The organism is Nostoc sp. (assembly GCF_036917635.1).
Classification (GTDB): domain Bacteria; phylum Cyanobacteriota; class Cyanobacteriia; order Cyanobacteriales; family Nostocaceae; genus Nostoc.
In genome coordinates this window covers 57,672-148,608 of the sequence record NZ_JBALCW010000042.1, presented here as the reverse complement: position 1 = coordinate 148,608, position 90,937 = coordinate 57,672, and the positions used below count along the sequence as shown (strand labels likewise).

Genomic DNA, 90,937 nt, shown 5'->3' with positions numbered 1-90,937 from the left:
AAGCTGAGTGTCCAGATTTTTGAGTACTACTCACCTGCTACTCAAAAATAGGTTCAAAATGCTTGCAATCTCGTTGGGTAGCAATTCTAATACAATTACATCCATGAGCTATTGCAAATTATCAGTGACTCAGACAGAATACTATGTCTACTGATAGAGAAAAAATTTTTTCCGATTGCCGTATTCATAACTAGTGTTGGGTGTTGAGGTTAAATAATATTTGATGCAAACACAAGACAGGGTAAAAGTCAATCAAGTCGCAGAGGCGATCGCAGCCAGTCAACAATATTTACAATCGATTCAAAATCCCGTAGGTTACTGGTGGGCAGAGTTACAATCCAATGTCACCATCACTGCTGAAGTCGTTCTTTTGCATAAGATTTGGGGAACAGACCAAACCAGACCTTTAGACAAAGTTGCAGCCTATCTGCGTCAAGAACAACGAGAGCATGGCGGCTGGGAACTTTATTATGGTGATGGCGGAGAACTTAGCACTTCGGTTGAAGCCTACATGGCGCTAAAGCTGCTAGGTGTACCAGCAACCGATCCGGCGATGATTCGGGCGCGAACCTTTATTCTCCAACGAGGTGGTATCAGCAAAACTCGGATTTTTACCAAGTTGCACTTAGCCTTGATTGGCTGCTACAACTGGCGCGGTATTCCCTCGCTACCACCTTGGGTAATGCTGTTGCCAAAAGCTTTCCCAGTTAATATCTACGAAATGTCTAGTTGGGCGCGTTCCAGCACAGTGCCATTACTGATTGTATGCGATCGCAAACCTGTTTTTATAACTGACCCAACTATCAACCTAAATGAGCTATACGTTGAAGGTGTTGATCGAGTGCAGTGGGAATTACCCCAAACTGGCGATTGGACTGATTTATTTCTCAGCCTCGATCGGGGGTTCAAGTTGGCAGAAAGTCTGAATTTAGTACCCTTTCGTGAAGAAGGCATCAAAGCCGCCGAAAAATGGATTTTAGAGCGCCAAGAAGCTACAGGTGACTGGGGTGGGATTATTCCGGCGATGTTGAACTCAATGTTTGCTTTGCGGTGTCTAGATTATCACCGAAGCGACCCCATTATAGAACGAGGTTTGCAAGCAATTGATAACTTTGCCATTGAAACAGAGGATAGCTACCGAGTTCAACCCTGTGTTTCACCCGTTTGGGATACAGCTTGGGCGATGCGGGCTTTAGTAGAATCTGGCTTTGCACCAGATCATCCGGCTGTAGTGCAAGCTGGAGAATGGTTGTTACAAAAACAAATTTTAGATTACGGAGATTGGGCTGTAAAAAATCGTCAGGGAAAACCAGGGGCTTGGGCATTTGAGTTTGACAATCGCTTTTATCCCGATGTAGACGACTCGGCTGTGGTGGTAATGGCTTTACATTTGGCGAAACTCCCCAATGAAGAAATCAAGCAAGCTGCGATCGTTCGGGCGTTAAACTGGATTGCATCTATGCAATGTAAACCAGGCGGCTGGGCTGCTTTTGATTTAGATAACGATCAAGATTGGCTTAACTCCATCCCTTATGGCGACTTGAAAGCGATGATCGATCCAAATACCGCAGATGTTACGGCTAGAGTCGTAGAAATGCTGGGTGCTTGTGATTTGTCAATTGATCGTGATAATTTAGAGCGATCGCTTACTTATCTTCACAGCGAACAAGAAACCGAAGGCTGTTGGTTTGGTCGTTGGGGTGTAAATTATATCTACGGCACCAGTGGCGTTTTATCAGCTTTGGCGTTAATTGCTCCTCAAAAGCATAAACTCAGTATAGAACGAGGAGCAGCTTGGTTAGTTGGATGTCAAAACCCGGATGGGGGTTGGGGTGAGACTTGCCGCAGCTATGACGACTCCAGTCTTAAAGGAAAAGGAAATAGTACTGCATCTCAAACTGCTTGGGCTTTAATTGGCCTCTTGGCAGCAGGTGAAGCAACTGGTAAATTATCTCTTGAGGCGATCGAGCGGGGAATTGGCTATTTAGTAGCAACTCAACAGCCAGATGGTACTTGGTTTGAGGCGAACTTTACAGGTACTGGCTTTCCCTGCCATTTTTATCTTAAGTATCATCTATATCAACAGTATTTTCCTTTAATTGCTCTAGGTCGCTATCAAGCAGTGATTCAAAAAGGTTAATATTTATTGCTATGGTAGGGGCATAAAATTGTTCGCCCCTACTGCGTACTCCTTTAGACATCTCCAGAAATTAAATATGCGTAACCTGAAAGCCTTGTAGAGACGCGAAATTGCACTTCGTGCCGCTATGTGCTAACGCGTCTCTACATTCATTGTCGGAGATGTCTAATGTTTAGGAGAACATGACATAATCATTAACTTAAAAATAAAGGTGGGGCATAGCCTATAAGTGTCAACTTAAGAAAAAATCTGCTTTGAGAGGACGTTTTGCCCTTATCCCCTAACCTCAAATCCCAACTTGGGATTCGGGGAACTAGAGAATTTACTCCCCTCTCCCAAAATTGGGAGAGGGGTTGGGGGTGAGGGTCAAACCTGGAAAGTTCGCCAAATCTAGGTTATACGTTAAGTTGACACCAATGGGCATAGCCTCACCTTTGATTCTTAAGGGACTTCCAAATAAAAAAATATTCCAAAACTAACGCAAAAATCCTCTTAATCTCTCCTCCCTCTGTGTTCTCTGCGTCTCTGTGGTTCGTTTTTTGGAATAATTTATTCCTTGGAAATCCCTAACTCAAAACTCTTACAGTACCCGCTTGAAGAAAGTCACTAAATCCTCAATATTGGGTGTGTCAAGTAAATCTATTACTTCTGTAGCTTTTTCAGAGGGTATATAGTCATTTGGTACACCGATAATTGTAGTTCCCAAATTTTGGGCGAGGTGATACCAAAAAGCCAATTTATCATCAACGCTCATTGAAGTATACTCTTGAGTAAGAATTGCTGTTTCCCCTACTTCACCTTGGTGTACCAACTGACGCAAAGCAAAAACCTGTTCCTGCTGGGGCAGATTTTGAATTTGGGCAACTAAATTCGCAGTCTTTTCGTTTGACACATCATTGAGAGCGATCGCTGGAATTTCATCAGCAATCTCAGTATACAGTAACGCTAGAACCGTCAGGCGATCGTCTATATCCAAACTCTGGAATTTTGATCCACTTTGTTCTAAAAAATTGACGTTTGTAGAAGTCATAAATACCTCAATGTAATTAACTACTTAATTAACTAAAAAAATATTGATTTAACTTTAAATAAAATAGTAATCATAATATAAAAATAGTATATTTAAACCAACTAAAAGATAGATTAAATCAACTATAATTACTTTTAATCTATTAAATACAAAACAAAGGGCATTACGACTGGAGAGTGCAACTGGCTAAAGACACAGATGAACACAGAGTAAGAGTTTTAGTTTTTACTCTGTGTTTATTTCTCCGAAAAAATGGTAAGAATTCAGCAGTTAGGAGCCAGAATAATTATAAAATCAAGCGGACAATAACTTCTTGATTTTATTAAAATTATTAAGTTTGGATATCAAAGTCTTCTTAATTCTGACTTCTGGATTCGGGATTCTGACTTCTTACCTAAAAACTTCAAAAGTGCTAAATTTCAGCACCTGCTTTTGCTTCGGCACCCATTGGCGAAACATAATCACGGAAAAGAGTAATCTGTTGCTCAAACTCTAATCCTTGAATTTTGCCAAACAACTGTTGACATTCTGAGGGGAGTTGATAGTCAGAAGGTACAGGAATGATAGTACCATCATCCATACCTTGAGATAGTCGATACCAAAATAGTAGCTTAGTGGTATCACCCAAAGAACCATATTCACGAGAAATTAGCGTATCTACTTTATTAATCAAGTCACGCTGAACTTGTAATTGTTGTTCGTGAGATAATTCCTTTACTTGATTAAACAAACCTTCAGCGATTTCTGGGGAAACAGTGCTAGCACCAGGAGCGGCTGGCGTAATTGACTTACCCATTTCTTTGTAAATGAACCAAAACAAAGCCAGTTGTTGATCCACACCCAACTGTTGCCAAGCTTGAACATGTTCACGAATAGTTGGATCGCCAGTTTGTGTAAATGTCATTATTAACTCCAATTGCAATTAATCGATTTCATTAGCAAGGTTACCAAATGTACATTTAGCCTTTTACCCTACTGAAGACAGATGTATTGGAATCATAAAGAAGAACAATTATAAACAGAACATAAATCGCGCAACTTGTAGTCCTGCATTAGAAGGATTACACTTAGATAAAAGCCCAATATCAAAAACACATAATTTCAAAGTCCCTCTCCCATAAATGGGAGAGGGATTTAGGGTGAGGGCAAAAATTACGGTTCCCAAATTATATCAGGTTTAAATTCTTATTTTTCTCAAAAAGATTCGTAAAAATAGAATGAAATAGCCCTGACAATTATCCTTAAACCAAGCGTATTCTATTACCCTGAGGTATTTCGGTAGATAGATGTTAATTTTATTGTGACAGTGCTTTTATAAGCACTGCCCAATTCAGTGACCTTAATTTATTAACGGTGACACTTTTATTGAGCTTATTCTCGCCGATCTTGATAATCTTCAGAAGACTTGGGATCTAACTCCCAGCGATCGCCATCACGATCCTCTAAAATATCGTTAGTATGCAGAAACTCAGAATCATCCATTTCCAGCCCTACTGCTGCTTCTAGCTCCTGGGTTACATTTTGATCGGGAGTGGAAGTACTACCACCAACAGCTTCATCTCCAACCGCATCTGCATCTTGCCAATAAGCGTCAACATCGCCACCAGTCAGTTCTGGACTCGTTTCTGTGTACTCCTGTCTTTCTGCTTGAATTGAGCTACCACCAATATTGTATCCCGGCAAGTCTTTCACACCAGTACCGTAGGATTCGGTAATTTCCTGTGGCAAATCATTGGTTTCAATTTCGTCTTTATGATTTTTTTCTGCCATGATACTAGCCTTTTTGTGCATTCTTACAATAACGTTTTTCTGTCTCTAACTTGTCTAACTAGAGATGTATGGCTTTAGTAATAAAATAATCTATCCCCTGGGAACGAAGCTAAACTAGCGATCGCGCCATACCATGTAAATATGAATTCATGGTCAAGCAACTTGTAGTTGAAGTTTTTAGTTATGAGTTAGTAGCTCTAAAACCGAAATTATTCAGTAGCCAAGTTCTAACTCCTAACTATTCTTTATTAAAGAAAAATCAAATTTAGGTTTAGCCATTTAACTTTGTTTTTTAACTGCCATAATCGATAAATATTGTAGCTAGTTAAATACTAGACTAGAAATAAACAGGTAATACAATCTATGACTGACCACAACAATCATGCCGCTAATAAAAAAGTTGCCATCCTTATTGAACAGGCAGTAGAGGATGCAGAATTTACAGTCCCTTATAATGGACTAAAACAAGCGGGAATGGAAGTAGTAGTCCTTGGTTCCCGAATGAATGAAAAATATAAAGGTAAACGCGGCAAACTTAGCATCCAAGCTGATGGTACTACCACAGAAGCGATCGCAGCCGAATTCGACGCTGTGATAATTCCCGGTGGGATGGCTCCCGACAGAATGCGGCGCAACACCAACACAGTCCGCTTTGTCCAAGAAGCTATACAACAAGGAAAATTAGTCGCTGCGGTTTGTCATGGCCCACAAGTTCTGATTGAAGGCGACTTGCTCAAAGGTAAACAAGCCACTGGTTTTATCGCTATTGCCAAAGACATGATTAACGCTGGCGCAAAATATCTAGATGAGCCAGTGGTAGTTGACGGAAATTTGATTACATCCCGTGAACCCGGAGACTTACCAATTTTCACCACAGCTATATTAAACCGTTTGGGTTATGGCGGCAAAGATGCTGCATTACCAAATGAAAAAGACACAAGTGCTGAATGGTGGAAAGTGGCTGATGCTTGGGGTGGCTCAACTAAAGGTGAAATAACCAAAGGTTTAAATAATGCCCTTGCTGGTGAACGTTATTCGCTAGAAGCATTTGAAAACTACTTGGAAAAAGAATCAGATAGCGAAGTTAACTCAGTCTTTCAAGAAATAATTGCGAATAAACAGCGCCACATTCAAAAACTGGAAACTTATCTTCAGCGATTGGGCGAAAAAACCTCAATAGCGGCGAATATTGCCAATCAGTACGCCAAGGTCAAAACTGCTATGACCGGAAGTGATGATATATATCAGTTACGCTGTGCTTTAGGGGATGTGCAAACTGGTATCGGCGATATTGGCAATTTGTCTGCAATGTTCACTGACCCAGTAGCAACTGCTATTTTCAAAGAAATTTACCACGATTTATTAAAATACGAACAGCGATTGGTAGACTTATATCGGGCGCGGATAAATACTCAGATTCAACCTCCTAAGCCGACTACAGGGGCTGCTGTGTCAATGTAAGGCTTTTTGAAGGTAGACGGCTACGGCAGAGGCGCAAATAACTCAGAGATAGAAAGAAGAGGGTATTTGCGCCTCTATGGTGAATTTACTGTGATGGAGATATAAAAAAGTGACTTCAACATCAGGGGATAAATCAAGTACAAATCAGACTGAAGCTAGTGAAGTAGAGCGTTGGGCATCTCTCATTGGTGGCGGTGCGATGGTGCTGATGGGTTTAAGGCAAGGTTCATTGCGGGGAGCGCTGACGGCTTTAGCAGGTGGAGGTTTGGTTTATCAAGGTGCAACCAAGCAAAGCACAATCCAGAAAGCACAAGAAGCAATAGGGATAAACCAACCGATCAAAGTTGAAAAGACGGTAACAATAAATAAATCGGCAGAAGAATTGTATCGCTTTTGGCATAACTTTGAGAATCTGCCCACATTTATGAAGCATCTCAAATCTGTTAAGGTTCATAACGAAAAACGTTCTCATTGGATTGCTAATGCACCCTTGGATAATACCGTAGAATGGGATGCAGATATTCTCGAAGACCGGGAAAATGAATTTATTTCTTGGGCTTCTGTAGAAGGTGCAGACGTTGATAATTCTGGTTTTGTTCGCTTCAAAAAAGCACCAGGCGATCGCGGCACGGAAGTTAAGGTTGTTTTGGAGTATAACCCCCCCGGTGGAGCATTGGCAGCTACCGTAGCTAAACTTTTTGGTGAAGAACCAGAACAGCAAATTGGCGATGAATTGCGCCGCTTCAAGATGCTAATGGAAGCAGGCGAAATTGCGACCACCGAAGGCCAACCTTCTGGACGCAGCTAGTTATTTGTTCTTTTTCCTTTGTCATTTATCTAAAGCGAATGACTAATGACTAATGACTAACGACTAATGACTAAGGACTAATAACTATGAAAGCAGTTTGCTGGAACGGTGCTAATGATGTGCGGGTACAGTCGGTACCAGATCCGACAATTCTTAACCCGCGTGATGCAATTATTAAAATTACTTCCACGGCGATTTGTGGCTCCGATCTACATATATATGGCGGCTATATCCCCACAGTGCAAAAGGGTGACATTATCGGTCACGAATTTATGGGAGAAGTCGTGGAAGTTGGTAAGGGAGTCAACAATTTAAAAATAGGCGATCGCGTTGTTGTTCCTTCTACAATTGGCTGTGGTAATTGCCATTATTGCCAAGGTGATATGTGGTCATTGTGCGATAATTCCAATCCCAATGGTTGGATTCAAGAAAAATTATTTGGTAATATTACCTCAGCTATTTATGGCTACTCCCACATGTTAGGGGGTTATGCAGGCGCACAAGCAGAATATATCCGTGTACCCTTTGCTGATGTGGGTGTCGTCAAAGTTCCGCCAGACTTACCGGATGAGATGTTATTATTCATCTCCGATGCTATCCCCACCGGTTACATGGGCGCAGAATTATGCGATATTCAACCGGGTGATACTGTAGCCGTTTGGGGTTGCGGTGCTGTTGGACAATTTGCCATGATTAGCGCCTACATGATGGGAGCCGAAAAAGTGATCGGTATAGATCGCTTTCCCGAACGCCTGGAAATGGCGAAAAAGTTTGCCAAAGCAGAAGTGATTAACTACGAAGAAGTTAATGCTGGCGAAGCGTTGAAAGAGATGACTGGTGGTCGTGGGCCTGATGCTTGCATCGATGCTGTTGGTTTAGAAGCACACGGTGTTGGTTTAGAAGGCTTATACGACGAAACAAAACAAAAGCTCAAATTGGAAACCGACCGTCCCCACGTTCTGCGGGAAATGATGGTCGCCTGTCGTAAAGGCGGGACTCTTTCAATCATGGGTGTTTATGGTGGTTTTGTAGATAAACTACCATTTGGTGCAGCTTTTAATAAAGGTCTAACCTTTAGGATGGGACAAATGCATGGACAAAAATATATGCATTCGTTATTACAGATGATAATGGATGGAAAACTTGATCCATCCTTTGTTGTCACCCATCAATTACCTTTAGAACAAGCACCCCACGCCTATCATATCTTTCAACAAAAAAAGGATAACTGCATCAAAGTTGTTCTTAAACCCTAAATTGTGAATAATCATTTAGGTTTTGAATTGTCCACCTAACATAATGTAATTGAGGTTTTTTATGAATCGAGTAATTTCTTGGGTGCGGAATATTCGCATTTCCCAAATCGTTGTAGTCTTTCTGGTAGGATTTATGTTTTTGTTAGGTCAGGCTTTTAGTGACGTTAGCGTAGCACAAGCTGATGTTCAAACTCCAGAAGGTACTTATTATAAAGGAATCCCAGACGGGCAAAACAATACCCAGTTAGAAAAGACTGGCAATAAATTAAAAAGCGCTGCTGATACTATCCGCGAGAAGTTAAACTTGGATGAAGAAACTCCTCGATCTACAAAAGAGTTTCTGAAGTCTACAAAAAATACAATTGGAGACAAAGTTAAGCTGACTGAAACTAAAGAAGGTTATTACCGAACTCCTCCTAGCAAATAATATCACTCGCTCGTAGTTGCGCTTTAGCGCAAGACAGCGCAACTACGAGCCAAATAGAGAGATTTTACTTTTGCTTACATAGTTTGGTTTTATCTTGCCTACCTACTTATAAGCTAGATTTGTAGCCATTTTTGAGTCTAACCTTTTGACTCAAAAATTGTAAAATAACCTTTGAAAATTCACTGAGACGCGATAGTTATCGCGTCTCAAAATCAGGCTAAATCGAGTATTTATCTTGATATAAACAAGCCAGAAATCATAACTAAGGAATAAATAATTATGAAAGCAGTTTGCTGGCATGGAGCAAACGATGTGCGGGTTGATACAGTTCCCGACCCCAAAATTCTTAACCCACGCGATGCCATTGTTAAAATTACTTCCACGGCAATTTGTGGTTCAGATTTGCATATTTATGACGGCTACATTCCCACCATGCAAAAGGGCGATATCCTTGGTCATGAATTCATGGGGGAAGTCGTAGAACTTGGAAGTGCAGTTAAAAATGTCAACGTAGGCGATCGCGTCGTTGTTCCTTTTACTATATCTTGCGGTAGTTGCTTTTTCTGCAATCGGGATTTATGGTCACTATGCGACAACTCTAACCCCAATGCTTGGTTAGTAGAAAAGCAAATGGGGCATTCGCCAGCAGGTCTATTTGGCTACTCTCATTTATTCGGCGGTTACGCTGGTGGTCAAGCAGAGTATGCAAGAGTCCCCTTTGCCGATGTCGGCTTGCTCAAAATACCCGATGGTTTAACGGATGAGCAAGTGCTATTTTTAACAGATATTTTCCCTACTGGCTACATGGCAGCCGAAAACTGCAACATCAAACCCGGTGATATTGTCGCTGTTTGGGGTTGTGGCCCAGTTGGACAATTCGCAATTAAAAGCGCATATATGCTAGGTGCGGAACGGGTAATCGCCTTTGACCGCATTCCCGAACGTCTGCAAATGGCTAAAGAATACGGCAAAGCAGAAGTTCTCAACTACGAAGAAGTGAATGTAGGCGAAGCACTCAAAGAAATGACTGGCGGTCGTGGCCCCGATGCTTGCATAGATGCAGTAGGAATGGAGGCACACGGCACAGACTTTATGGCATTCTATGACCAGGTGAAGCAAGCAGTACGTCTAGAAACAGACCGGCCGACGGCATTACGGCAAGTAATAGTATCTGCTGCTAAAGGTGGTCACGTATCACTTGCGGGTGTGTACGGTGGCTTTTTAGATAAAATCCCAATGGGTGCTGCCATGAACAAGGGATTGACCTTCAAAATGGGACAAACGCATGTCCATAGGTATTTACGACCCTTGTTAGAGCGGATTCAAAACGGTGAAATCGATCCAACTTTTATCATCACTCATACTTTACCTTTAGAACAAGCGCCCCACGGCTACGAAATTTTTAAGCAGAAGAAAGATAACTGTATCAAAGTTGTACTCAAACCGTAATAGGGGGATGAATTAAATAATTCGTAATTCGTAATTCGTAATTCGTAAATTTTGTTTTGTAATGGGGATTTAACGCCAACACAAAACTTATCGGTTTTAGAACCGGGGGACTTAAACCCACGGACAGCAGTTAAAAGTTAAAAGTAGAAAGAGGCAAAAAATATGTCTGATACAACCGTTATCAAAGTAGACTCTAGCCATTCTCCTAAAGGTCAACTTGGTCAGAAATATCTTGCATCTGGCAAAAGCCTTTCCATGCGTCTGTGGGAGAATGAGGAACCGAACGAACCTAAAGAACCAACAGCACGAGAATATGAAACTGTTGGTTATGTAATCAATGGTCGTGCAGAATTGCATATTGAAGGGCAAACGATTTTACTAGAGTCTGGGAGTTCTTGGGTAGTACCTAAAGGAGCCAGCCACACTTACAAAATCCTAGAACCATTTACTGCTGTTGAGGCAACCAGTCCACCCGCTCAAGTTCAGGGGCGAGACGAAAGCTGATTTGCAATTATCTGAAGTTTTGCGATCGCTAAAAACTTATAGCTGCTTTCAATTACACGGAATATAAAGCGATCGTAGGGGAACAAGAGTTTTGTTCCCCTTTTTACTTTGACTCCCCCTATATCATAGTAAAGCAATACAGTCAACACTGCCTTTTGCTTATACCTTTCTCGAATGAAGCCAGAGTATTGTGAAATCCTTTTCTAGACAGAACTATAAAGAAAAAAGCCCTAGTCGGAATACTTATTTAAAAGTATTTTTTTTATCTGACTAGAGGCTGATGAAGATACAGCATTTACGGCTGTTATGAGGTACAGTAACAACAACTAGCAAACCAGTTTCTTAAATGTTGAGGATTTATTAAGTCGAGTGCAGCTGAGATTAGTTTATCAACCATTTCTGTTGTAGTTGGAGCAAAACTTCGTAAAAAAGATTTAAGTTGTGACCACCATAATTCAATTGGATTAAAATCGGGGGAGTATGAGGATAAACAAATAACTTTCGCACCTACAGCTTCAATCATTGGCACAATTGAATCTAGTTTATGTGCAGATAAATTATCCATAACTACCACTGCTCCTGACCATAAATTTGGCACTAAAAACTTCTCAACAAATAATTCAAATGCGATGCCATCCATTGAATTATTCATTGTCATTAATGCAACTACTTTGTTAATACTAATTGCTCCAATTACTGTAACTTTTGAGCCTCTATAGAAGGGGCCCTTGAGAGTAAGCTCTTGTTCCCATTTGTGAACGGGCATGAGTCCTGGTTAACCCAAGTATGACACCAGTTTCGTCCAAAAATACCAAATTTTCTGGCTCTATATATTTGACCTTTTCCCAATAATCTAATCTTAAATTCAGGACTCTTAGAGTCCCTGCTTGCGTACTCCTCTTTGTTTTTTTTTACGATTTAATCCTAATTTCTGTAAAGCCCGACACATTGCACTTTGACCTACCCAATTGCCAGTCTTATCTGCAAATAATTCACACAACTCTATCAATGTTGCATCTGGATGCGCTTCGACTAATTCTCTTAACTCTACGTCAGCATTTGTCAGATGACTAAATTGTGGTTTTCCTCGCGGCTTTAGTTGTAAATTTCCTTCAAGTTTTTGTTGTTTTACAAGCTTTTGTACTAAACTCTTTGACACGGAAAATATGTTCGCTACTTTCCTAATTGAGATATTTTTCTCTTATATGTGCTGCAACTATTTTTTCTCGAAGATCGACAGAGTATGACTTCATTTAAAAGTATTTATATTTTAATCTAGTGTACCTCATAATAGACGCAAGTGCTGTAAAGCATTTGATTAGTTTTCTAGTAATAAGAGGCTACACAAAATCGCATAAAAGTTTGGCAACTGTTTTGATTTTGTGCCAGTAGCATCTGCAATTAACGAGGAATTCAAATGTTTTATCACAATAAGAAACTTCAATATTTTAAGCCGCCAGAAAAACCAGATGCAGTCTACGCAATGAAAATTCAAGAACTCATCGGCGGCACTTTTGGTGAAATGACCGTGATGATGCAGTATCTGTTTCAGGGTTGGAACTGTCGAGGCCCTGCCAAGTACCGGGATATGCTGCTAGATGTTGGTACTGAGGAAATCGGTCATATTGAGATGCTGGCAACAATGATTGCCCATCTTCTAGATAAAGCGCCGATCAAAATGCAAGAAGAAAGTGCAAAAGATGCGGTAGTAGGTGCCGTGATGGGCGGTAGTAGCCCACGCGATGTAATTATGGCTGCGGCGATGAACCCCCAACACGCTATTGTGTCTGGTTTGGGTGCAACACCATCTGATAGCGTCGGCTATCCTTGGAACGGTCGTTATATTGTCTCCAGTGGTAACTTGTTAGCAGATTTCCGGTCTAATCTCCACGCCGAAAGTCAAGGACGTTTGCAAGCAGTGCGACTGTATGAGATGACAGACGATCCAGGCGTGAAAGATACCTTGAGCTTTATGATCGCTCGTGATACCATGCATCAAAACTTGTGGCTAGCAACCATTGAGGATTTAGAAAGCTCTGGATTGGAAACCACGCCAGTTCCCAGTTCCTTCCCGTTGGAATTGGAGAAACGCGAGTTTTCTTATCAATTCTGGAATCATTCAGAAGGCACAGAAAGCTCTGAAGGTCGTTGGGCAAAAGGTCCCTCAATGGATGGCAAAGGCGAATTCGAGTATGTGGAAAATCCCCAACCACTAGGCCCAGAACCGCAACCTCCTGTACCCGATCCCCGACTGCATGGTACCTCGAAAATGCCACTGGCATAAGGCAAGGGTTTGATCGCACCCCCTTTGACTGAGCGTACAACAACTATCGGTGGCTAATCATTGGCATGAAGTAGCATTCACATCTGTTCTAATAACACTTGATTTCCCCAATTCTCTTTGCAAAGGAGGGTTGGGGGAATTTTTGCCAGATGAACATATATCACCTAGCTAGCACTCATTTGGTAGTTTGATAGATTAAAAACGTCAAACCAGTCAGAGCTATGCTATAAACGGAATCTTTATCTGTTGACTTCTCCAAAGAAAAGGAAGATGGGGAGCAATGCGAATTTTTTTGCGATCGCACTTACACGATAGGCTGAATAAGTTTGTGATCGCTTCATGATTTCTTTATAAATAGGACTTACGCAAATAATAGCCAAAACCCTGATTTTATGGTAAGGGCAATTCATGAATTGCCCTTACCGCGTGTAGTTTTGCGTAAGTCCCAATAAACTGGAAATTTTCTCTTAAGGCTATTGTTAGGGGGGGAAGAGGTTGTATGCAAGCGATTTTTTGCCCCCACTATTTTTCCCTCAGAATCCTATGCTATCATGGGTTAACTAGCGTCCTATGGCTACTGAATCCTACTAAGACACCTTAGGAAGATTAAAGTAGTTTAAGGAATTTCGCTGTGGCGGCATAGCCAAGTGGTAAGGCAGAGGTCTGCAAAACCTCCATCCCCGGTTCGAATCCGGGTGCCGCCTTAAGGCTTTTAGCCTTTTAGGATAATCAAAAATCACATAAAAGGCTTTCTTGATAGTCAAACTGATAGTCAAAAGCGATCGCTTTCTCTTGTAGCGGATGACTGAGTAACTTGAGGGATAGAGCTTTGAATAATTCTTCAACTTAGTAACAACCAAAGGCATCTGATCCACTGTTAAAATCTCCTTCAAACGTGATCCTGCGCTCTCTCGCATATCTCCATCCTGTGCCTTGCGGGTTAGCTCGACTAAGGCAGCGATCCCATACTTATTGCCAGGGTCGATTTTCCCTAAAGATTCTGCTGCTCCCTTACGGGTGGATTTATTCTGTGCCTTGCGGGTTAGCTTGACTAAGGCAGCGATCGCATACTTGTTGCCAGGGTCAATAACGAACGTCGAATAACTATCTCCCTAATTGCTCTAGTGGCTGCTTGGACTAATATATTCCAGATATCTAAACCGTCTTTTTGTAGTACGCTGCCCAAAATTCCAGGCAACAACACTACCATATCTTTCATTTAGATGGCGATGAAAATTGCCTGCGCCTAAAAAATGGTAGTGGTGTTTCCTCATCACCAATTATATGCTGAGAGGATAGTCAATAACTAACTATCAAGTTCCTCATCTGCACTTTATGGTAGGTGTCAAATTCACTGATTTGAATAAAACTTCTACATAAACACACACTGATGCAGCTTGATTTGCTTGAATAGCTATATTGATAGGACATTGATACGAGAGCAATTCACAATCCTGATTATGGCAAGTAAATTCATTGATGTTAGAGAATATACTGTCAGGGCGCACAAAAGACAGATTCATACTCGTGTTTTCCAGTTTGTCTGTAAAGAGTGTAACGATCTGACAAAGCGCGAGACTTTCGGCCCTCGACCCTTATATTGTGAGAGATGTCGCCCTCCCCAACCGCCTAAGAAATCGCAGCCAACATCTCACAAAGCAAAACCCAGAGCAATGTCTTACAAAAGTGACATCGATTTAAATTGATTGAAGCCTTATGACTCAAAATGGACAATTAGAACCACCTCCAGGTAGCTTTGTCTCACCACTGTTGGAACTACGAGACTATTATGCTCGCCTCACAGAAGAGTATGAACGCCTCTTTGTGCAGGCGCGGGAGCAGCTGGATCATGTAGAAGCGTTGTTGTCTAACTGGTCTTTTTCTGATGGCAGCAAGCAGATATCAAGTCTGACGGCGGCTGATGAAACCTCAGATTTTTCCCAAGAAGGCCCTCTGGTGTTTTTATCACCTCTTGATGACATCGACGAAATCAACTTGGTGGAGTCTGGAGAGCCAGAACTTGCAGACAAAGACTTGGTTGAGATCGATAATTCCTTTTCTGCTGCTGTTGATACAAAAGAGAGTCAACCTTCAACTACATCGCCAGATCCAAAGATCGCCCTAGAGAACAACGATAGTTCAACGAAGGTGGCAGAAATCCCTATGCTACCCCAGTACGATCGCGCTCTTTCCCGAATGGAAGCCATAAAACAGCTATTGCTTGAGCAGATAGGTACTGTGTGTCATATCGATTTTATCGTGCGATCGCTTTATGGAGAGTTAGATTCCAATCTATTCAAAGTAGTTAAAGGTAGGGTTCAATCTTCCCTCACCCAAGGCAGAGAAAGGAATTACTGGGTAACTATTCCTGATGAGCCAGGTTGTTATACTCTGGATCTAAGTTTGGTAGCCCCAACCAAGCGCAATGGTGCTTCTAGGAGCATCAAAAACAAAAAGCCTTTTGTACCCCCGACAAAAGCAGTACCGATGCTCAAAGCCTTTGAGGGTCTATTCTTAATTGATGCCCTCACCTCTTTGTTTGAAGAAAATCCAGGTAAAGTTTTCAGCGTTGCTGAAGTCATCGCCGGAATTTATGGAGAACTAGATTCTCAGCAACTTCGAGAGGTCAAAAATAAGGTATTGAACGAATTATCTAGAGGCTATCGGACAGGCAGATTCTCTAGGGTTCCTAACCAAATTGGCTTCTATACCTGGGACTCCAATATGATATTAGAGGGTAGTTCTCGGTAAATTGGGGAGTGGAAATTGGGGACTGGGGCATTGGGTATTGTTATTCTTCTCCTGCTCCCCCTGCTCCCCCTGCTCCCCCTGCTCCCCCTGCTCCCCCTGCTCCCCCTGCTCCCCCTGCTCCCCTATCCCAAAAACAGCTTGTATGCCGGATTCTTGTTTTCATCCCAATAGCGATAGCCCAGGTGATCGAGAAAAGCTTGCCACTGTTCCATCTCATGCGGGGGAACCTGGATACCAACAACGATTCGTCCGTAGTCTGCGCCGTTGTTTCGGTAGTGAAAAAGACTAATATTCCAATTGGGACTCATGGAAGTAACAAACTTCATCAATGCACCGGGACGTTCGGGAAACTCAAAACGGTAGAGCAATTCATTGTGAGCCAGGAGAGAATGCCCACCTACCATGTGCCGCAGATGTAATTTAGTTAGTTCGTCGTCTGTTAAATCAAGAGTTTCAAATCCATTATCTTCAAAAGTTTCTACCATCTTTGCAGCATCAGCACGGTTTTGAATTTGCACACCGACAAAAATATGGGCTGTTTTTTCATCAGCAATACGATAATTAAACTCTGTAAGATTACGGTTGCCAATACATTCACAAAACTGGCGAATACTTCCCCGTTCCTCTGGAATTGTGACTGCAAAGATGGCTTCGCGGCGTTCGCCGAACTCTGCCCGTTCTGCCACAAAGCGGAGGCGATCAAAATTCATGTTTGCACCACAGGCGACAGCAATTAAGGTTTGTCCCTCGATTTGCTCTCGTTCTACGTAGGCTTTGGCAGCTGCGATCGCTAATGCACCGGCTGGTTCTAAAATTGATCGCGTATCCTCAAACACGTCTTTAATCGCAGCACAAGTATCGTCTGTATCCACCAAAATAATTTCATCTACATACTGCTGACACAAACGGAAGGTTTCTTCACCTACTTCTCGCACCGCCACACCATCAGCAAATAACCCCACTTGAGACAAGCGCACCCGATGTCCGGCTTTTAGCGATTGAGACATCGCATCAGCATCTACTGGTTCAACGCCAATAATCTTGATTTCAGGACGCAAGCGTTTTACATAAGCCCCAATCCCAGAAATTAATCCGCCCCCTCCAATCGCTACAAAAATTGCATGGATGGGTTGCTGATATTGTCGTAAAATTTCCATCCCAATTGTTCCCTGTCCAGCAATGACATGAGGATCATCGAAAGGATGAATAAACGTCAAACCTTTTTCTATTTCTAATTCACGGGCATAGCTATAAGCATCATCGTAGGTGTTTCCATGTAAGACGACTGCTCCGCCCCTCATTCTAACCGCGTCCACCTTGACTTGGGGCGTGGTTACTGGCATCACGATAATCGCTTTGGTTCCTAAGCGATTGGCTGCAAGGGCGACTCCCTGAGCATGGTTTCCCGCAGACGCGGCAATTACACCCTGCGCTAATATATCTGGTGGCAGTTGCACCATTTTGTTATAAGCACCCCGCAGTTTAAAGGAAAATACTGACTGCATATCCTCACGTTTGAGCAGGAGTTGATTATTCAGCCGTGCAGACAAATTTGGGGCATACTCCAGTGGTGTTTCCTGGGCAACATCGTACACACGGGCAGTTAGGATTTGGATGAGGTAGTCGCAATACATGGGCGTCAAGGTGTTAGCAAATGCCGGATGGAAACTAATTTTACGTTACAAGCGATCGCACTGGTTTTATTTAATTACACTATTTCAAAGTTTTGAGTCAATAAAATTTCAAAATTACTAATACTGTTTGAAGATAAATCAGTCCAGTAATTGATTTTTTATAGTGGTTTCAAATTCACAACCAGTTTTTTATAAAGAATTAAAAAAGCGTCGGAATATAATGCTAACTAATACAGCTTGGGAAAATCTAGTCAAAACTTCCAACTCATTAGAGATTAGTGTTAGCGAGTTAATTGAAAGAGTAGCTAGAAATATTAGCGCTAATATAAATTTTGATGACTGTGACTAAAGTTACACGAGTCGCTTAATCTGGTCTTTAAAGGGACTGAGTTTTACGCTTACCGAGTGTTCCTATAATTAATAAGACAATCTACAGAAAGCAAAGATGCAGACTCTCCAAAAACTCTCCCTCCCAAGCATGGGCTGCGGGACTTGGGCCTGGGGCAACCAACTGCTTTGGGGATATGACGAAAGTATGGATGACCAGTTGCAAGCCGTTTTTAACGTTTGTGTAAACAACGGTGTAACTTTATTTGATACAGGTGATTCTTACGGAACTGGGAGATTGAATGGTCGCAGTGAGCTACTCTTGGGACGATTCAGCCAAGAATATGTAGGTTCAGGCAAAGAAAATATTTGTATTGCGACTAAGCTTGCTGCTTATCCGTGGAGATGGACACGTCAATCAATGTTAAAGGCTTGCAAGTTATCTGCTAAACGCCTGGGAAGAAACGTAGATTTGGTACAGATGCACTGGTCTACAGCAAACTATGCTCCTTGGCAAGAGGGAGGGCTGTTAGATGGTCTTGCCGATTTGTATGAGCAAGGACTAGTTAAGGGAGTGGGACTATCGAATTATGGGCCTAAACGGCTTAAACAAGTGCAGAAAAAGTTTGCTGAACGAGGCGTTTCTATTACTACTCTGCAAGTTCAATACTCTTTGTTGTCTACATATCCTGTGACTCAACTAAAGCTCAAAGACCTTTGTGATCAGTTGGGAATCAAACTTATTGCCTACAGCCCTCTGGCTTTAGGGCTATTGACAGGAAAATACTCCCAGCAAGGCCCTTTGCCCAAAGGCATCCGAGGTCTGCTGTTTAGGCAGATATTACCAGGAATGCGATCGCTTTTGGCATGTTTACAAGAGGTGGCACAGTCTAGAAACAAAACCATGTCACAGGTAGCAATTAATTGGTGCATCTGTAAAGGAACCATTCCTATCCCTGGAGCAAAGAGCGTTGAACAGGCGAGGGAGAATATTGGTGCATTGGGTTGGCAATTAGACGCCAGTGAGATTGCAGAGTTGGATAGAGCAGCGGCGAATGCAGACAAAAAAATGGTACAAAATATCTTTCAAACTAAGTAAAACCTATAAGCATGAGTATTTAGATTTTTTCAAACATCAAATTGGATTGCTATAGTTTTGGGATTTGAGTTTTCATAGCCGTGCGATGAGTTAACGTTCTGCTATTTGTGGAAGCGATCGCAGCATAATTAAGAAAAGCCTGAAAACTTCCGGGAGCATCGTTAATTCAGATCGCTATGTATTTATACAGGGCGTAAGTTCTAATCCTTCTCGGATTTTGGCCTTTTCCTACCAAACAAACTAGTCATACTTAATCCAGTAACCAATAATCCCAATAGTCCTAATCCGTTCAAAATCGGGTAGATTCCCTCTAAACCAAATATTTCACCACGATGAATCGAAAGCAGTAGACTACGCCCTACTCCCAGGTTAGCTGACCACTCACCTACCAGCGTAGCTGCAATTCCAGTTAATAATGTTACAGCAAGCGGTAAAGCCAAAATAATTGCCAGAGTCCGGTGGTACTTGCGAAATGAACGCATTATCCAAAATCTCCAGTGGAAACTATAGCAGTTTGCAACTTGATGAGGTAGAGAACTATTTGTCTCAAAGCCACATATAAAGACTGTTTTCCTCCTAAGTAAGTTGCCACAATCAAACCAAAGTGTGTGAAGAAAAGTAAACAATGCTCAAACCCTTTTTTCCCCCGCCCCTTAGCCCCTACTTTATCGCAACGATAATTATTTACGCCGACCTACTTATTTCGTGTCTTTTGACTCCTGCTCCATGTTAGTTTTATCTCACTTTTTAGAAACACTAGCGATATTTGTGTCAAGTGTTTGTAACCCTTTAAGAGCTTTCGCTTTATTTTTTGCTTTCAGCGCACCCTTCACCTGGGTCGCAGCATCTTCAATTACATTATAGGTTTTTGAAGATTTAGTTTTGACACCATCCTCAACCTTAGACCAAGAGTTTTCAAACTGATTAAATTCCTGTTGAGCTTTGTCAAAGTTTCCGCCTTGCACCGCGGTTTTGGTATTTGAAACTACACTGACTAAAGTATTAAAACCTCCCTCTGTACCAACAGTTGTTTTGGATACTGCTGTCCCCGCAGTGGTTTCAGTGGCAGCAGGAGTCTGGGTAGTAGATTTTTGCTCGCTGTTGCATCCTACTAATGTCAGTAAGGCAATTGTAGTAACGGGGATGATGTAGATTAAGCGTTTCATAAGACCTCTGCAATAATGATAAATCGCCAAATGCTGGCAGTATCAGCTACTATATCAGCTAAAGTTGCTGGAGATGTATAAAGATTTTAGGTGCGATTTGTTAGTTGGTTTATGATTAAAAAGTCTTGAATGCGGTTGAGAAATTGTTCTAATTCTGAGACTGAGTTATTCATACCTCTACGCTCTTGATAGTAAGCCAATTTTTCTAGTTTATCAGCTGTTTGGTACATAGCTGTGGCTCCAATGTTGGCACTAGCACCTTTAAGGTGATGAGCTTCTCGCGCAATTTGCCCAAAGTCATGAGATGCGATCGCTGCTTTAATTATTTCTAAACGGGGTTTAATATCTTCAACGCATAATTCTAATAGATTTAACTCAAATTCTGTGTCATTTCCCGATATCCGATGCAAGTGTTCCCAATCAATGGCTAGGTCAGGCGAAACTGTCTGCTCATACACAATTGCCTCTTGTTTTGAGAGGATCACACCTGTCCAATGCTCTAAAGTTGCAGCCAATTTTTCTTTAAATACAGGCTTACTCAGATAGTCATCCATTCCGGCATTGAGGCACATTTCTTTGTCTTCTTTCATCGCATTAGCGGTCATCGCAATCACCACAGGACGACGACGTAGAGGAAAAGTATGCTCTTGCCAACGATGAATTTCTTTTGTGGTTTCCAAACCGTCAAGAATTGGCATTTGGCAATCCATTAAAATCAAATCGTAAGGAACTTTTTCTAATAGCTGCAAAACTTCCTTTCCATTGGCAACGACATCGGCTTTATAGCCCAAATTCTGGAGTTGTTTGAGAGCTACTTTTTGATTCACCAAATTATCTTCAGCTAGCAGAATTTTTAACTTAGATTTAGTAGCATTAGGATAAGAGGAAGTAAGAATGCCTGAATCTGTACTCTGGTTTTTTTCAGTTAGGCAAAGCCTTGAGCCTTTAGCCCCTTGTTCTGATTCCGCCTGAGTTTCTAAAATATTCATAATGGCATCGAGGAGTCGTGATGGCTTAATGGGTTTGACCAAATAAGCAGCAAATCCGATTTTGAGCGCCTGCTGCACTTCATCGCGTTGATTAGTAGAGGTGAGCATAATCAAAGGTATTTCAGCAATTGCAGAATTGGCTTTAATTTGTTCTTCTATTGCCATATCATTTTTTATATCAACCAAGGCGATATCATAAGATTTCCTCTGTTCATAAGCTGACTGAATAACTTTGAGGGCAGTAGCGATACTGTCAGCTTGATCTATCTGCATTCCCCAATGAGTAGCTTGATGGGAGATAATTTTGTAATTAGTAGCCTTGTTATCCACCAATAACAAGCGGCGATTGCTTAAAAGCCCGCGTTCGCTCTTAGCGTTGGCAAAGCCATCGCATTTTGGCAAAACAGGCTCAACTTGCTTCATAAACAGCACCTCAAACCAAAACTTAGATCCTTTCCCCATCTGACTTTCTACTCCAATTACTCCTCCCATTAAGGTCACCAGTTGTTTACAGATAGCTAATCCCAAACCGGTACCACCATACTTGCGAGTGGTCGAAGCATCCACTTGGGTAAATGGCATAAAGAGTTTGCGTTGATCTTCAGGGCTAATGCCAAGACCTGTATCTGTAATGGCAAAATGAATCGTGGCTGTAGTAGAGGAAAGCGAACGTAATTCGGCTTGCACTAATACTTCGCCAGCGCTGGTGAACTTGATAGCGTTGCTGATTAAATTCATGAGAATTTGCCGCAGCCTACCAGTATCTCCTTTGAGGTAGGTGGGGACGTTATGCTCAATCAGTGCAGCAATTTCTAATCCCTTGTTATGGGCTGAGGGAGCCAATAATTCCACCACTTCTTCCACACAAGTGGATAGGTCAAAATCTAGAGTTTCGAGAGCCATCTCTCCAGCCTCAAGTTTGGAAAGATCCAAAATCTCGTTGATTAAACTTAAAAGAGCGTCTCCACTACTACGAATTGTTTCAATAAAATCTCGCTGTTCTGGGTCTAAGGAAGTATCTAACACCAAACTGGTCATCCCCAATACAGCATTCATCGGAGTACGAATTTCATGACTGATATTTGCCAAAAAGGCGCTTTTAGCTTGAGAAGCTAATTCGGCTTGGCGACGGGCAATTTCAAGTTCTTGTCGCTGACGAGTTTCTGCTGCTAATAATTGGGCTTGGGCTAAAGCAACGCCTACTTGGTCGGCTATTTGCCGCAAAAGATAAGTTTCAAAGCTAGACCAGTGGTGAGAATCATCACACTGATGAACTATCAGCAAACCGCGAACTTCTTGTTTAACAAGAATGGGTACAACCAAATTGACTTTGACCCCAAACTGTTGCATTAATTCCAGATGGCTTTGTTCAAATTCTGGCAGATCCAAGTTAGCTAGTCCTAAAATCTGTCCTTGACGGTACTGTTGTAAATAGTATTGTTGTAGATATTCTGATTGTAAGTATAGGTTGGTAATGTTTTGTTCTTTGATTGGTGGTAAGCCAGAAACAACTGCTTCAGTAACTGTGGTTGCAAACTGATCTGGCGAAAGCTGATAGATTAAAACTCGGTCAGTCTGGAGAATCTTTTGTACCTCCTCGACAGTGATTTGGAGAATTTCTTCGATTTGCAAAGTCTGGCGAATCTTGAAGGCGATTTCGGTAAATAGTTGCGATCGCAAGTTTTGGCGTTGTATTTCTTCTTCAGCCTGTTTACGCTGAATAAATTGCCCTACTTGCTCACCGATAGAATTCATCGTTGTTACCAAATCTGGGTCAGGCGGCTGGATTTCACGGTTAAAGCAGGTAATGACACCAAGGATTTTGTTACCACTGCGGATCGGAAAACCAAAAGCTGCCTTTAGTCCTGCTTGAGCAGCAATTTGGAAGAGAGGGAAATTAATACCTTTAACGATATCAGCGATCCAAACAGGTTCACAACTAGCCCAAACCCGACCAGGTAGGCCAATTCCTGGCATAAAGGTGGTTTGCCGCTTCAGTGCTTCAAACTCTTGCACGTCAAGAGATGCTTTATGCCACATATCGAGAAAACGCAGCACATTTGCTTGTCGATCGACCATCCAAATTTCACCCAAATCCCATCCCAAACTCTCACAGATTCCTTGCAAGATTTGGCTAGTAGCTTCGCCCATCGTGGCAGACTCTGCTAAGACGCGGGTTGCAGCATATTGTGCAGTTAGATGTCGTTGGGCGCGTTTGCCATCAGTGATGTCAATGCCACTACAAACAATGTATTCTATTGATCCCTCATAGTCTTTTAAGAAGTTGTTCGACCAAGTAATCAGCCGCCGACTCCCATCCTTCATTACCCAATAATTTTCGTAATCATTCAAGACTTTACCAGTTCGCATCTGCTCAAAAACTGCTTTGGCCGGCTCGACTTGTTCAGGAATTAAGAACAAGTTCCAGAAATACCTACCTCTGACCTCATCGAGGGAGTGACCTGTTATTTGCTCACAAGCTTGATTGAAACGAATAATTTGCCCTTGAGAATCGAGAACCATTACTAAAGCGTTGGCTGTATCAAGGACTGCTGAGATAAAGTTGCGTTCTTGGTTTAAGGCTTCTTCTGCTCTTTTGCGCTCAATGGCCTCACGATAGATCAAGTAGTAGACTACGGCAAGGACAATAAAACTCAAGCAGATGGCGATCGCAAGTGTCAGAATTGTGTTGTGAGTAGTGGCTTTTTTTGCTTGTAACTGCTGTTGGAGTCGTTCCTTTTGCTCGTTTTCCATCTCATTGATTGCCTTGCGGATATAATCCATGAGATTTTGTTGATCGTTTCTCACTAGTACTTGCAATGCCGCCTCTAATCCCTTGTTTTGGCGCAAATCAATAGTCTGTTTTAGTTGAGTAAATTTAGCCGTTATTAGAAATTCAAGCGTTGCAATTTGCTTTTGTTGATTCGGTTGATCTGCTGTCAAACTCTTTAGGTTGGCAATTTCTTGATCGACGTTAGCAAGTGCTGCTTCATAAGGTTTGAGATAAATTTGTTTTCCAGTGAAAATGTAACTACTTTGTCCAGTCTCAGCATCCTTTATCTGGTACTGTAGTTTTTCTAAATTTTCGATTGTTATATACGTATTTTTTATTATACTGCGGTTATTAGTAGATCCTCTTGTATTTTGATAAGAAACCACGCCAATCAGAACTAAAATGGCGGACGCTAAACCAAAACCTGCTGCAATTTTTTTGAAAAATTGCTTGCCTACCCTCTGCACCTGTTTGCCTTTTTTAGTCATAAGTACCAAATTTGCTAAATTTCGGCGTAATTCCAGTTGCTTGATGACTTGACGACCTAAGCTTCGTAATGCCTCCACTTGTTCTGGATTCAGTTCTCGTGGTACGTAGTCAATCACACATAGGGTTCCTAGTGCATATCCCTCAGGATTAGTCAGAGGTACACCAGCATAAAACCGAATATTTGGGTCAGATGTTACCAGTGGGTTGGAGGCGAACCTTTCGTCATCTGTTGCATCAGGCACAATAAAAACATCAGGCTGTAGAATAGCATGAGCACAGAATGCCAAATCTCGATGTGTTTCTAAGGCATCCAAACCGACTTTTGACTTGAACCACTGACGGTTTGTATCAACTAAGCTAATTAAGGCAATAGGAGTCTGACAAATATACGAGGCTAAACGGGTGAGATCGTCAAAAGCGGCTTCAGATGGCGTGTCGAGAATCTTATACTCCAAAAGCGTCTCGATTCTCTCTGCTTCGTTATCAGTTAATGGTGCTTTCATCCTTATTCTGGGGATTAGGGACTGGGGATTGGGGATGGGGACTGGGGGGATTAGGGATTGGGGGATTGGGGGATTAGGGGTTATTAAAAAAGAAGTCCTTATTTTGTTTCTTCCCATTCCTTAGTACCCAGTACATAGTCACTAGTCCCCAGTCCCTAGTACCCAGTTCAACAAACTTACTTTAATTAATGACAACACTTTAGTTAAAAGCGTTAGCGTAATTTCACTGAGTTCGAGCTTATTAAAGAATCTGTTAAATGATTAAGTCCCTAGTGTATTTTTTGTGGGCTGGTTTATTTGAAATCGGCGGCGGTTACCTAGTCTGGTTGTGGTTGCGCGAAGGTAAGCCTTTGTGGTGGGGTATATTGGGTGGAATCGCTTTAGCTTTCTATGGGATTATTGCAACTCTCCAATCGGCAAATTTTGGCAGAGTGTATGCGGCTTACGGTGGCGTGTTTATCGCAATGGCAATGCTTTGGGGTTGGAAGGTAGACGGAGTAACTCCAGACCGCTACGACTTAATCGGAGCATGTTTAGCTTTGGTGGGTGTTTTAATTATCATGTTTGCACCTAGAAGCTAAGTAAAATTTCTATATTATTTTTTACCAATAACTTTTATACAGATAATAACCTCATCCAAAAGTGCAAAGGTTTTTTAGCACCTAACCTGTAAAAAAAGCATCTGGATATCTAGACCTTGCGTAAGATATAAAAATAGATAATCTTAACATATATTTGGCTAAATTCTCTGGTAAGACTTCTGATAATTTACGGATCGCAAGTATCTTGATTTGTAACATTAGGTAACTAAAAATTTGGAATTTTCTAGCGCTTGAATAAAATGCTATTCTTCAAAAAAAAGATGCAATTAAATGATTAGAATTACATACATCCTTATTCCCATGCTGGCAACTACAAACAGGATTATATTTATTTTTGTTAACATTTCCAGAAAATTAAGGTTAAGTAACATTCAACACAAAAATGTGTAACTAAAAGTAATCAAATGTCGTTAAGTATACAAATCATTGGTGGTTAGGAAGAAAAAGAAGTGGTAAAGAAAGTTGTGATGATTGGGGCTATGACCCTACTGTTTTTAGGAGGACCGCTGATGGGCAATGCTTTTGCCCAAACACCAGCTGCTGCTCCAGCTACTGCTGATACTGGAGATACGGCATTTATGCTGATTTCAGCAGCACTGGTGCTGCTAATGACACCAGGATTGGCATTCTTTTATGGTGGATTTGTGCGATCGCGCAATATCCTAAACACATTGATGATGAGCTTTGTGTTGATGGCGATCGTAGGAGTTACCTGGATTTTGTGGGGTTATAGTCTTTCTTTTGCACCAGGGTTGCCATTCATTGGTGGATTGCAATGGTTCGGGTTGAATGGTGTCGGGCTAGAAATAACCAATTATCTTAAAGGGTCAAATCCGGTAGAAGTTGTTTCTTATGCGGGAACGATACCCCACCAGGCATTCATGATCTACCAAGCCATGTTTGCGATTATCACCCCAGCCTTAATTTCTGGAGCGATCGTTGAGCGGATGAGTTTCCGCGCCTATTCGCTGTTTGTGCTACTGTGGTCAACCTTTGTTTACGCCCCTCTAGCCCACATGGTATGGGCGAAAGGTGGATTTTTAGGTTTGGCTGGTGGATTGGGTGCCCTCGACTTTGCAGGTGGTACTGTAGTTCACATTAGTTCTGGCGTTTCAGCGTTAGTAGCTGCGATCGTCCTTGGGCCTCGGAAAACCCATCCCGATCGTCTAAGCCCGCCGCACAATGTCCCCTTCATTTTGCTGGGTGCTGCCTTGCTATGGTTTGGCTGGTTCGGCTTCAACGCTGGCAGTGCTTTATCTGTTGCTAGTGGAACTTCTGGTAACTTAACAACAAATGTAGCAACAACAGCCTTTGTTGCCACCAATACGGCGGCAGCGGCGGCGGCTTTAATGTGGCTGATTTTGGAAGCAGTTTTACGGGGGAAACCGACAGCCGTAGGAGCGGCTACAGGAGCCGTTGCTGGCTTAGTTGGCATCACTCCCGCCGCCGGATTTGTCACACCTCTATCAGCGATTTTAATTGGTTTCATCACTGCCTTTGTTTGCTTCTATGCTGTGAGTTTCAAGCACAAGCTAGAAATTGACGATGCTTTAGATACCTTTCCCGTGCATGGTGTTGGTGGTACAGTGGGGGCTATTTTAACGGCCGTCTTTGCCACGACTCAAGTCAACGGCGGAGGTAAAGACGGGGTACTACGCGGTAATTTTGGTGAATTGGGAATTGAACTAGTAGCAATTGCCGTTGCTTATGCGATCGCAGGTGTTGGTACGTGGATTATTCTCAAGGTTATCGATGCTACAGTCGGGCTGCGAGTGAAAGAGGAAGCGGAATATCAAGGTTTGGATATCAACGAACACGGTGAAGAAGCTTACAACTCCGAGTTTGGCGATCGTCCTACTTAGTTAGTAGGGAGTTAGGAGTTAGGAGTTAGGGACTGACAAATAAAAAAATGTTCCAAAACTGACGCAAAAACTCTCTCTATTTCTTCTCTCTGCGTTCTCTGTGCGGCAGTCGCTCATGGGGGAAACCCCCAAGACCGCGCTGCCTTGTCTGAAGTGGTTCCTTTATTGGAATAATTTATTTCTTGTCAGTCCCTTAGGAGTTAGGAGTTAGGAGTTAGGAGTTAGGAGTTAGGAGTTAGGAGTTAGGAGTTCTTCCCATTCCCCAATTTTAAATTGTGTAATTTGCGATCGCTAGCGTTAAAATTTGATTCAAATAATTGGTAAATTTCGCTAGTCGTGTCTACATCTTTTAAAACCTTCCCTATCTGGGCATTTTTCTCACTCTTAACCAACGGCATCCTAATGTTGGCGGTCATCCTGCTAATTTGGCAACAGCAGAGATTGTCCGCTTTTTTTGGGATAGTAACATCCCCAGAGGCAATCAGCCCTAACAACTCATCCGAAATTGCTACACCTGATTTAGGTCGTCGTCACCAACTCACTTACCAGCAGTGGGTAGACATCCTTATGCAAGAAGCCAAGGTAGCCGCAGACCAACGTTCCCCGCATTTAAGCATCTTGGTGGGAGATTCTTTGAGTTTGTGGTTTCCGCCTGAGTTATTACCCGAAGGTAAAAATTGGCTCAATCAAGGAATTTCTGGCGAAACCAGTAATGGACTCTTGAAAAGATTGGAGATATTTGACCGCACCCAGCCAGAGGTGATTTTTGTGATGATTGGCATTAATGACCTAATTCGAGGGGTGAGCGACAGGGTAATTTTAGATAATCAGCGGCAAATTATCAATTACCTACGAAAGACGCATCCCACAGCGCAAATTGTTGTCCAATCAATTTTGCCACATGGGGCAGAGGAAGCAACCTGGAAAGGACGAGAGAAACTTTTGGCTGTTGCCAATAGTCGCATTCGTGAGTTAAATCAGCAACTGCAAAATATTTGTCACAAAAAAGGTGTCAAATACCTTGATTTACATCCCCTGTTTACCAACAAACAAGGTAATCTCCGCCGCGAATTTACTAGTGATGGCTTACACTTAAGTCCTGAAGGCTATATAGTTTGGCGTTCTGCATTGCAGATTTATGGCGAGATCGAATTAAAACCCCAGCGTTAACGTCCTGACGGGGAAAAGGTTAAACGACAAAAAGAAGTAATATCTTTGAATACAACTCTGTATAAATCGCGTCTGGGCGCGAGAAAATAAAAAATAGTGGTTTAAGTAGACAAATCTAATGGATACAAAAGCTTTTAAGCGCAGCCTGCAACATTCCGAAAATTACAATCGTAAGGGCTTTGGTCATCAAGCAGAAGTTGCCACCCAGTTGCAATCTGAATATCAGAGTAACTTGATTCAAGAAATTCGCGATCGCAATTACACTCTACAACGGGGTGATGTGACAATCCGACTAGCACAAGCTTTTGGCTTTTGCTGGGGTGTAGAACGCGCTGTGGCAATGGCCTACGAAACCCGTCAGCACTTTCCTACAGAACACATCTGGATTACTAACGAGATTATCCACAACCCTTCTGTAAATCAGCGAATGCAGGAGATGGAAGTAGAATTTATTCCCATTCAAGGTAAGAATAAAAACTTTTCTGTTGTTGGAACTGGTGATGTAGTCATATTACCCGCTTTTGGGGCTAGCGTTCAAGAAATGCAGATACTTCACGAGAAAGGCTGCAAAATTGTTGATACAACTTGTCCTTGGGTATCTAAAGTTTGGAATACAGTAGAAAAGCACAAAAAAATCGATTGTACATCAATAATTCACGGTAAATATAAGCACGAAGAAACAGTTGCTACTAGTTCTTTTGCTGGCAAGTATTTAATTGTATTGAATTTACAAGAAGCAGAATATGTTGCTAACTATATTATCAATGGTGGGAACCGGGAAGAATTTCTGACAAAATTTGCTAAAGCTTGTTCAGCAGGATTTGACCCCGATCAAGATTTAGCAAGAGTTGGCATTGCTAACCAAACTACCATGCTGAAAGGCGAAACTGAGCAAATCGGCAAGCTTTTTGAGCGGACTATGTTACAGAAGTATAGCCCCACCGAGTTAAATCAGCATTTCCAAAGCTTTAATACTATCTGTGATGCAACCCAAGAACGACAAGATGCCATGTTGGAGTTAGTAGAACATAATTTAGATTTAATGGTAGTAATTGGTGGGTTTAATTCATCGAATACTACTCAATTGCAACAAATTGCTTTTGAGCGAGGAATTCCTTCTTATCATATTGATACTGTTGAACGGATTAAATCAGCAGATTCTATAGAACATCGGCAATTAAATGAGCAGTTAATAACTACAGAAAACTGGTTACCAGATGGAGAAATTGTTGTGGGAATTACTTCTGGTGCTTCTACGCCAGATAAGGTAGTAGAAGATGTGATTGAGAAAATTTTTGCAATGAAAGCAACAGTAGCAGTAGTTTAAATTTTAGGGGGTGTATAGCAACCTAATTAAACATAAAATACTCAGGAGATAGAACCCCAACTTCTCAAACAAGTCGGGGTTCTGAGTATGTTTATTTATACCCAATACTTCACCAACTAAAAATAAATTACTGCTGAGATATCGTTGCACGTAAACTGTAACTACCAGATTCTCCTGCTTCAAAAGTGTTAGCCAACAGATAATAGACACCATTTTCTGGTAAAGTCACAGTTAATCGAGAATTAAAATCCTTTGGCGAAATGTCGTCATTTTGTGATATAAGTCGTTCTTTAGCAGGAAGCAGCAAGTATAAGTGAGAGTCTATTTGCTGACTATTCATCTCAATAGTTATCTGTTGACCTGCTTTACCTTCAAACACATAAGTGTGAAAATAGCTATTATTTGGTAAAGTGCGATCGCCATTTTTCAGATCCGCTTGTAAAACTTGACCATTCAAAGGTAAATCCGTATCTTTACTATTATTAGGTTCTTTACGTCCACTTGCTAACTGAGCATTACCTTGTTCTACAGCTACCAAAAAAGGCTGGATTAATTCTGTAGGAATTGCAAAACTAATGCCAATAAATCTTTTCAATTTGGGATCGATATCAGTATCATTAAAAATTGCACTGTTGACACCAATTACTTGCCCATTAGAGTTGAGCAGTGGGCCTCCAGAATTGCCGGGATTAACAGCAGCATCATGTTGAATTAAGCCCAATTTTTTATCAATGCGGCTGATAATACCATAGGTTAAAGTATTTTGCAATTCCAGACTCAGGGGGGTACCAATAGCATAGACAGATTGACCTACTTGTGCTGATCCGGGAGTAGCTAAACGCAGGTAGGGTAGATTTTTTTGATTGCGAATCTTCAGTGCAGCTAAATCTAAACCTCCAGATGCAAAACCAACCACATCAGCTAAAACTTGTGTACCATCAGCCAGTACTATTGCAACAGTTTTAGAACTATCTTCGACAACGTGAGCATTAGTTAAAACTAAACCATCTGGACTCACAATAAAACCACTACCATGTCCGAAACCAGTAGCGATCGCAACTACAGATTGACTAGCTTTTTGGTATAGTTTAATCCGGTTTTGTTCTTCAGAATTTTCTGCTACAAGAATACTTGATTTGATTTCTTTAGTATTCTCACCTGGTAAATTATGCTCAAATATTTGAGGGTTTTTAGCCATTCCAGGTAGTTGGCAACCAAATAAACTACCAACACAAATTCCCCCAATCACAGTTGTCAAAACTGCTGAAGTTCCGATTGTTAAAAATTTTCTGTTCATTTTCCAACCATCCTTAATAAATCAAATAACCTTAGTAACAAGACAAATCCGCGTGAAGTATACTTAAAAGACTGCTTTCAGAAATTGTTCCTTTCGGACTCTTGCTTGCGTTTTGGCATGAGACATCAAATTCAACTGATAAGCATCTTATTCTGAATCACCAAATCAACTCAGAATTTGAGAATAAATTCTTCAATATCTGATAAAGCACTATTTAGGTGAAGTTTTTCTCAACATCACAACCTCTGCTACTGCTTGATAAAAGCCTGAATACTAGGAGTAGCCAAGAGTTTTTCTGCCTCAGCAACCAAGCGTGTCCCCCAAAGATTTTGTTTGAGAACGTCAATATCAGCAAAGCTTTTATCTATACGCAAGGCGGCTTGTGCCATATTTAGAGCCTTTTGTTGCTCACCTTTGGCATATAAAGCAACTGCGATCGCCATTTGTGGTTCTGCTACACTACCATTAATCTGAACTGCTTTTTCCCATTGCCCAATTGCTCCTTCTACATCTCCATTTTCATATTTGATATAGCCAATATTGATGATAGCTGGTGCTAATTTTCCATCTTTAGCGATCGCTTGATTATAATCTGCTAGTGCGGCGCGATCGCTTCCTTCTTTCTGGTAGATAACACCCCGCCCAAAGTATGCGTTAGCATTATCAGGCTGAAGTTTAATAGCCTGATTATAATCTGCTAGTGCTGCTTGATAATCTTTTAATTGAATATAAACCTCGCCCCGTTGTAAATAAACCAGAGCATTGTTTGGCTGAATTTTTAGCACCTGATTATAATCAGAAATCGCACCCTGATAATCCTTCAACAGAAAACGGCTAACGCCTCTATAAGAGTATGTATCGATATTGTTTGGCTGAATTTTTAACGCTTGATTATAATCGGAAATTGCACCCTGATAATCCTTAAATTGAGCGCGAATAGTACCCCGAATTACGTAGGTTGCTGCATAGAGTTCTGGATCTTCTGGGTGAAGTTCAATACCTTTATTATAATCTATCAGCGCCTCCTGAAGGTTATTTAAAGTCTTGTGAACACTACCGCGTAAGAGATAAGCTTTAGCATTATCAGGTTGGAGTTTAATTGCTTGATTCGCATCAGCTAGCGCCCCCTTAAGGTCATTTAAAATGAAACTAAATGTACCCCGACGAAAGTAACTTTCTGCATCATTAGGTTCGAGTTCGATGGCTTTGGTATAGTCAGCCATCGCCCCTTGATTATCTTTTAATTTTCTACGAAACTCACCACGAACCCTGTAGACTAAACTTAATATTTCAACAGGTGGATCAAGTTTAATCGCTTGATTGAAATCTGCCAATGCTCCCTGAGAATCTTTCAATTTATCCCGTACATGACCCCTATTCGCGTAAGCAGCGGCATTGTTAGGATCAAGTTTAATTGCTTGATTCAAATCAGAGAGCGCTCCCTGATTATCTTTTAAAGAAAAGCGTACAGTGGCTCTTTCAAAATAGGTTTCATCATTATCAGGTTCCAGTTTAATAGCTCGATTATAATCAAGTAGCGCTCCTTGATTATCTTCCAAACCCATAGAGCGAACAAAACCTCTATACTTATAGCCTGTTGCATCTTCAGGGTCGATTTTAATTGCTTGATTGGAATCAGCTAGCGCCCCCTGATAATCTTTTAATCCAAAGCGAGCGCGACCTCGGTAAGAATAATTTTCTCCGTGGTAAGGTTGAAGTTTAATCATTTCATTTGCATCAGCTAGTGCCTCATGATAATCACGTAGTATATAGTGCACAACGTACTTCATGCGATAGGCGCTAATATCATCAAATTGAAGTTTAATCGCTTGATTTGCATCAGCTATTGCTCCCTGATAATCTTTTAACCGAATGCGGATAAAACTCCGCCAACTGTAGTAATTGTACAGAGGTTTTATCTGAATAGCTTTATTTACTGCTTCTAGTGCTTCTGGGTAGCGTTTCAAGTCATCTAGTCTCCGACTGCGTTCTAAATAATAGTTGACATTGCCATCGTTATATTCAATTGCTTTATCAATTGCTGCTAGCGACTCTGAATATTTTTTTAACTCTAACAAAATGTCATGTTTTAATGACCAACTTTCATCATTATCTGATTTAATTTTGATTGCTTGTTCAATAGCTGTTAATGCTTCTGGATTTTTGTCCTGAGAATATAGTGCTAGACTAAGTGCATAATAAGCTTGATAAAAATGTGGTTTGAGCTTAATTGCTTCTTGCAAGGCTCCCACTTCTTCTGAATATTTATTTAATCGCCACAGTTGATTACCATAATTCAGCCATTCATATTCACTATCATTCTGTGATGGTTTTTGAACAGCAAATAAAGGATGATTTTTCAGTGAATTAATTTCCGCTTCTGTAAGTTTTGCAGGTGCTTGAGTACCTACTTTAATCAGTTCTGGCTTTAAACCAGATTTCGGGGCTAAATTTAAAATGCTATCGCTTGGTACTCCTAAACCTAATCCTAGTTCAATCTGACCACTTGTTTTTCCTTCACTACCCGTGTTGATTCCAATTACTTGTCCTGTTGCATCTAATACTGCTCCTCCACTCATTCCTGGCTCTGTCAGATTTGAGTAAGTCAAACCGTAGCCGACATCAATCACAAAATCTAAATAATCCAAGCTTTCTGCACGGAATGTTACTGCTTCTTTATTCCAAAGTAAACCTGCTGTCAATTTTCGTTTTCCACCTGTTTTTCCTGGAAATCCAGATACAAATATCCACCTTTGTTTTTTTAAATAATATAGGTTATACTTGGCAATTGTGGCGACTGAATAAGTTTGATTGCTAGTAAATTTTACAATGGCTGCATCTAATCCCTCTGGCTTAACAATATTCTCTGGCTGCACTGCATACCGCTTGCCATCTGGAGTAATAATTTCGTAATTATCTGCATTTTTCACCATATGAGCCGCAGTAGCTACATAGTAAGTTTGTCCTTGTTTAGCAATAATTACTCCTGAACCATTACCGTTATTTTTCGAGTCAATCCGTACAGTAATTTGTTCAGCAATATTATTAACTTTGTCAACGAATGTATTACCTGCCGATGGCTTTTGAGCTTGTTCTTGGTTGCGCCATTCTGGAGGAATAATTGCTAAATTAGGTGCAACTTTTGCTAAACTTTGAATCGGGACTGCAAAACTCAGTTGTCTCAATTGCTGAAGTTTTTCAGCGCTGGGTTTCGTTCCATTTTGATAAAAATAAGCCTCATTTAAAATAGCATTATTCAGTAAGCCATTTATCCCAATTAATTGCCCTGACTGATTTAATAATGCCCCGCCGCTCATTCCTTGTCTAATCTCGTTGGTATAACCAATTTGATAGCCTCCGACTAATGGCTGAGTAGATAACAGAGAGATTTTGCCATTACTGATGACTATTTCTTTGCTATCATCAGGAAAACCAGCAGCAAATACTTCTTGATTTTCTGCTAAATTAGAATTGCTAGCTAAAGGAATGACTTGATATTTTTCTTGAGATTGGAATTGTAAGACAGCTAAATCATTACCTTTTAAAGAATTACCTTGATTGATAACTGTAGCTGTATAGGTTTTCCCGTCCGGTGTTTGGATACGATAGGTTCCTTTATTACTGATAACATGGGCGTTAGTGATGATAGTGTAAGTTTGCCCTTGTTTACTAATTAATACTCCGCTTCCGCCTTTGTTATTACTCAACACTTTGACGGTGACAGCTTGGGCTAATTGACGGATTTGGGTTGGAGATAGGGTATTATTTGCAAGTGCGCGATTAGGTTGATTAGATATTGGCTGAGATGTCGCAATGTAGGCGCTAGGGAGTACTAAAGAAGTACTTAATATAGCGATGATAAACGAATTGAGTTTGTTCATTTTTGTAATTGGATAGCGAATAGCACTAAGATAAACTTAAATCCTTGAGCTAAGGGCTTTTGGATGTCGGGTGTAAAGAGATGTAGAAAAACCAAAGCAAGCAAAATTAACTGTTACAATAAAACTAGTCCTATAAATTAAACGATGCACGCAGTTTATGATAACTCAAATGATGGTTCAACCCTCATTCTGGGTAGAGTCTGGAATCAAAATCAGTAAAGTTAGAAATCTACATTTGTTTAAATTTACTGATGAATTACAGTCTCGACTCGAAGAACTTTCTCTTAAGAGAAAATCTGGATTTATTATCTCAGAGGAAGAAGCTGAGTTGACAGGCATATTGGAACTTGACAGGATTTTTACTTTGCTCAATGCCAGAATTATTGCTGAATCGTGACAATTAATAGTGCTATCAGAAAATTAGTCAGGGAAAGGGCAAAGTTTCTTTGCGAATACTGTCATTCTTTAGAAGAAGCTAGTGCGGCTCAATTTTGTATTGACCATATTCTCCCACGCTCTGTTAATGGTTCAGATGATCTGGATAATTTAGCATTAGCTTGTCAGCGTTGCAATGGATATCGCTATAACTTCACAACTGGCATTGATCGAGATACTGGAGAAATTATCCCATTGTTTCTTCCTCGTAAGCAAAAGTGGTCAGATCATTTTATCTGGTCAGCAGACGGTTTAAAAGTCATTGGCATTACTTCCATAGGAAGGGCTACTTGTAATCGTCTAGACTTCAATGATGAACGTCACAATGAAGGTTCTATTATTAAAGCACGTCGTCTTTGGATGAAGGGTGGTTGGCATCCACCAGATAAAGACCCTCGACAAGAAAGTAAGGTTTAAAGTTAAATTAGTTTGGCTACAAGTACAAACTACTGTTTTGTTCGCAATGCTTGGATAGTAGGATGAGAAAGGAGTTTTTGTGCCTCAGCAACCAAGTGCGTCCCCCAAAGATTTTCTTTGAGAACGTTAACATTAGCAAAGCTTTTATCTAAACGTAAGGCGGACTGTGCCATGTTTAGAGCTTTTTCTTGCTCACCTTTAGCATATAAAGCAACTGCGATCGCCATTTGTGGTTCTGCTAATTTACCATTAATTTGAACTGCTTTTTCCCATTGCTGTATTGCCCCTTCTACATCTCCTTTTTCATATTTGATGTAGCCAATATTGATGATAGGTGCTACTAATTTTCCATCTTTAGCGATCGCTTGATTATAATCTGATAATGCGGCGCGATCGCTTCCTTGTTTCTGATTGATAACACCCCGCCCAAAGTATGCGTTAGCATTATCAGGCTGAAGTTTAATAATTTGACTATAATCTGCTAATGCTGCTTGATAATCTTTCAATTCAAAGTAAGCACTACTCCGCACAACGTAATATAGGGCATCATCAGGTTGAAGTTTAATCGCTTGATTAAAATCTGCTAACGCTGCTTGATTATTTTTTAAATTGAAATAAACATCACCCCGAAAAATATAGTTACTACCATCATCAGGTTGAAGTTTAATCGCTTGACTATAGAGTTTAATCGCTTGATTATAATCTGCTAATGCTGCTTGATTATTTTTTAACTGCGAATAAACTTTACCCCGTGAACTATAGTTACTAGCATCATCAGGTTGAAGTTTAATCGCTTGATTAAAATCTGCTAATGCTGCTTGATTATTTTTTAACTGCGAATAAACTTTACCCCGTGAACGATAGTTACTAGCATCATCAGGTTGAAGTTTAATCGCTTGATTATAATCTGCTAATGCTGCTTGATTATTTTTTAACTGCGAATAAACATCACCCCGTGAACGATAGTTACTAGCATCATCAGGTTGAAGTTTAATCACTTGATTATAATCTGCTAACGCTGCTTGATAATTTTTCAACCGCGAATAAACAATACCCCGTAAACTATAGTTACTAGCATTATCAGGTTGAAGTTTAATCACTTGATTCAAATCTGCTAACGCTGCTTGATAATTTTTTAAATTGAAATAAACATTACCCCGTGACCTATAGCTATCAGCATCATCAGGTTGAAGTTTAATTGCTTGATTCAAATCTGCTAATGCTGCTTGATTATTTTTCAACCCGAAATAAACATCACCCCGTGAACTATAGTTACTAGCATCATCAGGTTGGAGTTTAATCTCTTGACTATAGAGTTTAATGGCTTGATTATAATTTGCTAACGCTGCTTGATAATTTTTTAACTGCGAATAAACATCACCCCGTAAACTATAGTTAATAGCATCATCAGGTTCAAGTTTAATCGCTTGATTCAAATCTGCTAACGCTGCTTGATAATTTTTTAAATTGAAATAAACAATACCCCGTGACCTATAGTTAATAGCATCATCAGGTTGAAGTTTAATCGCTTGATTTGAATCTGCTAACGCTGCTTGATAATTTTTTAACTGCGAATAAAGATTACCCCGTACTAGGTACAAGAAAAATAGGGGTTTCATCTCAATTGCTTTAGTTACCGCCGCTAGAGCTTCCGGGTAGCGTTTTAAATTTCTAAGTGCTATACCGCGTTGTAGATAAAGGTCAACATCGCTACTATTGTATTCAATTGCTTTGTCAATTGCTACTAGTGCCTCTGGGTATTTTTGCAACTCGTTTAGTGTTGAATATTTGGATAGCCAAACTTTATCAGAATCGGGTTTAATTTTGATTGCTTGCTCATAAGCTACTAAGGCTTGTGGATATTTTTCCTGGGCATATTGCGCTAAACCAAGAGCCAAATAAGCTTCATAAAAATTTTGTTTGAGCTTAATTGCTTGTTGCAAAGCTGCCACAGATTCCGGGTATTTCTCTAAACGCCACAGTTGATTGCCATAATTTAGCCAATCGTACTCAGTAGGATTTTGTGAAGGCTTTTGAGCAACGAATAAAGGATGATTTTTTAGTGTATTAATTTCTGTTTCTGTTAGTTTAGGGGGTGCTTGAGTTACTACCTTTAACAGTTCTGGTTTCAATCCAGATTTTTTCAGCAAACCGAAAATGCTATTAATTGGGACTCCTAAACCTAACCCTAGTTCTTCTTTTTCTCCTATTCCATTGGGTTCAATACTTGTATTAATGCCAATTACTTGTCCGATTGCATTTAATACTGCTCCCCCACTCATTCCAGGTTTTGTCAGATTTGTGTAACCCAACTCGTAACCCGCATCAATAATATTATTTAAATAATCTAAGCTTTCTGCATGAATAAATATTGTTCCTCTGCCATAACTACGCAACCCTGCTGTCAGTTTTCTTTTTCCTGCTGCTTCTTGAGGAAATCCAGAGAGAAATATCCACGGTATTTTCCTGTCAGAATATAGGTTATATTTAGCAATTGTGGCAACTGAATAAGTTTGATTGCTGGTAAATTTAACCACTGCTGCGTCTAATCCCTCTGATTTAAATATGTTTGATTGCTGTACTACATACTGCTTGCCATCTGGGGCAATAATTTGATAAGTATCTGGATTTTTTACAACATGAAGTGCAGTGACTACATAGTAAGTATCGCCTTGTTTAGCAATAATTACTCCTGAACCATTCCCACTATTTTGGGAATCAATTCTTACAGTAATCTGTTGAGCAATACTATCAACTTTATCAACGAATGTGTTACCTGCTGGTCTTGTTAGTTGTTGCTGATTGCGCCATTCTGGAGGAATAATTGCTAAATTAGGTGCAACTTTCGCTAAAGTTTGAATGGGGACTGCAAAGCTGAGTTGTCTTAATTGCTGAAGTTGTTCTGCGCTGGGTTTGCTTCCATTTTGATAAAAATAAGCCTCATTTAAAATAGCATTATTTAGTAATCCATTTATCCCAATTAATTGCCCTGACTGATTTAATAATGATCCTCCACTCATCCCTTGTCGAATCTCGTTGGTATAACCAATTTGATAACCTCCAACTAATGGCTGTTTAGATAACAGAGATATTTTGCCATTGGTGACAACTATTTCTTTGCTATCATCAGGAAACCCAGCAGCAAATACTTCTTGATTTTCTGCTAAATTGGAGTTGCTAGCTAAAGGGATGATTTGATACTTTGCTTGAGATTGAAATTGTAAAACAGCTAAATCATTACCTTTTAAAGAATTACCTTGATTGATAACTGTAGCTGTATAGGTTTTACCGTCCGGCGTTTGAATACGGTAGGTTCCTTTATTACTGATAACATGGGCGTTAGTGATGATAGTGTAAGTTTGCCCTTGTTTACTAATTAATACTCCACTTCCGCCTTTGTTATTACTCAATACTTTGACGCTGACAGCTTGGGCTAGTTGACGGATTTGGGTTGGAGATAGGGTATTATTTGCAAGTGCGCGATTAGGTTGATTAGATATTTGGTGTAATGTGACAGCGTAGGCGGTAGGGAGTACTAAAGAAGTACTTAAGATTGCGATGATAAACGAATTGAGTTTGTTCATTTTTGCGGTTGGATTTGGATAAATATATAAAAATGACGAGCAAATAATTGAAACTGACTCATCCCGCCTGGAACTCGAAGTTAGGGACTTCCAACAAATAAATTATCCAATCTTGTGGGGTGGGCGTCTCGCCCGCCCTAATTATGGGCGGACAAGATGTCCACCCCACAAGAAGTAGTTGAGTATTTTTTTATTTGGAAGTCCCTTACAGGCTAATAGCTGTCAACTCAAGTGGACTGAAATTTTTATCTATAGGACTCATATTTGATTTTTTAAATACACGTAGGGTAGGCTATGCAAACCATTACCGAGATATGACCCTACACGTCTTGCAAAAGTCCCTAACACCGCACCCCCCAACCCCTCCCCAAGAATAAGGGGAGGGGAGCATTTGCTTTACTCAAATGCGGGGTGGGGTTCTTATTTATGCAAGAAGTCTCCTACACTTAAGTACGTAATTTTTTCAGAAATCAAACCTGTCTTCGTAACGCACCACAAGCTTGGAATGGTGCGTTACGCTCTATTAACACACCCTACTACTGAGATTTTTTCAAAAACAATTTACGATTCCTATAGTTCAGATACTTGATATTATTTCTTCTCAACAGGTGCTGTTTGCAGAAACTTGTTGATGTCAATTTTGTAGTAGACTGGTTGTTGTTTAGAACTATGTTCAATCGGTTTAGTAGCACGCCCTCTCAGAATCTCTTTGAGGTCATCAAGAATCTGTAGAGGATCATCTTGAGGTCTTAAAGTTAGCAGTGTGGTATCACAAGCAGCATCTACTTCTTTGGCTGTGCAAATTACTGCTTGATTATTGACTATACCGTTGGCGATATAAGCCAGACTTTTATTGTTGTAAGCAGTCTGGAATCGAGACGATACTTGTTCACATCGCTGTTCTGGGGTAACACTCTGATTATTAAACCATCCATATTTCCAACGTACAATGGCAATTTTTCCTCGTGATGTCCAAGCATAAGTAGTGGGAAAGCGGAGATTAGTTGTTTGGTCGTAACCTGAAGCACAGATAAAACGAACTTCATCATCAGCTTTGGCTTGACTCGCTATAGAGGTGATACAAACAGCAGTCAAAGTGCAGCTAGTTAATAGAGAAATGATTGGTTTGAGTTGCATAATTTTTCTCGTTAAATTCTTAAAAAGAAGGATTGTGGAATAATTGCAAATCAGATATCTTCTCAAAACCAGTAGAATTGGTAAAGATAAAAATCTAATTTGATTCTTGAGATTTATTTTAAAATTATATTTACATAAAACTCCATATTTTGATAAAATATTCATCTATTTCAGTCGCACATCTATTGAGGTGAAGTTTTCTTCACCAATGTCAGTGTCTACCAGAAACTTGATAAACTAAAACTTACAACACAATTAACCAAGTAAATATTAAATTTCTTTATGATGGCTAAATATAGCGCTTCTCATTTTGATGCAATACACTCTGACCTCACTTGCATTCTTAGGAGAGTAATACCAATTCTCTGTAAAGCTGCATATTCATTATTTTGACCCCTCCCAACCTCCCCAACGTATTCATAAAAAATTGGTATAACAACTAAATGACTGTAGAATGTGTTACAGGTATTTTCAATATGATTTGTAAGGTAAAAATGACATAAGCGCCCCTAACTGCGAAACAATATGGTGCCTTATGCTAAAGCCGTAATGTACCCTACTTATAATTTATCAGTGTAGTTAAAAATAGATGGAATCTAACTAGAAAGATGCTCATTAGCCAACAAAAGTTTGAAAAAATATACCAGGATGAATTGACTCCTAAACAAAAGAAAGCATTACCATTCTTTTTAGCTGGACAAACAGATGAACAGATAGCCAAACAACTTGGCGCTACCCATCGTTCTACAGCTAGTCATCAATTGAGAAATATATCTACAAAATTTGGCTTTCCTCCTGAAACTGAACCAGATTCTCGTTGTAATTTGATTGAGATGTTTGCTAAATATAAGCCAGAATTAGTTAGTGTTAAAGCTTTAGAAAAATGTGGACATATTATCCAGAATATCCGCTTTCCAGAAGGGATGGAACCACTAAATTCTGCTTTTTATCAAGAACGTTCTCCCACTGAATCTCGCTGTTATACTGCTATTAAAGAACCTGGCGCACTAATTCGGATTAAAGCACCTAAGCAGATGGGTAAAACTTCGCTGTTGAAAAGAATTATTGCTGAAGCAAAGAAAAGTAGTTATAGTACGGTTTATTTGAATTTTAGTTTAATACAAAAAAATAAGTTTACTAACGCTAACGATTTTCTCCGCAGTTTTTATGCTTATGTAATTAATCAATTACCTTCAGCACCTCCGCTAACAGTCTGGGATATTGACACCCCCAGCATGGTTAACTGCACTCTGACATTTCAAAGTTTGCTCAAACAATTGGATGGTGTTTTAGTTCTAGCTTTAGATCCCACATTCCGCACTTCAAAATGTATTATCTATCTTTTCAATAAAAATTCCTAATAATGTTCAAATTATTAAGTATTAATATTGAATACCATTGGCGATTTATGTTGTTGATTTAACCATTTTTTTCCACCTATGGGAAATCTACGCATATTACACGATGAAGTGCGGAAAGTCGGTTAGATGAGATAGATAAATTATTTGAATATCCAGAAATTTATCAGAATTTTTTTCCGATGTTGCGTAATTGGAATGAAAATGCTAATGAATCGGAGATATGGGAAAAATTGCGACTATTAGTAGCACATTCTACGGAAGATTATGGACGTTTAGATATTAATAAATCTCCTTTTAATGTGGGATTACCAATTAAATTGGAAGAGTTTACTGAAGAACAGGTGAAGAGTTTAGCTATCCGACATGGTTTAGATAGTAAAAATATTCTTCCTCTGATGTCTCTAGTGGGGGGACATCCTTATTTGGTGCGGTTAGCACTTTATTATTTGGTATCTCAGGATGCAACTATTGAAGAATTGCTTGAAGAGGCTACTACAGATACAGGGATTTATACTGAGCATTTACGCCGACATTTGGAGATATTTCAAGAAAATCAAGAGTTAGGAAGGGTATTTAAAGAGATAGTGACTAATGCTGAAGGAATTAAAGTAGAGCGTAAAAATCGGCATATTTATCAATTAGATAGTATGGGGATGATTAAATTTAGCAATAATTGTGTGATGCCACGGTGTAGATTGTATCATGAATATTTTGGCGTTCGCTTGTAATTAAATTTAGGTTTATGATATCAAGTTCGGGTAATTAGTTATGATTCCCACAGTCATTGCACCCCACCCCGACAAAGCGTAGCTTTGGCGGGGTGGGCAACTCCTGGTTTAATAAGTAATCAAGCGAACATGATATGAATTGTAAAAAATTTAAACGAACCGCCAAAACTCCAAGGACGCAAAGAGAGAATGGATTTTAATAATTATTATAAAGTCGGTGGTAGTTTAAATGCTAATCATCGCACCTATGTAGTTAGGAAAGCTGATGGACAAATCTTTGAACTGCTGAAGGCTGGGGAGTATTGTTTTGTATTTAACTCGCGTCAGATGGGTAAATCTAGTTTGCGAGTTCAGACAATTAAAAAACTTAGAGGAGTCGGAATTAAATGTGCTTCTATTGATTTAACTATTCTTGGTAGTCATAGTAGCCCAGAAAAATGGTATAAAGGATTTGCTAATCAGTTATTATCGAGTTTTGAAATAGATGATATAGATTTTAATAGCTGGTGGTTACAGCATGACTCTTGGACGGAGATCCAAAAATTAAATTTACTTTTAGAGTCTTTGCTACTAAATAGATTTACTTCTAATATTATCATTTTTATCGATGAAATTGATAGTTTAATCAAAAGCAAGTTTAAAGATGATTTTTTTGCTTTAATTCGCGCTTGTTATAATCTCCGGGCTGAATCTCAAAAATATGAGCGTCTAACTTTTTGTTTGTTAGGGGTAGCGACACCAGGAGATTTGATTCAAGAAAGAGAACGCACGCCGTTTAATATTGGTAGTTCCATAGAATTAACTGGGTTTAGCTTTGCAGAAGCAAAGAAGGCGTTACTTCCAGGGTTGGCGGATAAGGTAGAACATCCAGAGGCGGTATTGCAAGATGTGTTAAATTGGACTGCTGGACAACCGTTTATTACTCAAAAGTTATGCAGTTTAATTGTGCAAGAAAGAGAAAATATTTATCTGAGTGTTAATGAATTAGTGGATAATTATATCATCCAGAATTGGGAAGCTCAAGATGAACCTGAGCATTTAAGAACAATCCGCGATCGCTTGCTAAGAAATGAACAAAAAGCTGGGAGATTACTAGGATTATATCAGCAAGTTTTACACTCAAGCAAGGGAGTTATTATAGATGCTAGTCAAGAGCAAACGGAATTAAGATTATCAGGTTTGGTAGTCAAACAATCCGGCTATTTAAGAGTATATAACTCTATCTATCAAGCAGTTTTTAATCGAAGTTGGCTCAAAGAAGAATTAGATAAACTCCGTCCCTATAGTGAAGCAATTAATAAGTGGTTAAATTCCCAATATGAGCCATCCTGGTTATTGCGAGGTAAAGCTTTAGATGAAGCGTTAGCATGGGCTGCTGGTAAAAGTTTAAGTAATTCAGATTACGAATTTTTACAAGAAAGTCAAAAAGTTGCTACAGAATTACAAATTGAGGTAAATCATAAGTTAGCATCAGCTAGTCAAAAATTAACTAAAGCTAATCTAACTGTTAAACAAAAGTTAGCTGATGCAAATAAAAAAGCAAAATACATAGTTTGGATTGGAGGAAGTATCGCAATTATCCTCATCTTAATAAGTGTGATTTTTGGACAAAATCAATTACACACCGCCAATGAAGCTACAAGACTTACACAAGTTGGCTATAACGCTGCACAGCAATTTCAATCTAAACAACTTGAAGCTTTGCTTTTAGGTATGAAGGCTGGAGAAGATTTAAAATATCTGGTAAAAAATCAGTCTGATTTGGGAGAATATCAAACAACTACTCCCTTGTCTACTTTACTAAATATTTTGATGAATATTCATGAATATAATCAATTTAATAGCGGTAAAACAAGACTCACTAATCTAATTTTCAGTCCTGATGGCAAAATTATTGCTTCTGGTAGTGATGATGGTACTGTTAAATTATGGCATCAGAATGGAACTGCGATCGCTACCCTTATTGGACATAAAAATAAGCTCAGAAGTATTAGTTTTAGCCAGGATAGCAAAATTATTGCTTCTGCTAGCCAAGACGGAACTATTAAACTCTGGCAGCGAAATGGTACTCTGATTAAAACACTCTCTGGACATCATAGTTGGGTAATTAGTGCTACATTTAGTGCCGATAACACTATTGCCTCTGTTAGCAAAGATGGCACTATAAAACTCTGGCAGTTAGATGATACTCTGATTAAAACTATACCACTCAAAAGTAGTGCAGTCACTAGTGCTACCATCAGTAATAATGGCCAAATTATTGCCGTTGGTAACGAAGAAGGAAATATTGAACTATGGAAAAGTGATGGAACTTTCATCACAACTCTTCTTGGGCATAAAGGTTGGGTGACAAGTATTAATTTTAGCCAAGATGGAGAAAATATTGTTTCCGGTAGTGATGACAAAACTATCAAACTTTGGAAAGCGAATGGTACTCTAATTAGAACATTTGAGGGGCATACAGCTAGGATAAATAGTGTCAGTTTCAGCCGTGATGGTAAAACAATTGCTTCTGGGAGTAGTGACCAAACTGTAAAAATCTGGCAATTACATGGTACCCTAATTTATACCTTCGTTGGACATAGTGATTCAGTAGCTAGTGTGAGTTTTAGCGAACATGACAACATCATTGCTTCTGGTAGTGACGATGGAATTGTGAAACTCTGGAAGTTGAACGCAGATATCATGACTACATTAACTGGGCATAAAGGTGCGATAACCAGCCTGAATTTTAGCCGTAATGGAAAAATCATTGCTTCTGGTGGTGACGATGGTACTGTGAAACTATGGCAAAATGGAACTCTCATTGCTAATCTTACAGGACATAAAGGTTGGGTAAATAATATTAGTTTCAGCCCGAATGATAGAACTATTGCGGTTGGTACTGATCAAGGAACCGCTAAACTTTGGAAAGCCAATGGAACTAAAATTTATCCTTTAACTGGACCTAAAGTTGGGGTAACAAGTGTTAGTTTCAGTCCCAATCAAGAAATAATTGCTTTTGGTACTGATCAAGGATATATTAAACTTTGGAAGTGGGACGAAACTCAAATTAAAACCTTCGCTGGGCATGAAAATTGGGTAACAAGTGTTAGTTTCAGCCCCGATGGTAAAATTATTGCTTCTGGTGGCGATGATGGAACTATTAAACTTTGGCAGCTAGATGGCACCTTTATTACTACCCTAACTGGACATACAAAGGGTATTAATAGTATCAGTTTTAGTCCTGATAGCCAAATCATTGCTTCAGGAAGTACAGATCAAACTATCAAACTTTGGAAAAGGGATGGAACTCTTATCACTACTCTGACTGGACATAGTGATTCAGTAAATAGCATCAGTTTCAGCCCCGATGGAGAAATCATTGCTTCTGGAAGCAGAGATAAAACTATTAAACTTTGGAAAAAGGATGGAACTCCCATTACTACCTTGACTGGACATAACGATTCAGTGACAAGCGTCAGTTTCAGCCCTGATGGAAAAATCATTGCCTCTGCTAGTAAAGATGGTAAAGTGATTTTGGGGAGTTTGGATTTAGATGATTTATTAGCACGAGGATGTAAATGGCTCGAAGACTATTTTTTCACTCATCCAGAAGCTCGTAATAGTTTAGATTCATGTAGTAAAAGCCATAGAATAATCGGAGTCTAAAAATCAGGGGTTGTTAAGGATTTCATCTAACGGTTTCACCCGATTAGCGTTAATATCTCCTTTTGCACGCTGGATTAACTGCTTCAATCTACCAGAGTTTACATCTGCTTTGATTTGCTTGTCACAGAAATCATTCAGATATTCTTAAAGCCAGTTTGATAAATCCCGCATTTCACCTTCAGACAATTGGATAATCGCGGCTTTTATTTCTGGAAGTGAGTTCATCCTGTTATGCTCAATCCACTACTATGAAATATATCCTACCAAAATTGACGGAATAATTCAGAATTAGAATTAGCGTCAAATCTTAGTTATGAATAGGACTTATGCACGAGTTACGGATAACGAACCTTTCTAGGCGCAGAGGACACAGAGAAATGAAAGTCTGAAAGATGTTTTGCGTAAGCCCTAATGAAGTAGTAATTATTAATTATGAATTAGCATGACAGAGAAATGGCTTTCTATCGTCGGCATTGGGGAAGATGGATTACAGGGGTTAAGCGCGATCGCTCGTTCTTTACTCGATCAAGCTAAAGTAATTGTAGGAGGCGATCGCCATTTATCGATGCTCCCTACAGATGACCAACGTGAGAAACTAGTCTGGACATCCCCCATTAGCACTTCTGTAGAGGAAATCATCCAGCGTTGCGGCCAGTCAATTTGCATACTTGCAAGCGGCGATCCGATGTGTTATGGCATTGGTGTTACCTTGATGCGGCGAATTCCCATCTCCCAAATGACGATTATCCCCGCACCTTCAGCCTTCAGTCTCGCCTGTGCCAGGGTGGGATGGTCTTTAACTGAGGTGGAAACCTTGAGTTTGAATGGTCGTCCATTCTCCCTACTCCAGTCTTACATTTACCCAAAAGCGCGGCTGTTGATTTTGAGTGAAGGGAAGGACACACCCGCCATTGTTGCCCAAATTTTGACAAATCGCGGCTATGGTGGCAGCAAAATTACCGTATTGGAGCGTATGGGCGGCGCTCATGAAAGAATTGTGGAAGGGACGGCTGCATCTTGGGGTGACACTGAAGTTGCGGCTTTAAATGCGATCGCAGTTTATTGTATTGCTGATGCTGGGGTTATCCCTTTACCAAGATTACCAGGATTACCAGATAACGCCTATCACCACGATGGACAGTTAACGAAGCGTGAAGTTAGGGCAATCACCCTAGCAGCTTTGGCTCCCACACCGGGAGAATTATTATGGGATGTGGGCGCAGGTTGTGGTTCAATTTCTATTGAATGGATGCGGAGTAATGCTCGGTGTCGAGCGATCGCGATCGAACAAAACTCATCTAGACTAATATATATTGCCGATAATGCTGCCACTCTCGGTACTCCAAATCTGCAAATCATTGCAGGTAAAGCGCCCCATGTTTTGAAAGATTTACCTGCACCAGATGCGATTTTTATTGGTGGTGGGGTGACAGCAACGGGACTTTTTGATGTTTGCTGGGAAGCACTAAAGCAGGGTGGGCGTTTGGTGGCAAATGTGGTGACGGTAGAGGGTGAGCAAACTTTGTTTCAATGGCATGAACGAGTCGGTGGCGATTTAACTCGGATTGCCATTCAACGTGCGGAACCTATTGGTAAATTTTTGGGCTGGCGAGCAATGGCGGGTGTAACGCAATGGGTAGTTGTGAAAGGGACAGGGTAAGCGATATCAAATAAGATTGACGAAACATATATTTAATGTATCAACGATAGAATCGGGATTTATGGTTCGGTTGATTTCCACAGACTAATAATAAACTACGATAAATTATAGAATTACATTCATAACTAACTGATGTTAATTACATACACTGCAAAATATACAAAAACGAATAGTGGATATATGGGACAACTCATTGAATGGCAAGAAGTCATCACTGAGGGAAAAACCCTAGAAGAATGTCGAGCAATGTTACAAGATGCAACAAGAGAAATGATTCTTGCCTATCGTCAACAAAATAAATAAATTCCTACAGGCAATTCTTTACTCGAACAAATTCCTATAGAGGTTTGAGTGTGTCAGTTAAATGAAAAGATTTAATTAAATACTTAGAAGGAAATGGATTTTATTTGTTAAGAGAAGGAAGAAATCATTCGATCTATACTAATGATATAAAAACTATTCCTGTAAAAAGGCATCGTACCATTGATCGCATTACTGCCAATGAAATTTGCAAACAAGCAGGTTTATTACCGAACTTTTAAAATACGTAAATAGAAAAGTAAGTTCATTGCCAAATTATGAAACTCAAAGTTGCATTAGAACCCAGTGACGAAGGCAGATACACTGTCTATGTTCCCTCACTTCCTGGCTGTATCAGTGAAGGAGAAACAGTAGAAGAAGCATTAGAGAATATTCAAGAAGCAATAGAACTTTACCTTGAGCCATTGGAAGATAAAATTACTTTCCATCCTGCAATATCAGTGTAGACTCAGCAGTACGCCCAAATTCTTCTGGTGCATATTGCAAGTGAACCTCCGCACCAGGCCAAGAAAACGTACCAGATGTCACAGAACGGACTAAGTAATGCAAACTATAAACTCCTGGTTCCAGGTGGTCAGCATAGGCGATAATGCGATCGCGGTACACATTCTTAAAGCCAAGTTCCCAGCTATCGGCTTTTGCTTGTAATGCAGCTGTGGTAGTTTGGAAACTTGCATCCACCACCTCAAAACCTGCTGGTAGTGGATCTTTTATTACTATATGATCTACGGGGCGATCGGCAATGATTTCTAAACCAATATCAAACACCTGTCCAGAGGCTAAAGTCAAGGGTTTATCGAACGCGTAAAGACCTGTTTTTTGTAAAACTTTCTCTTTATTTACTTGACTAATTTCTCGTGTTATGCGTAAACCATTAAATCTGCCTGGTTGATTTCCCTGCAAGCGATAATTATAAGCAACCAGATAGTGTAAAGTGCCATTACCTGATTTTTGTAACGTTAAATCGTTACGCCCACGAGGTAATTGATTCATCGGCACATTTAGCTGTAAACTAGGATTTTGATAGCCATTAAACCGATTTTCTCCTAACTTATTACCAGCTAATTGCACTGTGGCAACAAAATTAGGTGGCGTAGGTTGCAGTTGGCTATATTCCACCAAAGCTGTTAAAGCTTGGGCATTATTATAGTTAGTTTGCCATGTGCCATCCCGCCGCAGTGCCAAAAGACTTTGGAATAACTTATCTATAACTTCGGGTTTACTTTGTTTGGCAATAAATAATCGTAAAGCTTGCGCTTGCGTCGTGGTAGATGAACTCATCCATCCCCAACTGCTGGGTAAACTGACAACTGCTGTGCGACCAGTTTCATATATACTCTGTTGCAGCTTGTTTACTAATTGTTGAGATTCATTTTGCCATTCTGGGAATTGAGATAAATATCGCGCTAGTTTAATTTGAGTTACTAAATCAAAATTATTGCGCTGTTCATAAATATCTGCAAGAAAAGTATTGCGTTTATCTCCTAAATCTGCTAAAGCAATTAAAGCATTAAGTTGCAGTTGTCTTTTACATAATAGTTGTTTACAAAAGTCATATTCTCCAGGATTCGCTAGAACTTTTTGCAGATAAGTTTTGAGGCGAGACAGCATTGCCGAATCGACTAAATTAGGGAACACCTGACTAGCTTTAGCCAAAGATTCACTTGCATAAGAAGAAACCCAAGGGTCAGATTTTTCTTGTCCGGGGAAAGCAGCAAAACCACCATCTGCTATTTGCAGTTTTTGTAATTTTTCAATTGCTTGTTTTGCCTGTTTGCTAGGATTAAATTCTGAAAATGTCTGAGCATATTTTTGTGTAATATTTTGCAGATTAGCCGCAATCATTAACTGACTTGCAGCAGGTTCTGTAAATGGTAAATCATCATCTTCTAAAACCTGTTTTGCTGGTGCTTGAATCTCTGGAATTAAGGTACTCGCTAACTCAATATCTAAACCTCCCGCATCAGGGAAGGTATTTTTATCAACATTCAAGGGAATTTTCACCTCATCCCCCCCTTTCGTAAGGGGGGTTGGGGGGATTACACCAGTTTCAACGACTTGTTCTGTAATTTCAATTGGCTTAATTTCTAAAGGAACTTCAAAAGCATCTGCGGTATCATTTAGCTGAGTGCTAAAGCGAACTTTAGCAACTCCCACGCTATCCGCCACCATTGGAAAGCGATAAGCATGAGTTGCAGATTCAGCTTTGGTTTGCAAAGAAGTCGTTGTGGGGTTTTTGTCAGCAAACTTCACCGTACCCCTAAGTTCGCCATTAATTGAGAGATTTCCTGTATTCCCAGTGTTGTTAGTTACAGATAAACCAGCGAGGATGCGATCGCCTGGACGGGCAAATTGTGGCAATATGGCATTAGTTAGCAGTGGCTTTGTGGTGATAAACGTCGCGTCTCCATTCCCGAAACGCAGATTTCCATCAGTGGCCACAGCCATCACCCGCCATGTAGTTAAGTCATCCGGTAATTTAAAGGTTATCTGTGCATTACCATTTGCATCGGTGAGAACAGAACCATTGTAATAAGCTAAGGCTTGAAAATCTGTGCGAGTGCGAGTATTGGCTGCACCAGTTGAAAAACCACCGCCATAACCCCAACCTTTCGGTTTAGCTACATCTTGTGGCTGTAATATTACATCGGCGCGATTATCGTTAAAGCGGGTAGATATTAGCTGTTCTGCATAAACTGTATCCACCAAATCTGGCGGACGATAACCAGAAAGTTGTAACACCGCTTCATTCACCACCATAACTGTAAACTGTCCTTTGGTGGGATTGCCTTGATTATCCTTCAGTTCCAGTTGTACCGTTTCTTCTGCACCAGGTTCTAATGATGCTTGTACTGGCTTAACTTGCAGTTTTAAATACTTATCTTCTAAGTTAACTTTAAAAGGTGTAAAACCAATCTTCACCAAGTTATCTAAACTTCCCGGTTCCACTTGGTTTATCGGTTTACCTTGTCTAACTAAGACAGCTTCAATGGCTGCATTTGGCAGCATTTCTGGCGTGACTTTAAACTGAATTTGTGGTGTGCTTCCCTGAGTTTTAGTAATTTGCTGATAAAGCGGTTTGTCTTTAATCACAGCAAAGTATAATTCTGCATCTGGATAGGGAGATTGAATTAATACAGTAGCGGTTTCACCAGGTTTAAACTCTTTTTTATCTAATTTAACTTCTAAGACATCTTTTTCTTTAGAACCCCAAAATACCTGATTTTCTCCAGTTGCCCAAATTTGTAAATCTGTGGCAGTTAATTCGCCTTTCGCATCACTAAAATTAACTCGAATCCGGTATGAACCAGATTCTGGTGCTGTGAAATTTACCGATTGCGGATTGCTAGCAGATGTAATTTCTGTTTGTCCGACTGTTTTATATTCAACTTGATTTTTTGGAGTTCGGCTACCTTCCACCAACTGTGTGACGCTGCTATATTTAATCTGTTGTAATTCCAGCCGCACCGGTTGACCTGTTATCGGTTTTCCTATAGCGTCAGTAACAATCACTTCAATGGGGAAAGCCTTACCAGCATCAGCGATAAAATTACTTTTTAACCCGATGAGGCGATTACTTGGTAGGGCTGTAAAAGTTTTGGAATTCGCTACAGATAGGTTAGAAATATCTGCAACTTGCACATCTACCTGATACGTCATGGGATATGGTAAATCATTAGTCACATTCACAGTTTGACTACTTTTACCATTAGCATCTAGCTGGGCATTAGTTTGTAAGACATCACTAGATATCGTAGGGGTTTCGTCTGGCCATAACCATTGCCTGCCAAAAGTAAATTCATCCCAACCTTTAGGAACAAAATTAGTCTGTTGGCGAGTAATAAAGTATTTTGCTTCGCCACCTTCTACAGGCGCACCAAATAAATAATTACTTGTAGCATTAATATTAATTTTGTCGTCAATGAAAGCAAATTCTTTATCTAAGTTGAGTTCGACTTTAAAATTCGGTGGCTTAAACTCAGCTACCCGAAATTCTCCAGAAATCTCTTGCCCATTCTTCCCCTTACCCTGGATTGTATAATAGCCTAAGCGCTGAGTAGTCTTGATGGGCAGTTCTAGAGAAAATGTACCAAATTCATTTGTCGTTTGCGTACCTAAATTAGTCTTTTGCCCATCAGGATTAACCAAAGTTAATTGGTAAACAGCATTTTTATCTTGTTGGATTGTACCATTTTGTAAAAAGTCAGCAAAACCAGTCAGCCAAGCTTTTTCACCTGGTTGATACAACTGTCTATCAGAGAAAATTATCCCGCGTGATTCAGGTTTGCCAACTTGCCAGCCTGCATCAATACCATACCCATAAACGCCGGTATATTCTTCAATTCTAGCAAATGCCCAATCTTGATTTTCCCGGGCAATTACTAATAATTGTGGTGATTTACTAGAACTTTCATTCCCAGAATAACATTGCTGTAATCTTTCACGAATAATTGTCAAAGTTCCATTTTCATCAGTTTTACCCGTTGCACAAGGTACAGGTTCAGGGCGAGATTTAGCCTGTAACTTTGATTGATAAATTTCCACAGTAGCCGCTTGAACTGGCGAACCATCTGTAAGATGATTGACGTGAATTAAGCCTGACTCAGGAAACCACTGAGTAAATACGCCCAAATTCGTCAATTCAACCAATCCATAAGTTGTAGGTTCACGCCACAGTTCTTTGCCATTCTCCTGATATTTATTAGTGCGGGCTTGCACTCCATAAGCTAACATTCCCGTAGCTGCACTGATTTTTTCCCGCAGAGGAACAGCAACGTCAACTGATTGATTTTTCTTACCCGATACCTTAAAGCTTTGCCAATCAGAAGGTTGTGGTAATAAATCATTACCATTATTAAAATAAACTAAATCTGTCGGTTTAACTACTCGATAAGCCGCTTTATATTTCGATTCTGGGAGATTTCCCGTACTAATATTTAGCTGTAAATCTTTCCCTGTGGGGAAAATATTCAAATCTGATGGTATCCAGATATCCCCAGCTAAATCTCCGGTATCATATTTAAGTGTGACAGATTTACCCAAAGTTTGCCCAAACTTATCTTTGAGGTTTCCGCCAATAGTAATTGTATAAGTCTTGGCAGCTTCTAGCGCGTAAGGATTGATGCCGACAATTTTATCTTCATCGTTTATTTGGATAATTCTCGAAATATCTTTTGGTGCTGGATTAATAGTAATATTTTCTTTAGCTGAATCTGCCACTAAGACGTTATTAAATTCTACCTGAGGACTGCCTTTAAGAAATCTTCCAAAAGTTCCACCTGCATCTGGCTGTCCGTAAAAGTTAATTTTTTTAAATACTAAAGGCGAATAAGTTGCTAACTTACTGACAAATTCTTTCTCTGTAGGTAGATTACCATAAGCAGGACGTATTCCGGGAGAAAATACTAGCCGATAAGGGGTTGCTTTTTCAAGATTTTGCTGGGGGATGAGGTTATAAGTCCAATTGCGTGCTGAGGGGTCAAATTTTTCTAAAGGTTCTTCTTCATTTTTTAATGATTTTTCTTCTTTCTTTAATTCAACTTTAAAACCTGTGCCTTTATTTTTACCTTCGGGGATTAATTGTAAATGTTCTTGTAGAGAAGCTAAATCCAATTCTACATTAGAATTAAACTGTAATTTCTGTTGTAAATTAATTGGTTCGATATCAGCCTTTTCAATGGGATTGACACCGGGTAAATTACTCAGGTTGATAGATTCGGTATTAAAAGTCCAAGGTAAATCTTTGTCTAGTCGATGATTTTTTAAATCGGCTAAACCTGTTTTGAGAGTGACTTGAAATCTTGTTGCTATTGGCAATGCTTTCTCCGCTTGAAAACCCACCATGCGCGGTGTTAAAAAGCGAAATTGACCAGGTAAAGGCGGCCAAAGTGCAAATTTTTGTAATATTTGCTGCTGTTCTGGACTGTCAAGACTTTCAACTGGGATTAAAGCTTCTTTAAAACGGATGCGGATTTGGTTAAGAGATTTCACATCTCCAATGGGACTAATTTGTTCAATCCAGTCTGGTAGTTTAGGCGGGGTGAGTGCGGATACTGTTGGGAGTTGTTCTTTATTTGAGTTGATAGCAAAAAAATTACACCCCGTCATCGCTACCATAAATGTAAAGAGAAGAAGAAACTGTATTTTTCTCTTCTGGCTTGAAGTAGGAATAATTTTTTTTAACGAACCGCCAAGTACGCCAGGGAACAAAGAAAGAATTTTATGGTGGAAACGGAGTAAAACTCTGATAATCATATTTTTAGGAATTCAAAATAAAAATTCACAAATTATAGCGAATAAAAGTTTGTATCCCCTTATTGAGTTGGCAATGCCAAGACTAATAAGCGAAGGCGGATGACTATTTTTTACTCAATTATTGGATTTAACTATATTTCTTTACATAGATAACCAATATAGTGTGATTGTTCCGCAAAATAACTACAATTCTTAACTATGAAGAAGTATTTAAGTCTGCAAATATTAATTTATATATGCTAATTTATGACAGATTAATTGTTAAAGATTTTACATGTTTCCTGATTTAGATGTAATTGCCACGTCAAAATTAAGGTAAGTTTTCTTGGGCTGGGATTCCCTGATGAAACTAATTTCACGATCGCTACTCAAAATTAAGCACACTAGTAAGGTTATACTGCCTGGGCTGCTAATCTGCCTAGTGTTACGCTTGCTACCTTATTTTGCAGCCATTCATACCGCAGATATTGCCCAAAATCAGTTGGCAATGCAATTTAGCGATCGCAATGGTTTACCATTAGGAACATTACTCACCCGTGACCAAGAGCATACATCAGTAGTCCCACTAAATCAGGTTTCGCCCCAGTTTATCCATGCTATTTTAGCCGCCGAAGATGGCAGCTTTTATCATCACGGGGCGTTGGATATGAAAGCTGTTATCCGCGCCACCAAAGAAGCTATCCACGCGAAACGAATTATTTCCGGTGCTTCCACAATTACTATGCAGTTGGGGCGGATGTTAGATCCTGTCCCCCGCAGCTTCTCTGGTAAACTGAGTGAGATTTGGCTATCTTGGCGGTTAGCAGCAGGGATGAATAAAGATGAAATCCTGGCTGCATATATCAATCGCCTACCAATGGGAGGGAATATATATGGTGTAGAAGCAGCTGCGCGGACTTATTTTTCCATCCCAGCTAGTGAGTTGAATCTTGCCCAAGCTAGTTTGTTAGCTGCTATTCCCAATAATCCCACATATTTTAACCCTTACCAGCATTGGGAACGGCTGAAGCAGCGACAAAAATACGTCCTCAATCGGATGGTACGCGATGGGTATATTAGTGGTGCGATGCCTACGGCGACAAGCTACGCAGCCCGAACATCGGCCGAAAAAGTTGTGTTTCAATCTCGCCAACGCGGAATTATCGCCGCACCACACTTTTTATTTTGGTTAGCCAATCAAATCCCCCCTAGCCCTTCTTACAAAGCGGAGAATCAAGCCCCCCTTTTTAAGGGGGTTAGGGGGGATGAATCCGTTATCCGCACGACTATAAATCGTCCTTTACAGCAGTTTGTCGAAGCACAGGTACAGCACGTAATTTCTTCTCTCGCCGCTAACAATGTCCATGATGCAGCTGCGTTGGTAATTGACAACCACACTGGCGAAGTTTTGGCTTATGTTGGTTCCCCTGATTACTTTAACGAAGCCAAACTAGGACGCAATGATGGAGTACAGGCGCTACGTCAACCAGGATCTACTCTCAAGCCTTTTGTCTATGAATTAGCTTTAGAAAAAGGTTTAATTCGCCCAAATACCATTTTAGCAGATGTACCCGCCCATTATGCCATTCCCGGCGCGAAACTTTATAGCCCCACAGATTATACCGAACGCTTCCTTGGCCCAGTGCGGGTGCGAATTGCTTTAGCAAATTCCCTAAATGTCCCCGCAGTCAGGGTTTTAGAAAAAGTAGGTGTAGAAACTTTCTTAGAACGTCTGCATCAACTGGGATTTGAACACCTCAATCAAACTCCAGAACATTACGGTTTAGGGTTAACTCTCGGTAGTGGCGAAGTTAGTCTATGGGAATTAGCTAGAGCTTACGTTACTATGGCACGACTCGGAGATGCTACACCGCTAATAAGCACATTTTCCAACTCCCCACTCCCTACTCCCCACTCCCTACTCCCCAAGTACACAATATGGCAATTAATCACCAACATACTTAGTGACAACCATGCTCGTGCAACAGCATTTGGTGTAGACTCATTATTAAATTTACCTTTTCCGGTTGCTGTTAAAACTGGCACTTCTTCCAATTTTCGTGATACTTGGACAGTTGGCTTCACCACAGATTACACCGTCGCTACTTGGGTAGGCAATTTCAACGGCGAACCGATGCGTCAGGTTTCAGGCGTTACCGGCGCTGCACCCTTGTGGAATCGAATTATGTTACACCTGCACGAACATCAAGAACCAGCAGGTTTTCCACCTCCAGAAGGTTTAGTGCAATTACCTATTTGTGCAATTTCGGGGTTACGACCAACACCAGATTGTACATCAGTGGTGCAGGAATATTTCTATCCAGAAGATAAAATTGCCTACGAAAGTAACAATCAATTCAATTTACCACCAGAGTATGATGAGTGGTTAGCAAAACAACAGCAATTGAGTCTTGTTTCTACTAATTTGAGAATTTTATCTCCGCATCATGGCGATTTATTTTTACTGTATCCAGGTGAAGAAGCGAAGCAAAAACTCGAATTTAAGCTAGCGGTAAATAAATCTGCGCCTGTTGAATGGTGGCTAAATGGGGAAAAACTAGATACAAACTCAGCTAATTCTTTATTTTGGAATTTGCGTCCTGGTAAGTGGACTTTAGAAGCAAGAAGCGGGGAAATGACCGATAAGGTAAGTTTTCAGGTGGAATTAGCTAGTATTAAACCTACGCGTCGAGGATTTTCTATTAGTAATTCTCAGGTAAAGGGGAATAGTCCATAAATAAAAAAAGGCAGGGATTACCTGCCTAGTTCCGTTAAACAGTTTGATGAGTAAACTATTGCAGATCATATTGACAAACCCATTGCAAAATTATGTCAAAGGTATGACCAAAGATAATATAGCGGTTCTCAGTGAGTATGTATTGAACCCTATCCATGCAAGCGAAGAGGGAACTATTATGTAACTTATTTGATTAGGAAAAGCTAGCTATATCAGTGTTTAACCGAACCTGATATGAATAGGGTTTGCTTAAGCTGCACAGTGCATATATTTGCTTACCGCGTCTGCTTAATCGGAATCTCAATCAAAAACTCTGTACCCTTACCAGGTGTAGAAATACACTCGATTTTTCCCTTGTGTTTATCTACTATAATCTGGTAACTAATAGATAATCCTAAGCCAGTGCCTTTACCTATAGGTTTAGTAGTAAAGAAAGGATCAAACAATTTAGCCTTAACTTTCTCTGGTATTCCTGGCCCATTATCTTTAATGCTAATAATCACATACTCTTCATTCTTAACTTGAGTATGGACAATAATCGAGCTAAGGTGTTTTTTAGCCTCTTTTTTAATACACTCTTCTTCCCATTCATATAAAGCATCGATAGCATTACTTAAGATATTCATAAATACCTGATTTAGTCCTCCTGCATAACATTCGACAAGAGGCAAATCACCATAGTCTTTGATTATTGCAATTTCCTGCTGTTTATGCTTTCCTTTGAGACGATATTGTAAAATTAATATAGTGCTATCAATTCCTTCATGAATATCAACAGGTTTCATTTCTGCTTCATCAAGACGCGAGAAGTTCCGCAAAGTTAGCACAATCTCACGAATGCGGTCAGTACCAACTGCCATTGAGGATAATATTTTCGGCAGATCATCAATAATAAACTCTAAATCTATCTCATCAATCAGACTATTTAGTTCTGGGTTGTAATGAAAATTTTGTTGCTGATACAGGTTAATTAAATTTAGTAAGTCCTGACTATATTCTCTAACATGCATCAGGTTACCATAAATGAAATTAACTGGATTATTAATTTCATGAGCAACACCAGCAACTAATTGACCTAGTGAGGACATTTTTTCAGTTTGAATAAGTTGTACTTGAGCTTGTTGCAATTCTTGCAGTGTCTGTTGTAATTGATTATTTTTTTGTTTTAATTTTGCCGTTCTCTCTGCAACTTGCATTTCTAACCTATAATTCGTTTCTTCTAAGGCGGCTTGAGCAACTTTTTTAGCTTTTAAGTATTGCTGTAATAAATGCAATACTAAAAGCCATGCCGGAATTAGCATTGCTAAACTTATAATAGATTCTAAAATTGCCCAAAACATTCTTTTGTAATAATCATCAACTTTCTGCTGTAACTGAAGTGATATATTACGCTTTCTTTTAGCAACCCCATCAGCATAAATTTGTTTTTGATTTTCATACTCGCGGCTAGAAAGTAATATTTCTGCTATCTGTTTTTGATTATTTTTAACTAATTCAAAAGATTGGTCTTCCATTGCTACTAAGCGCTGATTAGCAGCATCAACTTTTTTAGCATCCTCATTCTCGTATACTTTAGGAGCCAGCTTAATAGATTCTTTAATAGCCAGATCGAGTTTAGGTTCAAATTGGCGATATCGTTCTTCCCAAATAAATTTGCCTGTAGCAGCATTCATGCGTGCTGACATCGTTAATACTTCATCAAGGTAAGTAATTTCATCACTCAGAATTTGGAGTTTAAATTCATGTTTAGTAATACTATTAAAATTATAATTTGCTTGCCAATTCAGGCAAATTTGAGGAATAAATAAGACTAATGTCAGCAGTAACGTTATAGGTACTATTTGAGAGGGGACGAATCTGAGTTTATTAGACAGGTGCATTCTTATAATATTATTTAGATAAATGTTAATTAGTGATTAACCAAGTTTAATATTTAACTTTTATTTCATCAGGATTAATCCCGAAAAGATTTCTTAAATACCCTATGGTTTGATATTGATAAATTTTAAAGTTTATTTCATTTATTTGTTTAATTTTAATTGTTCTACCATACATAAAGCCTAAATTAAAATTTATTAAATCTGATGTCGATAAATTATAAGGATATGGATATATAAATTTAGCAAAAAGTTTATAGATGAATAGATGTAGTTGATTAGTCTTTAAGTCATTACCCATTGTAAATCCAATTACAAAAGCCTCATCTTGAGGAGAAATACCTCTACCTAAAAGTATGTGAATATAATCATGATGGCGCAGACTAATTTTTCCAGGTAACGCCAATAGGCTATTAGGGTTTTCTAGTAACCAAATTATGAAAGGGATTTTTGGTTTATGTAAACTAAATATTGCTGAATGTACTTGTTTTAAATTCATTTCAGCTATGTCTAGTTGGAAAGTTTCATCTAAATCGAAAGCCATAGGTATACTAATAACAAAAGAACTAACTTATTAGTATTTGTTTTTATTCTGATTTGTCTATATTTACTGAGAAAGTTATTTTTATTTTTATAATTAAGTATAATAAAAAGTATTTTATATGAAGCTCCAGTATTATTACTTAATTTAGAGTAAGGGAAAAGGCATCTAAATGAAGAATCATCCACTGATCAGGTGTCATTGCGATCGCTCATGCAAAACTCCATCAACCGCCCAGCTTAATAAGTTGCTCTGAGCAACTGGTTAAATGTAGGCCAACTTTTGCCACAATGTACTAATTCAATTACAGACTCTCGTAGGTGAGTTCCGCATTTGCCCAGTTGGTTTCTGCGAGAAATTCCCTAAATGTGGTCAGAAGTCCAGGAAACTCCTCTTCTCGTAAACGCCCGACATCGGCTTGATAGCCTTGCTTGCGATACCACTGAATCAAATCGAACAGTTCTTTTTGCAGCAAGAGTAAGAAAATCCAGGCGGGTGTCTCTTTGTAGACAACTTTCATCCCCTGCGCTTGAGAAAATGCCTCTGCCATTTCAAGAGGAGTCAGCACATCGCCAGCTAGCTCAATTTCTTGACCAATATACTTGGTGGGATGTTTAATTACGTAAGCAGCAACACGGCCCATGTCCTTGGTTGTAATTAGATGAAGGGGCTTGTTTTGCTGAATAGAAAATGGGAAACTACCTTTGAGGATGGAAGGTCGCGTGTACTTCTTCCAAAACTCCTCCATAAACAAGCAAGCTCGCAACATGGTAGTCGGTAAGCCAGCTTCTTTGAGAATTTGCTCCACTTGGTACTTTTGCTCAATGCGAGGGATTCCTGAATTCCTGTCTGCCCCACCTGCTCCATTGTAGACAAAATGCTTAATGTCAGCTTGTTTGGCAACTTGTGCAACTCGCCTTGCTCTTTCCACCTCTAGCGGGTCAATTTTAGCGGAGTCCGCAGAAGTAGCATGGCAGTAAACAGCCGAAATTCCTGTAAAGGCTGCTATGAGGGAGGCTTCATCGTCGAGGTTGGCTTTTACCAGTTCAACTCCGGCATCGTTGAGTTTTGCAAGAGTTGGACGATTAAGGTCAATTTCTCTAGTGATGACTCGCATCTTTGTAACTCCCTGTTCGAGAAATCCCTTAATGACATTTCCACCTGTGCCGCCAGTAACTCCGATGAGTAAAACTTTATCAGTGTTTGACTCTGTGCGATCGGGGAAATTTGACATTCTCTCTTCTACCTGGAGTTCTTCATTTAAATTAAGTTTATCCAAAGACAAGAGAAGCAAACAATAATTGAAGAAAAATTCAGAAGTCAGAAGTCAGAATACATCCGTCTGGACAGAAGCTAGATGCTTGTGTTTTGTTTTGACATTATGCTTTGTTTGTATTAATTATCTAAAAAGGGTACATATAAACAATGTTTGAGCAGCAACCTAATGTAGACAGTACAGACTTATCTGAACAATTGTGGGGTTTGACAAACGAACTCCGTCAGAAAATAGACGCTCGTTTTGAATTACATCCAGACCCTTCTGTAGAAAATTTACAGCAATACAGCAGTCTCGATGGCAATATGAAGGGTTCGCTCACCGCTTTTTCCGGGAAAGAAATTGATTGGTTAGTGCATTCGTGGCTACGAAACCCTGAAAAATCAAACTTTAGCACCATGCGTCTCACTACTTGGTTGAAGTCGCATATTCAGGTTCCTCATTTGGCGTTTGAGTTTGGCACACTTCCGAATATTTTCTTTTATATAGATTACATCCCCCGAACTGAGCTTTTAAGCGATTTGGCATCTCTCGATCGCTACTATGAGCCAGTTAATCAAACATTTTTAAAGTTACAGGAAGATTCGCACCTCAAGGTATTTACCAGCAAAAGTCTGTATATTCGCTTATTTCAATCGCCTGTTAGCTTGTGCTACACAGGCCTACCTACTTTTGAGACCCTCGAACTGGTACGCACACTTGCACACGAAACACTCGATCGCTGGTTAACTTGGGTAGATGCAGCTGAACCTGTGCCAGAAGATGCACGCAGTGCTTTAGCGGCTCTTGATTTGGCGCTACGTCGTACCAGTGCTGAACGCGACCCAGGTAATAAATTTGTCACACAGATACTTGGATCTGAGTTGGCAGATAAACTTGTGCGTTCGCTTTGGGGTGGTGATCGAATTAGTCATTAGTCATTAGTCATTTGTCCTTAGTCCTTAGTCCCATGCCCATTAATCCAGAATCCTACCGAGCTTTAGCGCTGCAAGTTACCTGTCATGCAGTCAACCAAACAAATGATGCCTCCGGCGGGCTACGCCTACGCCAACAAGCGCGATCGCTCATGCAAAACTCTATCAACCGCCTAGCACAACAAATTGCTGCTAGTATTGCTTTCATCGGCTTTGATTGTCGTTTAATTGTACTGCCAGAATATTTCCTGACTGGTTTCCCGATGGGAGATTCTCTCTTAGGATGGGCAGAAAAAGCTTGTATAGAAATGGCTGGTGCTGAGTATGAAGCCCTTGGTAAAATTGCCCAAAAGCATAAAATCTTTTTAGCTGGTAATGCCTACGAACTTGACCCCAATTTTCCCGGATTGTACTTTCAAACCTGCTTTATTCTTGACCCCTCTGGCTCAATTATTTTGCGATATCGGCGGCTAAATTCCTTATTTGCTCCTACACCCCATGATGTTTGGGATAAATATCTTGACTGCTATGGTTTAGAGGGAGTTTTCCCCGTAGCCAAAACGGAGATCGGTAATTTGGCAGCTTTAGCATCAGAAGAAATTTTGTATCCAGAAGTGGCGCGGTGTCTGGCGATGCGAGGAGCGGAGGTTTTTGTCCATTCCACCTCGGAAGTATACAACAAAAACCTCACACCTAAAGACGCGGCAAAAATCACTCGTGCCGTCGAAAATATGGCTTATGTAGTTTCAGCTAATACCGCAGGCATCGCTAATATTGCCATCCCCATTGCTTCGGCTGATGGTGGTTCTAAAATCATTGACCATCGCGGAATCGTTTTAGCAGAAACAGGTGCAGGTGAAAGCATGGCAGCATTTGCCGAGATTGATTTAGGAGCATTACGCCGCGATCGCCGCCGACCAGGGTTAAATAATTTACTTTCCCGCCAACGATTTGAACTATACGCCGAAAGTTATCGCCAATCACACTTTTACCCAGCTAATACTATGCTGGAGGGAGAAGTAGACCGCAAACACTTCTTGCAAACACAGCAAGCCACCATTGAACGGTTAGCCAAACTGGGGATAATTTGAATTGGGAGGCAGGGGGAGCAGGGGGAGCAGGGGGAGCAGGGGGAGCAGGGGGAGGCAGGGGGAGCAGGGGAGGCAGGGGAGGTAGGGGAGGTAGGGGAGGTAGGGGGAGCAAGGGGAGAAGAATTAATAACCAATGAATGACAAATGACCAATGACCAATGACCAATGACCAATGACCAATGACCAATGAGTAATCCAATAGAAGTCCGCAATCCTCGAACTGGTAAATTTGACTACGTAATTATCCCGCCGCCTCCCAGGTTGCTGGCACAGCAATGTAAGCGCACCCGCAGGGCGCAAGTTAGCTGGCAGCAATTGGGTTTAGAGGGGAGAATTGAAGCCTTACAGCAGTGGAAGAAAGCGATATTATCAGGGCGCGATCGCTTGACGGAGGCTTTGGTAAATGATACAGGAAGATTTTCGACCTCAGTATTAGAAATAGACTCCTTTCTCTCTAGCATCGATCGCTGGTGTAAGTTAGCGCCGGAATTGCTGCTAGACTCTGCCAAAAACACAGCAATTCCATTTATCGCTTTGCAACAAACATCCGTTCCTTATCCCCTAGTTGGGGTAATTAGCCCGTGGAATTTTCCACTGTTACTGTCAACCATTGATACGATTCCGGCATTACTGGCCGGTTGTGCTGTGATTGTTAAACCCAGTGAAATTGCTCCCCGCTTCGTAGCACCACTGAAAACAGCAATCAGCGCTGTTCCTGAATTGCGCGACGTATTAACTTTTGTTGAAGGAGCAGGCGAAACTGGATCTGCTTTGATTGAAAATGTAGATTTGGTATGCTTTACAGGTAGTGTAGCAACGGGGCGAAAAGTAGCAGAAGCGGCTGCTAAAGGGTTTATTCCAGCTTTTTTGGAATTAGGAGGAAAAGACCCTGCGATCGTTTTAGAATCAGCCAATTTAGAATTAGCAACCTCAGCAATCTTGTGGGGTTCCGTCGTCAACACCGGACAGTCATGCTTATCAATTGAGCGAATTTATGTTGCTGAATCGATATTTGAAAAATTTTACCATCAATTAGTAGCGAAAGCCCATCGCCTTGGGCTAGCCTACCCCACAGTTGAAAGTGGAGAAATTGGCCCCATCATTGCCGAAAAACAAGCAGCAATTATTAGCGACCATCTTTTAGATGCAGTGGAAAAGGGAGCAGTAATTCACTGCGGTGGTGTAATTGAAGACTTAGGGGGGGGTTGGTGGTGTCGTCCGACAGTTCTCACCCAGGTTAATCATTCCATGAAAGTGATGACCGAAGAGACTTTCGGCCCCATTATGCCAGTGATGTCTTTTTCCACAGTAGAGGAAGCAGTCTCTTTAGCGAACGACTCAATTTATGGATTGAGTGCTGCTGTCTTTGCTTCACAAGCCGAAGCCTTAGAAGTTTCCCAGCAGATAGATGCAGGTGCTATTAGTATCAACGATGCTGCACTCACCGCCCTGATGCACGAGGGAGAGAAAAACGCCTTCAAATTCTCCGGTATGGGAGGGTCACGCATGGGCGCAGCCGCGCTGAAACGGTTCATGCGAAAAAAAGCTATTTTAATTAAAACTAACGCTACTAATGACCCTTGGTGGTTTGATAATGGGGAGTGAGCAATGCGATCATCAGTAGCTTATTACCAATCGGGCATTACTCGTCGCGGCCTTAGCGCCAGGTGACTCGATTTTAGAAAATGCCTTATTTAGTCAAGACTGGCATTTGCTGTCACTGGCTTAAAGACTCTAGACATTGTAATAAAAAACCCTGGTTGTACAGCGAAAACTTTTCCCGATTACTTTACTCGATTTTTGCAAATGTTAGAACAATAAAAGGTGAATTGTCATGTCAAATATTCGAGAAGGAATGCCCGTACTTGCCCGTCATCAAGGAGATTGGGTAGGAACTTATACAGTAATTGATACAACAGGAAAAACCCTTGACAGTTATCAGTCTCACTTAAGCTGTCAATTTCCAGAAAATAGCCCTCATCCCTACTACCAAATCAATCGCTATAAGTGGTCTGATGGTAAACAAGAAGAATATGAATTTCCAGGAAGCTATAAAGATAATAAGCTCTGGTTTGACACCGATCGCATCCAAGGTAAAGCTTGGGAAGCCGATGATTCAATTGTGATTTTGTGGTTTAGTTATAAAACAAACCCAGAGATGAGTTTATACGAAATGATCTACATTAGCCCTGACAATAACAATCGGGCCCGCACTTGGCATTGGTTTAAGAACAACAAAATTTTTCAACGCACTCTAATTCAAGAAGAACGGCTAAAATAGTAATTTCTTCGCTCAAAGATAATCACTGATTATTCTCCAGTCCGCCCAGGCGGACTTTGTTTGTGTAGCCACGATTTCCAGTCGTTAGGCTTTCGTCTCAAATTTCAACTTAATAAGGTACACGCATGGCCAAAGGTGACAAAATCAACTTTTCTACTCCTAGCGGTTTCCCAGAATTTCTGCCTAGTGAAAAGCGTCTAGAATTATATTTGCTAGATATCATCCGTAGAGTTTTTGAAAGCTATGGATTTACGCCTATTGAAACACCTGCTGTAGAACGTTTAGAAGTGCTGCAAGCTAAAGGAAATCAAGGCGACAATATCATTTATGGTATTGACCCCATCCTGCCGCCAAATCGGCAAGCCGAGAGAGATAAATCAGGCGAAACTGGTTCGGAAGCAAGAGCTTTAAAGTTTGATCAAACAGTTCCATTAGCAGCATATATTGCCCGTCACCTGAATGAGTTAACCTTTCCCTTTGCCCGCTACCAAATGGATGTAGTCTTTCGGGGAGAACGGGCGAAAGATGGGCGTTTTCGTCAGTTCCGCCAGTGCGATATTGATGTAGTTGCTCGTCGTGAACTCAGCTTGCTCTATGATGCTCAGATGCCTGCAATTATCACTGAGATATTTGAAGCAATAAATATTGGTGATTTTTTGATTCGCATCAATAATCGTAAAGTTCTTACAGGTTTTTTTAAGTCAGTGGAAATTACCGAAGACAAAATTAAATCGTGCATCGGTATTGTTGATAATTTAGAAAAAATTGGTGAAAGTAAAGTAAAAGAAGAATTAGAAAAAGAGGGAGTTTCAGAAGAACAGACTCAAAAAATTATTGATTTTATTAAAATAGATGGTTCCGTTGATGAAGTATTAGATAAGCTTAAGCATCTCGCCCAAAATTTGTCAAAAACCGAGCAATTAAGCCTGGGAGTTAGCGAATTAGAAACGGTAATTACAGGCGTGCGTAATCTCGGAGTTGCCGAAAATCGTTTCTGTATTGATTTATCTATTGCTCGTGGGCTTGATTACTATACTGGTACAGTTTACGAAACAACTTTATTAGGACATGAAGCTTTAGGTAGTATCTGTTCTGGCGGGAGATATGAAGAATTAGTTGGGGTATTTTTGGGTGAAAAAATGCCTGGTGTCGGCATTTCTATAGGCTTAACTCGCTTAATTAGTCGCTTGTTAAAAGCTGGTATTCTTAATACATTAGCTGCTACACCAGCCCATGTGATGGTAGTGAATATGCAAGAAGATTTAATGCCAACTTATTTAAAAGTTTCGCAACATCTGCGTCAAGCTGGAATTAATGTCATCACTAATTTTGATAAGCGCCCCTTGGGTAAACAATTTCAGCTAGCTGATAAACAAGGAATTCAATTTTGTGTAATTATTGGTTCTGAGGAAGCAGCAGCCCAAAAGTCCTCGCTGAAAGATTTGAAAACAGGTGAGCAAGTAGAGGTGCTACTGGTAAATTTGGCTGAGGAAGTTAAAATAAGACTTGGCTAATATACTTTTAACATTTCTTTTTCTCTCTGTGCTTTCTGCGTCTGGAGCGGTTCAAAAGCTTTTTATTTAACCACAGAGGCACAGAGAACACAGAGTCACGAAGTTAGCACTTACCCAAAAAGGCAGTACCTTGATTTTCCGTAGGGGCAATTCATGAATTGCCCTTACATTTGGTACTTGATGCGTAAGTCCTAGAAGTTAAAGAAGAGTTTTTTGAAGACTAATATTTTATTAGCTGACAAATCTTTTTTGTTGCAGCTTAACAAACTTGTTCAGTCAACCAGGAGTTAGCATAGCTTTTATATAAACCTTAACCTACAATTTGAAATTACAAATTACGAATTAGCCCGATCGCAATATACCTCACCAAAGCTATGATCGGCATGAATCTCAATCACCATATCAACCACTGTCGCATCTTTTACCAACGGTTTGATGAATAATTCCGGGTGAAGCGATCGCCAAAAATAATTGACAAATTGCTCTATCTCTGCATTGCTCATCCCCGATTTACCCTCAGCAATCATCTGCTGTTCCGCTTGTTTGCGCCACTCTAAAGAACAACGGTAATCAGTTGGATATAGCACAATTAAGCTGTCTAATCGCTCCCACAGTGGTAAATAATTGTAAAGACTATGATTAATATGACGGGCAAATGCTTTATCTTCATCTGTAATAATTGGCGGTGGTGCAGTCTCAAATATATCTGTGTTAATTGGCCGCACACCCACAAACCAACCTTCAAATAGTACAATATCTACATCCGTCACCATTTCTGGATTAGTGCGATCGCCAGCACCTCCAAAAGCAGATTTATCAAAGCGGGGAAGCATAACTGGGCTTTGCGACTGGCGGATTTGGTCTAGTACATTTAAACCTAAATCTACATCGTGGGTTCCTGGTGGTCCGCGCCAAATCAAGCGGGGATCTTGCTGTGTTAAAACCAAGCGATCGCTGTAAGTTTTATATAAATCATCCAAAGATAAGCTCACAGTCCGATATCCCAACTGTTCGAGAATCAAGCTGAGAACCTTGGACATTGTGGTTTTACCAGTGCCTTGTCCTCCCAATATTCCCTGAATCAGAGGGCGTTCTAACTGTTGGCGCTGCGATGCTAGTTTGATTCCCAACGGCAGCCACAAGTCCCACAATATTTGTAACATTTCCTGGGGTTCAATTTGAAAAGTAGTTTGGCAGAATTCACTAAAAGCTGGGAGAACAGATTTTAGTAAATGCGATCGCTTTTCTATCACCTCATCGACATTTTCCGGCGTGATCCCAAAAGCTTTTGCTCTCAACCCATCTCTTAACGCCGCTTCTCTTGCTTCCTGCTTCTCCATCTCCCTCATCCCCCTCATTTCTCATCCTACGATCCCAGCTTAAAGGCTTCGAGAAACAGGCTGAAGGTCAAACCAACTTTGAGGAGATTTAGTGAGTCTACCAAGAGCGATCGCCTTGACAAAAAGCTGCGACTATAAAATATCCTACTGGTAATTTCCGTCAACATTACTAAAAAAGCAGCTACCACAATATCCAATACACCCGCTTGACCGGCTGTAGTGGAAACTGCGTTTCCCAGAAAAAAACCAAACAAAAAACTAATTATCCGCAACGATAGTCGCCGCCAAGGATTTAAAAACCATTGCCCTAAGCGTGTAGCAATGGCATCGAATAAGTTATTGAGACGAGTGTTTTGCATCAGATAGACTTCTGGGAAAAAGTCAAGATATCTTAAAATATCTTTTATATTAAGGAGGATATTGGTTTTAACATCAGCTTGTTTGTTAATATTATAGATATCTGCTGGGCTTTGAGCGTTGATTCAAATTTGCACTATCATCTTTACGGAAGTCTAGCCCCTTAAAAGGGTATTTATTCTAACGCAAAATGAAATATGTATCTTAGATAAATCTAAGGGTTTGGCAAAAAACGCCTTGTTGGAGCCGCTAGTGGTTTCACTAAATTTTTATTTATACAAATGAATTGGCTGGCTCGGTATCTAATTTTCTTGTTTTTATCCAAGCCTACGGTCAAGACACAAAGCAATAGGTATTTGTACCCCAAGTTTATCAAATATCAAGGAAATTATTTCCTCCAGATATTTTCTAATCAAAATGATCATTATAATACATTAGTATCATTAATTTTAGGAAAGTTTATTTATATTAGACTGCTTTCTCTGATTCCCTTTTGGGATAATAGGCTACTATTTGGTCAAGCCTAAACAAAATATTTATTTCTAATAACTATCAATATGAAATTCTCATTATATCGTAACGTTGGTGTTACAGCTTCTTGCTTGGGACTGCTTGTTGCTCTGGTGGGATGCTTTGGAGTGAGCGTATCCTTTGAGTCCACAAAGCCAGATACATCTTCACAACCGCCAGATGAAACTACTCAGTGGGAGACGGCTTCCTCTACACGGGCTTCACCTGAAAAAGGTATTTCCGCTAGTCAATCTACTCCAGCAACTACCTCAACCAATCAAGTAGAACCTAATATTAAAGATAATACTTATCCTGTCTTGGCAGAGCGTGATAAATCAGCAAGCAAAAGCAAGGATCAAGGAACTTTGCGAATGAGCAATCAAACAAATCAGCCTGTACGGTTGGCTCTACTGGCGCGACAGTCGCTTGCAAAAGGCTCTGGTACTAAGCAGGCTAACTATGATGTACCGGCACATTGGGATTTTGCTCCCCAAGAAGGTAGTGATAAGGGACTGATTTTATCCCTACCTCAGAATAATTTAAGGCTGGAGAAGGGAGATATTTTAGTTGCTTTCGCAGAAGATGGTTCCCGTCGTTACTGGGGGCCTTATGTTGTCGGCGAAACTCAACTACCTAGATGGAATTCCCAAAACAGAGAATGGCAGCTAGTGCTGAGTCCATAGTCGATATTTAGTAGTACTAAGTAAGTGGGCGCAAATAATCATCACTGGCTCGTAGTTGCGCTTTAGCGAAGACAGCACGACTACGAGCCAAATACAGAGATTTTACTTTTCGTTACATAGTTTGATTTTATCTTGTCTACCTACTTAGTGTGTTGAAGAAGTTTTTCTGGCAACTTCAAACAACTGGCGTTACTGAACGGGAAAAAGTGTAATATTGTTGAATTTAAAACTCCGAAGAACAAAAGAGAGATAATCAACGACTATTGAGTAGTGATTGTTGACTATTGACTAATGAGCATGAAATTGAGTGTTAAGCACAATGTTGATCAGTGGTTCAACAAAATAGCCAAGAATCCAGCCCTTGGTAGAACTGTGTCGATTTTGTGGTTGATATTGATTGGCTGGATAGCTTTTGGGTGGAATTTGGGCAACATTGGTTTGATTGATGAGACAGAGCCGTTGTTTGCCGAAGCTTCCCGCCAGATGTTAGTTACAGGTGATTGGATAACCCCATTTTTCGATGGTGAGACTCGTTTCGATAAACCTGCTTTAATTTACTGGTGTCAGGCGATCGCTTATGCAATTATAGGAGTGAATGAGTGGGCAGTCCGCCTTCCTTCAGCGATCGCAGCCTTCGCCTTAATTTGTTTAGCTTTTTACACCATACAGTGGTATTTCGCTAAACAAGACGAATTAGAGCAAGTTTCACGTCCTAATCGCCGCTACAAAACATCTTTTATCGCAGCAGCGCTGATGGCACTCAATCCCGAAACTATTATTTGGGCGAGAACTGGTGTCTCTGATATGCTGCTCACCGGATGCATGGCATCAGCTTTATTATGTTTCTTTTTAGGGTACGCAGGGGGAGCAGGGGGAGCAGGGGGAGCAGGGGGAGCAGGGGGAGCAGGGGGAGCAGGGGGAGAAAGAATAACCAATGCCCACTTACTTGCCCTGAGCGAAGCCGTTCGCGTAGCGTCTCCAAGAGTTGGGATGCCCCATGCCCTATTCCCTAATAAGTGGTACTTAGCTTTTTATGTACTGATTGCTGGCGCAATTTTGACTAAGGGGCCAGTGGGAATTGTTTTACCAGGGCTAATTGTTGCCGCATTTTTGCTTTATGTGGGAAGGTTTCGAGAGGTGTTGCAGGAAATGCGCCTTCTGGTGGGTATGCTGATAATTTTAGGTTTATCAGTGCCTTGGTATGCTTTAGTAATTTGGCGCAATGGCTGGAATTACATTAACTCCTTTTTTGGTTATCACAACCTAGAACGCTTTACAGAAGTCGTTAATGGTCACTCAGCACCTTGGTATTTTTACTTTTTAGTAGTGCTGCTGGGTTTTGCGCCCTACTCAGTGTATTTACCACTCTCTATAGTAAGATTAAAGTTTTGGCAGCGATCGCACTGGCGATCCGTTGAACGTTTTCAGCAGTTTGGTTTATTCGCTTGGCTCTGGTTTGCTACCGTCTTTGCTTTTTTCACCATTGCTGTTACCAAACTCCCTAGCTACGTGTTGCCTTTAATGCCAGCAGCAGCCATTCTAGTAGCCCTATTGTGGAGCGACTTTTTTCAGGATACAGAGGCTAGACAAACAATTCCTGCTTCCCCCTCTTTTCTGCGAGTGAGTGGTTGGGTGAATGTAGTATTTTTATCAGTTCTGGCTACAGCACTATTTAACATAACCCAGATATTAGGTACCGATCCAGCTATAAGCAACTTCCACGAACAAATTCAACGAACTGGCTTACCAGTAATAGCCGGGGTAATGTGGCTGGTTTGTGCCGTTTTAGTTGCGGGTTTATTATTAAGTCGCCAATGGAAGCAGGTTATCAGTATTAATTTAATCGGGTTTGTGGCGTTTTTAATTTTTGTCTTAACCCCTGCTTCGTTCTTTATTGATCGAGAACGTCAATTACCCTTAAGGGAGTTGTCTGCTGTCATCCTAGAAACAAAACAACCAAATGAAGAATTGATCATGCTTGGCTTCAAAAAGCCTAGTGTGGTATTTTACAGCCACATTCATGTAAATTATTTAAAATTTCCCCAAGAGGCTATAGAACATATCAAAAACCAGGCTGCAAAAGGACTAAAACCTGCCTCAGTGCTGCTGTTAGCTGAACAGAAAAAGTTTTTACAAATGGACTTACAGCCAGATGATTACAAGAATTTATCAACCAAGGGTGCTTATAACTTGGTTCGAGTTCCTTTTAAGAAAAAGAAAAGCGAAAAAATGGATATTTCATAAATGGTCATTAGTCATTAGTCATTAGTCATTAGTCATTAGTCATTAGTCATTAGTCATTAGTCATTAGTCATTAGTCATTAGTCATTGGTTATTCATAAAGGACAAATGACTAACGACCGGATTAACATTTGTGATTGTAACCATTGACAGCTAAAGCGTGATTAATCTGGTTTAAGAGGTCTTCCATTGATATCGATCGCGGTAATATTTGGGTAGCGATCGCACCAACAATAGTTTCTATCGATTCCAAGCCATTCTTCTTCTGCTTGTCAATTTCTTGATCGGCTACCCCAGGCTGTAAACTGGTTTCTGGGCGATTTAATCGCCGATTCAGTACTAAAATTGGGGGTAATTTGTCAGGCGAATCTCCCAATGTTTTCAGTGCTTTTAGCACGTCTTTGTGGATAGCGGATTCTCCTAAACAAATTAGCAGTAAGTCAACGCTTTGGTGGCGAATTTGTTGTAACACTTCTGCCCAACAGGGACTCATCGCCGCTTTGAAGCCTGCTGTTTGTAGGTACTGAATTAAAGCTTGGAACCACTCAGACCCTCGTTCGGCAGTTTCACTACTAATTGAGCAATTTTTTGCTGCCCGATAACCCTTAACTTGCCTGCGTCTTACCTGTGGTAAATCACGCAGCATTGTCAAATCCACTACCAAGATGTTAGCAGGACAGCAAATACCAGAAGCAATTTCCAGTACTGATAGTAAGGCATCTGTTTTCTCAGTGCGACTGCTGTTGTCTTTAGCAAATGGTGTTAAGTAAGGAAATACAGATAATTCTGGTATTTTAGAAGCTATTAAAGTAGTTGCGACATCGCAAGTAACCAGTGGGATAGCCGCTAAACGGGGATGCTGAATTAGTTTTTGCAGATAAATTTGGGCGGTGGTACTTTCGACATCTAGCAAAATGACATCAAACTGCCATACCCGCGCCAAAAGTTCTGCTTGATCTAGATCATCTACTTCAATCACCCGGTGTTCTCGAAGTGAGGGGTGGGGATTGACCGATTCCAATTGGGGATTCACCAACCTGAGAATTCGCAGTGGGGTTTTAGTTGGGATAATTGCGCTGTTGTTTAACCCTTGCGGCAAAACTGCTGGTGAAGTACATAATTTTTCTAAAACTGGCGCTAAAAGGTGATTTTCTACTGGTAAGCTCAAGAAACCATCGGCTCGGTTAGCAAATGCTTGCTCCTTTTCGGCTCCTGTCGCTGTCACAATTACAGATATATGACGGGTTGCTGTGTCAGATTTTAGTAAAGTCAGCACATCCCAGCCTGATAGCAGGGGTAGCAACGGATTCAAAAATATCGCTATTGGTTGCAAGCGCCGAGCTTTTTCGACAGCTTCTGTTCCCGATCGCGCAATCACTACCCGATATCCTAAACCTTTAAGTTGTTCGGTCAAGTCTTCAATATATCGGGCTACTGCCTCGACTACTAAAACCAACCGTTGGGAACTGGTAGGATAATGCTGTGTGGACGTAATAACATGTCCCCGATGGGCGGCTGAGTTTTCCCGTGTCGATTGGTGTCGTGTTTCTTCCTCTTCTCCAATTCCCATATCTGGTTCCAAAAAGCCTGTTTTCGGGGGACTGGGCGGCAGAAGTAGTGTAAACTGGCTACCTTTTCCTTCACGCGATAAGAAGCTGACATCTCCTCCGTGGAGACGAGCCAAGGCCCGGGTTAATACTAGCCCCAAACCAGTGCCTTCAAATTGCCGGGTAAGGGGATTTTCTAGTTGTTGGAATTTTTGAAAGATTAAGTGTTGCTGGTGTTCAGGAATCCCAATGCCTGTATCCCAGACGGTAAAGGCAATCCATCCTTCCCAACGGCTCACCCTTAGCCCAATTTCGCCAGATATTTCGGTGAATTTAAAGGCGTTGGAAAGTAGGTGTACTAGCATCTGGCGCAAGCGTAATTCATCTGCCACTATCTGGTCTAAGCCTAGTTCAATGGAAAGGCAGAATTGGGGAGCAGATGAACGGGCATTTGGAGGTGGTGAGGCAGATGCTTTGGTAGTTTGAGTGTGGATGGCTTTAGCATCTGATAAGGCGCGATCGCACACAGCACTAATTTTCACCGGAGTTAGCGTCAAATCCATTTGTCCCGTTTCCATCCGGGTCAAATCTAAGATGTCATTCACCACACTCATCAGGTGGCGACCACTTTGATGAATCAGTCCCGCATAACGCGCTTGACGCTCGTTAAGTTCTCCCAACTGCTGATCCACCAGCAACCGCGATAATCCTAAAACGGCAGTTAGGGGAGTTTTGAGTTCATGACTAATACAAGCTAAAAACTCATCCTTCAACCGATTTAGTTGAATTAAATCGGCATTTTTTGCAGCCAATTCTTTGCAAAGCTGCTGCTGTTCAGTCACATCAGTAGCTAAAACTAACCACAAATCCTCGCTGAGTGCAACCTCATCTTGTCCACTCATGACTTGAAACTCAGGACTATCTAAGGGAATTTTGGCAAATTGCCAGATTCGCTCCTGACCATTTTGCACTTCGACAACGCAAGTACAAGTACCTACTTGACTATCCAAATAGCAGCGACTGTATACAGGATCTGGTGATGCTTCTTGCTGGGTTAGTTCTTGTTCGCCACCATTGGGATAAACTTTGATTGCTCGTTGGGTGAGATATTCTGGTTTTTCGGAAAGCTTAGGGACAAGTATTGCCTCCACCTGTTGCCTAACTCCTTCTGGATCTTTCAAGCCTCCTAATTGCTCCCACCAGGCGGGATTTCGTCCTACCACCTCGCCAGTACCGGTTTGCAACATTAAAGGCCAAGGCAATCTTTCTAGCAATTGTACCAGTGGCTGGTGTCCTAACGACTTGGGTTGATTTGGCTGTGGCTCACCAGACGACCTCTCGATGCCTGAATTTTGTAACCCAGCCATGCGTTCTTTAGCGAGCGATCGCAACAGGCGTGAACTATCCAGCAACCCCAAATATTGACCATCAGAGTCAATCAGCGCCCAATCTAAGCTCTGCTGTTTTTCGGCTTGGGCATAACATAGGTGCAAGCCTAATTGCTCTACACGCTCAGAAGCTAATATTGTCTGTATTGGCTCAATTACACCTTGACCGCAAATGGAGAGTGATTGGTGTAAATTTAGATTTTTATCGTCACTATCTGTTAATAATTTTTGGATTAAACGGGCAGAATACAGCAATCCGATGGGGGATTGCTGTTGATTCACTACTACCAAGCGATCGCACTGCTCTTGCTCAAAAATCTCCAACACCACTGCCAAAGAACTTGTTTGGGGGCAGCTAGGTACGGTTGCTTGAAAGTCATAAAGCGGGTAATCTAGCATTAACATAGGGCTTTTGGGGTCATTCTTCCTCTGGAACCCTCCGGCATTTCCATCTGCCAACTGTTGATGGTGTTTTCGCCTGAAGCCATATCCTCTAAGAAGACTCATATAAGCAACTCTGGTTATTTCAACGCCATTAAAAAAACGGGATTTTCCCTCACGGGTACTTTTACGTCCTTTATATTTTTCCAAGAGGCGACGTTTCTAAGTTCTAGCAACTAGCCTCCCAGTGTCTTACTGGTATTTAAACTCCTCATCGATAGCGACAGCTAAAACAATTATGACCCCAAAGAATCGCTTTAGAACCTTGAGGAATTATAATGATTTAGAATGGGACAATCCTTTAAGTTCGTTTAAGTATCTTATCAAGGAGCAAAATCAAAAAATCTATCTATGTAAATAATAAATTAGCTCCTGTGTCTTGCTATGCCGACAAATACCTCATCATCAAAGACCTACTAAGTCTAATTACTCAGTTGCTGCACTAAGTTGTTGAGTGGCTAAGGCCGCAAGTCAAAAGTCAAAAGTCAAAATTTTTGTATGTCAAGGCCTTTGCAAGTTTTAAAATGGTAGCTTTATTTACGCGACGCTGTACTAGCACTACCTGCTAACATAGAGCGTTGTTTTGGGGTGGAATCACCACTTTACCGCACACCTAGTATTCCCTTAGAAGCGTTAGCCAAACTTATTAACCCACATTTCTTGGTCAAGGCGATCAAGGAAATAGATTTAAGAATAGATGTTATTACCGATATTGATTCTGGAACCTGATGTTAAGAAATGCTTAAATAATCTAGTTGATTTAAACAAACAAAAATGCTGGAGCAGATGGGTGGGAAAAGTTATTGACGCGATTATTGCTCAATATTGCTATCTACCCGTTGTTGCAACTACCTCTGCAAAAATCAACTATTTACCAATTTTGCTGCAACCAAATTTAAATAAAACATACACAGACAAGTACATCTATGTATTTGCCAGTCACACCCAAAAAAGTCAACAGCATTTCCAGGAGATGACTCCAGGAGAAAGGCAAGAATTATTAAGACACCTAAAATCAGATTACAGCCTGATTCTTATAAACTATTTTACCACAGATAAAACACTCAAAGAAAAAATTGATAAATTTATCAATACTATATTTTATGCGAATATTCCTATACCCAAAATCATCGAAATTCACATGGAGGTAATTGAAGAATTTTCTAACCAGCTAAAATTAGAAGGAAGGAGCAATGAGGCGTTACTTGATTACCGTTTAACGTTGATAGATATCCTGGCTCATCTATGCGAACTCTACAGAAGTTCGATTTCTAGATAACTTAAAATTATCGATGTTGAACTTAGCACAAGCTACCTCTGTTAATCATCCACAATGTGCAAACAAATATTGTATTTATATTCTCAGGACTAGCTTGTAAGTATATGGATAAAGCCAGAAAAACCTACGTTCTCAAACTTTACGTAGCAGGGAATACCCCTAATTCAGTCCGCGCCTTAAAAACACTCAAAAATATTTTAGAGCAGGAGTTTAAAGGTGTTTATGCTTTAAAAGTGATCGATGTACTGAAAAGCCCGCAACTGGCAGAAGAAGATAAAATATTGGCGACGCCAACATTATCTAAAATTTTGCCTCCACCCGTTCGTAAAATTATCGGGGATCTTTCAGATAGGGAAAGAGTATTGATTGGATTAGATTTGCTCTATGAAGAACTGAGTGAAGGAGATTTTGAAGAGGAAAATAATTAATGAAGGAGCCAGAATACAGAATAGAGAATACAGAATTATCTACCCATAAAGGGATAGACTTTTAAGGCGAGAATATTTAATACTAGTTTCCCCCCTATTGGGCGAAAGCGCGTAGCGAGACGGAGTAAGATTTTAAGCAATATTCAGATGCTCTCTCCGAGACGCACAAGGAATACAATATTACCCAATCGTACAGACAAAATTCCTACTGAATTCTTACTACTGAGTTCTGAATTCTTCTTATAAAAAAACAGTTTTTAATACCCTTTTGTTATCAAGCAATGAGTGAAACAGAGCAAGCAAAACCAAAAAAAACACCGAAAATTGGAGGTGTAGAAAAAATTCGCACGATGATCGAAGGGTTTGATGATATTACTCATGGTGGTTTACCAATTGGTAGAACTACCTTGATTAGTGGCACTTCCGGTACAGGTAAAACTTTATTCTCTCTTCAGTTTCTCTATAACGGCATCACCTACTTTGACGAACCAGGAGTATTTGTTACTTTTGAAGAATCACCCAGTGATATTATTAAAAACGCTCATGTTTTTGGGTGGAACCTGCCACGCCTAATTGAGGAAGGCAAGTTGTTTATTCTTGATGCATCTCCCGATCCTGAAGGACAGGATATAGTTGGTAATTTTGACCTGTCTGCACTAATTGAGCGATTGCAATATGCGATTCGCAAATACAAAGCTAAACGAGTTTCAATCGACTCAATAACAGCAGTATTTCAGCAGTATGAAGCGATGGGAGTAGTCCGGCGCGAGATTTTTCGCCTAGTAGCCCGTCTAAAACTACTCAATGTCACCACTATTATTACAACTGAACGTAGCGAAGAATATGGCCCCGTTGCCTCTTTTGGAGTGGAAGAATTTGTTTCTGATAATGTAGTAATTGTTCGCAACGCTTTAGAAGGAGAACGCCGCCGTCGCACAAGTGAAATTCTCAAGTTGCGCGGCACAACTCACATGAAAGGCGAGTATCCCTTCACGATTACTAATGAAGGGGTTAACATCTTCCCACTGGGAGCAATGCGCTTGACTCAACGATCTTCTAATGTCAGGGTATCTTCTGGTGTGAAAATCTTAGATGAAATGTGCGGTGGTGGTTTCTTTAAAGATTCGATTATTTTGGCAACAGGAGCCACCGGGACTGGTAAAACCCTGTTAGTAAGTAAGTTTATTCAAGATGGCTGCCTGAATGGAGAACAGGCAATATTATTTGCTTACGAAGAATCACGCGCGCAACTATCTCGTAATGCTTCCTCTTGGGGAATTGATTTTGAAGAATTAGAAGATCAAGGTTTACTGAAAATAATTTGTACTTATCCCGAATCAACTGGTTTAGAAGACCATTTACAAATTATAAAATCAGAAATTGCTATCTTCAAACCAGCCCGCATCGCCATTGACTCCCTATCAGCATTAGCTAGAGGAGTCAGCAATAATGCATTTAGGCAGTTTGTAATTGGTGTGACGGGTTATGCTAAACAAGAAGAAATTACTGGTTTCTTTACTAACACAACTGACCAATTTCTGGGAGCGCATTCAATTACTGATTCTCATATCTCCACGATTACCGATACAATTCTGATGCTACAGTACGTAGAAATTCGTGGAGAAATGTCGCGGGCAATTAACGTGTTCAAAATGAGAGGCTCTTGGCATGATAAGGGCATTCGTGAGTATAATATCACTGCGGATGGCCCCGATATTAAAGATTCTTTCCGAAACTACGAACGGATTATTAGCGGTGCTCCTACTCGGGTTAGTATCGATGAAAAGGCGGAACTTTCTCGCATTGTTAGACGTTTTGAAGACAAACAGAGTTCCGAACCCTAAATTTAGTATCGTAGTATATTCTCTCCTAAATTTAGTATCGTGCTATATTCTGTGGTGAAGAAAGGTTTTCTGCCGCTAGATTGATTTTCGTGTGAGGGATGCGGTGAAAGGACAGCAATTATTCCATAGCTTATTGCCTGGTGTGACAGCAGCGGTTTTAACAACTGGGCCTGCTTGGGCTGGGACTGTAAAACTAACTGGGGTACAAGTGGCGTCTTCTCCTAGTGTTTTGACTTCTACTTATGGTCAAGACTTAGTTGGGGGCATTGTGAATACGCAACTGCATAATGGTGCAAATGTTAGTGTTCCAACCCTAGTACCTGCTTTCGGTTTCACTAAACTTAGTATGAAGCCTTTAAGTAATAACAGTATTCCAGCGTTTCCGGCTGAAAATACTGTTGTGCCAATAAAACAAGTACTTAAGAAAGATAAAGGTAGATTTTTCAGTTTGACACCTACCTCTAATGCTTCCCAACAGCTTGGTGTCAGCCGTTCTGCTCAAAATAACCAAAAAAACAGTAATTCAAGCGCTGATGGGCAGGAATCAAAGAGCGTAGTAGTTCCGAACTACACTTCAAAACCCTTTTCTGTCCAAAAAGAAATTTTGTCCCTGTCTTCTGCACAGCAGCCAGTGGTTCAAAAGATAAATACTGTTACTCAGTCGCAGCCATTTTTACAATCTTCAGCTACAGGTGTGGGATCGGCAAAACTGTTGTCAGCCCAAAGATGTCCACAGGAATTGGGGAAAAGCAAAACTGATTCCTCATCTGTGCTACTGATTTCAAGTACCTGCTCACAACAAAATGCTGCTGGGAGCATTGCTCAGAGTAATCCTCCGATTCCGACAGATTCGACGCCAACTCCCACTCTTCCAGGAACCGTAACTCCTGTACCAGGGGGTTCAGCGCAACCGATTACAGTACCGGAAACCGTAATTCCGACGCTTGGGGGTTCGGTGCAACCTTCCACAGTGCCGAGAACCATAACTCCTGCGCCGTCAGGTTCAGTGCAAATTCCACAGAACCTGATTCCTAGCTCAAATCCCCTGCAATTTCCTACCAAACCAGAGGAAGTGACACTTCAGGGAAATCAGCCGATTACTTTGGCACAGGCTTTGGAGCTAGCACGGCGGAATAATCGCGATTTACAGGTGTCTCTATTAGAGCTAGAACGCAATCAAGCGGCTCTACGAGAGGCGCAAGCTGCTTTGTTACCCACTCTGGGAATTAGCACGGATCTGACTCGCAGTCAGTCTGCTAGTAGTCAGCTGACAGACGAATTAAGCGCGCGAAATGGCTTTCCTTCTAACCAAGATAAACCCAGTACAGGTTTTTCTGGTCAAGCACAACTTTCATATAATATTTATACTTCTGGGAGAGTGCAAGCTAGTGTCAGAGCGGCTGAAGAACAGCTACGTTACTATGAGTTGGCTGTAGAAACTCAGTCTGAGACAATCCGTCTGAATGTTGCTACTGACTACTACAATTTGCAACAAGCGGATGAACAAGTACGCATTAGCCAGTCGGCTGTAGTGAACTCTCAGGCTAGTTTGCGTGATGCAGAAGCTTTAGAGCGAGCTGGGGTTGGTACGCGGTTTGATGTGTTGCGATCGCAAGTGACTTTAGCAAATGCCCAACAAAATTTGACTAATGCTAGATCGCAGCAGGCAATAGCCCGTCGTCAATTAGCAACTCGGATAAGTTTGCCACAGACGGTAAATATCAGTGCAGCCGATCCTGTACAATTAGCTGGTCTTTGGAACCCAACGCTAGAACAAAGTATTGTGCTAGCTTATCAAAATCGTCCAGAATTGCAACAGCAGCTAGCACAACGCAATACTTATGAGCAACAGCGTAAGCAGGCCCTTGCGGAACTGGGGCCTCAAGTTAGTTTGGTCGCTAGCTACAACCTGCTAGATCAGTTCAATGATAATGTCAGTGCTACTGATGGTTATTCATTCGGAGTTCAGGCAACCCTAAATTTGTTTGATGGAGGAGCAGCAAAAGCAAGGGCAGCTCAGTCCAGAGCTAGTATTGCGATCGCAGAAACTCAATTTGCCGAACAGCGCAACCAAATTCGCTTTCAGGTAGAACAAGCCTATTCTACCCAGCAATCTAGATTAGAGAATGTTCAAACCGCTAATACCGCTTTAGAACAAGCTAGAGAAGCTCTACGTTTAGCGCGTTTGCGATTCCAAGCTGGTGTAGGCACTCAAACTGATGTTATTAACTCTGAAAACGACCTCACACAAGCTGAAGGTAATCGAGTTACAGCAATTTTGGATTACAACCGTGCTTTAGCTCAGTTACAACGGTCTGTTACCCTCAGAGCGCTACGCTAATTAGCCGAAACTCAACCGTCAATACTTTTGACTGCTGTTGTTTGTAATACACTTTGCACCTCCCTTCAGGGGATCAGCCAGTCCAGTAATATTTTTGATTAAAAGTTCCAAGAAGCCTCTTATTTCTGTGTAATTACTGAAATATGAGGTTTTTTGGTAATAAAAGCTATATTGAAACAAGTCTTGGCACTAATTGTATAAATTGAAGACAGTTCCGTGGGCTTAGAAGTAGAGAGGTTGCATTACAACGTCTGTTATTAGGTCATTAGTGGTACAAATGATCTTATCTAAACCGTATTGGGGTAAAAGCAGCTTATCTTCAGGTAAAGTGTCGCCACCGGAAACTGTCTGAGTCAACACAGCGCTTCTACCGTGTATGGTTCTAGGGAAGATTATTATATGTCAATTTACGATGTGCTTCGTACAGTCTCGTCGTTCCACGATTCCACGGGCAAACAGTTAAAAATCGGCGGTTATCGGCCAGATCCTATTGATCGAAGAGATAAAAAATACGGTGTTGGTCGTTATCAAACACAACAGTTACCGCCAATGGTCGATTTACGTCCCTACATGACAGAAGTCGAACAGCAGGGAGAATTGAACAGTTATACAGCGAATGCAATGGCGGGAGCTTACGAGTATCTGGCAATGCGTCAATTTGGCTCTGCAGAGTGTGTGAGTCGCTTGTTTATTTATTACAATGCCAGATTGTCTGATGGAGTAATCAATATGCTTAGGTTAAGGCTAAAATTTCTCAAAGGCAATTTTTTAAATTTACACTTTTATGTCTAAATAATAATACTAAAGCCACTATCGACTTATTCATTAGTCTAAAGCCATTGGCTGTGCGTCTAGTTTTTGGATCAAAATTGGACTAACATAACTGAGTGTCCGGTCGCTCGCCTTGTCAAAGACTCATGACTAAAGTAACATCTCAAGAAATTGCACAGTTTCGCTCTCAATTGGCAGAAGATCCCAGCGACATGGAAGCGCTGGATTTGATTGAAGACTGTGATGGAGATTTAGAAGATGCGGCGATGACGCTAGCTATCCGGGCAGGACAACAACCAGAAAGAGCAAATTCCGAGTGGTTAGATGCCTTAGCTAGAAAATGGCGTGTGGTGATTTGCGAACAAGAATATCGGGAAGATTTGCTTAATACTTCACCTCAAAAGATGATGGAACATCTAAAAGCAATGCCGACGTTTCCTAAAATTTTGGCAACACCAGTTTTGATTTATGTCCTCAAGCAAGGCGTGAACAATTTTTGTGAGCCACTAGATTCGCTAAAGTGATCGGATGTACATTTAACTTGTGCTAACTTACTTGTGCGATGCCTGCGGCGGGCTACGCCTACGCGGTTTGTAGTTGAGTTCAATACAGACCTAACAATAACAGCCCCTTAAGAGCGAGCGTTGGGGAGTAAGACTCCTAACTCCTAACTTTTAACTCCTACCCAATGCAAAATGATTCGACAAGGACTGATACGCTGTTAATTAAGGCAAAACTTTTATTAGACAAATTAGTACATCAATGAATTACCTTGTTGCCGTATTACCAGACCGCATTCAAGCCGAAGCTGCTTACTTAGCTTTAGAAGAACAAGGCATAAACAGTACTATCCTGGGGAAAGGATATAAAACAGCTGACGAGTTTGGCTTAATTGACCCGAAAGACCAAACCAAAAAGCAAGCACAACTGATGGCAACCTGGCTGATACCATTTGGCTTTTTTGCAGGTTTTACATTCAGCCTGATCACTGGTTTAGATACTTTTGCCTGGGCGGGTGAAATTGGCAATCACATCGTTGGCGGACTGCTGGGCGCTGCTAGTGGTGCTATGGGTGGTGTTTTGGTCGGTGGCGGAGTCGGTTTACTTGTAGGTAGTGGTGATGCTTTACCTTATCGCAACCGCTTAGACGCGGGTAAATACTTAGTTGCCGTTCAAGGTTCTGAAACTCTCACTCGGCAAGCAACCCGAATATTACGTCAGTTTGATCCAGAAAATATCCAAGGTTATGCTGACACAAATACTGTGTATTGAATGAATCAATGACTAACTCATAATTTTTAAGAATGTTGCCACGAGAAGAACTTTTAAAAGGTATTGAAAATCGAGATAGTGTAGCTCGTGTAATTGACCAAGCAGAGCAAGCCATCAAAACTTGGGAAGTGGTTTTGACTGATTTTCTATCTCCCCCAGAATTGGCAGAAATTCAACGGGTGTTTAACCGATTAACAGAAGTGCAATTGGCGGCGTGGGGCGGATATCCGCAAGCTGAACGCCAAAGAATAGCGATCGCTCGTTCCGAACTTCCCTTAGATCAATCTCAAGTCAGCCTTGTAACCGTGGAAATTGCTGGTAATTTTCTGTTTGATACCGCCTCTCACCGCGACTTTTTAGGCGCAATGTTGGGGACGGGTATTGTTCGTGAAAAGACGGGAGACATTATAGTTTTGGGAGAACGGGGAGCGCAGGCGATCGTCGTCCCAGAGTTGGTGGAATTTTTGTCAATGAGTCTTCAACAGGTGCGATCGGTTCCTGTGAAAACTCAGCAGATTGAGATAACTGAATTAAGGGTTAGGGAACCAAAGAAAAAAGAATTAACTACTGTGGAGGCTTCTTTGCGATTAGATGCGATCGCATCTGCTGGTTTTGGCATGTCCCGCAGCAAAATGGTTGATTTCATTGATGCTGGTGATGTCCGCGTCAATTGGAAGGAAGTTACGCAAGCTAGTTCTCAACTCAAATCAGGCGACTTAATCGCTATTCGCTCTAAAGGACGTTTAGAAGTTGGCGAAATCGCCGTTACAAAAAAAGACCGTTACCGAGTTCAACTAACAAGATATATCTAATAAGTGAGGAGTGAGGAGTGAAAAGTTAGGATTTTTAAATTCCCCGCTTTCTTTAACTCCTAACTCCTAACTCTTAAACATATACTTAGGCTTTAAAGTGTTTCGCTAACATATTCAACAGAAGTTTGCGTGGTACGAGTCGAGATAATTTGCTTCTAAGTTGAGTACTAGTATCAGAACTAATAACAGTTGGATAGCCTTTTTCCAAAGCCTCTAAAGATTCCCAAACCACTTTTTTGGAAGAATATACTTTTTCTGTACTACTTGCCAGCGTTGGAGGAAAATTAGCTTCTGCAAAAAAATTTGTTTCTATTGGCCCTGGACAAGTGACTAAAATACGCACACCATATTGATGATTTTCTGCCCATAGCGCTTCACTAAAGCTAAGAATAAAAGCTTTACTAGCAGCATAAACAGAGAGGTATGGTATCGGTTGAAATGCCGTAATAGAGGATACGTTAATAATACTTCCAGAACGACGTTGCCGCATCAAGGGGAGAAACTTATGGGTTAAATCTACCAATGCCAAAATGTTTAATTGTACAATTTTGACTTGTCTTTCTCCATCCCCTTCAGCAAAGTCGCCATAGTAACCAAAACCAGCATTGTTGATTAATAAGTCAATGGTTAATCCCTTTTTTTTAGTAGCATCAAATACAGCAGCAGCTGCATTTGATTCTGTGAGGTCTTTGACTATAACCTCTACTTGAATTTTGTGTTGTTCTTCTAGTTGTTTAGCTAATTGGCTTAGTTTCTCTTCGGAACGAGCAACGAGTACAAGATTTGTCTTGCGTGCAGCTAGTTCCTCGGCAAAAGCTTTACCAATACCACTAGAAGCACCAGTAATTAAAGCAGTAGGCATTCTACATATTCATATAGTTTTTAACCAGCATTAAAATTTTAGCTATGCTGGCTATAAGTTTTAACTACCCAAAGTGATATACCCAAAAGGGTAAAAGCAGCACTTAGTAGTGAAGTTTGACTAGAGGAAGCCTCCATTCAAACTTCTCCTCCTCTAAGATTTAACTTTCGCAAGCGGTGTAAGCTCTCCAAGTACACCGATATGGGAGATTCTTAAATCTTCTTCATCTGTATATTGAATAGAGGAGTCGATTTTTTCTGGTAATTCTCTGTCATTGCATGACCACTCAAATAAAAATTTAGAGTCCAAATTCTTGAGGTTAGAAAATATCTGCTGCCATTGGCTTCGTCGAATTCGATTTCCCCACCTTGATTGTAATTCTCTCGAGTAGGCTTCTTCTTGATAAATAAAGAAATCAAATGGTTTTTCATTTGAATTCTTGTGATCCACTAAATGAATAAGATGAAACATAAAGCCATCTTCAGAAAGGCTACTTACAAGATTTTCTAATAGTGGGACAACATCTTTAACTGGCACATGCTCTAACACAGATTTTGAAAAGATGAAATCTAATTTTTCCTCACTAGGCATTTTTTGAGACAAATCAATTGGAGCACTATATTCTATACCTAAGTCTTGTAAGACTTCTACGGACAAATTTTTTAATGAAAGCAGTTTATTTAAACGGAAGCGGATAATGTCACGATCTTCAAATGTACATAGACTATCTAAGATACTCCAACTTACAGACTTAGATACGGCTTTGAAAATATTTTCGGGTTGTAATAACGGGTCAACATCCGTTGCATAAACCTTTTTTGCTCCTAGAAGATAAAATACTAACGAATGAGTAAGTAACCATCCACTTCCAATTTCAAGACAAATTTTATCACGCAATACATATTTTTCTTTACCAGCCTGAAGCAGATAGATAGCAATTTCATTGGCACAAATATCAAGCCTTTTACCTGCAACAGCTAGCTTACTAGAATGCATCTTATTGTATAAACTTTGATATACTTCAGATGATCTAATAGTCGATTTTATTCGTTCATCAAGGAGACTCTTTACTAGATTTTTCATTTTGCACACCTCTCTTGGTTGACTTATCGCAAATTGAACACAACAGTATTAACTGTACCACTCTATAACAAAACTGGATGCATTTTGTCATTTCTTATACAGCTACGTTAAAGAGCATATTTTAGTGTAGAGGTACAGAGTAATCGAGCCTCAAGGGTTTCCCTACTTTGGCTAATTGGCGTGGACGACTGACTTCTAGCGTTTACGAGTCCGGGAAGGTCTGGCTTTGTCTTCCGTATCGCTAGTTACGTGCAGCCTCTACGTTAGCAGAAGGGTACATAATTTTATAAGACAGTCTTTAGATAACTCTACATAATAATTGATCTTAATTAGGACTTACACACAGTACAAATTAGCCATAATATAGATTACGGTTTTTGATCGTTTCAGGCGCTTCGCATAACGCCGATTTATTCCCATATTTGCGACGCCGAATAACCCGTCGTAGACATCGGTGAATCCTAAACACGGCTGAAATAGCCGGCGTTGCCTGTAATACTTATGTACGATGCGTAAGTCCTATTAATTATAAAAGATTTACTCCATAGGAGTTAAACTCATAACGCAAGCTATGGCAGAAGGTGAAACACAGATACGACTTACGCACTGTACACATTAACCATGATATGATTCTACTAAAATAGGTCGTTTCAGACTTTGATTAATTATTACTCTGATGGTAAATATATCCGCGTAGTAGGGGTAAAGCGCAATGCTTTACCCCTACTACAGATCAGGCTTTCCAATAATACATATTTGGCGTTTTATGTCAATGTGCAAATCCTAAAAGATTTACCATCTTGCCAATCTCAAAAAATAGTTGGTGGGAATTTTGGCTAAACCAGCCTAGCCATTGGAGCATTCTTTTTATGGAGTTCATTAAAGTATAATAATCGCTCGTTCGCGTCTTTTTTCTCAAGTACGATGTCCCAAATAAAGATTTTTCTTATGGCGATTCAAATCCATTTGGAATCCGTAATTACCATTTTTCAGACCAATAGATAATTTCTGAGGCGGAAGTATTAACAGCGACCCCGTAGCTATTGCCATGATTCCACTTGAAGCCAGGTCTACCTTTATCCTCTGTATTTAATACCAATATTTCATAACTAGCTGGAAAAGATTCTGTATGAGAGTCACTGGTGTAGAAAAAAGTTGTTGGCACACCATCAGGTTGATTTATGTGGTCGTTTGTGCTACCACCCCTATATTTGTGCTTTGCACTACTTCTGTATTGTGAAAGTAGTTTTTCTATCTTGTTTGGCGGCTGTTTCAGCCTAATTTGAAAAAAACTAGTTCCTTGCGATTCGGGAGAGTAAGCAATGCGAACGTCTTTGGCATCAGTGGGAATTTCATTAGGAAAATGTTTTACTTGGCCATTATCAGACCATAGTTGATTATGAATTTCTTTGTAACGTGATGTATCAGTTATTATTTTAGGTTCCCTAGTACCGCTAAAACTTCTTCTGAGAAAAAAGCTTCCCCCGACAATACTAAAACTAGCAAGGGCTAATAGAAACTGCGATCGCTTCATCAAGTTGGCTGCGTCTAACTTTCATAGTCATATACCTAACTAATAAACTAAATTAGTACTATTGCGGATATCACATCAGAGATATTAACAGAAACTTTGTCTATACAAGGGAAATTCCGGGTAATTGTAAAATTACTATGAAGTTCGTTAATGATTACCTAGTCAAAAACCGCAGGTTATCGTCGTTGATATCAGTACTAGCTTTGTAGCTAACGAAATCAATTTCCCACTATCCATCTTTTTTTCAATTCTTCCTGATGCAGCAATAACTAAGGCGGATATATAAATAGTAGATGCACCTTAATTAAATCACAGCCCTTAACTTTTAGTTGGGGGCTTTTTTTATTGGTGATATTTTTTAATTTGAAATTAAAATAATTTTTTTACAAAGTTAAATATTCCCGGATATGGTAATCAATAAAGCGGATTAATAAATGGTAGATGCACCCTAATAAATTACAGCCTTCAGCCTAAAGCTGGGGGCTTTTTTATCGCTGATGTTTTTTAATTTAAGAATAAAGGGTTAATATTCCCGGATATGGCAATCAATAAAGCGGATTAATAAATGGTAGATGCACCCTAATAAATTACAGCCTTCAGCCTAAAGCTGGGGGCTTTTATTAGACCTATTGCAAAATTACTTTTATGTTATAATTAGGGGGTTGCAATTTTAAACCTGTTATACTTAACTCGTAATTGTAAATTGCCGCAAGTAAGTTACAACGCAGACCATAACGATGACGGCGATTGCGATATCTATCACCAAAAATCTTAAAATTTTTCAGGCGGCGATTTATGTGTTCAATACCGATTCTTGCCTTGGCTAAAAACCGATTATAATTCGACTAATCTCAATATATATTTTAGCTGGTTAATTGCGGAAATATTAGACTTAGAAATCCCACCCCCACAAGCCAGAACTAACCCGATAGTAGTGAAAAAGACGCGCTCAAAATTCAAGAGTAAAAAACGATCTCACAGAAACAATGGCACTCCACCACAACAACTATCTTTCATAATTTGTCACTGTTGCAGCTAATATAATGAATTTTTAACCCATCTACATAAAAGCAGAAATTTGACGCTTTAGATATATTTTAATCATTCGATTGACTCCTCTATTCTTCATGAGACGACCTATTCGTGTGAATGTGGTTTTATCCGGTCTTATTGTCGTAATTAACACGAGAACATAATCTTGTTTATTTTAGTCCCTATTTTTCCTTAACCGAGCAGTATTGGATTTTGACCTCTGGAACAGGGAATAAAGCTTGTCGCCCAGATGTAAGTCGTAGTAGGAGAGGACGCAAGAAATCTACTACTGCGCTTTCTGTTGGGCAGGAAGCCCACAGTGTACTGTCACGAAGCGTGTGGGTAGTTCACTTAGATATTAAAACATCAACTTGGTAATTTAGAGTCAAAACCCCCCGGATTTGGGGGTTTTTCCGTTAAAGCCAGCAGCGGGATTTGAACTCGCGACCTTCCGATTACAAGTCGGATGCACTACCACTGTGCTATGCTGGCAATTTTGTTGATTACTCTCTAGTAGCAACCACAATTTCTTATTGTACCATAATCAATTTATTTGTCTAGCTGTAATTGCTAAAAAATATCTCCCTCTTCAGAAATAAGGCTAGAAGACGAGAGATTTTGGCAAGATCGCTGCTTTTGTGTATCTAAGTAAGTGGGCGCAAATAATCATCACTAGCTTGTAGTTGCGCTAAAGCGCAAGACAGCGCAAGTAGGAGCCAAATACAGAGATTTTACTTTTCGTTACATAGTTTAGTTTTATCTTGCCTACCTATTTAGATGGTTGAGTTGGCATTGCAATTGTAGTGATTGCGATCGCTGATAAAGTTGATAAGGGACTTCCAATAAATAAATTCTTCAATCTTGTGGGGTGGGCATCTTGCCCGCCTTTGGCTATGGGCGGGCAAGATGCCCACCCCACACGAAGTAATTGAGTATTTTTTAAATTGTAAGTCCCTAAATTAATAAGCATGGCAAAAGCTAACTCAAATCCTGGGTTGGGCGCAAAAATATCTGGTACAGTTCTAAAACTGTATTTTCTTAGCACAGCTGAATAAAGGGACAGAAATATATAATTATTTTTTACAGATTACAAGCATGGCAGCATTGCTCGGACGAGATTTATTAAGTCTAGCGGACATCAGTCCTACAGAACTTCAAGAACTCCTGCAATTGGCAACTCAACTTAAATCACAACAACTAAAGTTGCAATGTAATAAAGTTTTGGGGTTGTTGTTCTCCAAAGCTTCTACTCGCACCCGGGTAAGTTTTACAGTGGCGATGTACCAACTGGGTGGACAGGTAATTGATCTTAACCCTAATGTGACTCAAGTTAGTCGCGGGGAACCTTTACAGGATACGGCGCGGGTATTAGATAGATATCTGGATATTTTGGCAATTCGCACTTTTGCACAGCAGGATTTGGAAACTTTTGCTCACTATGCCAAGATTCCGGTGATTAATGCCCTTACCGATGCAGAACATCCTTGTCAGGTGTTAGCTGATTTATTGACGGTTCAAGAACGGTTTGGCACCCTTGCTGGGTTAACTTTAACCTACGTGGGCGATGGAAATAATATGGCTAATTCTCTGATGTTGGGCTGTGCTTTGGTGGGGATGAATGTTACAATTGCCACCCCTAGCGGATATGAGCCAGATTCTAAGATTGTAGAACAAGCAAGAGCGATCGCTAATAACAAAACGGAAGTCCTCATCACTCACGATCCAGAATTAGCAGCCAAGGGTTCTAATGTACTTTACACTGATGTTTGGGCGAGTATGGGACAAGAGGCAGAAGCGGACAACCGAATGCCAATTTTCCAGCCTTACCAAATTTCGGATCAGCTATTAAGCCTTGCCGATCGAGAGGCAATTGTCTTACACTGCTTACCAGCCCATCGTGGTGAAGAAATTACCGAAGCTGTTATTGAAGGTTCTCAATCACGAGTTTGGGAACAGGCAGAAAATCGCCTACACGCTCAAAAAGCTTTGCTTGCTAGTATCTTAGGGGCAAAATGAAAAGAGTTAGGAGTTTGGAGTTAGGAGTTTGGAGTTAGGAGTTAGGAGTTAGGAGTTAGGAGTTAGGAGACGCGATTAATTGCATCTGTACAGGAGTCAAAATAGCGAGTGTGCGATTGGCTCCTGACTACTTGCTGGTAAAAAATCCAAAATAAAAGGGTAAAAGAAAAAAGAATATTCTTACTTTTACCTTTCATATTTTTACTTTTCTCTTGTTATGGGGAGTTTTTTGTAGTACTAATGTTCTAGAGACATTTATAATTACTTCCCGCTTTCTTTATGGAACGTCTAACAGAAGCTCAACAAGAACTTTACGAATGGTTGACAGAATACATCCGATCGCACCAACATTCTCCTTCAATTCGGCAAATGATGCAAGCGATGAATCTGAAGTCACC

The 90,937-nt window shown here is 40.4% G+C and carries 68 protein-coding genes, 2 tRNA genes and 2 pseudogenes (1 of these 72 running past the window's edge); 44 read left to right on the top strand and 28 right to left on the bottom strand.

Annotated elements, in window-relative coordinates:
• Window positions 1-223 precede the first annotated feature (223 nt).
• On the top strand, window positions 224-2,140 hold the full coding sequence (gene shc / locus V7K32_RS11970; RefSeq protein ID WP_334993375.1) for a squalene--hopene cyclase: 1,917 nt from the start codon (window positions 224-226) through the stop codon (window positions 2,138-2,140).
• Between the two features lie 580 nt (window positions 2,141-2,720).
• Here the strand turns inward: shc and V7K32_RS11965 are convergent.
• From V7K32_RS11965 to V7K32_RS11955, 3 genes are all read right to left on the bottom strand, one after another.
• Entirely contained in the window at window positions 2,721-3,170 is a 450-nt protein-coding gene (locus V7K32_RS11965; protein WP_334993372.1) for an orange carotenoid protein N-terminal domain-containing protein, read from the bottom strand.
• 412 nt (window positions 3,171-3,582) lie between these two features.
• Window positions 3,583-4,074: an orange carotenoid protein N-terminal domain-containing protein gene (locus V7K32_RS11960; RefSeq protein WP_334993370.1), complete on the bottom strand. Its 492-nt coding sequence runs from the start codon at window positions 4,072-4,074 to the stop codon at window positions 3,583-3,585.
• Between the two features lie 467 nt (window positions 4,075-4,541).
• Window positions 4,542-4,940: a DUF6335 family protein gene (locus V7K32_RS11955; protein WP_334993369.1), complete on the bottom strand. Its 399-nt coding sequence runs from the start codon at window positions 4,938-4,940 to the stop codon at window positions 4,542-4,544.
• A gap of 363 nt (window positions 4,941-5,303) precedes the next feature.
• Here V7K32_RS11955 and V7K32_RS11950 point away from each other — a divergent pair, with 363 nt between their 5' ends.
• The 6 genes from V7K32_RS11950 (at window position 5,304) to V7K32_RS11925 (ending at window position 10,845) form a co-directional block, all read left to right on the top strand.
• Window positions 5,304-6,401, top strand: a complete 1,098-nt coding sequence (locus V7K32_RS11950; protein WP_334993367.1) for a DJ-1/PfpI/YhbO family deglycase/protease — start codon at window positions 5,304-5,306, stop codon at window positions 6,399-6,401.
• Between the two features lie 109 nt (window positions 6,402-6,510).
• Window positions 6,511-7,209: an SRPBCC family protein gene (locus V7K32_RS11945; protein WP_334880487.1), complete on the top strand. Its 699-nt coding sequence runs from the start codon at window positions 6,511-6,513 to the stop codon at window positions 7,207-7,209.
• 86 nt (window positions 7,210-7,295) lie between these two features.
• The gene (locus V7K32_RS11940; RefSeq protein ID WP_334993365.1) at window positions 7,296-8,465 is read left to right on the top strand and encodes a zinc-dependent alcohol dehydrogenase; all 1,170 of its coding nucleotides are present in this window, start codon (window positions 7,296-7,298) and stop codon (window positions 8,463-8,465) included.
• A gap of 61 nt (window positions 8,466-8,526) precedes the next feature.
• The gene (locus tag V7K32_RS11935; protein ID WP_334993363.1) at window positions 8,527-8,892 is read left to right on the top strand and encodes a hypothetical protein; all 366 of its coding nucleotides are present in this window, start codon (window positions 8,527-8,529) and stop codon (window positions 8,890-8,892) included.
• Window positions 8,893-9,171: 279 nt separating this feature from the next.
• Window positions 9,172-10,341 carry a zinc-dependent alcohol dehydrogenase gene (locus V7K32_RS11930; protein ID WP_334993361.1) on the top strand — a complete coding sequence of 390 codons (1,170 nt, stop codon included), beginning with the start codon at window positions 9,172-9,174 and terminating at the stop codon, window positions 10,339-10,341.
• 162 nt (window positions 10,342-10,503) lie between these two features.
• Complete coding sequence (locus V7K32_RS11925) at window positions 10,504-10,845, top strand: cupin domain-containing protein (RefSeq protein ID WP_334993359.1); 342 nt, start codon at window positions 10,504-10,506, stop codon at window positions 10,843-10,845.
• 304 nt (window positions 10,846-11,149) lie between these two features.
• Here V7K32_RS11925 and V7K32_RS11920 read toward each other — a convergent pair whose 3' ends face one another.
• Together V7K32_RS11920 and V7K32_RS11915 are read right to left on the bottom strand one after the other, a co-directional pair.
• On the bottom strand, window positions 11,150-11,611 hold the full coding sequence (locus V7K32_RS11920) for a transposase (RefSeq protein WP_334993357.1): 462 nt from the start codon (window positions 11,609-11,611) through the stop codon (window positions 11,150-11,152).
• Window positions 11,612-11,719: 108 nt separating this feature from the next.
• Window positions 11,720-12,031, bottom strand: a complete 312-nt coding sequence (locus tag V7K32_RS11915) for a helix-turn-helix domain-containing protein (protein WP_334993391.1) — start codon at window positions 12,029-12,031, stop codon at window positions 11,720-11,722.
• Window positions 12,032-12,262: 231 nt separating this feature from the next.
• Here V7K32_RS11915 and V7K32_RS11910 point away from each other — a divergent pair, with 231 nt between their 5' ends.
• Both V7K32_RS11910 and V7K32_RS11905 read left to right on the top strand, forming a co-directional pair.
• Window positions 12,263-13,129 (top strand): manganese catalase family protein, encoded by an 867-nt coding sequence (locus V7K32_RS11910; RefSeq protein WP_334993355.1) that lies wholly within the window; start codon window positions 12,263-12,265, stop codon window positions 13,127-13,129.
• 633 nt (window positions 13,130-13,762) lie between these two features.
• A tRNA-Cys gene (locus V7K32_RS11905) sits at window positions 13,763-13,833 on the top strand.
• 252 nt (window positions 13,834-14,085) lie between these two features.
• Here the strand turns inward: V7K32_RS11905 and V7K32_RS11900 are convergent.
• Window positions 14,086-14,193, bottom strand: a pseudogene (locus V7K32_RS11900) (hypothetical protein); the annotation flags it as partial.
• Window positions 14,181-14,348 carry a hypothetical protein gene (locus tag V7K32_RS11895; protein ID WP_334993353.1) on the bottom strand — a complete coding sequence of 56 codons (168 nt, stop codon included), beginning with the start codon at window positions 14,346-14,348 and terminating at the stop codon, window positions 14,181-14,183. The gene V7K32_RS11895 and the pseudogene V7K32_RS11900, both read right to left, overlap by 13 nt.
• A 241-nt stretch (window positions 14,349-14,589) precedes the next feature.
• On the opposite strand from V7K32_RS11895, the gene V7K32_RS11890 reads away from it, so the two are divergent.
• Together V7K32_RS11890 and V7K32_RS11885 are read left to right on the top strand one after the other, a co-directional pair.
• Entirely contained in the window at window positions 14,590-14,835 is a 246-nt protein-coding gene (locus V7K32_RS11890; RefSeq protein ID WP_094327534.1) for a hypothetical protein, read from the top strand.
• Between the two features lie 10 nt (window positions 14,836-14,845).
• Window positions 14,846-15,880, top strand: a complete 1,035-nt coding sequence (locus V7K32_RS11885) for a hypothetical protein (protein WP_334993351.1) — start codon at window positions 14,846-14,848, stop codon at window positions 15,878-15,880.
• 122 nt (window positions 15,881-16,002) lie between these two features.
• Here V7K32_RS11885 and ilvA read toward each other — a convergent pair whose 3' ends face one another.
• Entirely contained in the window at window positions 16,003-17,514 is a 1,512-nt protein-coding gene (ilvA, locus tag V7K32_RS11880) for a threonine ammonia-lyase, biosynthetic (RefSeq protein WP_334993349.1), read from the bottom strand.
• Window positions 17,515-17,959: 445 nt separating this feature from the next.
• On the opposite strand from ilvA, the gene V7K32_RS11875 reads away from it, so the two are divergent.
• Window positions 17,960-18,940: an aldo/keto reductase gene (locus V7K32_RS11875; RefSeq protein ID WP_334993347.1), complete on the top strand. Its 981-nt coding sequence runs from the start codon at window positions 17,960-17,962 to the stop codon at window positions 18,938-18,940.
• 200 nt (window positions 18,941-19,140) lie between these two features.
• On the opposite strand, the gene V7K32_RS11870 is transcribed toward V7K32_RS11875, so the two are convergent.
• The 3 genes from V7K32_RS11870 to V7K32_RS11860 form a co-directional block, all read right to left on the bottom strand.
• On the bottom strand, window positions 19,141-19,422 hold the full coding sequence (locus tag V7K32_RS11870) for a peptidase (RefSeq protein ID WP_334993345.1): 282 nt from the start codon (window positions 19,420-19,422) through the stop codon (window positions 19,141-19,143).
• A 258-nt stretch (window positions 19,423-19,680) separates the two neighbouring features.
• A complete protein-coding gene (locus V7K32_RS11865) occupies window positions 19,681-20,106 on the bottom strand; it encodes a DUF4363 family protein (RefSeq protein ID WP_334993343.1) in 426 nt (141 codons plus the stop codon).
• Between the two features lie 86 nt (window positions 20,107-20,192).
• Window positions 20,193-24,860, bottom strand: a complete 4,668-nt coding sequence (locus tag V7K32_RS11860; RefSeq protein WP_334993341.1) for a GAF domain-containing protein — start codon at window positions 24,858-24,860, stop codon at window positions 20,193-20,195.
• 257 nt (window positions 24,861-25,117) lie between these two features.
• Between V7K32_RS11860 and V7K32_RS11855 the strand changes: the two genes are divergently transcribed.
• The 4 genes from V7K32_RS11855 (at window position 25,118) to V7K32_RS11840 (ending at window position 29,821) form a co-directional block, all read left to right on the top strand.
• Window positions 25,118-25,441 (top strand): YnfA family protein, encoded by a 324-nt coding sequence (locus tag V7K32_RS11855; RefSeq protein ID WP_334993339.1) that lies wholly within the window; start codon window positions 25,118-25,120, stop codon window positions 25,439-25,441.
• A gap of 500 nt (window positions 25,442-25,941) precedes the next feature.
• On the top strand, window positions 25,942-27,324 hold the full coding sequence (locus V7K32_RS11850; RefSeq protein ID WP_442938727.1) for an ammonium transporter: 1,383 nt from the start codon (window positions 25,942-25,944) through the stop codon (window positions 27,322-27,324).
• A 336-nt stretch (window positions 27,325-27,660) separates the two neighbouring features.
• Window positions 27,661-28,494: an SGNH/GDSL hydrolase family protein gene (locus V7K32_RS11845; protein WP_334993335.1), complete on the top strand. Its 834-nt coding sequence runs from the start codon at window positions 27,661-27,663 to the stop codon at window positions 28,492-28,494.
• A 118-nt stretch (window positions 28,495-28,612) separates the two neighbouring features.
• Window positions 28,613-29,821, top strand: coding sequence for a 4-hydroxy-3-methylbut-2-enyl diphosphate reductase (locus V7K32_RS11840; RefSeq protein WP_334993333.1), 1,209 nt, complete (start codon window positions 28,613-28,615; stop codon window positions 29,819-29,821).
• 127 nt (window positions 29,822-29,948) lie between these two features.
• Here V7K32_RS11840 and V7K32_RS11835 read toward each other — a convergent pair whose 3' ends face one another.
• Together V7K32_RS11835 and V7K32_RS11830 are read right to left on the bottom strand one after the other, a co-directional pair.
• Window positions 29,949-31,118, bottom strand: coding sequence for a trypsin-like peptidase domain-containing protein (locus V7K32_RS11835; RefSeq protein WP_334993331.1), 1,170 nt, complete (start codon window positions 31,116-31,118; stop codon window positions 29,949-29,951).
• 248 nt (window positions 31,119-31,366) lie between these two features.
• Window positions 31,367-34,999: a serine protease gene (locus V7K32_RS11830; protein ID WP_334993330.1), complete on the bottom strand. Its 3,633-nt coding sequence runs from the start codon at window positions 34,997-34,999 to the stop codon at window positions 31,367-31,369.
• A 157-nt stretch (window positions 35,000-35,156) separates the two neighbouring features.
• Here V7K32_RS11830 and V7K32_RS11825 point away from each other — a divergent pair, with 157 nt between their 5' ends.
• A complete protein-coding gene (locus V7K32_RS11825) occupies window positions 35,157-35,396 on the top strand; it encodes a hypothetical protein (protein WP_334993328.1) in 240 nt (79 codons plus the stop codon).
• Window positions 35,393-35,851 (top strand): HNH endonuclease, encoded by a 459-nt coding sequence (locus tag V7K32_RS11820; protein WP_334993326.1) that lies wholly within the window; start codon window positions 35,393-35,395, stop codon window positions 35,849-35,851. Before V7K32_RS11825 ends, V7K32_RS11820 begins: the two co-directional genes overlap by 4 nt.
• A gap of 29 nt (window positions 35,852-35,880) precedes the next feature.
• Here the strand turns inward: V7K32_RS11820 and V7K32_RS11815 are convergent, their stop codons facing one another.
• The gene (locus tag V7K32_RS11815) at window positions 35,881-39,435 is read right to left on the bottom strand and encodes a tetratricopeptide repeat protein (protein ID WP_334993324.1); all 3,555 of its coding nucleotides are present in this window, start codon (window positions 39,433-39,435) and stop codon (window positions 35,881-35,883) included.
• Between the two features lie 591 nt (window positions 39,436-40,026).
• Complete coding sequence (locus V7K32_RS11810; RefSeq protein ID WP_334993322.1) at window positions 40,027-40,572, bottom strand: COP23 domain-containing protein; 546 nt, start codon at window positions 40,570-40,572, stop codon at window positions 40,027-40,029.
• Between the two features lie 608 nt (window positions 40,573-41,180).
• On the opposite strand from V7K32_RS11810, the gene V7K32_RS11805 reads away from it, so the two are divergent.
• The 7 genes from V7K32_RS11805 to V7K32_RS11775 all read left to right on the top strand — a co-directional run bounded on the left by V7K32_RS11805 (window position 41,181) and on the right by V7K32_RS11775 (window position 48,739).
• Window positions 41,181-41,933, top strand: coding sequence for an AAA-like domain-containing protein (locus tag V7K32_RS11805; protein ID WP_334993320.1), 753 nt, complete (start codon window positions 41,181-41,183; stop codon window positions 41,931-41,933).
• A 131-nt stretch (window positions 41,934-42,064) separates the two neighbouring features.
• Entirely contained in the window at window positions 42,065-42,661 is a 597-nt protein-coding gene (locus tag V7K32_RS11800; RefSeq protein WP_334993389.1) for an AAA-like domain-containing protein, read from the top strand.
• Between the two features lie 189 nt (window positions 42,662-42,850).
• Window positions 42,851-46,312, top strand: coding sequence for an AAA-like domain-containing protein (locus V7K32_RS11795; RefSeq protein ID WP_334993319.1), 3,462 nt, complete (start codon window positions 42,851-42,853; stop codon window positions 46,310-46,312).
• A gap of 442 nt (window positions 46,313-46,754) precedes the next feature.
• Window positions 46,755-47,972, top strand: a complete 1,218-nt coding sequence (gene cbiE / locus V7K32_RS11790) for a precorrin-6y C5,15-methyltransferase (decarboxylating) subunit CbiE (protein WP_334993317.1) — start codon at window positions 46,755-46,757, stop codon at window positions 47,970-47,972.
• A 132-nt stretch (window positions 47,973-48,104) separates the two neighbouring features.
• Window positions 48,105-48,275, top strand: coding sequence for a type II toxin-antitoxin system HicB family antitoxin (locus V7K32_RS11785; RefSeq protein WP_334993315.1), 171 nt, complete (start codon window positions 48,105-48,107; stop codon window positions 48,273-48,275).
• 74 nt (window positions 48,276-48,349) lie between these two features.
• Window positions 48,350-48,514, top strand: coding sequence for a type II toxin-antitoxin system HicA family toxin (locus V7K32_RS11780; protein WP_334993387.1), 165 nt, complete (start codon window positions 48,350-48,352; stop codon window positions 48,512-48,514).
• Between the two features lie 36 nt (window positions 48,515-48,550).
• Window positions 48,551-48,739 carry a type II toxin-antitoxin system HicB family antitoxin gene (locus tag V7K32_RS11775; RefSeq protein WP_334993313.1) on the top strand — a complete coding sequence of 63 codons (189 nt, stop codon included), beginning with the start codon at window positions 48,551-48,553 and terminating at the stop codon, window positions 48,737-48,739.
• Here the strand turns inward: V7K32_RS11775 and V7K32_RS11770 are convergent.
• On the bottom strand, window positions 48,711-54,410 hold the full coding sequence (locus V7K32_RS11770; RefSeq protein WP_334993385.1) for an alpha-2-macroglobulin family protein: 5,700 nt from the start codon (window positions 54,408-54,410) through the stop codon (window positions 48,711-48,713). The genes V7K32_RS11775 and V7K32_RS11770 overlap by 29 nt on opposite strands.
• Window positions 54,411-54,891: 481 nt before the next feature.
• Here V7K32_RS11770 and pbpC point away from each other — a divergent pair, with 481 nt between their 5' ends.
• Entirely contained in the window at window positions 54,892-57,264 is a 2,373-nt protein-coding gene (gene pbpC / locus V7K32_RS11765) for a penicillin-binding protein 1C (RefSeq protein ID WP_334993311.1), read from the top strand.
• A 275-nt stretch (window positions 57,265-57,539) separates the two neighbouring features.
• Here the strand turns inward: pbpC and V7K32_RS11760 are convergent, their stop codons facing one another.
• The 3 genes from V7K32_RS11760 to V7K32_RS11750 all read right to left on the bottom strand — a co-directional run bounded on the left by V7K32_RS11760 (window position 57,540) and on the right by V7K32_RS11750 (window position 60,916).
• The gene (locus V7K32_RS11760; RefSeq protein ID WP_334993309.1) at window positions 57,540-59,144 is read right to left on the bottom strand and encodes a sensor histidine kinase; all 1,605 of its coding nucleotides are present in this window, start codon (window positions 59,142-59,144) and stop codon (window positions 57,540-57,542) included.
• Window positions 59,145-59,190: 46 nt separating this feature from the next.
• The gene (locus V7K32_RS11755) at window positions 59,191-59,685 is read right to left on the bottom strand and encodes a hypothetical protein (RefSeq protein WP_334993307.1); all 495 of its coding nucleotides are present in this window, start codon (window positions 59,683-59,685) and stop codon (window positions 59,191-59,193) included.
• A 301-nt stretch (window positions 59,686-59,986) separates the two neighbouring features.
• Window positions 59,987-60,916, bottom strand: a complete 930-nt coding sequence (locus V7K32_RS11750) for an NmrA family NAD(P)-binding protein (RefSeq protein WP_334993305.1) — start codon at window positions 60,914-60,916, stop codon at window positions 59,987-59,989.
• 191 nt (window positions 60,917-61,107) lie between these two features.
• Here V7K32_RS11750 and V7K32_RS11745 point away from each other — a divergent pair, with 191 nt between their 5' ends.
• The 5 genes from V7K32_RS11745 to hisS all read left to right on the top strand — a co-directional run bounded on the left by V7K32_RS11745 (window position 61,108) and on the right by hisS (window position 66,758).
• Window positions 61,108-61,875, top strand: a complete 768-nt coding sequence (locus V7K32_RS11745; protein WP_334993303.1) for a red chlorophyll catabolite reductase — start codon at window positions 61,108-61,110, stop codon at window positions 61,873-61,875.
• Between the two features lie 32 nt (window positions 61,876-61,907).
• Entirely contained in the window at window positions 61,908-62,963 is a 1,056-nt protein-coding gene (locus V7K32_RS11740) for a nitrilase-related carbon-nitrogen hydrolase (RefSeq protein ID WP_334993301.1), read from the top strand.
• A gap of 186 nt (window positions 62,964-63,149) precedes the next feature.
• The gene (locus tag V7K32_RS11735) at window positions 63,150-64,568 is read left to right on the top strand and encodes an aldehyde dehydrogenase family protein (RefSeq protein WP_334993299.1); all 1,419 of its coding nucleotides are present in this window, start codon (window positions 63,150-63,152) and stop codon (window positions 64,566-64,568) included.
• A 229-nt stretch (window positions 64,569-64,797) separates the two neighbouring features.
• Window positions 64,798-65,244, top strand: a complete 447-nt coding sequence (locus V7K32_RS11730) for a DUF3598 family protein (RefSeq protein WP_334993297.1) — start codon at window positions 64,798-64,800, stop codon at window positions 65,242-65,244.
• A 125-nt stretch (window positions 65,245-65,369) separates the two neighbouring features.
• The gene (hisS, locus tag V7K32_RS11725) at window positions 65,370-66,758 is read left to right on the top strand and encodes a histidine--tRNA ligase (protein WP_334993295.1); all 1,389 of its coding nucleotides are present in this window, start codon (window positions 65,370-65,372) and stop codon (window positions 66,756-66,758) included.
• A 335-nt stretch (window positions 66,759-67,093) separates the two neighbouring features.
• Here the strand turns inward: hisS and V7K32_RS11720 are convergent, their stop codons facing one another.
• Together V7K32_RS11720 and V7K32_RS11715 are read right to left on the bottom strand one after the other, a co-directional pair.
• A complete protein-coding gene (locus V7K32_RS11720) occupies window positions 67,094-68,098 on the bottom strand; it encodes a glycerate kinase (protein ID WP_442938726.1) in 1,005 nt (334 codons plus the stop codon).
• A gap of 26 nt (window positions 68,099-68,124) precedes the next feature.
• Entirely contained in the window at window positions 68,125-68,457 is a 333-nt protein-coding gene (locus V7K32_RS11715) for a DUF565 domain-containing protein (RefSeq protein ID WP_334993291.1), read from the bottom strand.
• Window positions 68,458-69,012: 555 nt separating this feature from the next.
• Between V7K32_RS11715 and V7K32_RS11710 the strand changes: the two genes are divergently transcribed.
• A complete protein-coding gene (locus V7K32_RS11710; RefSeq protein WP_334993289.1) occupies window positions 69,013-69,648 on the top strand; it encodes a hypothetical protein in 636 nt (211 codons plus the stop codon).
• Between the two features lie 291 nt (window positions 69,649-69,939).
• Window positions 69,940-71,892 carry an ArnT family glycosyltransferase gene (locus V7K32_RS11705; RefSeq protein ID WP_334993287.1) on the top strand — a complete coding sequence of 651 codons (1,953 nt, stop codon included), beginning with the start codon at window positions 69,940-69,942 and terminating at the stop codon, window positions 71,890-71,892.
• 121 nt (window positions 71,893-72,013) lie between these two features.
• On the opposite strand, the gene V7K32_RS11700 is transcribed toward V7K32_RS11705, so the two are convergent.
• Window positions 72,014-75,229, bottom strand: a complete 3,216-nt coding sequence (locus tag V7K32_RS11700) for an ATP-binding protein (protein WP_334993383.1) — start codon at window positions 75,227-75,229, stop codon at window positions 72,014-72,016.
• Between the two features lie 624 nt (window positions 75,230-75,853).
• Here V7K32_RS11700 and V7K32_RS11695 point away from each other — a divergent pair.
• The 9 genes from V7K32_RS11695 to V7K32_RS11655 all read left to right on the top strand — a co-directional run bounded on the left by V7K32_RS11695 (window position 75,854) and on the right by V7K32_RS11655 (window position 84,012).
• Window positions 75,854-75,994, top strand: coding sequence for a hypothetical protein (locus V7K32_RS11695; RefSeq protein WP_334993285.1), 141 nt, complete (start codon window positions 75,854-75,856; stop codon window positions 75,992-75,994).
• Window positions 75,963-76,544, top strand: coding sequence for a KaiA family protein (locus tag V7K32_RS11690; protein ID WP_334993283.1), 582 nt, complete (start codon window positions 75,963-75,965; stop codon window positions 76,542-76,544). The genes V7K32_RS11695 and V7K32_RS11690 overlap by 32 nt, the downstream gene beginning before the upstream one ends.
• A 104-nt stretch (window positions 76,545-76,648) precedes the next feature.
• Complete coding sequence (gene kaiB, locus V7K32_RS11685; protein WP_109012544.1) at window positions 76,649-76,972, top strand: circadian clock protein KaiB; 324 nt, start codon at window positions 76,649-76,651, stop codon at window positions 76,970-76,972.
• Between the two features lie 281 nt (window positions 76,973-77,253).
• Window positions 77,254-78,816 carry a circadian clock protein KaiC gene (gene kaiC, locus V7K32_RS11680; protein WP_334993281.1) on the top strand — a complete coding sequence of 521 codons (1,563 nt, stop codon included), beginning with the start codon at window positions 77,254-77,256 and terminating at the stop codon, window positions 78,814-78,816.
• A 103-nt stretch (window positions 78,817-78,919) separates the two neighbouring features.
• The gene (locus tag V7K32_RS11675; protein ID WP_334993279.1) at window positions 78,920-81,157 is read left to right on the top strand and encodes a TolC family protein; all 2,238 of its coding nucleotides are present in this window, start codon (window positions 78,920-78,922) and stop codon (window positions 81,155-81,157) included.
• 414 nt (window positions 81,158-81,571) lie between these two features.
• Window positions 81,572-81,949 carry a hypothetical protein gene (locus tag V7K32_RS11670; RefSeq protein ID WP_334993277.1) on the top strand — a complete coding sequence of 126 codons (378 nt, stop codon included), beginning with the start codon at window positions 81,572-81,574 and terminating at the stop codon, window positions 81,947-81,949.
• 125 nt (window positions 81,950-82,074) lie between these two features.
• Window positions 82,075-82,452 carry a hypothetical protein gene (locus V7K32_RS11665; RefSeq protein ID WP_229458202.1) on the top strand — a complete coding sequence of 126 codons (378 nt, stop codon included), beginning with the start codon at window positions 82,075-82,077 and terminating at the stop codon, window positions 82,450-82,452.
• 238 nt (window positions 82,453-82,690) lie between these two features.
• On the top strand, window positions 82,691-83,200 hold the full coding sequence (locus tag V7K32_RS11660; RefSeq protein ID WP_334993273.1) for a hypothetical protein: 510 nt from the start codon (window positions 82,691-82,693) through the stop codon (window positions 83,198-83,200).
• A 32-nt stretch (window positions 83,201-83,232) separates the two neighbouring features.
• Complete coding sequence (locus tag V7K32_RS11655) at window positions 83,233-84,012, top strand: photosystem II S4 domain protein (RefSeq protein ID WP_334993271.1); 780 nt, start codon at window positions 83,233-83,235, stop codon at window positions 84,010-84,012.
• Between the two features lie 85 nt (window positions 84,013-84,097).
• Here V7K32_RS11655 and V7K32_RS11650 read toward each other — a convergent pair whose 3' ends face one another.
• From V7K32_RS11650 to V7K32_RS11625, 6 genes and pseudogenes are all read right to left on the bottom strand, one after another.
• Window positions 84,098-84,874: an SDR family NAD(P)-dependent oxidoreductase gene (locus V7K32_RS11650; RefSeq protein WP_334993269.1), complete on the bottom strand. Its 777-nt coding sequence runs from the start codon at window positions 84,872-84,874 to the stop codon at window positions 84,098-84,100.
• A gap of 153 nt (window positions 84,875-85,027) precedes the next feature.
• Complete coding sequence (locus V7K32_RS11645; protein ID WP_334993267.1) at window positions 85,028-85,957, bottom strand: hypothetical protein; 930 nt, start codon at window positions 85,955-85,957, stop codon at window positions 85,028-85,030.
• Between the two features lie 979 nt (window positions 85,958-86,936).
• Window positions 86,937-87,491, bottom strand: coding sequence for a hypothetical protein (locus V7K32_RS11640; RefSeq protein ID WP_334993381.1), 555 nt, complete (start codon window positions 87,489-87,491; stop codon window positions 86,937-86,939).
• 626 nt (window positions 87,492-88,117) lie between these two features.
• A pseudogene (locus tag V7K32_RS11635) lies at window positions 88,118-88,330 on the bottom strand (hypothetical protein); the annotation flags it as partial.
• A 613-nt stretch (window positions 88,331-88,943) separates the two neighbouring features.
• Window positions 88,944-89,015, bottom strand: a tRNA-Thr gene (locus tag V7K32_RS11630).
• 277 nt (window positions 89,016-89,292) lie between these two features.
• Window positions 89,293-89,568 (bottom strand): hypothetical protein, encoded by a 276-nt coding sequence (locus V7K32_RS11625; RefSeq protein WP_334993265.1) that lies wholly within the window; start codon window positions 89,566-89,568, stop codon window positions 89,293-89,295.
• 50 nt (window positions 89,569-89,618) lie between these two features.
• Here V7K32_RS11625 and argF point away from each other — a divergent pair, with 50 nt between their 5' ends.
• Both argF and lexA read left to right on the top strand, forming a co-directional pair.
• Window positions 89,619-90,539: an ornithine carbamoyltransferase gene (gene argF / locus V7K32_RS11620; protein WP_334993263.1), complete on the top strand. Its 921-nt coding sequence runs from the start codon at window positions 89,619-89,621 to the stop codon at window positions 90,537-90,539.
• A gap of 279 nt (window positions 90,540-90,818) precedes the next feature.
• Window positions 90,819-90,937, top strand: partial view of a transcriptional repressor LexA gene (gene lexA / locus V7K32_RS11615; RefSeq protein WP_334993261.1) — the beginning only. 487 nt of this gene lie beyond the right edge of the window; only the first 119 of its 606 coding nucleotides appear in the window; its start codon is at window positions 90,819-90,821; the stop codon falls past the right edge of the window.

Excerpts from the sequence above, each read along its gene's own strand:
- V7K32_RS11745 (WP_334993303.1), top strand. The coding sequence starts at position 61,108 with ATGTTTGAGCAGCAACCTAATGTAGACAGTACAGACTTATCTGAACAA.
- V7K32_RS11960 (WP_334993370.1), bottom strand. The coding sequence starts at position 4,074 with ATGACATTTACACAAACTGGCGATCCAACTATTCGTGAACATGTTCAA.
- V7K32_RS11815 (WP_334993324.1), bottom strand. The coding sequence starts at position 39,435 with ATGAACAAACTCAATTCGTTTATCATCGCAATCTTAAGTACTTCTTTA.
- V7K32_RS11930 (WP_334993361.1), top strand. The coding sequence starts at position 9,172 with ATGAAAGCAGTTTGCTGGCATGGAGCAAACGATGTGCGGGTTGATACA.
- ilvA (WP_334993349.1), bottom strand. The coding sequence starts at position 17,514 with ATGTATTGCGACTACCTCATCCAAATCCTAACTGCCCGTGTGTACGAT.
- V7K32_RS11940 (WP_334993365.1), top strand. The coding sequence starts at position 7,296 with ATGAAAGCAGTTTGCTGGAACGGTGCTAATGATGTGCGGGTACAGTCG.
- V7K32_RS11655 (WP_334993271.1), top strand. The coding sequence starts at position 83,233 with ATGTTGCCACGAGAAGAACTTTTAAAAGGTATTGAAAATCGAGATAGT.
- V7K32_RS11720 (WP_442938726.1), bottom strand. The coding sequence starts at position 68,098 with ATGGAGAAGCAGGAAGCAAGAGAAGCGGCGTTAAGAGATGGGTTGAGA.
- V7K32_RS11840 (WP_334993333.1), top strand. The coding sequence starts at position 28,613 with ATGGATACAAAAGCTTTTAAGCGCAGCCTGCAACATTCCGAAAATTAC.
- V7K32_RS11890 (WP_094327534.1), top strand. The coding sequence starts at position 14,590 with ATGGCAAGTAAATTCATTGATGTTAGAGAATATACTGTCAGGGCGCAC.
- V7K32_RS11735 (WP_334993299.1), top strand. The coding sequence starts at position 63,150 with ATGAGTAATCCAATAGAAGTCCGCAATCCTCGAACTGGTAAATTTGAC.
- V7K32_RS11795 (WP_334993319.1), top strand. The coding sequence starts at position 42,851 with ATGGATTTTAATAATTATTATAAAGTCGGTGGTAGTTTAAATGCTAAT.
- shc (WP_334993375.1), top strand. The coding sequence starts at position 224 with ATGCAAACACAAGACAGGGTAAAAGTCAATCAAGTCGCAGAGGCGATC.
- V7K32_RS11860 (WP_334993341.1), bottom strand. The coding sequence starts at position 24,860 with ATGAAAGCACCATTAACTGATAACGAAGCAGAGAGAATCGAGACGCTT.
- kaiB (WP_109012544.1), top strand. The coding sequence starts at position 76,649 with ATGGATAAAGCCAGAAAAACCTACGTTCTCAAACTTTACGTAGCAGGG.
- V7K32_RS11810 (WP_334993322.1), bottom strand. The coding sequence starts at position 40,572 with ATGCAACTCAAACCAATCATTTCTCTATTAACTAGCTGCACTTTGACT.
- V7K32_RS11785 (WP_334993315.1), top strand. The coding sequence starts at position 48,105 with ATGTTAATTACATACACTGCAAAATATACAAAAACGAATAGTGGATAT.
- V7K32_RS11690 (WP_334993283.1), top strand. The coding sequence starts at position 75,963 with ATGTTATTACCGATATTGATTCTGGAACCTGATGTTAAGAAATGCTTA.
- V7K32_RS11935 (WP_334993363.1), top strand. The coding sequence starts at position 8,527 with ATGAATCGAGTAATTTCTTGGGTGCGGAATATTCGCATTTCCCAAATC.
- argF (WP_334993263.1), top strand. The coding sequence starts at position 89,619 with ATGGCAGCATTGCTCGGACGAGATTTATTAAGTCTAGCGGACATCAGT.
- V7K32_RS11870 (WP_334993345.1), bottom strand. The coding sequence starts at position 19,422 with ATGCGTTCATTTCGCAAGTACCACCGGACTCTGGCAATTATTTTGGCT.
- V7K32_RS11895 (WP_334993353.1), bottom strand. The coding sequence starts at position 14,348 with ATGAAAGATATGGTAGTGTTGTTGCCTGGAATTTTGGGCAGCGTACTA.
- V7K32_RS11650 (WP_334993269.1), bottom strand. The coding sequence starts at position 84,874 with ATGCCTACTGCTTTAATTACTGGTGCTTCTAGTGGTATTGGTAAAGCT.
- V7K32_RS11875 (WP_334993347.1), top strand. The coding sequence starts at position 17,960 with ATGCAGACTCTCCAAAAACTCTCCCTCCCAAGCATGGGCTGCGGGACT.
- V7K32_RS11805 (WP_334993320.1), top strand. The coding sequence starts at position 41,181 with ATGCTCATTAGCCAACAAAAGTTTGAAAAAATATACCAGGATGAATTG.
- V7K32_RS11850 (WP_442938727.1), top strand. The coding sequence starts at position 25,942 with ATGACCCTACTGTTTTTAGGAGGACCGCTGATGGGCAATGCTTTTGCC.
- pbpC (WP_334993311.1), top strand. The coding sequence starts at position 54,892 with ATGAAACTAATTTCACGATCGCTACTCAAAATTAAGCACACTAGTAAG.
- V7K32_RS11950 (WP_334993367.1), top strand. The coding sequence starts at position 5,304 with ATGACTGACCACAACAATCATGCCGCTAATAAAAAAGTTGCCATCCTT.
- V7K32_RS11910 (WP_334993355.1), top strand. The coding sequence starts at position 12,263 with ATGTTTTATCACAATAAGAAACTTCAATATTTTAAGCCGCCAGAAAAA.
- V7K32_RS11660 (WP_334993273.1), top strand. The coding sequence starts at position 82,691 with ATGAATTACCTTGTTGCCGTATTACCAGACCGCATTCAAGCCGAAGCT.
- V7K32_RS11775 (WP_334993313.1), top strand. The coding sequence starts at position 48,551 with ATGAAACTCAAAGTTGCATTAGAACCCAGTGACGAAGGCAGATACACT.
- V7K32_RS11715 (WP_334993291.1), bottom strand. The coding sequence starts at position 68,457 with ATGCAAAACACTCGTCTCAATAACTTATTCGATGCCATTGCTACACGC.
- V7K32_RS11855 (WP_334993339.1), top strand. The coding sequence starts at position 25,118 with ATGATTAAGTCCCTAGTGTATTTTTTGTGGGCTGGTTTATTTGAAATC.
- V7K32_RS11865 (WP_334993343.1), bottom strand. The coding sequence starts at position 20,106 with ATGAAACGCTTAATCTACATCATCCCCGTTACTACAATTGCCTTACTG.
- V7K32_RS11955 (WP_334993369.1), bottom strand. The coding sequence starts at position 4,940 with ATGGCAGAAAAAAATCATAAAGACGAAATTGAAACCAATGATTTGCCA.
- hisS (WP_334993295.1), top strand. The coding sequence starts at position 65,370 with ATGGCCAAAGGTGACAAAATCAACTTTTCTACTCCTAGCGGTTTCCCA.
- V7K32_RS11640 (WP_334993381.1), bottom strand. The coding sequence starts at position 87,491 with ATGAAGCGATCGCAGTTTCTATTAGCCCTTGCTAGTTTTAGTATTGTC.
- V7K32_RS11885 (WP_334993351.1), top strand. The coding sequence starts at position 14,846 with ATGACTCAAAATGGACAATTAGAACCACCTCCAGGTAGCTTTGTCTCA.
- V7K32_RS11965 (WP_334993372.1), bottom strand. The coding sequence starts at position 3,170 with ATGACTTCTACAAACGTCAATTTTTTAGAACAAAGTGGATCAAAATTC.
- V7K32_RS11760 (WP_334993309.1), bottom strand. The coding sequence starts at position 59,144 with ATGCACCTGTCTAATAAACTCAGATTCGTCCCCTCTCAAATAGTACCT.
- V7K32_RS11825 (WP_334993328.1), top strand. The coding sequence starts at position 35,157 with ATGATAACTCAAATGATGGTTCAACCCTCATTCTGGGTAGAGTCTGGA.
- V7K32_RS11700 (WP_334993383.1), bottom strand. The coding sequence starts at position 75,229 with ATGTTAATGCTAGATTACCCGCTTTATGACTTTCAAGCAACCGTACCT.
- V7K32_RS11710 (WP_334993289.1), top strand. The coding sequence starts at position 69,013 with ATGAAATTCTCATTATATCGTAACGTTGGTGTTACAGCTTCTTGCTTG.
- V7K32_RS11925 (WP_334993359.1), top strand. The coding sequence starts at position 10,504 with ATGTCTGATACAACCGTTATCAAAGTAGACTCTAGCCATTCTCCTAAA.
- V7K32_RS11830 (WP_334993330.1), bottom strand. The coding sequence starts at position 34,999 with ATGAACAAACTCAATTCGTTTATCATCGCTATATTAAGTACTTCTTTA.
- V7K32_RS11740 (WP_334993301.1), top strand. The coding sequence starts at position 61,908 with ATGCCCATTAATCCAGAATCCTACCGAGCTTTAGCGCTGCAAGTTACC.
- V7K32_RS11835 (WP_334993331.1), bottom strand. The coding sequence starts at position 31,118 with ATGAACAGAAAATTTTTAACAATCGGAACTTCAGCAGTTTTGACAACT.
- V7K32_RS11755 (WP_334993307.1), bottom strand. The coding sequence starts at position 59,685 with ATGGCTTTCGATTTAGATGAAACTTTCCAACTAGACATAGCTGAAATG.
- V7K32_RS11730 (WP_334993297.1), top strand. The coding sequence starts at position 64,798 with ATGTCAAATATTCGAGAAGGAATGCCCGTACTTGCCCGTCATCAAGGA.
- V7K32_RS11665 (WP_229458202.1), top strand. The coding sequence starts at position 82,075 with ATGACTAAAGTAACATCTCAAGAAATTGCACAGTTTCGCTCTCAATTG.
- V7K32_RS11705 (WP_334993287.1), top strand. The coding sequence starts at position 69,940 with ATGAGCATGAAATTGAGTGTTAAGCACAATGTTGATCAGTGGTTCAAC.
- V7K32_RS11750 (WP_334993305.1), bottom strand. The coding sequence starts at position 60,916 with ATGTCAAATTTCCCCGATCGCACAGAGTCAAACACTGATAAAGTTTTA.
- kaiC (WP_334993281.1), top strand. The coding sequence starts at position 77,254 with ATGAGTGAAACAGAGCAAGCAAAACCAAAAAAAACACCGAAAATTGGA.
- V7K32_RS11645 (WP_334993267.1), bottom strand. The coding sequence starts at position 85,957 with ATGAAAAATCTAGTAAAGAGTCTCCTTGATGAACGAATAAAATCGACT.
- cbiE (WP_334993317.1), top strand. The coding sequence starts at position 46,755 with ATGACAGAGAAATGGCTTTCTATCGTCGGCATTGGGGAAGATGGATTA.
- V7K32_RS11770 (WP_334993385.1), bottom strand. The coding sequence starts at position 54,410 with ATGGTAGCGATGACGGGGTGTAATTTTTTTGCTATCAACTCAAATAAA.
- V7K32_RS11920 (WP_334993357.1), bottom strand. The coding sequence starts at position 11,611 with ATGCCCGTTCACAAATGGGAACAAGAGCTTACTCTCAAGGGCCCCTTC.